Raw genomic sequence first — 113925 nt, 5'->3', positions numbered from 1 at the left:
GCGCGGCACTCGAGGCGGTCTCGGGGCGGAACGGCTGGGTCTCGACGGTGCTGACCGGGAACATCGCTGCGAACGCCCTGGTGAAGTTGTCGGCGTTCGGCCTCGACACGCTGCTCGACCTGCCGGCGGGTGCGTACGGCGCGGATGCGGAGGACCGCCCCGACCTTGTGGCCGTCGCCCGCCGGCGCGTCCACCGGACGCACGACCTGCCGGAGGACACTCCCCTGGTGCTGGTCGGCGACACCCCGCGGGACGTCGAGGCCGCCCTGACGACGGGTTCCGGGATCCTCGCGGTGGCAACCGGCGTCCACGGCCCCGAGGAGCTGCGGGCGGCCGGTGCACCTGTGGTTCTTCCCGACCTGGCGGCGACAGGCGAAGTCCTGCGCCTCCTGGGGACGTTCGCGGCGGGCTGAGAACGTCCCGGGACGTCCCGCAGCCGTCCCCGTACGCGGTGACGGCGTCCTCGCCCGCCCCGGCACCATCAGGGCTCGAACACGATGACCGGCCTGGCCGGCCCTCGCCCGCAGACGCTCGCGGGCGGGTGTCCGGGCAGCCGGCATCGCGGCGGGGAGCGGATGCGCTGCCGGATGGCTGCGTCCTCGGACGGCACCCCGCAGAACCGGTCCGGAGTACGCCGAACGGAGGGCCCATGACCGAGTCTGCCGCCGACCCTCGGCTCCCGGCGCCGCCGCCGGGCCACCGCTATCTCGACTTCCTGGGCGGGACGGCCCGGCTGGTCCGGGAGGACACCTGCCGGGGGTGCTTCATGAACACGGCCGAGCACACGCTTCCCGACATCCTCGCTCCCGTGTACGACGACGGCGTCGTCACGGTCCGGCAGGACGCGGAGTGGGCCGTCCCCGGGTTCCTGGTCGTCGGCGTCCGTCCGCACATCGGGGCGCTCGACGGGATGGAGCTGCCTCTGGTGGAGCGGGTCGGCCGGGTCCTGCACTTCGTCCGGTTCGCCATGCGGGTACGGCTGGGCCTCGACGCGGTGCAGATGTACCAGGAGGAGAAGCTCGAACGGCCGCACTTCCACGTGTGGATGCTGCCGCTGTGGCCCGAGGCCATGGCCGCCCACGGGATCAACCCCCGGATCTACGAGTCGAACATCGCCCGCTACCTGGCGCTGTTCACCTTTGAGGAGCACGAGGCCGCGATCCGGTGGTGCGCGGACGAGGTACGCAGCCACCTCGCCGGAGTCCCGGAGCTCGGATCCGGCACGCACCGCAGGTGACTCCGTCCGGGGCCGCCGCTGCCGACGGGCCCGTCCCGCTGCGGCTCCGCGCCCGGCACCCCGCGGACCGCCCGACGTCAGGCCACTGCACCGAGAGGAGCCTGCACCGATGCATATCGCCCATGTCGCCCCGCTGTGGGAGAGCGTCCCTCCCCGCGCCTACGGGGCCGTCGAGTCCCTGGTCGCCGAACTCGTCACCGCGCAGGTACGCGACGGGCACCAGGTGACCGTCTTCGCGTCCGACGACTCCAAGGTGGCCGGCACCCTGTACGGCGCGGGGACGGCGGCACTGCACGCCGACCCGCGGATCCGGGAGCCGGAGGTGCACCGGATGCTCCAGCTGCAGCAGGTGCGCGACCATGCCCGCGAGTTCGACGTCGTGCACTCGCACGTCCACTCCGACACGGGCTGCCTGGCCGTACCCGCACTGCGGGGACTGGCCGTGCCGGTGGTGCACACCGTGCACTGCTTCTTCAACGAGGACAACGCGCCTCTCTTCCGCCGCTTCGCCGACGAGCGGTACGTGGCAGTCAGCGACGACCAGCGCTCACGGCTGCCGGGGCTCAACTACCTGGCCACCGTGCACCACGGCATCGACGCGGCTGCGTTCCCCTACCGGGCCACGCCGGCCGGTCCGGACCGCTATCTGGCCTTCCTCGGCAGGATCCGTCCGGAGAAGGGCGTGCACGTGGCCATCGAGGCCGCACGTCTGGCAGGCCTGCCGCTGCGGATCGCCGGCCGGGTCAAGGCAGCCGACCGGCCCTACTTCGAGGAGCAGGTCCTGCCCCTGGTGGACGGCGACCGGGTCGCCTTCCTCGGCGAGCTCGACTTCCCCCGTAAGGCGGCCCTGATGGCCGGGGCCGTCGGGACCCTGACGGCCCCGCTCATCCCCGAGCCCTTCGGCCTGGTCGCGGTCGAGTCGATGGCCTGCGGTACACCGGTGGTCTCCCTGCGCAGCGGGGCGGCGGCCGAACTCGTCCGCGACGGCGTCACCGGCTTCCTCGCCGACGACGCACGGCAGATGGCCGCCGCCGTCCGCCTCCTGCCGGCCCTCGACCGCGCGGCCTGCCGACGGCACGTGGCCGACGGGTTCTCCGTCCGCCGAATGGCCGACGGTTACGAGGAGGCCTACCGGGCTGCCGTCCGCCCGTGATCCCGGCGGCACGGCACCGCCCGTCCCCTCTCCCTGCGAACACGATGAGGCGTCATGCGCAGTGTGATCCTCAGCGCGGGCAAGAGCTGCTTCACGGTCTGCCCGGGCTGCTACAACCATTTCGGACGTACCGTCGTCGACACCCCGCGGGTGCTCGGCTTCGCGGCCGGCCTGTGCGACCGGTTCGGCCTGGACAAGATCACGGTCGGCGGCGGCGACCCGCTCAGCCGGCCCGACATCATCCCGCTGCTCACCGGCCTGCACGGCCTGGGTCTGCGGATCCACCTGGACACGGTCGGCACCGCCTTCCTCGGCAGCGCTCGCATCCGCTTCATGGGCAGCGGGGTGGCCGAACGGGTGCCGCCCGGCGAGGTCGCGGCCGTCGCCGACCTGGTCGGCATCCCGCTCGACGGCAGCACCGACGCCGTCCAGCAGCGGTTCCGCAGGCACGTGACCGTCTCCTCCCAGCTGGCGGTGCTGTCGCTGCTGGACGGGGTGGGCGCCCGAGTGTGCGTCAACACGGTGGTGCACGCGGGCAACCTGGCCGACGTCGTCGGCATCGCCCGCCTGCTGGAAGGACATCCCTGCATCAAGGAGTGGCAGCTGTTCCAGTTCATGCCGATCGGGCCGCTCGGCCACCGCAACCGCGAGCGCTACCGCATCGGCGGGGACGACTTCCGCCGCGCCGCCGACCTCGCGCTCGCACGTGCCCCCGAGGAGGTCACGGTCACAGCGAAGAGCGCCGGCGGACGCAAGCATCGCTACCTGCTCATCGACTCGGCCGGGCTGGTGTGGGCGCCGGAGCAGTCCCGGACGCCCTCCTGGCAGAACGAGGACGCCAACGACCGGCGCGACGTCGTCGGCGTCCTCACCGACCCCGACATCCTCGACCGGGTGGCCCGGCTGGAGGACGTGGGGCAGCGGGTACCGGCATGACCCGCGCCGACCTGCTCGTCGTGGCGGCCCACCCCGACGACGAGACGCTGTACTGCGGCGGGCTGCTCCACCGGACCGCCCTGCGGGGCGGCACCACGGTCATCGTCACCCTGACCCGGGGCGGCTCGGGGCGGACACTGGGAATCTGCTCCCGGCAGGACCTGCCCGCGGTGCGCGAGCTGGAGCTGCGACGTGCGGCAGCAGTCCTGGGTGTGGACCGCGTCGAAGTCCACGACCTGCACGACGGCGGTCTGGCGGGGGCCGCGGCCGAAGGCACCGCCGCGGTGCTGGACGCACTGCGCCGCTGGAGGCCTCGCCGGGTGGCGGGCTTCCCGCCGAACGGGATGAACGGGCACCCGGACCACTGCGCCGCACACCGGATCACCAGTGCCGCACTGGCGGCGTACGGCTCCGGGGTGCAGGTCCTGTGGACGACCGGCACCGCCCCGTACCGGGAACCGTCCCGCCCCGGCTTCCTCGCGCCGGAGGAGGTCGAGGCGGCCCGGCTGCCGGCGACGTGGCAGTTGCGGCTCGGGGACAGCCTGGAGGCGAAGCTGCGCGCCATGGGTCAGTACGAGACCCAGGCGCGCAGCGTGGCGAAGATCCTGCGGCAGTACCCGCAGACGGTGTTCGGCGAGGCGTTCCACCGGGCGATCGGCTGACCGGGCCGCCGCGGTGCGGCGGCGGACCGGCCGGCCGGGGCGGTGGCTACACCGCGACGGTCAGCAGCTTCCGGACGTGCTCGACGGCCTCGGCCACCGGAACCTTCGAGGTCTCGCCGGTGGCGCGGACGGTGACCTCGACGACGCCCTCGGCCAGACCGCGGGCACCGACCGTCAGGCGGTAGGGGATGCCGACGAGCTCGACGTCGCGGAACTTCACGCCGGGCCGCTCGTCGCGGTCGTCGAGCACCACGTCCACGCGCTCGGCGCGCAGCCGCGCGTACAGGTCCTCGGCGGCCGCGGCCACCTGCTCGTCCTTGCCGCCGAGGACGACCACGGCCACCTCGAAGGGGGCGACGGCGGCCGGCCAGACGATGCCCTTGTCGTCGTGGTGGGTCTCCACGACGGCGGCCAGGGCCCGCTCCACACCGATGCCGTAGCTGCCCATGACCGGGACCACCCGCTCGCCGTCGGGCCCGAGCACGGACACGTCCAGGGTCTCGGTGTACTTGCGGCCGAGCTTGAAGATGTGGCCCACCTCGATCGTGACCAGCACCTCCAGCGGCGAGCCGCACTGCGGGCAGGGCTCGCCGGCCGTGACCTCGCGCAGGTCGGCCCACTGCCGGACGGCGACGTCCCGCTCCAGGGACACCCCGCGCAGGTGGACCCCGTCGGTGTTCGCACCGGTGGTCATGCCGGTACGGCCGCGCAGCGCCTCGTCCGCGAGGACGGGGAGGGCGGTGACGCCGACGGCGCCGAGGCTGCCCGGGGCGGCGCCGAGGGCGTCCCGGATCTCCTCGGGGGTGGCCGGGCGCACGGCGGTGGCGGCGAGGGCGTCGACCAGCTTCTGCTCGACGAGGGCGTGGTCGCCGCGCAGCAGGACGAGGGTGAGCCGGTCGTCGACCACGTACACCAGGGTCTTGACCTGCCGCTCGGCCGGGACCCCGTGGAGGCGCGCCAGCTCCTCGATGGTGCGCGCGTCGGGGGTGTCGAACGGCTCGGGGGCGTCCGGGCCGGGGCCGTCCGCGACCGCGGGCAGGGCGGAGGTCGCCTTCTCGGTGTTGGCGGCGTAGCCGCAGCCCGGGCAGTGGACCACGAGGTCCTCCCCCGCCGGCGAGGGGCACATGAACTCCACCGACGCGCTGCCGCCCATGGAGCCGCTGGAGGCCTGCACGGCGACGGCGGGCAGGCCGAGCCGGGCGAAGATCCGCTCGTAGGCCGCCTGGTGGAGGTCGAAGGAGCGGTCCAGGCCGGCCTGGTCGGCGTCGAAGCTGTAGGAGTCCTTCATGGTGAACTCGCGCACCCGCAGCAGGCCGCTCTTGGGTCGGGCCTCGTCGCGGAACTTGGTCTGGAACTGGTACCACATCTGCGGCAGGTCGCGGTAGGAGCGCAGCTCCTGCGACAGCACGGTGAAGATCTCCTCGTGCGTCATGCCGAGGGCCAGGTCGGCGCCCTTGCGGTCCTTGAGCCGGAACATCTCCTCGCCCATCACCTCCCAACGGCCGCTGCGCTGCCAGACCTCCGCCGGGTGCAGGGCGGGCAGGACGAACTCCTGGGCGCCGATCGCGGCCATCTCCTCCCGGACGATGTCCATGATCTTGGCGCGGACGCGCACCGCCAGCGGCAGCAGGGAGTAGTGGCCGGCCATCAGCTGGCGGACGAACCCTCCCCTGAGCAGCAGGCGGTGGCTGACCGCGTCCGCGTCGGCGGGGTCCTCCCGGAGGGTGGGCACGTACAGCTGGGACCAGCGCATGGACCGGCAACCGTCCTCTCGGTGAAGCTGCGGGGTGTCGTGGCGGGGCTCACGCCGGCATCACGACGGGAGTCGCATTCTAATGGCGCGGGACCGCCCGACTCGCCCCGTTTTCGGGCCGCTCACGGGGGACGCACGAACGCCTGAGAGCCCTCGCGGCGCGATGCCCGGGACACGAACGGAGACGCGGATGCCCACGGCTGCACAAGGGCCGGACGGCAGCGACCGCTCGGTGGAGGCCGTCCGCCGCTACTACGACACCTTCGCCGAACAGGAGGACGACCGGCTGGCCAAGGACGTCGCCGGACGGGTCTCGTTCGAGATCCACCGCCGCTTCCTCACGCCCTACGTACGGCCCGGCCTGCGGGTGCTCGAGATCGGCGCCGGACCCGGCCGCTTCACCGCGGTCCTGGCGGCCTCGGGCACCCGCGTGGTGGTGACCGACCTGTCCCCCGTCCAACTACGCCTGAACGAGGCCCGTGTGACCGCGGCCGGCGCAGAGCACGCCGTCGAGGCCCGGCACACCCTGGACGTCCGCGACACGGACCGCTTCCCCGACGCATCCTTCGACCTGGTGCTCGCCTACGGGGGCCCCCTCTCCTATGCCTTCGATCGGGAGGCCCGGGCGCTGGCCGGACTGCTGAGGATCACCAGGCCCGGCGGGGCCGTGGTCGCCTCCGTCATGTCCCTGTGGGGGAGCCTGCGGGCACGGCTTCCCGGCGCCGCGCAGTTGGCCGTCCGCCACGGCACCGGCGTCACCGACGCCGTGGTCGGGACCGGCGACCTGCGCCACGTGCCCGGCATGGTGCACGTCTGCCGGATGTTCACCTGGGAGCAGGTCACCGACCTCGTCGCCGGGTGCGGGGGCGAGCTGCTCGCCGGGTCGGCGAGCAACTGGGCCAGTCTCGAGGATCCCGCCGTCCTGGCCGGCCTCGAACGCTCACCCCGCCTGTGGGAGCGCTTCCTGGCCTATGAGACGGCCGCCTGCTCGGCACTGGGTGCCCGCGACGGCGGGACCCACATCCTCTTCGCCGCCCGTCCCGGGGCGCACTCCTGACGGTCCCCTTCACCTGGGAAACAAGGGCGGGCAGGGCCGCCCCGCCCGGTGGCGCATCTGTCGACGGGCGGCGCACCGGGAGGTGCGTGAGCGCATTCACTGCGGGGCGCGGAGGAGAGCCCGCTGCGGTGACGCGAACCTGCCGTCGGCAGCACACCCACACTGCCGACCGCTCCTGCGCCTGCGTGCGCAGGCAGCAGTCGACGGCGGCACCCGCCAAAGGTTCTTCTCCTCCAGGAATCAATTTAGTGCCCTATTGTTGTCATCATGACGCAAGAAGAGTGGGGTGTGCAGCTCACAGCGCTGATCGCGGAGCAGGTACGCCGACTGCGGCGCGAGCGCGGGATGAGCGCGCAGGACCTGTCGGACGCCTGTGCGGCTCTGGGGTTCGCGATCCCGCGGGCGGTGTTCTCGAACCTGGAGACCGGGCGGCGGGCGTCACTGGAGGTCGCTGAACTGCTGGTCGTCGCGAAAGCACTGGACGTACCTCCCCTGGCGCTGCTGTTCCCGCTGTCGGAGCACGCAACGGTGGAGGCCCTGCCAGGGCAGGTCCTGCCGACCTGGGACGCCCTCGCCTGGTTCACCGGCACCGAGCACCTGGACACCCCGGCGCCGGCCGGTTCGGCACGAGCCGTGCTGGACGCCTTCCGGGAGCACGCCGAGACCGTGCAGGTCGCCCTCGCCTCCCACCGGCTTGCCGGCGAACGCCGCCGCCGGGCCGCAGCCGCAGCCGACCCGCGGCGCGGCACGGCCCATACCGCCGCGGCCGAGCAATTCGCACAACTGGCCGCCGAAGACCTGCGTCAGCTGCACACCCTGCGCGAGGAGATGCAGGCGCAGGGCCTGCCGCTCCCCGCCCTGCCGCATCCTCTGGACTCCGCAGACCTGAGTCGCGGCACTGACAAGGGCTGACGGGCCGAGCAGCACCCCCGGCGGGCCGACAGGACCGCCCCGCACGAAAGGACACCCATGGCCGATATCGACGACGTCTGGTGGCGGGAGGTCACCGACCCCGCCACCGGCACCACCAAACGGGTCAAGGCGGTCCGCCACGGCCAGCCGAAACGCTGGAGGGCCCGCTGGCGCGACGGGACAGGCGCTCAGCGCCAGCGCAGTTTCGAGCGGAAAGCCGACGCCGAACACCACCTGCGACAGGTCCTGGCCGAGCTCACGACGGCCCCTCGCGCCGAGGTCGACCCGCGGGCCGGCGCGGTCTCCCTGCGGGAGTACGTCGAGGTGGACTGGCTGCCGTCACAGGTCCACCTGCGGCCGAACTCGGTCGCGATGTACCGCTCGCACCTGAGGAACCACATCCTCCCGGCGTTCGGCCGACGCGAGCTGGCCTCCCTGCGCCGCCCGGACATGAAGCGGTTCGTCGCGGCCACCTCGGGCCGGCTGGCCCCGGCCACCACCGTCACCGTCTTCGCCATCCTGCGCAGCGTGCTGCAGGGCGCGGTCGACGACGGCCTGCTGTCGGCCAACCCGTGCTCGCGGGTGGCGCTGCCCCGGGTGGAGCCACGGGTCCTCAGCCCCCTGCGCGCCGCGCAGGTCCTGGCGGTCGTGCGGGAGATGACCCCCTACTACCGGGTGGCGGTGTGGATAGGCGCCGGCTGCGGCCTGCGGCAGGGCGAGGTGCTCGGGCTGACGCTGCCGCGCATCGACCTCGAGCAGCGCCGGATCAAGGTCGAGGAGCAGTTGCAGCAGGGCGTGCTCGTGCCGCTGAAGACCCGGGCCTCACGCCGGACGGTGCCCCTGGACGACGTGGTGGTCCGCTCGATCCGCGAGCACCTGGACGAGCGCCCGCCCCGGGACCACCAGCTGCTGGTGACCAACCGCAGCCACCGGCCGGTGCGCCGCTCGAACTTCATCCGCAGCTGGCGCCTGGCCGTGCAGAAGGCCGGCCTGCCCGAGGGCACCCGCTTCCACGACCTGCGGCACTTCTACGCCTCGACGCTGATCGCCGCCGGGCTGCACCCCAAGACCATCCAGGCCCGCCTCGGGCACTCGACCATCACCGAGACGATGGACACGTACGGTCACCTCTTCCCCGACTCCGAGGAGCACGGCAGGGGCGCACTCGACAGTGCCCTCGGCGCCTGACCGAAGAACCCGTGTGGGCCACATGTGGGCCAAGACCCGCCACGCCTCCGTAGACCCGCAGGTCAGGAGCGTGGCGGCGGACGAGTCGGCCTGTACGCCGGGTTCTGTCTCCCGGGGGCCTTGCGGCGCCCGGGGAGGCGGCCATCCATCTAGGGCTGCCGTTGCCGGCAGCCTCGTGCGGTCTACCCGCGGACTCGGGCGGGCAGCCCTCGATCATCCGCGCAGGGCGCCCGAGGGCACCCCATCTTGACCTTGCTCCGGGTGGGGTTTACCGAGCCGTCCGGATCACTCCGGCCGCTGGTGGTCTCTTACACCACCGTTTCACCCTTACCGGGGGCCGAGGCCCCCGGCGGTCTGCTTTCTGTGGCACTGTCCCGCGGGTCACCCCGGGTGGGCGTTACCCACCACCCTGCCCTGTGGAGCCCGGACGTTCCTCGGCGGGTCCGTGGACCCGTCGCGACCGCCCGGCCGGCTCGTCCGCCGTACGGCCATGCTATCCGACCCGGAGGGGGGCGGCCCGCCCGGGCGGGACGGCCGCGCGGCGGCGGGAGGGGCGGCGCGCCGCCGGGCGGTGCGCCGCCCCCGCGGCTCACAACCCGCGGCTCACACCCCGTCGGGCAGGCCGCTGCTGTCGAAGGAGCCGCTGTCGGATCCGGGGTCCTCGCCGTCGGACATGAACGCGGCCATCCCGTCCAGGTCCTCCGCGGTGAGCGGGGTCGCGTGCGGCGGCGCCTGCACCGGGGGCGCGGTGCGGGAGAAGGTCAGGCGGAGGGGCAGGTGGTCGCTCCACGACGCCTTCGGCTCCAGCCGGGCGAGGTCCACGCTGACGGAGGCGAGCGCGCCGTCCCTGATGAGGAGGTCGGCGGAGACCGGGCGGTCGGGGATCCCCTCCGCGGCGTCGGCGGGCAGGCCGTCGCCCAGGCCGGGGAGTCCGGGGGTTCCGGGGATTCCGGGGATTCCGGGCAGCCCGGAGGAGCCCGGAGCACCGGGGACCAGCGGCCGCACGGCCTTCTGCAGGTCGCGCACCAGGGTGCGGGCCGGGGCCGAGACGACGACGCGGTCGGCGCCGCCCTCCGTGCCCTTGTCCTCGAAGGAGACGTCGTCGGCGAGGACCGCGCCGACGGCGTCCAGCAGCCTCCGCTGCGCGGCGGGGTCCGGAGAGGGGCCCGTGGAGGGGGCGCCGCCCGCCTGCCTGCGGGCCGCGTCGGTGCCCCGTCGCAGGAGCGCCGGGTCGAGGGAGATCCACTCCCCGTGCAGGGCCTTGCGGAACGTGCCGAGCTCCGGGGGGATGTCGGACTCCATGGCGTCCATGTCCCCCGGATCGGCGCCGACCAGGGCGGCGAAGGCGTCGAGGTCGACGCGCCCGTACATCCGGCCGTCGACCTGGCGGACCTCCACGAGCACCCCTCCGTCCCTGCGGCGCAGGGTGCAGGAGAGGTCCACCGAGCGGTCGCCGGACAGTCCGGCCGTGCCGGGCGCCACGACGCCGGACCTCAGCGCGGGGACGTCCTTGAGCGGGCGGTCGGCGGAGACCGAGAAGGCGAGGCGCAGATCGGCGAAGGACTCCGCGTCGCGCTGCCCCATGGAGTCCCCGGACAGCCCCGCGAAGGCGCGGAGCTGGGCGGGGGTGGCCTGCAGGGAGAGCTCGCCGGCGAGGGTGCGGCCGTCGGTCAGCCGCTCCGCGGCGGAGTGCACCTTCTCGGCGGCGGACAGCTGCCGGACGGTGCCGCAGCCGGCGGTACCGGCGGCGAGGAGCGCCGCGCACCCGGCAGCGGTGAGGGTCGTGCGGGCGGCCTTGCGTATGGCGGTGATGACGGTTCTTCCCTCTGTGGGCGCAGGGGCGGGCGGACCCCGGCGGCGGGCGTGACGGCGCAAGGAAACCACAGCGCCTGCACCGCGGCACCGGGATTTCCCACGGCCGTCAACGTAGCCGGGGGCTGTGACAGACGGACCGTTCCGGCAGGGGCGGGACTCCACGGCGAGGGGTCCGCGGCCGGGGGTCGCGATCGCGCTTCCAGCCGGGACCACTCGGGTGACGGTCCGTCAGGAGCGGCCGCGGAGGGCGGCGGTGATGCGGTCGAGGGCGGCGGCGTCGTCCGGGGGGAGCGCGAGCAGCGCCTCCGGGGGCTCGCCGAGGATGCGGTCGGCCTCGGCGGCGGCGGCGCGGCCGGCCTCCGTGACACTGACGATCTTGGCGCGGCGGTCCTCGGGGTGCGGGGTGCGCTCCACCAGGCCGCGGCGGGCGAGGTCGTCGACGACGACGGTGGTGTACGGGGCGTCGGTGGCCAGGTCGGCGGCGAGGGCGCGCAGGGTGGCGGGGGCGGCGGCGAGGCGGCGCAGGGCCTTGATGCGGACGAAGCTCATGCCGAGGGCGTCGACGACCTCGCGGCGGCGGTCGTTCTCCTCCAGGACGAGGGCGCGGAGGTTGTGCCAGGTGCGGGCGGCAAGGGCGCGGCGGGCGGCCGAGGGGGCCCCGGCCCCGGCCCCGGTGGGAGCGGACGCGGCGTCCCCGGACTCGGTGCCCCCGGCTCCGGTGCCCCCGGCTCCGGTGTCCGCAGCCTCGGTGTCCCCGGCCCCGGCGTCCGCGGCTCCGGCGGCCGCGGAGGGGCGGGCCCGCGGCGGGTCCGGGGCGGCGGGCGCGGAGGCGGGTTCGTCGGACGTGGTCACGTGCGGGCCGGCGCCTTCCGGTGGTCGGGGTCGAGGCGGGCCGCCACCTCCGCGGCGGTCCGTCCCGCCCAGCGGGTGGAGGTGATGATACCGAGCACGAGCACCGCGGCCCCGCAGCCTGCGGTGATCCACCAGCCGACGTGGCTGGCGGCCGGGAAGCCCTGCGCGAAGGGCCCGGAGACGGCGGAGACGGCGGCCGTGCCGATGACGGCGACGCCGAGCGACTGGCCGACCTGGCGGCTGGTGGAGGCGACGGCCGCGGCGACGCCCGCCCGCTCCCGGGGCATGCCGGAGACGGCGGCGTTGGTGATGGGCGCGTTGACCATGCCGAAGCCGAGGCCGAAGAGCGCGTAGGCGGTGAGGAGCAGCGCGGCGGAGGAGTCGGCGGTGAGCGTGGTGAGCAGCAGGGTGCTGGCGGTCATGGCGACGCCTGCCGTCAGGAGCGGCAGGCGCGGGCCGGAGCGGCCGACGATGCGGCCGGAGAGCGGGGCGCAGAGGAGGGTGAGGACGGCCATGGGCAGCGTCCACAGGCCGGCGCGGACGGGGTCGTACCCGCGGACCTCCTGCAGGTAGAGGGTGTTGAGGAAGAGGAAGCCGCCGAGGGCCGCGAAGGCGCAGACGGCGGTGGCGGTGGCGCCCGCGAAGGGGACGCTGCGGAAGAAGCGCAGGTCGACGAGGGGTTCGGCGCGGCGGCGCTCCCAGGACAGGAAGGCGGCGAGGGCGCCGGCGGCCGCGCAGGCGGGGGCGAGGACGGCGGGCGAGGTCCAGCCGCGGCCGGGGCCCTCGATGATCGTCCAGGTGAGGGAGCCGAGGAGGACGGCGACCAGCAGCTGGCCCACCGGGTCCGGGCGGCGGGGGTGCGGGGCGCGGGACTCGGGGACGTACGCGGCGGTGAGGGCGAGCGCGGCCAGGCCGACGGGGATGTTGACCCAGAAGATCGAGCGCCAGCCGGCGGACTCCACGAGCAGGCCGCCGGCGACCGGCCCGAGGGCCATGCTGACGCCGACCACCCCGCCCCAGACGCCGATGGCCTGGGCGCGTTCGCGGGGGTCGGTGAAGGTGTTGGTGATGATCGACATGGCGACCGGGTTGAGCATGGAGCCGCCGACGGCCTGGAGGGCGCGGAAGGCGATCAGCCAGCCGAGCCCGGGGGCGAGGCTGCACAGCAGCGAGCCGAGGACGAAGAGGGCCAGGCCGGTCTGGAAGGTGCGGCGGCGGCCGACGCGGTCGGCGGTGGAGCCGGAGAGCATCAGCAGCGCGGCGAGGACGAGGGTGTAGGCGTCGATGACCCACTGCAGGCCGGAGGAGGGGGCGTGCAGGTCGGTGCGGACGGACGGCAGCGCGATGTTCACGACCGTGACGTCGAGGCCGACGATGAAGAGGCTGAGGCAGCAGATCGCGAGGACGAGCACGCGGCGCCGGCGGGTGGGCACGGGGGCGGGTGCGGCCTCCGGCGCGGGGCCGGGGGCGGACGCGGCGCGAGGGGCGCTTCCCGGGGCTGCTGCGGCGCGGGGGTCGGGCACGGACACGGGCGGGCCACCTCGAAGGTTGGGTTCGTACAACCGTTGTGACCGTACAACTTCCCGTGGGCGGGCACCAGGGGCGGCGGCCGTGCCCTGCGGCCGTGCCCTGCGGTCGGGCGCCCCGGCCGGCGTCTCCGGCAGGAGGCTCCGGCAGGGGTGTCCGGCAGGGGTGTCCGGCAGGGGTGTCCGGCAGGCGCGTGCGGTCGGGCGCGTGCGGTCGGGGGTGTGCGGGCCGGGGACGCCGGGTCGGGGGCGTCCGGCGGGGTCTTCCGGACGGCGCGGTGCGCGACGTAGGTTGTCGGGATCTTGCACCGCCCGCACGGTCCGGCGCCCCCCGCACCGTCCCGCACCCCCGGAGCACGACGTGACAGACACCGCCTCCCGCCACGACGCCGTCATCGTCGGCGGCGGCCACAACGGCCTGGTCGCCGCCGCCTACCTGGCGCGGGCCGGCCGCCGGGTCCTGGTGCTGGAGAAGCTCGGGCAGGCGGGCGGCGCGGCCGTCTCCACCCGGGCGTTCGCCGGCGTCGACGCCCGGCTGTCGCGCTACTCGTACCTGGTGAGCCTGCTGCCCCGGAAGGTCGTCGCCGACCTCGGCCTGCGGGTGGAGCTGAGGCGGCGCCGCATCTCCTCGTACACCCCCGCCGTGCGCGGCGGCACGCCCACCGGCCTGCTGGTCGACGCGGCGGACGGCGCGCGCACCCGGGAGTCCTTCCGGGCGCTGACCGGCTCGGACCGGGAGTGGGAGGCGTGGCAGCGCTTCTACGGGACGACCGCCCGGGTCGCCGAGCGGGTCTTCCCCACCCTCACCGGCCCGCTGCCCTCCCGCGAGGAGCTGCGGCGGACGGTCGGTGACGGCGCGGCGTGGGAGGCGCTGTTCGAGCGGCCGCTCGGCGAGGCGGTGGAGGAGGCGTTCGCCGACGACCTGGTGCGCGGCGTGGTGCTGACCGACGCCCTGATCGGCACGTTCACCCACGCCCACGACCCCTCGCTGCTGCAGAACCGCTGCTTCCTCTACCACGTGATCGGCAACGGCACCGGCGACTGGGACGTGCCGGTCGGCGGCATGGGCGCCGTCACGGGTGCGCTGGAGGAGGCCGCGCGGGCGGCCGGCGCCGAGATCCGCACCGGCTGCGAGGTCACCGCGATCGGCGGCGGCGACGGCCGCGGGGACGCGGAGGTCTCCTACCGCGGCCCGGACGGCGAGGGGGTGGCCGCGGCCCGGCACGTGCTGGTGAACGCGGCGCCCGCCGTCCTGGACCGGCTGCTCGGCGAGGAGCCGTCCGGGCCCGCCCCCGAGGGCGCCCAGTTGAAGGTCAACATGGTGCTGCGGCGCCTCCCCCGTCTGCGCGACTCCTCCGTGGACCCGCGCGACGCCTTCGCCGGCACCTTCCACATCGCCGAGTCGTACGGGCAGCTGGAGGCCGCCTACCGCGAGGCGGCGGCGGGCCGGGTGCCGCAGGCGCCGCCGTCGGAGATCTACTGCCACTCGCTCTCCGACCCGTCCATCCTGGGCCCGGAGACGGCCGGGCAGGGCGCCCACACCCTCACCCTCTTCGGCCTCCACCTGCCCGCCCGGCTCTTCGGCGACCCGGGGGCGAAGCAGCAGGCCCTGGACGCGACCCTGGCGCAGCTGGACGCGGTCCTCGACGAGCCGCTCGCCGACTGCCTGGCGGTCGACGCCGACGGCCGTCCGTGCCTGGAGGCCAAGACGCCGCTCGACCTGGAGCGCGAGGTGGGGCTGCCCGGCGGCCACATCTTCCACCGCGACCTGGCCTTCCCGTACGCGGCCGACGGCGGCCGCGACGGCTCCCCGGCCGCCCGCTGGGGGGTGGCCACCACCCGCCGCAACGTGCTGCTCTGCGGCGCCGGGGCGGTGCGCGGCGGCGGCGTGAGCGGCATCCCCGGGCACAACGCGGCGATGGCCGTGCTGGAGGACGGACCGGCGGCGTAGGGCGCGGCCCGGCTCCCGGGCGGCACGGGGTGCGGCCGCCCGGGCCGGTGGGGGGCGGCGGGCGCGGGTCCGGGCAGAGCCGTCCGGGTGCGTAGGGTTGGGGGCGGGCGGCCCGCAGCGGGCCGCCCGTCCGTCCGGCCCGTGCCGTCCGTCCGGCCCGTGCCGTCCGCGCGGGCCGTGCCCGTCCGCACCACCGCCCCGCCCGCACCACCGAGGAGTCCCGCCGTGCTCGTCCTGCTGCCGCCGTCCGAGGGCAAGGCCGCGTCGGGGGAGGGCGCCCCGCTCGACCCGGCCGGGCTGTCGCTGCCCGCGCTGGCGCCCGCCCGCGCGCGGGTGCTCGACGCCCTGGTGGCGCTCTGCGCGGACGGCGGCGAGGACGCCGCGATGGAGGTCCTGGGCCTGGGCGGGACCCTGCGCGGGGAGGTGGCGCGCAACGCCGCCCTGCGGACCGCGCCCGCCCTGCCCGCCGGGGAGCTGTACACCGGCGTGCTGTACGACGCGCTGGACCTGGGCACGCTGGCCGGGCCGGCGCGGGCGGCGGCGGAGCGGTCGCTGCTGGTCTTCTCCGGCCTGTGGGGGGCGCTGCGGATCACCGACCGGGTGCCCCCGTACCGCTGCCCGATGGGCGTGAAGCTGCCGCCGCTGGGCGCGCTCGGCCCGTACTGGCGCCGCGAGGCGGCGCAGGCGCTGACGGAGGCCGCCGCGGACGCCGGCCCGGTGCTGGACCTGCGCTCGGCGGCGTACGCGGCCGCGTGGCGGCCCGCCGGCGAGGTGGCCGCCCGGACGGCGACCGTGCGGGTGCTGCACGAGCGCGAGGCCGACGGGGTGGTGAAGCGGTCGGTGGTGAGCCACTTCAACAAGGCGACCAAGGGCCGCCTGGTGCGCGACCTGCTCCAGGCGGGGGCCGAGCCGCGGGACACCGGCGGGCTGGTCACGGCGCTGCGCGACCTCAAGTACACCGTGGAGGAGCAGCCGGCCGCGGCCGGGCGGCCGCGGCAGCTGGACGTCGTCGTCCGCGAGCTCTGAGGACCGCCCGCGGGCCGTGCCCGCCCGCCCGGCCCCGCGCCCGCCCGTCGCGGGAGGGCGCGGGCCGGCGGCTCAGCACCGCAGGTGGCCGGTGTCGTTGAGCAGCCGCAGCGAGGCGTTGCCGTCGGCGTAGTACTGGACGGCGGAGAGCGACGCGGCGGAGAGCTCCATCCGGAACAGCGCCTCGGGCGGGGCGCCGAGGGCGAGCCGCACCAGGGTCTTGACCGGGGTCACGTGGGTGACCAGCAGCACGGTGCGGCCCGGGTGGCGGGCGAGGAGCTTGTCGCGGGAGAGGGCGACCCGGCGGGCGGTGGCGGCGAAGCTCTCGCCGCCGGGGGGCGCGGCCTTCGGGGAGGCCAGCCAGGCGTCGAGCTCGGCGGGGTACCGCTCCTGCACCTCGGCGAAGGTCAGGCCCTCCCAGGCGCCGAAGTCGGTCTCCCGCAGGCCCTCGTCGATGCGGACGTCGAGGCCGAGGCGGGCGGCGGCGGCCTCGGCGGTCTGCCGGGCGCGCTTGAGCGGCGAGGAGACGACGGCCTGCACGGTGCCGCGGGCGGCGAGCGCCTCGGCGGTCCGCTCGGCCTGCCACAGCCCCCGGTCGGAGAGCTCGGGGTCGCTGCCGCCGCTGCCGGAGAACCGCTTCTCCGGGGTGAGGTGGGTCTCGCCGTGGCGCAGCAGCACGAAGGTGGTGGCGGTCCCGACGTCGCCGGACCAGCCGGCGGGGCGGGCCGGGGCCTGCTCCTCCGCGGCGGGCTCCGCAGCGGGGGCGGCGGGGGCGGCGGTCCGGGCGGGCGCGAGGGGCCGGGGCTCCCACTGCCGCCCCGCCTTGCCCGCGTCCATCGCCTCGTTGGCGAGCCGGTCGGCGTCCTTGTTGCGCTCGCGCGGGATCCACGCGTACGCGACCCGCCCGGCCGGGAAGACGGAGCGGGCCTCGGCCGCGAGCGGCCGCATGTCCGGGTGCTTGATCTTCCAGCGGCCGGACATCTGCTCGACGACCAGCTTGGAGTCCATGCGCACGTCCACGCGGGCGTCAGGGTCGATGGCGTGCGCCGCCCGCAGGCCCGCGATCAGGCCCCGGTACTCGGCGACGTTGTTGGTGGCGCGGCCGATGTACTCGGCGGCCTCGGCCAGGAGGTGGCCGGTGTCGCCGTCGCGGACGACGGCGCCGTACCCGGCGGGCCCCGGGTTGCCCCGGGAGCCGCCGTCGGCCTCCACGACGAGCCTGCGGTCGGACACGGCGTCAGATCCCCGAGCCGGAGGTGCGGACGAGGATGCGGCCGCAGTTCTCGCAGCGCACCACGGCGTCGGCGGGCTCGGCCTTCACCGCGTTGAGGTCGGCGGTGGAGAACTCGACGTGGCAGCCCTCGCAGCGCCGCTGGTGCAGGCGGGCCGCGCCGACGCCGCCCTGCTGCTCGCGCAGGCGGGTGTAGAGCTTCATCAGGTCGGCGGGGATGACGGCGGCGACGGCCTCGCGGTCGCGGGCGACCTTCGCGGCGTCGGCGTCGATCTCGGCGAAGGCGGCGTCGCGGCGGGCGACGGCCTCCTCCAGCACGACGGTGGCGTGCTCCAGGCGCGCGGTCAGCTCGGTGACGCGGGTCTGGGCGGACTCCATCCGCTCCATGACGTCGAGGACGACGTCCTCCAGGTCGGACTGGCGCCGGGCGAGGGAGCCGATCTCGTGCTGGAGGTTCTCCAGGTCCTTGGGCGAGGTGACGGCGCCGGAGTCCAGCCGCTGCTGGTTGCGGGCGGCGCGGGCGCGGACCTGCTCCACGTCCTGCTCGGCCTTGGTCTGCTCGCGGGTGGTGTCGCCGAGCTGGGTCTCGGCGGCGACGACCAGGTCGCGCAGCGCGGTGTGGTCGGCGGTGGCCTTCTCGATCTCGGCGTGCTCGGGCAGGCTCCTGCGCCGGTGCGCCAGCTGGTCGAGGCGGGAGTCGAGGGCCTGCAGGTCCAGCAGGCGGATCTGGTCGGCGGGCGCGGCGTTCAGCGGAGGCTCCTGGGATGCGTGGGGGCGGACGGTCAGTCGGTGGGGTTCGGCATGGGCGCGTGGGCCGTCCACGGGTCGGTGACCAGGGTGGAGACCTTGATCTCCAGGGCCCAGGCGCGCCGCTCGGCCTCGGCGGCGAGGTCGCGCTCGGCCAGCCGCAGCCAGGGCCACTCGGTGGCCCAGTGCGCGGCGTCGACCAGGGCGACCGGCGCGGTCTCGGACGCCTCGGACGCCGGGTGGTGGCGCAGGTCGGCGGTGACGTAGGCGTCGGCGCCGGCGGCGCGCACCGCCTCGAAGAGGCTGTCGCCGGAACCGCCGCACACCGCGACGCGGGCGATCCGGCGGTCCGGGTCGCCGGCGATGCGGATCCCGGCGGCGGTGGCGGGCAGGGCCGCCGCCACGCGCACGGCGAAGGCGGAGAGCGGCTCGGGCTCGGGCAGCTCGCCGACGCGGCCGGTGCCGCGGCGGCCCGCCGGGTCGGTCGGGTCCGCCACCAGCGGGCCGGTGACGCGCAGCCCGACGGCCTCGGCGAGGGCGTCGGAGACGCCGGGGTCGGCGTGGTCGGCGTTGGTGTGGGCCACGTGCAGCGCCACGCCGTTGCGGATCAGGGTGTGCACGACGCGGCCCTTGGGGGTGGTCGCGGCGACGCTGCTCGTCCCCCGCAGGTAGAGGGGGTGGTGGGTGACCACCAGGCCGGCGCCCCAGGCCACGGCCTCGTCGACGACGGCCTGGACGGGGTCCACGGCCAGCAGGACGCGCGAGACCTCGGCGTGCGGATCGCCGCAGACCAGGCCCACCGCGTCCCACGGCTCCGCCCACTGCGGCGGGTAGAGCTCCTCGAGCACGCTGATGACGTCGGACAGTCTGGGCACGGGTCGAGACTACCGCGCACCGCGCCCGGCGCCCGCCCCCGCCGGTCGGCGGGGTGGGCCGCCGGGCGGCGGCCGGCCCGGCTGGTCACCGGTCGGCCGGGTGCGCCAGACTGCGCGCGTGACATCGACCGATCCGCTCCTCCAGCCGACGCTGCAGCGGCAGCCGCCCGGCACCGGCCGCCCGTGGCGGCTCTCCTCCCAGGGGTACGTGGCCTTCTTCGGCGGCACCCTGGCCGGCACCGCCGTCGCGGTGGCGAACGCCGTCCGGCTCGGCCTGCCGCGCGGCAGGGTGGCGGGCGTCGCGGCGGCCGGTGCGGCCGCCCTGGCGGCGACGGCCGCGCTGCTCGTGGCGGGGGGCTCCCGGATCGGCGCGACCGAGCTGCCGGTGCTGCGGGTGCTGGCGGTGGCGGCGTACCTGGTGCAGGCGCACCTGCAGCGCGAGCGGGACCGGGTCTTCGTCCTCCGGGGCGGGGAGCACGCGCCGCTGCTCCGGACCGGGCTCGCGGCGGTCCTCGTCCTCGGCGCCCTGGAGACCGCGGGCACGGCGGCCCTGGCCGGGGCGGTGTCCGGAGCGGTGGCGGGATGAGCGCCGGGGCCCTGGACCTGGCGGGGCACTGGCTGGAGCGCGGCCGGCCCGACCGGGCGCTGGACGAGCTGTCCCGGGTCACGGGCGAGGAGGCGGTCTCGGCGCGGGCGTTCCGGATCCGCGCCCTGGCCCACCACCTGGCGGACGAGGACGCGGCCGCCGTCGACATCGCCCGCAGCGGGCTGGCCTCCCACGGCCCGGACACCGGCCTGCTGGGCGTCCTCGCGCAGGCCCTCGCCGACCTCGGCCGCACCGCCGAGGCCGAGCGGGCCTGCCTGGAGGGCCTGGCGCTGGACCCGGAGGACGTCTGGCTGCTCTGCACCTATGCCCGCATGTGCGGCTTCGCCGGACAGCACGACAAGGCCCGGCTGCTCCTGGAGCGGGCCGCGGCCGCCGAGCCCGGCGCCCGGCCGGTCGCGCACACCCGGGCGGTGCTGGCGATCGCCCGCGGCGACCACGACGAGGCCCGGCGGATCGCCGCCGGGCTGCTGGCCGCCGACCCCGACGACGCGGGCGCCCACGCCCTGCGGGGCCTGGCGGCCTCGCACCGCGGCGACACCGGTGCCGCCTACGCGGGCTTCCGGGCCGCCGCCGCGAACAACCCGCAGAACCGGCACGCCGTGGCGGCGGCCCGCGAGCTGCGGGCGGCCGACCACTGGCTGCTGCGGCCGCTGCGGCCGTTCCGGCGCTTCAGCACCTTCCAGATCTGGATCACGGTGGTCGTGGTCCACGCCGCCCTGCGGCTCGTCGGCCTGGGGGCGGCGGCCACCCCGGCGGCCCTCGCCTGGCTGGCGTTCTGCGCGTACTCCTGGATAGCGCCCCCGGTGGTGCGGGGGCTGATGAAGAGAGGGGTCCTGTGAGCGAGGACCGGATCGAGTCGCTGCGGCGGGCCGTGGAGGCCGGCCCCGACGACGCCATGCTGCGGCTGATCCTCGCCGAGGCGCTGCTCGCGGACGGCCGCGGCGGGGAGTCGCTGGCCCACTTCGAGGTGCTGCTCCAGACGGGGGCGCTGCCCCCCGAGTCGCTGCTCCAGGTCGGCGCGGCCGCCCTGGAGGCCGACCGGCTGGACCTGGCGCGGGCCTGCCTGGAGGCGGCCCGCCAGGCCGGCGTCGTGGAGGGGGTGGCGGCGCTGCAGCGGCAGGTCGAGGACCGGGTGGCGGAGCGCAGCGGCGCCGACCGGCTGCGGGTGCGCGCCGACGGGGCGGACGGCGCCGCCGGCGGCCCGTACGACGACGCCGGGCCGGAGTCGACGACCTTCGCCGACGTCGGCGGCATGGCGGAGGTCAAGAAGCTCGTCCACCGCATGGTGGTGCTCCCCCGCTCCCGGCCGGAGCTGTTCGAGCGGTACGGCCGGCGGGCGGGCGGCGGCGTCCTGCTGTACGGGCCGCCCGGGTGCGGCAAGACGCTGCTGGCGCGGGCCACGGCGGGCGAGTGCGGACTGCCGTTCCTCAACGTCCGCATCGAGGACGTGATCGACCCCTACCAGGGCGTCTCGGAGCGCAACCTGCACCAGGCCTTCGAGACGGCCCGGGCCGTCGGCCCGTGCGTGCTCTTCCTGGACGAGCTGGACGGGCTGGCGTACGCGCGGCACAAGCACCGCGGGTCCGAGGCGCGGCGGCTGGTGGACGTGCTGCTCCAGGAGCTGGACGCGATCGGCTCCGACAACACCGGCCTGACCGTGATGGCCGCCACCAACGCCCCCTGGGACGTGGACGAGGCGATGCTGCGGCCGGGCCGCTTCGACCGGGTGGTCTTCGTGCCGCCGCCGGACGAGGCCGCCCGCGCGGACATCCTGCGGGTGCACGCGGCCGCGGTCCCGGGGCGGGACGGGGTGGACGCGGCGGCGGTCGCGGCCCGCACCGCGCTGTACTCCGGGGCCGACCTGCGGGCCGTGGTGGAGCACGCCGTGGACGAGCTGATCGAGGAGGCGCTGGCGACGGGCGGCGAGCCCCCGCTCGGCACGACGGGGCTGCTGGCGGCGGCGGGCCGGGTGCGGCCCTCGACGCTGGACTGGCTGCAGCGGGCGAAGGCGTACGTGGAGTTCGCCAACCAGGGCGAGCGGTACGAGGACGTGGCGGCGTACCTGCGGACGCGCGAGGTGCGGCGGAGGCTCGCCCGCGGGGAGTGACGCGGGCGGGCCCGCGGGGCCCGGACGGGGTGCGGACCGGAGGGCGGGCGGGGCGGCCGCCGTCCGGTCCTGCGGCACGCGCCTGCACGCGCGGGCGCGGGCCGGGCGGCCGTCGGACACGGGGCGGACCGGGCCGCGGCCGTGCGGCACGCGCGGGCGCGGGGCGCGGGGCGCGGGGCGCGTGACGATGGGGGCTGCGGACCGGCCGCGGGAGCGGAATACGCCGCGGACCACCCGTACGGGTGAAGGGCCGGTGATCGCGTTGAGGGCCGCCGGGAAGCGCCCGTACCTTCGGTGCTGCGACGGGGCGGGAATGGGCCGGATGGGTCAGGGGGACCGGAAGAACGTCCATTCCCGCCCCGGTTTCCGAAGCCGGCCGGCATGCGGTCGCCACGGGTCCGAGGCAGGGATGTGCAGGCATGGGGAAGGGCACACCGCGGCACGTGACCGGGGGCCGCAGGCCGGCGGAGGACGCACGGGCGGCCGCGGCCGCGCCCGGGGGTGCCGGTGGTGGATGGGGGTCCACCGCCGGCGCCCTCCGGAGCGCGGTCCGGCCGCCGACCCCCGGGCCGTGGCCGGCCGCGCCCGCCCGGCGCGCGCCGTGCCCGGGGGCACGGCGCCCCGCCGCCTCGTCGGAGCCGGCCGGGTACGCCCGGGACGGCGCCGGCCCTCCACCCTGCGGTGCACCGCACCGCGCTCCCTCCTCCCCCGCCGACGGACACGAGGGGCCCCTGCGCCCGACCGGCGCACGTGACCGGACACGGCCCGGCACGCGCCGCTGCGGACGCCCGCGGCCGGTCCGGCCGCGGACGGCGCCGCCGCCCGTCCGGAGGCCGCCCGGGCGCCCGACCGCCGCACCGGCCGCGGGCGCCGGGCCGGTCGGCCGCGCCCGGCCCTTCCGCGGCGCGCCTTCCTCCGGGCCGGAGGCCGCACGGACGGCCTCCGCATGACCCTCACCACGCGCACCGCCGCACCGGCCCTGCGCCGCGTCTCCTTCACCTTCGCCGCCGACGGCTCCCACGCGGCCTGCCTGGCCGCCGCCGACGGCGGCGGGTGGTACGCCGAGAGCTGGCGGCTGGACCGGCCCGGGGCCGCACCAGCGCCCGTGCCGCTGCCGCCCGCCGGACGCCGCTCGGAGAGCCTGCAGGCCCAGCTGGTGGCACTGGCCGACGGCCGGGTGCTGGTCTGCCGCCACGACGGGGAGCTGCACCGGTCGACGGTCCTCTCCCCCGGGGGCGAGCAGCCCGTCGGGACGCTGCGCGCCGCCGCCCTGCGGCTGCTGCCGGTGCCCGTGCCGCCCGGCGCCGGGCCCGGCGCCCCGGTCGCGGTGGCCCTGGCGGGCGACGCCCGGCACGTCACCACCGTCTGGCTGGTCACCGGGGACGGCTCGGCACCCCGCCGCGCCGCCGAGCTGGCGGGGCTCTTCGGCGGCGGGGTGTGGCTCGACCGGCAGGGCCGACTGCTGGCCCTGGACCGGGTCGCGGGCGGGACCGTGCGCAGCGTCGCGCTGGACCTCGCCGACGGCACCGTGTCGCCGCTGCTGGAGATCGCCGAGGGCAGCAGCGACCGCCTGGTCCTCTTCGACCCGGACACCCGGCTCGCCGTCGTGCGCAGCGACGCCCCGGGCACCGACCGCCTCGGCTGGGGCGTGCTCGGCACGGAGGAGCCGCTGCGCTTCCCCGAGTGCCTGCACGTGCCGGGCGCGCTGGTGCGGCCGGTGGCCGTGGAGGCCGCGGCCTCCCCCGGGCCGGCGGCGGAGCGGCGCGTCGCCGTGCAGCTCGACCGGGGCGCGGGCTCGGCACTGGCGCTGTGGCGGCCGTCCGGCGGGGGGCTGGAGCCGCTGCCCGCACCGGCGGGCCGGTTCGGGGCGGTGGCCCACTGGTCGCGGGCGGGGCTGCGCATCCCGTACTCGGCCCCGGACCACCCGGCGGCGCTGGCGACCCTCGACGTGGACGCGGCGCGGCGCCCGGCGGCCGCGCCCCTACCGCCCCGCGCACCGCAGGGCGCACCGCCGCCCGGCACCCCGGCCCCGGGCACGCCGTCCCCGGGCACGCCGTCCCCGGACATGCCGTCCCCGGACACGCCGCCCGGGCCGCCCGGCTGGCGCCTCGACGGCAGCGCCGGGCCCGGCGGCGGCCGCTGGCACCCCGCCGCCGCCGTGGAGCTGTGCGGGGCGGCCGGTCCGATGGAGGCCGTCGTCTACGGCGGGGCCGGCTGGTCCACCGCGCGCCACCTGGTCGTGGCGCTGCACGGCGGACCGGCCGACGCCTGGCGGCTGGAGTTCGACCCGACGCTGCAACGGCTGGCGGCCGAGGGGCTGGCCGTGGTCGCGCCCAACCAGCGGGGCAGCACCGGGTACGGGCCCGAGCACGCCCTGTGCCTGCACGGCGCCTGGGGCGGCCCGGACCTGGAGGACGTCCTGGCGCTGCTCGCGGACCTGGCGCCCCGCCGGGCGGCCCTCGGACTGGAGCCGCCCGCCCTGTTCGGGATCAGCTACGGCGCGTTCCTGGCCCTGCTGGCCGCCGCCCACGCCCCCGACGGCCACGTGTCGCGCTGCGCGGCCGTGGCGCCGTTCCTCTCCGGGGCGCGGCTGCTCGCCGAGGCGGCCGCCCCGGTGCGGGCGCTCACCGCCCGGCTCGGCGGCGGCGCGACGGTGGACGACGCACGCGGGCCCCGCGACGTCCTGGAGGTCTGCCACCGCATCACCGCGCCGCTGCTGGTGGTGCACGGCGACCGCGACGAGGTGGTGCCGGTGGCGCACTCCCGCGCGCTGCGGGAGCGGCTGCTGCGGGCGGGGCGCGCGGAGGGGGCCGACTTCCGGTGTGTGGAGTCGGCGGGGGCGGGGCACGAGCTCCTGGCGGAGGAGGGCGCGCCCGTCGTGCGGGAGCTGCTGGCGGGCTTCCTCCGCACGGGCCGCCCCTCCTGACCTGCGGGCGCGGCGGCCGGGAGCGCCGGGTGACGGCCGGTCGGACGACGGTCCGTCACCCGTCCCGTGGGCGTGCCCCCCGGGGTGCGCCGCAGCGGTCCGCCGACGGGGCGGGACCGAGCGTGCACCGGCCGTGACCGCCTGGGTAGGGTGATCCACCCGAGCGGCCGCCCCGGCGGCCCGGCCCCGGTCCGCGACCGGGTCCCGCGGTGCACCCGCACGGCGTGCACCGCCGTGCGGCACCGTCCAGTCCTGACCCCTCCCACGGAGAACGCATCTGATGTCCGAAGCCTTCACCGACACCACAGAGAAGCGCGCCGCCGAGGCGGTGGCTGCGGGCGCCGGGGCCGGCCGGCACCGCGGGCCCGTCGCGCGCAACGACGACGCCGTCCTGGAGCCGGAGGCCGGGCACGGCCGCCACCGCCGTGCGGGGAGCGCCCTGTCGGGGCCGCAGGCCCCGGGGTGGTCCTTCCCCGGGATGTCCGGCGGGATGTAGCCGACCGCTTCCGCACCGCGGGGCCCGGACCGGGGGCGGCGCCGACCGGTCCGGGCCCCGCCGCGCCGCCCCGCCGCCCCGCGGCGGGGCGGAGCGGCGGGGCGGGGCCAGCGGCCGGGACGGAGGCGGGACGATGCCCGGACGGGGGGCACCCGGGTGGTCCGCCGGAGGGGCCGGCCGGGGCCGCGGCCCGGGACACGCCCCCGGAACGGGCGAACCCCGGGGGCGGGCGACTCCCGGGGGCGGGCGACTCCCGGGGGCGGGCGACTCCCGGGGGCGGGCGACTCCCGGGGGCGGGCGAAATGGACGTCACCATCTCCATTTGTGAAGGAATTTGACGACATCCGCCCTGCTCCCTAGGATGCCGCCCGTTGCTCAGGGGGGAGCGGCGGACCCCTCCCCCCGGACGTCCAGGGAGGCGGACTTGCGCGGCAGCAGGCGCATGACGGGCACGGCGTTGTCGGCGGCCCTCCTCGTGCTGGCACCGGCCCCCGCCTCCCACGCCGCCGACGGCGGCGGAACCGGCGGCGGTGTGCTCGCCGACCACGACGGCAGGACGATCGACCTGGCGGACGGCTGGGACGGCGCGAGCGTCTGCAACGAGTTCCCGGACAGGTCGGTCGGCTGCTTCGACACGACGGCCGAGGCCGACGCGGCGGTGGCCGCCCACGACGCCGCACACCCGCAGCCCCGGACGCTCCGCTCCGGCGCCGGGCGGGCCGCCGCGGAGGCCGCCGGCGACGGCTACGGCGTCGGGCCCGTCACCACCGCCCCCGCCGACCCCGTCCCGCCCGGCTACGCCCGCTCCACGGAGTCCTGCCCGGCCTCCTACGTCTGCCTCTGGCAGGACGCCGGCTACCGGGGCAGGATGCTGCGCTGGTCCGCCCCGGGGACGAAGCGGCTGCAGGAGTGGGACTTCCGCGACAAGGCCAGCTCGGCCTGCGACCTCAAGGCGGTGGGACGCGGCGGGCTCTACGACTGGCGCCCGCTCATGCCGGATCCGGAACTGCTCCTGCCCGCCGACGCATGCGTGAAGGACTTCACGAAGGTCGGCTACCGGACCGGCGGCAGCTGGAACGACAGGGCGGACGCCCTCGTCGTCTGACGACCGCACCCGCCGCCCCGCCGCCCCGGCGGAGGCGGCCCGTCCCCCGGAAGGGGCCCCCTTGGAGCGACCGGAGCGACCCCTCGCCGCCGCGGCCCTGGCCGCAGCCGCCGTCCTCGGCGCCTCCTCCTGCTCGACGGAGACCGTGGCCGTGCCGAGCGAGGTGCACACCGTCAGCGCCTTCCCCTCGGGGGTGCCCACCGTCCCGGCGGAGGACAGGAGGGCCTTCCTGTCCCGCACCGACCGGGAGGGGACGGCGGAGCAGAGGGAGGCGGTCCGGCACGTGACGGCGCTGTCCGGGCAGTGGGACGGCAGCACCGGCAACGCCTACGTCTCCACGGACCTGGCTCCCGGGGAGAGCCGGGAGGCGGAGCGCATCGCCGGAGCGTTCGCCGCCTGGGCGCACACCGGCGGGCAGGTGGGACAGGTGAGCGTCTTCGACCGGAACGGCAGGATCCTCGGCGGCGTCGGGCGGTTCTGAGCCCCGCCCGGGGCGGCCCCGCCGGGCGGCGGCCCCGCACGGCCCGTCCGCGCCCCGGATCCGCACGCCGTTCCGCACCCCGTTCCGCACCACTGAGAGGAGATCCGGTGACCATCCCCTTCCGGCAGCGGTCCGGGGAGCCCGAGGAGCCGGTGCCCGGGGAGGCCGGCCGCCTCCTGCCGCGTCCGGCGGATCCGGACCCCCGCGCCGAGCGGCGCCACCGCCCCGGGGGAGACCCGGCCCGCGCGGCCCCGCCCTCCCCCGGCCGGTCCGGCCGGCGGCGGCGCCCGGCCCTGCTCGCGGCGGCGGCCGCGGCCGTCGCCGCCGGCGCCCTGGCGGTCACCGTCGGCGTCGGCGGCCTGCCGACGGGGACGGCCCCGGCGGGCTCTCCCGGAACCCGGGAGCGCGGGCACGCGCGGCACGCGGCCTCGCCGGGCGCGGTGCGGCTCCTGGAGCGCGCCGCCCTGGCCGCCGCGGAGGGGCCCGGCTCCCCGGTCCCCGGCGACCGGTACGGCTACGTCCGCGTCACCGGCTGGACGACGTCGCTGGACGGCGACACCGGGCGGACCGGGCGGGTGGCGGCGGACCGCGAGGAGTGGACGTCGGTCGACGGCAGCGGGCGCACCCTGCAGCGCGACGGCGGCGGCACGCGGTGGCTGGACGCCCCCGGCGACGGCACGCTGAGCAGTCCGACCTACCGGCTCCTGGAGCGGCTCCCCGCCGACCCCGGCGCCCTGCTGCGGAGGATCTACGCCGAGACCGTCCCCGGCCACGGCCCCGGCACCGGCTCCACCACCGGCCCGGACCAGGAGGCGTTCACCACCATCGGCGACCTGCTGCGCGGCACGGCGGTGCCGCCCGGGACCGGTGCCGCCCTGTACCGCGCCGCGGCCCGCATCCCCGGCGTGGCGGTCGTGCCCGACGCCGTGGACGCGGCCGGACGGCACGGCACGGCCGTCGTGCGCGACCACGGGGGCGAACGCACCGAGTGGATCTTCGACCGGGGCAGCCTGCGGCTCCTCGGGGAGCGCGAGGTCCTGCTCCGGGACGGCCCGTGGGGCAGCGCGGGCACCGCCGTGACCTCGACCGCCGTCCTCGGCCAGGGCATCGCCGACCGGCCGGGGGAGCTCCCCCGCCGGGACGGGTGAGCCGGCGCCGCGGACCGGCCGTCCCGCCCGGCGCCGCGGGGCCGGGCGGGACGGCTCAGCCGAAGGAGACCAGGGTGCGCAGGCCCTCGCCCGCGCGCATCAGGGCGAGCGCGTCGCCGACGTCCTCCAGCGCCACCCGGTGGGTGGCCATGCCCTCCAGGTCGATCCGCCCGGCGCGCCACAGGTCCAGCACGCGGTCGGCGGTGCGCCGCACGTCGCCGCCCCCGTACATCGAGGGCAGGATCCGCTTCTCGTCGAAGAAGAGCTCGCCGAGGGAGAACGACACCCGGTCGTCGCGGGCGCCCGCCCCGACGACCACCACGGCGCCGCCGCGGCGGGCCGCGTCGTAGGCGGCGCGGACGGTGGCGGAGCGGCCGACGGCCTCGAAGACGTAGTCGAAGCCGCCCTCGGTGAGCCGCCGCCCGGCGGCCCTGAGCTCCTCGGGGGCGACGGCGTCGGTGGCGCCGAAGGCCAGGGCGCGCTCCCGGCGGGAGGCGACCGGGTCGACGGCCACGATCCGGGCGGCGCCGCAGACGCGGGCGCCCTGCACGGCGGCGACGCCGACGCCGCCGCAGCCGATCACGGCCACGGAGGAGCCCGGGGCCACGGCGGCGGTGTTGACGGCGGCGCCCACCCCGGTGGTGACCCCGCAGCCGACCAGGGCCGCCACCTCGTAGGGCACGTCGGAGGGCACCTTGAGGGCGCTTCCGGCGGCGACCACGACCTCCTCGGCGAAGGCGCCGACGCTGTAGAAGCCGTACAGGCCGGTGCCGCCGGCGAAGCGGAAGCCGGGGGTGCGCAGCCGGGAGAGGCTCGCCGTGCACAGGTGGCCCTGGCCGCGGCGGCAGTGCGGGCAGGCGCCGCAGGGCGGCATCCAGCAGAGGACCACGCGGTCGCCCGGCTCCAGGCCGGTGACCCCGGGCCCGGCCTCGACCACGTCGCCGGCGCCCTCGTGGCCGGGGACGAACGGCGCGGGCTGCGGCAGGACGCCGCTCATCGCGGACAGGTCGGAGTGGCACAGGCCCGCGGCGCGCAGCCGGACGCGGACGGTGCCCGGTCCGAGCGGCACCGTCTCGACGTCGTCGCGGACCTCCAGGTGCTCCTGGCCGGTCTCGTGGAGGATCGCTGCGCGCACGGCACGGCTCCCGTCGGTTCGTCCCGCCGGTCCGGGGCCGGTCCGGTCCGGGGCGGTGCGGGGACTGCGGACCGGGGGCGGGCCCGGGGTGCACGGGCCGGGTGCGGCCCCGGGAGGGGGGGAGCCCCGGCGCGGCCGTCCGCACCTGCGGCCGCGCCGGGGCCGTCCGCTGCGGCCCTGGGCCGCCGTCCACGGGGCGGGCCGGAGGGTGCTCCGGCCGCGGGACCATGTATAACGCATGCGGCAGGCCTCCGGAACCCCCGGCGGGCGGTCCTCTACCCGCCGGTAACCACCGGTCGGCGCAGCCCGGGGCCGGTCCGGCGGCGGGCCCGCGCCGTCGAGTAGGGTCCACCGGACGCGCGGCGCGCACCGCCCGCGCCCACCACACGGCACGGACGGCGGACGGCACGGACGGCGCACCGCACGGACGGCACCGGCACCGGCACCGGCACCGGCACACGGCGGACCGGCCCGGCCGCGGAGGCGGCGGGGCCCGTCCGGGGAACAGGGAGCAGCACATGGCGCACGGCATCGGCGGGACCACCGGCACCGCGGCACGCCCGGGGCCGGAGGTCCTGGCGGCGTTCGAGGCGGCGACCGGATTCATGCCCGTGGACGAGGGCCTGGCCCTGTACGCGGCCGCCGCGGACGCCGCCGCGCGCACCGGGCTGCCGGTGCTGGAGATCGGCACCTACTGCGGCCGCTCGGCGATCCTGCTCGCCGCGGCCGCCCGCGCCGCCGGCACCGTGGCGCTGACGGTCGACCACCACCGGGGCTCGGAGGAGCAGCAGCCGGGCTGGGAGTACCACGACGCGACGCTGGTGGACCCGGAGGTCGGCCGGATGGACACCCTGCCGCGCTTCCGCCGGACCCTGCACGCCGCCGGGCTGGAGGACCACGTCGTGGCCCTGGTCGGGCGGTCGCCGCAGGTGGCGGCCGTGTGGGGGTCGCCGGTGGGGCTGGTGTTCATCGACGGCGGCCACACCGACGAGCACGCCACGGCGGACTACGAGGGCTGGGTGCCGCACCTGGCCGACGGCGGCCTGCTGGTGGTGCACGACGTCTTCCCCGACCCGGCCGACGGCGGGCAGGCGCCCTACCGGGTGTACCTGCGGGCGCTGGCCGAGGGGTTCGAGGAGGTCTCGGTGACCGGTTCGCTGCGGGTGCTGCGCCGCGCGGCGTGACCACCGGCCCGGCCGGGAGGGGCGTGCGCGCGGACCCCGGGTCCCGCGCCCGGTACGGTGGCCCCTGCGGCGGCACGGGCGTGCGGCCGGAGAGCTCCACGGGCCGCGGCGCGGCGGGCCCGCGGCGACCGTGCGGGGAGACGGGATGGCGAACGACGACGAGGGCGCACCGGCGGTCTGGGACCCGACGGCGCGCGACGGGGCCGGCGGCTGGGTGAGACGCGGCGACGGCAGCACCCAGCGGCTGCGGGGCACCGGTGCGCCCGGGTCCGGCCGGGGCGGCGCCCCCGCCGCCCCGGGCGGGGACGGGGGAGCGGCCGGCGGCGGGCCCGGGGGCGACGGTCCCGGGGGCGGCGGTCCCGGCGGGCCTCCTCCGGGCGGCCGCCCGTACCTGCCGACGTCGATGGACACCCCCGCGGCGGCCCCCGCGCCGCCGCCCCCGCCCTCCCCGCGCCAGGTCCCGCAGCCCGCGCAGCCCCAGGACCCGCAGGGCCGGGACCCGCAGGGCCCGGCCGGTCCGGGAGCGTCCGCCGGCTTCGGCCCTCCCCCGCCGGGCTACGGCGCCCCGCAGCCCTCCCCCGCGTACGGCCCCCCGCAGTCCTCCCCCGCGTACGGCCACCCCGGGCCGCAGCAGGGGTACGGCGCGCCCGGGCCGCAGCAGGGGTACGGCGCGCCCGGGCCGCAGCAGGGCCACGGCCACCCCCCGGCGCCCCCGGCGTACGGGTACCCCCAGCCGTACGGCGCGCCGCAGCAGCCCGGGCCGGTCCCCGGCATGCCCCCGGGCGCGCCGGAGGACGGCGGCGCGGGCCACGGCCGCCGGACCGCGCTGCTCGCGGCCGTCGTGGTGCTGGCCGCGGCGGCCCTGGGCGGGGGCCTGGTGTGGGCCCTGGGCGGCTCCGGCGGCTCCCGCGCGACCGCCTCCTCCTCCGTCCCGGCGTCCCCCGTCGGCAGCGGCACCCCGGCCCCGCCGCCGCCGGGCGGTCCGTCGCAGCCCTCCGCACCGGCGTCGGACGCGCCGTCCTCCTCCGCCGCCCCGGCGGACCCGGCCGCGGCGCGGGCCCAGGCGGCGGCCCTGGACCGGCTGCTGTCCCGCAACGCCGGGGCCCGCAGGCAGGTCGGCAACGCCGTCGCCACCGTGGAGAGCTGCGCCGACCCGGCGGCGATGCGGAGCGCCGCCGCCGTCTTCGACCAGGCGGCCGGCCAGCGCGAGCAGCTGCTCGCCGAGCTGGGCCGGCTGGACCTGGGCGCGCTGCAGGGCGGCCGGTCCGCCGCCGCGCTGCTGCGCTCGGCCTGGCAGCAGTCCGCCGACGCCGACCGGGCCTACCGCCGGTGGGCCGACCGGGTGATCGCGGACGGCTGCGCGGCGGGCGGCGCGCCCCGCACCGCGGACCGGCAGCAGGCCGACGCCTGGAGCGCCCGGGCGACCCGCAGCAAGCAGTCCTTCGTCCTCTCCTGGAACCCGATCGCCCACCGGTACGGCCTCGCGTCGCGGACCGGGGATGGGATCTGACCCGACCGTGCCCTTCCTGCGCCACTCCCCCCGCCCCGACGACGGTCCCGACGACGGGAACGCCTCCGCCGGCGTGCCCGCCCCCGGCGGCGGCCCGCACGACGACCACGACGACCACGACGGGCCCGACGACGGCCTGTTCGGAACCCCCTACGGCGACCGGACCCCGCGCCTGCGGCCCGCGGTGCGGCTGCTGGCCGCCGCCGGGACCGCCGGCGCCCTCGGCCTGGCCGGGTGGCTGGGCTGGCAGGCGGTGCCGGGCGGCGGGGGCCGGCCGGACGCCGCGGCGTCCGGCTCCCTCTCCGTGGACGCCTCCCCCGCCGGCCGGCCGCCCTCCGGCGGTCCGTCGCCCGGCGGGAGCGCGTCCCCCACCGGCCGGCCCCGCCCGTCCGCCTCCGGGCGCGCCGTCCCGCCCGCGGACGCCGGCCGGCCGCTCGCGGGCCGCACGGTGCTGCTGGACCCGGGCCACAACCCGCACAACGGCGCGCACACCGCGGAGATCGCCCGCAGCGTCGACATCGGCAACGGCCGCAAGGAGTGCGACACCACGGGCACGTCGACCGACGACGGCTACCCGGAGGCGTCCTTCACCCTGGACGTGGTGCGGCGGGCGAAGCGCCTCCTGGAGGCCGAGGGGGCGCGGGTGGTGCTCACCCAGGACGGCGACCGCGCCTGGGGCCCCTGCGTCGACGAGCGGGCGGCGGCGGGCAACCGCGCGCACGCGGACGCCGCGGTGTCGGTGCACGGGGACGGCGGACCGGCCCGGGGGCACGGCTTCCACGTGATCCTGCCCTCCCGGGTCGAGGAGGGGAGGGCCGACACCGCGCCGATCACCGGCCCGTCCCGCACGCTGGGGCTGCTGCTGCGGGACCGCTTCGCGGCGGCGACCGGCCAGGCGTACTCCACGTACCTGGGGCGCGACGGCCTCGACGTCCGCGGCGACCTCGGCGGGCTGAACCTCTCCCGGGTGCCGAAGGTGTTCATCGAGTGCGGCAACATGCGCAACGCGGGCGACGCCCGGCGCATGAAGGACCCTCAGTGGCGCGGACGTGCGGCGGAGGGCCTCGCCGACGCCCTCACCGCCTTCCTCACCGGCCCGGGTCGATAGGCTCCTGTCCCGTTCGAACGTCAACTCACGCCGAACACGGCGACACGACCGAGGGGAACCGTCCGTGAATCTGCGCTCTCTCAAACGGGGAGACGCCGCCGTCGCCGTCGGGGCACTGCTGCTGCTCGTCTCGTCCTTCCTCCCGCTGTACTCGGCGGCGAAGAAGAACTGCACGGGTGACACCTGCTCGTACAACACCTGGCACAGCGGCTTCCTCGTCACTCTCGGCTCGGTCGTGCTGGCGGGCCTGGCGGGGGCGGCGCTGGTGCTGCTCGCCCGCTCCCGGGGGGAGGCCGCGCAGGCGAAGCAGGTCGCCGGCCTGCGGCTCGGCCAGTGGGGCACCGCCCTCACCGTCTTCGCCGCCTGGAGCGCGGTGTGGACGCTGTTCGCCAACGGCTCCGGCTACTTCGCGGCGCTGCCGTCGTCGGACGGCGTGGACTTCGGCGACTCCGTGGACCACGCCTTCGGCACCTACCTGATGCTCCTGGCGGCGCTGGTCACCGCGGGTGCCGCGGTCGCGACGCCGCTGGTGCCGGCCCTCCAGGCGAGACTGCTCCCCGACGCCCGGCCCGCGCCCGCCCCGCAGCAGGGCGGCGCGTACCCGGGCGGCTACCCGGGCGGCCCGCAGCAGGGCTACCCGCAGCAGGGCGGCTACCCCGGCGGCCCCCAGCAGGGCGGCGCGTACCCGGGCGGCTACCCGGGCGGCCCGCAGCAGGGCGGTCCCGGCGGCTACCCCGGCGGCCCCCAGCAGGGCGGCCACCCCGGCCACCCGCAGCAGGGCGGCCACCCCGGCGGCCCCGGGCAGGACGGCGGCTACGGCTACCCGGCCGCCCAGCAGCCCGCGGGCGGACAGCCCTGGGGCGGCGCCGCGCAGCAGCCCGGTCCGGGCGGGCAGCAGCCGCAGGAGGGCTCCTTCGGCGGCCCGGCCGGCGCGCACGCCCCCGCACCCGCCCCGGCCCCCGCGCCGGACTTCGCGCCGTTCTGGTTCGCGGTGCCCGCGCCGCGCCCGCTGGCGCCGGAGGACGACCCGGCGGGCCCGCCGGTCGGCGAGCTGACCCCGGGCACCTGGTTCCTGGCCGTGGAGCAGCGCGGCCCGGCCCTGGTGGCCCAGCTGCAGGACGGCCGCCGCGGCCTGCTGACCGACACGTCGGGCATCGAGCGCGGCTGACGCGCCTCCGGTCCAGGACGCCCCGCCCGGAGCACTCCGGGCGGGGCGTTTGGCTCGTGCGGCACGGGCAAGACGCTGTCCATGAGCGGACTGTCACGTATCGTCAGGCTGCTGGCCAACATAGCCGCAGCCGTCCTGGTCGTCTGGATCCTCTTGTTCCTGTTCGACGCCAACCGCGCGAACACGGTCGTCCAGTGGTTCCACGACGCGGCCGACTGGCTGGCCACCTGGTCCCGGAACCTCTTCGCCATCGACAACGCCAAGCTGCGCACCACCGTCAACTACGGCATCGCGGCCGTGGTGTACGCGGCCGTCGGCGTGCTGCTGGCCCGCGTCGTGTCGCGCCGCGGCTGACCCGCGGCGCCCACGGCCCACGGCACGCCCGCGGGGGCGGGCCACCGAGGAACGGCGCACCCCGCGCCCGGCGCACCGCCGGCGCGGCAGCACCCACCGCCACGACGGCACCGCCGTCACGGCAGCACCACCGGCACCGACACCGGCGGCCGCGCCCTCAGGCGCGGCTGCCGTCGCGTGCGTCCCCGGCCTCGCAGCAGTCCGCCACCGCGAGCCCGGCCGGGAGCTGCTCGCCGCCGAAGACGGCGACGGTGGCGTGGTCGCCGCCGAGCGCCGCCACGGCCAGCAGCATCGAGCCGGCGGTCCAGGTGGTGCGCTCCTCCGGCCAGACCGCGTCGTCCTCGAAGACGTAGCCGGTCCAGTAGGAGCCGTCGTCGTGCCGCAGGTGGCGGATCCAGCGCAGGACGTCGACCGCCCGGTCGGACTCGCCGACCGCCCACAGGGCGAGGGCGAGCTCGGCGCTCTCGCCGCCGGTGACCCAGGGCCGGTCGGAGACGCAGCGCACGCCCAGGCCGGGGACGACGAACCGGTCCCAGCCCTCGGCGATGCGCCGCTGGGCCGCGGCGCCGCGCAGCGCGGTGCCGAGGACGGGGTAGTACCAGTCCATCGAGTAGCGGTCCTTGTCGAGGAACCGCTCGGGGTGGTGGGCGACCGCGTGGGCGAGGCGGCCGGCGGCGAGCTCCCAGTCGGGCTGGGGCTCCTCCAGGTGGTCGGCGAGGGCGAGGGCGCAGCGCAGGGCGTGCAGGATGCTGGAGGAGCCGGTGAGCAGGGCCTCGCCGGCGGCGGTGCCGTCCTCGTCCTGGCGCCAGGCGACCGCGCCGCCGGGCAGCTGGAGGCCGACGACGAAGTCGACGGCGCGGCGCACGGCGGGCCAGATCCGGTCGACGAAGGCGTCGTCGCCGGTGGCGAGGTAGTGGTGCCAGACGCCGACGGCGATGTAGGCGCAGAAGTTGGTCTCCCTGGCCCGGTTGTCGGGCACGCCGTCGGTGTAGGAGGCGTACCAGGAGCCGTCGGCGTTCTGGTTGGCGGCGAGCCAGCGGTAGGCGGCCTCGGCGGCGGCGTGCTCGCCGGCGGCGTCGAGGGCCATGGCGGCCTCGGTGTGGTCCCAGGGGTCGAGGTGCCCGCCGGTGAACCACGGTATGGCGCCGTCGGGCCGCTGGTCGGCGAGGATGGTGCGCACGGTGGCGGCGGCCTGGGCGGCGTCGAGGACGCCGGGCAGCACGAGCGCGTCGGGGACGGCCAGGTCCTCGGCGGCGGTCACGCGCCCTCCCCGCTCTCCTGCGCGCCGCTGCCGGCGGCAGCGGCGGCGGCGGCGGGCAGGTGGGGCTTGGTGGCGTAGGCGACGAAGCTCTTGCCGATCAGCGGGTCGAGCGCGGCCTCGGCGAGGCGGGTGGCCAGCGGGCGCTTGACGATGTCCCAGACCAGCAGCTTGTGGTACAGCTTCACCGGCAGCGCCCGGTCGTTGTCCACGCCGAAGGCGCACTTGAGCCACCAGTACGGGGAGTGCAGCCCGTGGGCGTGGTGGGTGCCGTAGGGCTCGAGGCCCGCCTCGCGCATCCGCTCCAGCAGCTCGTCGCCGCGGTAGATGCGGATGTGGCCGCCCTCGACCTCGTGGTAGGCGTCGGAGAGCGCCCAGCAGATCTTCTCGGGCAGCCAGCGGGGCACGGTCACCGCGATGAGGCCGCCGGGCTTCAGGACGCGGACCATCTCGGCGAGGACGCCCTTGTCGTCCGGGATGTGCTCCATCACCTCGGAGACGATGATCCGGTCGAAGGAGTCGTCCTCGAAGGGCAGCGCGAGGGCGTCGCCCTCCAGGGCGGTGGCGCGGGCGCCCGCGGGGGCCTCGCCGGCCTCGTCCATGGCCGCGAACCACCGGCGGACCTCGGCGATCTCCTCGGCGTTGCGGTCCAGCGCGACCACGTCGGCGCCGCGCCGGTAGCACTCGAAGGCGTGCCGGCCGCCGCCGCAGCCCAGGTCGAGCACCCGGTCGCCGGGGGCGAGCGGGAAGCGGGAGAAGTCGACGGTCAGCACTGCGTGGCTCCCATTCGTTGCGGCGCCGGCCGGCACGGTCCCGGTGGCGTGGTGGTGCGTCAGGAAGGGTACGGGGGTGCGGTCGTCAGACGTAACGCCAGCCGGGGCCGGTGCGCGCCCGCTGCCCGGCGCCGGTGGCGACGGCCTCGCGGTACCGGTCGGCGGTGAGGGCGGCGGCGCGCTCCCAGGTGAAGCGGGCCAGGACGCGCTCGCGGCCGGCCGCGCCGATGCGGGCGCGCAGCTCCGGGTCGTCGAGCATCCGGCCGAGGGCGGCGGCGAGGGCGCCGGCGTCGCCGGGCGGCACGGCCAGGCAGGTCTCCCCGTGGGGTCCGGCGACCTCGGGGATGGCGCCGCCGGTGGTGGCGACCAGGGGGGTGCCCGTGGCCATGGCCTCGGCGGCGGGCAGCGAGAAGCCCTCGTACAGGGAGGGGACGCAGGCGACCTCGGCGGAGCGGTAGAGGTCGACCAGCTCGGCGTCGGTGAGGCCGCTGCGGAAGGTGACGTGCCCCTCCAGGCCCAGGCGGCGGACGGCCTCGGCGACCGGCCCGTCGTCGCGGCTGCGGCCGACGACGACCAGGTGCGCCTCACGTTCGGTGCGGACCTTGCCGAGCGCCTCCACGAGGTGGACCAGGCCCTTGAGCGGCACGTCGGCGCTGGAGGTGGTGACGATCCGTCCGGGGACGACCGGCACGGAGGCGTCCGGCGCCCACAGGCGGGTGTCGGCGCCGATGGGGACGACGCCGATGCGGGCGCGGTCGACGCCCAGGTGCCCGGCGATCTCGTCGCGGGAGCTGCCGGAGACGGTGAGCACGTGGTCCAGGCGGCGGGCGACGCGCTTCTGCATGCGGGTGAAGGCGTACCAGCGGCGCACCGACAGGCGGCGCTTGAGGTCCGCGGCGGAGGCCAGCTCCAGCTCGCGGTCGACGGTGACCGGGTGGTGGATGGTGGTGACCAGGGGGAAGCCGTGCCGCTCCAGGCCGAGCAGGCCGTAGCCGAGGGTCTGGTTGTCGTGGACGACGTCGTACCGGCCGCGGCGGGCGGCGAGGAAGCGGCGGGCGCGCAGCGAGAAGGTGAGCGGCTCGGGGAAGCCGCCGGTCCACATGGTGGCGACCTCCAGCAGGTCCACGGCGTCGCGGTACTCGCCGGGCCGGGGCGTGCGGAAGGGGTCGGGCTGGCGGTACAGGTCGAGGCTGGGGATCTCGGTGAAGGAGACCGAGCCGGGGCCGTCGACCTCGTCGAGCACGGGGTAGGGCTGTCCGCCGAGGACCTCGACGCGGTGCCCGAGGCGGGCCAGCTCGCGGGAGAGGTGCCGGACGTAGACGCCCTGGCCGCCGCAGAACGGGTTCCCCTTGTAGGACAGCAGCGCGACGCGCAGCGGCTGCTCGGCCTCCCGGGCGGCCCCCTGGGTCTGAGCGGTCACCCTCGGCTCCTTCTTCCCGCACCGCCCCGGGCGCGGACGCCGCGGGTGGGGTAGAACAGGTTTCAGTATCGAACATCTGGGAGAACTCGAAGATACCGGCCCGCGGGCCTCCCGCCGGAGGCAGGGCTGGTGATTCGCGCCACGCCGGAGCCGACCACGGGGAGCACCCATGACGGCAGGTCCGACCCCGCACGCCGAACCGGCCGCGCACGCCGGACCGGCCGCCCGCACCGGGCCGGCCGGGCACGCCCGCCGGGCCGCGCCGGGCCGCGCCCGCACCGCGGGGGCGGGCGCCTCCCGTCCTGCCGGTGACGGGGGCGCACCGCTCACCGGGCGGCAGGAGGAGCGGCGGCGCCGCATCCTGGAGGCCGCGGCGGCGCTGGCCTGCCGGGGCGGCTTCGACGCGGTGCAGATGCGGGAGGTCGCGGAGGGCTCGGGCGTGGCCCTGGGGACGCTGTACCGCTACTTCCCCTCCAAGACGCACCTGCTGGTCGCCGTCATGGAGGACCGGCTGCAGCTCATGCGCGACCGGCTGCGCCGCCGCCCGCCCGCCGGGGACGACCCGGCGGCCCGGGTCGCCGACGTCCTGATGCGCGCCTTCCACCGGCTGCAGCGCGAGCCGCGGCTCGCCGAGGCGATGGTGCGGGCGCTGACCTCGGCCGACCGGTCGGCCGGCGCCGAGGCCGACCGGGTGGGCCGGCTCACCACCGCCGTCGTCGTGGACGCCATGGGGCTGGACCGGCCGCCCACCGCGGGGGAGCTCGCCGCCGTCCGGGTCGTCGGGCACACCTGGCAGTCGGCCCTGGTCTCGTGGCTCTCCGGCCGGTCCTCCATCGCCGAGGTCCGGGGCGACCTGGAGACCGCCGCCCGGCTGCTGACCCTGGGGTGAGCGCCCCTCCCGGGCGTCCGCGCCGGGCGCGGGCCCCGGCGGCACCGCGGGTTCCGGCCCCGCGCGCCCCGGCCCCGCGGGTCCCTGTCCCGCCCCCGGGGCGGTCCCGTGCGGGCGCCCGTTAGAGTGTCCGCGACACAACTCCATGCGCCTCCCGTCCGGGGGAAGCCGGTGCAAGTCCGGCACTGACCACGCAGCCGTGAGCCCGCCCCCCAGGCGGGCGAGTCGGAATGCCCGGCGGAGGCGAGCGGCTTCCCGGGCCCGCGGCAGCGGACGTCCGGCACCCGTCGAGGTCTACGGACGGCCGGCGCCCGCACGGTGGCGGCCACGACCGCTCACCGAAAGGCAACACCCGCTGATGCTCTCCGCCGCCGCCCGCGCCGGCGCCGCGCTCGCCTGCGCCGCGCTCCTCACCGGCACCGCCGCCGCACCGGCCCTCGCCGACGACTCCGCCTCCCCGGCCGCGTCCGCCGTCTCCCCCTCGCCGGTGGCGGTGCCCCCGGGCCTGTACGGCAAGGACGACCCGACCTACGACGGCGTCTGGCGGCAGTCCCTGGCGCTGCTCGCCCTGCACACCGCCCAGGTGCGGCCCGCCGACGCCGCCGTGCGGTGGCTCACCGGGCAGCAGTGCGGCGACGGCGGCTGGCCGTCCTTCCGCGCCGACACCGCCGACGCGTGCACCGCGGCCACCGAGGACAGCAACGCCACCGCGCTCGCCGTCCAGGCCCTGACCGCCCTCGGCGGCCACGACGCCGCGACCGCCAGGGGCGTCTCCTGGCTGCGCCGCCACCAGAACCCCGACGGCGGCTGGTCGTACAACCCCGGCGGCGCCAGCGACGGGAACTCCACCGGCCTCGCCGTCAACGCCCTCGTCGCCGCCAAGGCCGACCCGGCCCAGGTGCGCAAGCACGACCGCAGCGCCTACGACGGCCTGGCCTCCTTCCAGCTCGGCTGCGACGCCCCCGCGGCGAAGCGGGGCGCGTTCGCGTACCAGCCCGACAAGTCCGGCGCGCTGGAGCCCAACGACCTCGCCTCCGCCCAGGCCCTGCTCGCCGCGGCCGGCGGCGCCCTGCCCGTCGCGCCGGGCGCGCGCCGGGAGAAGCCGGCCGCCGCGCCGGACTGCGCCGCCGGGGCGAAGGGCGCCCTGCCCCGCGAGAGCTCCGCCGAGGCGGACGCGCACTTCCTCGTCGGGCGGCTGGCCGCGGGCAAGCAGCGGCTGATGCAGTCGCTGCCCGGCGCCGCCCCCGCGCCCGACTACAACGCCACCTCCTGGGCCGTGCTGGGCCTGGTCGCGGCCGGGCACCCGGACCAGGCGTCCGACGCCGCCGACTGGCTGGCGGGCAACGGCTACGCCTGGATGCAGGGCAAGCAGGGCGTCAACCCGGCGTCCGCCGCGACGCTGCTGCTGGTGGCGAAGGCGACCGGGCTGGACCCGTACAACTTCGGCGGCAGCAACGTCGTCCAGATGCTGGTGAACTCCGGCCCGGCCCCCGCCTCGCTCCCCTCCGCCGCCGCCTCGGCCGCCTCCGCCGCGCCCGACGGCACCAAGGCGCCCGGCTCCTCCGTGACCGGCGCGGACGAGGACGAGAACGGCGGCTTCTCCCCCGTGTGGCTGATCGGCATGGGCCTGGCCGCCGGCATCGGCGGCGGGGTGTTCCTCAGCCGCCGGGGGAAGCGGGGACCGGCGGCGGGCACGGCCCCGGCCGCCGCCCCCGCGGCCGCCGCCCCCGCCGACGACGCGCGGGACGGCGCGGCCGCCGGCGGCGGCGACGACCGATGACGAGGACCGGGACCGGGACCGGGACGGGGACCCGGGCGCGCGTCCGGCCGGGCGCCGCGGCGCGCCCGGCCGCCCGGGCGCTCGTGCTCGCGGCGGCCGCCGCGCTCCCGCTGCTGGCCGCCGCCCCGGCGCAGGCCACCGGGTACCGCTACTGGTCGTTCTGGGACGGCAGCAGCGGCTCCTGGACGTACCAGCAGCAGGGGCCGGCCACCTACCGGCCGCAGGACGGCGGCGTGGACGGCTGGCGGTTCGCGGTGAGCCCCGACGGCGGCAGCGGCGCCGCCCGGCCGCGCGCGGCCGCCGGCTTCGCGGCGGTCTGCGGCGGCACCGCGGCCCGCGCGGGCCGCAAGCGGGTCGCCGTGGTGCTCGACTTCGGCACCCCCGCCGACGCCCCGGCGGGCGAGCGGCCCCCGGTCCGGCGCACCGCCTGCGCGGTCGTCCCCGAGGACGCGAGCAGCGCCGAGGTGCTGGCCGCGACCGTGCCGCCGCTGCGCTACGACGGCAGCGCCATCCTGTGCGCCATCGCCGGGTACCCCCGGTCCGGCTGCGGCGAGGCCGTCGGCGCGGGCACCGCGGACGCGGCGGGGGCGCCCGCGAAGGGCGGCGGGAGCGGTGACGGCGGCGGTCCGTCCGTCGGGCTGGCCGCGGGCGGGGCGGTGGTCGCGGCGGTCGCGGCCGGCGCCGTCGTCCGGGCCCGCCGCCGGCGCACGCCGTGAACCCGCACCCCGTGGACCCGCAGTCCGTGGACCCGCAAGCAGCGGGCCCGCGCCCCGCGGCCCCGCCCGCCGGCCCGGCGGCCGCGGCGGTCCCCGCCGCACGCACGGCCGGCGGCGGGGAGCGGCGGCGGCCCGGCCGCGACCGTGCCGGCGGCCGCCGCACGGCCCGCCGTCCCGCCGCCGGGCCGCGGCAGCTGCACCCGGGCGCGTGGTGGCTGTGGGCGCTGGGCCTGGGCACCGCCGCCTCCCGCACGACGAACCCGCTGCTGCTGCTCCTCGCCGCGGCCGTCGCCGGGCACGTCGTCGCCGCCCGGCGCGGCGACGCCCCCTGGTCGCGGTCGTACGGGGCGTTCCTGCGGCTGGGCCTGGTGGTGCTCGGCATCCGGCTGGTCTTCGCCGTGCTGCTGGGCTCGCCGGTCCCGGGCACCCGCGTGCTGTTCACCCTCCCCGAGGTGCCGCTGCCCGACTGGGCCCAGGGGGTGCGGCTGGGCGGCCGGGTCACCGCGGAGGCCCTGGCCTTCGCCCTGGAGGACGGCCTGAAGCTGGCCGTGCTGCTGGGCTGCGTCGGCGCGGCGAACGCGCTCGCGAGCCCCGCCCGGCTGCTGCGCTCCCTGCCGGGCGCCCTGTACGAGGCGGGGGTGGCGGTGGTCGTCGCCATGACGTTCGCGCCGAACCTCGTCGCCGACGTGCGGCGGCTGCGGGCCGCCCGGCGGCTGCGGGGGCGTCCCGACCGGGGCGTGCGGGCGCTGCTGAGCGTGGGCCTGCCGGTCCTGGAGGGCGCCCTGGAGCGGTCGGTGGGCCTGGCCGCCGCCATGGACACCCGCGGCTTCGGCCGCACCGCCGACGTGCCGCCCGCCGTGCGCCGCACCACGGCGGCGCTCACCCTCACCGGTCTGACCGGGGTGTGCGTCGCGGTGTACGGGCTGCTGACCGACACCGGCACGGTGTGGGCGCTGCCGCTGCTGGCCGCCGGACTGGCCGCCGCCGCGGGCGGACTGGTGCTCGGCGGGCGGCGGGCGCTGCGCACCCGCCACCGGCCCGACCCGTGGGCGGCCCGGGAGTGGCTGACCGCCGGCTCGGGCGCGGCCGTCGCGGGGCTGACGGTGTGGCTGTCGACCCGCGACCCGGGCGCCTTCCACCCGCCGGCCGTCCCGCTCACCGCGCCCGCGCTGCCGCTGCTGCCGGCCGCCGCCGTGCTGCTGGGCCTGGTCCCGGCGGTCGCCGCGCCGGTCCCGCCGCGGACGGCGGGGCGGGGCCCGCGGGAGGCGGCCGGCGCGCGGGAGGGCGCGGGGGAGCCCACGGGCGCCGGGGCGCGCACCGCCACGGGGGGGCCGGGGCACCCGCGGGAGCGGCGGGCGCGGCAGGAACGGAAGGACGCAGAGGAACGGAAGGAGGCCGACCGGTGATCACCTTCGAGCAGGTCTCCGTGACCTACCCCGACGCCGACGCCCCCGCCCTGGCCGGGGTGGACCTGCACGTGCCCGAGGGCGAGCTGTGCCTGCTGGTCGGCCCGTCGGGGTCGGGCAAGTCCACGCTGCTGGGCGCCGTCTCCGGCCTGGTGCCGCACTTCACCGGCGGCGTGCTGCGCGGCCGCGTCACGGTGGCCGGGCGCGACACCCGCACCCACCGGCCGCGCGACCTCGCCGACGCGGTCGGCACCGTCGGCCAGGACCCGCTGGCCCACTTCGTCACCGACACCGTGGAGGACGAGCTCGCCTACGGCCTGGAGTCCCTGGGCACGCCGCCCGAGGTGATGCGCCGCCGCGTCGAGGAGACCCTCGACCTGATGGGCCTCGCCGAGCTGCGCGACCGGGCGCCCGCCTCCCTCTCCGGCGGCCAGCAGCAGCGGGTGGCGATCGGCTCCGTCCTCGCCGTCGGCCCCCGGCTGCTCGTCCTGGACGAGCCCACCTCCGCGCTCGACCCCGGTGCGGCGGAGGAGGTGCTGGCGGTGCTCCAGCGGCTCGTCCACGACCTGGGCACCACCGTGCTGCTGGCCGAGCACCGCCTGGAGCGGGTGGTGCAGTACGCCGACCGGGTGGTGCTGCTGCCCGGCCCCGGCCTGCCCCCGGTGAGCGGCGACCCGGCCGAGGTCATGGCGGCGTCCCCGGTCTTCCCGCCGGTCGTGGGCCTCGGCCGCGCCGCCGGCTGGTCGCCGCCGCCGCTCTCGGTCCGCGACGCCCGGCGCCGGGCCGCCCCGCTGCGGGCCCGCCTCGCCGCCGCCGCACCGGCCCCGCGCACCCCCGCCGGGCGGCCGCCCGGCGAGGCCGTCGCCGAGGTGCGCTCCCTCGCGGTGCGGCGCGGGGGCACGGCGGCGCTGCGCGGCGTCGACCTGGTCCTGCACCGGGGTTCGGTCACCGCCCTGATGGGGCGCAACGGCGCGGGCAAGTCGACCCTGCTGGGCAGCCTGGTGGGCCTGCACGCGCCCGCGTCCGGCTCGGTGCGGGTCGCCGGACTGGTCCCGCACCGCACCCGGCCGGGGCAGCTGGTCCGGCAGGTCGGGCTGGTCCCGCAGGACCCGCGCGACCTGCTGTACGGGGAGACGGTCGCCGCCGAGTGCGCCGCGGCCGACGCCGACGCGGGGGCGGAGCCCGGCACCTGCCGCGCCCTCGTGGAGCGGCTGCTGCCGGGTCTCGCGGACGGCAGCCACCCGCGCGACCTCTCCGAGGGCCAGCGGCTCTCGCTCGCGCTGGCGGTCGTCCTCACGGCCCGGCCCGCCCTGCTGCTGCTCGACGAGCCGACCCGGGGGCTGGACTACGCGGCCAAGGAGCGGCTGGTGGGGATCGTGCGCGGGCTCGCCGCCGAGGAGCCGCGGTGCGCCGTGCTGCTCGCCACCCACGACGTGGAGCTGGCCGCGGAGCTGGCCGACCGCACGGTCGTGCTGGCCGACGGGGAGGTGGTGGACGACGGGCCGACCGCCTCGGTGGTCACCGCCTCGCCCGCCTTCGCCCCGCAGGTGGCGAAGGTGCTCGCCCCCGAGCCCTGGCTGACGGTCAGTCAGGTAAGGGACGCGCTCACGCCGGTCGGCGCGGCGCCGGGGAGCCCCGCGTGACCCCCGCACCCGGGGCGGCGCCCCGGACCGCCGCGCCCCGGACCGCCGCGCCCGGCACCGGCGCCGGGCACCGCAGCGCCACCCGGCCCGTCCCCCTCGGCCGGCGGTCCGCCGCGGCCCTCGCGCTGACCTCCGCGGCGGGCGTCGCCGCCTTCGGCTGGCCGCTGCTCGCCTCCCCCGGAGCCGACCTCGTCGGCCACTCCGCCGACGCGCCCTGGCTCTTCGCCGCCCTGCTGCCGCTGCTGCTGGCGGTGGCCGTCGCCCAGGTCGCCGAGGGCCGGGCCGACGGCGGCCCCGGCCTGGACGCCAAGGCGGTCGCCCTGCTCGGCGTCCTCGCCGCCGCCGGCGCCGCCCTGCGCCCGCTGGGCGCGGGCACGGCCGGGATCGAGCCGATGTTCTTCCTCATGGTGCTGGCGGGCCGGGTGCTCGGGCCCGGGTTCGGCTTCGTGCTGGGCGCGCTGTCGATGTTCGCGTCCGGCCTGCTCACCGGGGGCGTGGGCCCCTGGCTGCCGTTCCAGATGCTGGCCATGGGGTGGGTGTGCACGGGCGCGGGGCTGCTCCCGGGCGCGGCCGGCCTGCGCGGGCGGCGCGAACGCGTCCTGCTCGCCGCGTACGGGGCCGTCTCCTCCGTCCTGTACGGCACCGTGATGAACCTCCAGGGCTGGCCCTACCTGGGCGGCATGAGCAGCTCCGTCTCCTTCGTCCCCGGCGACCCGCTCACCGCCAACCTGGCGCGCTTCACGGCGTACTGCCTCGCCACCTCCCTCGGCTGGGACCTGCCGCGCGCCGCCGTCACCGTCGTCCTCTGCCTCACCGTCGGCGGACCGGTGCTGCGGGCCCTGCGCCGCGCCTCGCGCCGCGCCGCCTTCGATGCGCCCGTCTCCTTCGAGGACGGCCCGGCCGGGCGGCCCACCGCCGGGGACGGCTCCGCCGAGGGCACCTCCGGACGCTGATCCGGACCGCCGCACGGCGCTGTGGCGGACGGCCCGGGACCCTTGGCGGCACGGGACGTGACGGCTCCTCCGGGACATCGGGCCGTACGGGTGTCGTGCCCGCGGATGGGGGCAGGCGACCCTTCGAGCCGGTCACGCACGGTCGTCACGGAGGCCGCCCGCCGGGGGCCCCGCCCACCCAGCAGGAGGCTTGTCATGAGCACTGGTGCGACCATCGCCCTGATCGTGGTCGCCGTGGTCGTCGTCGCGGCCCTCGCCGCCCTGACCTTGCGGCCCCGGATGCGCAGGCGCCGCCTGGAGCGGCGGTTCGGCCCCGAGTACCACCGGGCGGTCGCCGAGCACGGCACCCCCGAGAAGGCCCAGGAGGACCTGGAGGAACGCCTGCGCCTGCGCCGCGACCTCGACGTCCGTCCCCTGAGCGACGAGGCCCGCGAGCGCTACCGGACCGACTGGGCGGGGCTGCAGGAGGAGTTCGTCGACGCCCCCGGGCAGGCCCTGGTCGACGCCGACGAGCTGATCGGCCGCGTCATGCGCGACCGCGGCTACCCCGCCGACGAGCGCGACGAGGCCCTGGCTGCGCTCTCCGTCGACCACGCCCGCACGCTGCAGAGCTACCGCAGCGCGCACGCCGTCGCCCGGAAGGCCCAGGAGGGCAGCGCCACCACCGAGGAGATGCGCGAGGCCGTGGTCCGCGCCCGCGAGCTCTTCGCCGAGCTCGTCGAGGCCGGGTCCGGCACCCCCCGCCCCACCACCAGCCACTGACGACGAAGGAAGAGGACACCCCCATGGGCGAGCGCAGAAGCACCGAACGCGGCGAGGAACTGCTGCGGCGCGCACAGGGCCGGGACGACGAGGGCCAGCAGGCGGCCAGGACACCGGAGGAGCCGCCCAGCGGCCGGGCCGCGTCCGAGGACTCGGTGTACGGGTACCGGACCGCGGGCACCCCGGAGCGTCCGGCGACGGCGCCCGGCGAACCGCGCCGCGAGGAGGCCGCCGCCCGCGCGGCGCAGCAGGCCGCCGGTCCCGACCCGCGGACCGTCACGCCTCCGGGCACCCCGCCCGGTCCCGTCACCGGCTCGGTCACCGACCCCCACCACGACCCCGAGGCCGGGGCCGGGGCCGGCGGGACCGCCGCCCGGGACACCGCCGCTCGGGACACCACCGCACAGGGCGGTGCGCCGAGCACTGCCGGACGGGACTCCACGGGGGACCGCAGCGACATCGCGGACCGCGGCGGCCTGTCGAAGGACCGCACGGAGACGGACCGCACGGAGACCGACCGCACGGAGACGGACCGCACGGGCACCGGCGACCGGATCGGCACGGGCCACCGCGCGGACACGGCCGACGACCGGACCACCGGCACGGGGATCGGCGCCACCGGCAGCACGAGCACCGGCCGGACGGCGGACGACCGCACCGGTACCGACCGCACTGCCGCCGACCGCACCGGCACCGGCACCGGCACCGGCGGGACGGCGGCAGCCGCCGCCGGTGCCGCGGCTGCCACCGCCGCGTCCGGCCGGACCGACCGGCCGCGGCACGCCGCCGGCGGTACGGGCACCGCGGGCGCGGCCGCCGAGGAGGACCACCTCCTGCGCAGCGATGCGGCGGAGGACCTCCAGGCCCGCTGGCGGGAGATCATGGTCGGCTTCGTGGACGGCCCGAAGCACGCCGTCGAGGAGGCGGACCAGCTCCTGGACAAGGTCGCCGCGATGATCACCGAGGGCATCGAGGAGCGCCGCCGCACCCTGCGCGGCGGCTGGCAGGGCCAGGGCGAGGGCGAGACGGAGGAACTGCGCCTCGCGCTCCAGAAGTACCGCGGTCTGGTCACGCACCTGCTGCAGACCTGACGGCACCGCCGGACGGGCGCCGAGGGCCCCGGACCTCCTGCGGGAGGTCCGGGGCCCTCCGCCGTCCGGGCCGTCCGGGCTCTGCCGGGACGGGCGCCGGCAGCCTCGCGGCGGCCGGTCTCAGCCGAGCTTCGGCGACGCCTGCTGCACGACCTCGAACGACCACAGCGACGAGTCGGTGGCGGCCGGCCGGGCCTGCCCGCCGCCCTGCTCCTCACCGCCGCCCTGACCGCCGCCCCGGTGCGCGCTCTGCATCGGACCGGACATCCACGTCCGGAAGTCCTCCTCGCTGCGCCACCTGGTGTACACGAGGTACCGGTCCGTCCCGTCGACGGGCCGCAGCAGCTCGAACCACTCGAAGCCGTCGGACCCCTCCACGGCGCCGGCCCGCGCGGCGAACCGCTGCTCCAGCACCTCCCGCTGCTCCGGCGGGACCGTCAGCACGTTGATCTTCACGACGCTCATGCGTCCATCCTGCCGCACCGCTGCGGAGCCCTCGCGGCGGACGCGCCCCGGCGCACGGCGGCAGCCGGGCGGGCGGCCGCGGCCCGTGCGGCTTCCGGAGCGGCTCCGCCCTGCCTCCGCACCGGGTCTCCCTCCGCACCGGCTCCTCCGGGCCGGGGCGCGGAAGACAAGCGGCACGGCCCCCTCCGCGGTCCGGCGGCGGCACGGGCACCGGCCCCGGGCGGCGGCCGCCGCCCGGGGACCGCCGTCCGGGGACCGTGCACCGTCGGGCAGGTACAGGGGCGGGAGGCCGAGGGCGGCGGCGGTGCGGGCGGGGGCGTCGTGCCAGGGGCGGGGGGACAGGACGGGGACGCCCGCGGCGGCGGCCTCGGCGGCGAGCAGCCGCCCGTAGGCGAGGGAGGCGCGGGCGCGGTGGCGCTGCGGCCCGGCGTCCGGCTCGCGGGCGAGGTGGTTGGCGACGGGGCCGTCCTCGTCGTCCTCGTGGACGACGACGCCGCGGACCGGTCCGGCGGGCGACGCGAGGGACGGCAGCAGGTAGTCGCCCTCGACGACGACGGGCGTGCCGGTCGCCACGTGGTTGGCGGCCACGGCGGCGAGGGCCGGGGCGAGGGCGCGGGCGGTCCTGAGCTGCACCTCGGCGATGCGCCCGGGCGGCCCGCCGGCGTCATCGGGGCGGGTGCGCCCGTGGTGGAGGTCGGGCGGCTGCTCCGGGGTGGTCATCGCCAGCAGGGCCTCGACGAGGTCGTCGACCTCGGCCAGGGGCATGCCGTAGGCGGTCGCCGGCGCCCGGGCGATGCTCGTCTTGCCGATGCCCGAGCAGCCGCCGACCAGCAGCACCAGGGGGGCGGGGCCGGGCGGGGCCGGGTGCGGCGCGTCCACGGCGGGGAGGGTAGCGCCTCTCCCGGAGCCGGCGTCACGGACCCGGGGAGGGCCGGAAACGGACTGCGCCCGGCCGGCCCGCGCCCGTAGGGTGGCCGCCGGGCGATCAAGGAACCGGGAGCGGGCATGGACGCGGAGCGGCGGGACGTGGTGCGCAGCAGGGTGTTCGGCGAGGTCGCGGAGGTGTACGACGCCTACCGCCCCGGCTATCCGGACGCGCTGGTGGACGAGGTGCTCGCGTACGCGGCGCTCGGCGGCCGCCCGGCCGTGGAGGTCGGCGCGGGCACCGGCAAGGCCGCGGCGGCGTTCGCGGCGCGGGGCGTGCCGCTGGTGTGCGTGGAGCCCGACCCGCGGATGGCGGAGGTGCTGGCGCGCACCACCGCGCCGTACCCGCAGGTGCGGGTCGAGGTGGGCGCCTTCGAGGAGTGGGAGCCCGGCGGCCGCCGGTACGGGCTGCTGGCGGCGGCGGCGTGCTGGCACTGGCTGGACCGGGACCGGCGCTGGGACCTGGCGCACGCCGCGCTCGCGCCCGGCGGGGCGGTGGCGCTCTTCTGGAACGGCCGCGCCGTGCGCGACGAGGGGCTGCGGACGGCGCTCGCCGAGGTGGACGCCCGCCACGGGGTCGACCGCGTCCCGCACAGCGACCCGCTGTCCGCGTGGGAGGACGAACAGGCGGCCTGGGCCGAGGGGACCGGCTGGCCCGCGGAGGAGTGCCGGCGCGACGGGCGGTTCACCGGCCTGCGGTCGGTCCGCTTCCGCGAGGAGCACCGGTACGGGACGGAGCACTGGGTCGGGTACCTGTCCTCGATCTCCGCGTACCGCATGCTGCCCGAGGACCGGCGGGCGTCCGCCCTGGCCGGGATCGCCGGGGTGCTGGACGCCCACGGCGGCGGGATCGACGTCGTGGGCGTGTCCGACCTCTTCCTGGCCCGCGCCCGCTGAGCCGCCCGGCCTGCCGTCCCCCCGGAACTCCCGCCCCGCAGCCTCCCGTCCCCCGGCCTCCCGGGGCGTGCTCAGACCGCCGCGCCGCGGCGGGAGGGGGTGTGGACGGGCGGGCAGGGCAGGTCGTCGGCGTCGCCGCACAGGTCGGGGCTGAGGCGGGTGAGCAGGGCGGCGAGGTCGGCGTGGCGGGTCTCGTCCCAGTCGCCGAGCAGGGCGGCGAGCCGGGCGCGGCGGGCGGCGAGGAGGCGGTCGGCGACCTCCTCGCCCTGCGGGGTGAGGCGCATGTCGAGGGTGCCGTCCCGGGCGGCGAGGCCGCGCGCCTCGACCTCGACGGCGGCGTCCTCGACGGTGCGGCGGGGCACGACGCGGCGGTCGGCGACGTCGCCGGGGGCCACGCTGCCGTACCGGCGCATCATGAGGAGCAGCCAGGAGGAGGCCGGCCGGAGGTCCAGGCCGGCGTCGGCGGTGATGCGCCGGTACAGGTCGTGGCGGGCCTCGCGGGTGCCGAGGACCGTGAGGGCGCGGGCGGTCTCGTCGGCGGAGGAGCGTTCGACCGGGTTGGCTCCGATCGCCTCGCCGAGGTCGGGGGTGGTGACGGCGCGGCGCAGGGGCTGCTCCTGCAGGAGGCAGGCGAGGACGAACGCGACCAGGACGACCGGCACCGCGTAGAGGAAGACCCGGGTGATGGACTCGGCGTAGGCGTGGTGGACGGCGTCCTGCACGGCGGGCGGCAGGGCGGCGACGGTCCGCGGGTCGCGGGTGGCGGCGGAGGCGTCGGTGCCGGGCGGCAGCGGCACCCCGGCGAGGGCGTCGGCCAGGCGGGTCCGCAGGCCGGAGGAGAAGACGGCGCCGAAGGCGGCGACGCCGAAGGACGCGCCGATCGAGCGGAAGAAGGTGGCGCCGGCGGTGGCCGCGCCCAGGTCCTCGTAGCCGACGGAGTTCTGCGCCACCAGGACGAGGACCTGCATCACCATGCCGAGGCCGAGGCCCAGGACGAGGAAGGACAGGCTCGTCACCGCGGTGCCGCTGTCCTCGGTGAGGCGGGAGAGGAGCAGCAGGCCGACGGCGGTGACGGCGGTCCCCGCGACGGGGAACGCCTTGTAGCGGCCGGTGCGGCTGACGATCTGGCCGGAGGCCACGGAGGTGAGCAGCATGCCGAGGACCATGGGCAGCATGTGCAGGCCGGAGAGGGTCGGCGAGACCTGGTGGACGACCTGGAGGAAGGTCGGCAGGAAGGTCAGCGCGCCGAACATCGCGAAGCCGACGACGAAGGAGATGGCCGCGGCGAGGGTGAAGGTCCGGCTGCGGAAGAGGTGCGGGGGCAGGACGGGCTCGGCGGCGCGCCGCTCGACCCGGACGAGGAGCAGCGCGAGCGCGAGCCCGAGCGCGCCCAGGGCGGCGGTCTGCCAGGAGCCCCACGGCCAGGCGGTGCCGCCGAGGGAGGCCGCCAGCACGAGGCAGGAGGCGGCCCCGGCGATCAGGGCGGTCCCGGCGTAGTCGACGGTGTGCCGCCGGGTGGTGCCGGTGCGGGGCAGGACGGCGGCGATGACGGCGAGGGCGGCGACGCCGAGGGGCAGGTTGACGTAGAAGACCCAGCGCCAGCCGAGGGTGTCGACGAAGAGGCCGCCGAGGAGCGGGCCGAGGACGCTGGTGACGCCGAAGACGGCGCCGAACAGGCCCTGGTAGCGGCCGCGCTCCCGGGGCGGGACGAGGTCGCCGACGATCGCCTGGGTGAGGACGATGAGGCCGCCGCCGCCCAGGCCCTGGAGGGCGCGGAAGGCGATGAGGCCGCCCATGTCCTGGGCGAGTCCGCAGAGCGCCGAGCCCGCCAGGAACACCGCGATGGAGCCCTGGAAGAGGCGCTTGCGCCCGTACATGTCGCCGAGCTTGCCCCACAGGGGGGTCGCGGCGGTGGCGGCCAGCAGGTAGGCGGTGACCACCCAGGAGAGGTGGTCGAGGCCGCCGAGGTCCCCGGCGATGGTGGGCAGCGCGGTGGAGACGATGGTCTGGTCGAGGGCGGCGAGGAGCATGGCGAGGAGCAGCGCGCCGATGGACCACCACAGCCCGGGGGCGGGCGCGCCGGGGTGCGGTGCGTTCCGGGGGCCCGCGCCGGAGGGGTCTGCGCCGGGGGGGTCCGCGCCGGGGGGCGCGGCGGCCGGGGCGGGGGGTCGTGCGCCGGAGCGCTGCGCGGCGGTGCCGGCGCGGGCTCTCCTGCGGTCGGGCCGGGCTTCGTGGTCCGCCATGCCAGCTCCTCGGAACATCGGGTCCCGGTGCCGGGCCCGGAGCCGGGTCCGGGCGCCGCCCCCGCCCGTTCATTCTGTCAGTTGTGCCCCGTTTCGCCCTTTCGGGGGCAGCCGCCCGCGGGAGGGCGCGAAAGGCCCCGTACGGTCACCGAACAGGCGTGACCCGATTCAAAGCGGCACCGGAGGTCCAATCCGGGCACTCCGCCCCCGGCCCCCGGTCCACGCTGTGCGACCGGCCGGTGATCCTGCATAATCGGGCGCGACCGAGGCCTCGCGCGCCGACCCGTCCCCGTACGGCGCGCCCCGTCCGCCGCCGGTCCCCGCCCGCCGACCGGCTGCCGCCTGCGCGCTCTCCGACCGGCACCACCGCAGTTCGTCCCGAGGAGGACCGGCCGGATGTCAGGACAGCGCTGCCCCGCGTGCGGTGCCGAGCGCGGCACCGGTCCCTGCGCCTGTCCGCCGGTCGCGGGCGACGCGGTCGACACGGCGGTGCTGCCGCGGATCGAGGGTCCGCCGCTGGTGCGGCCGTACGTGCAGCAGCCGGGCGGTCCGGATGCGGGCCCCGTGCCGCCGCAGGGCGCGGTGCCGCCCCCCGGACCCTTCACGCCGGAACCGGCCGTGCAGGGCGCGCCGGGCGCGCCGGGCGCCGCGGTCGGTGCCCAGGACGCGGGACAGGCCGGCCCGGTGGCGGTGCACCCGGCCGGGGCCGACGGACCGGCCCCGGGCGACCTGGGGATGTTCCCGCTGGAGACCGCCGACGCCCCCGCCCACGTGCCCTACTCCCGTGCGGCCGGGCGGCAGGCCGCGGACCGGCGGCGGCGCCGGCGCGGAGCGGTGGCCGTGGGCGCGGTGGCGGTGGCGGCCGTCGCGGGCACCGTCGTGGCGCTCTCCGGGGGCGGCGACGGCGGCGGGGACCGGGTCGCGGCGCCCTCCCCGTCCGCGTCCGCCCTGGTCGGCAACCCGACGCCGCTCCCCGCCTCCCCCGCCCCGAGGCGCGGCCGCCCCTCGCCCAGGGCCCTCCCCGGCGGGGCATCGCAGACCGCAACGGCGTCGGCCTCGCCCGCGAAGGCCACCGCGAGCGCCTCCACCGCCCCGGCCGCCCCGGCCGTCTCCGTCACGGCACGGCCGGGAAGCCCCTCCGCCCCGGCACCGGGGCGGACGGCCGCCCAGAGTGCCGCCCCGTCCGGGCCGCCGGCGCCCAGCGCCTCCCCCACCGGGCCGCCCACCCTCTCGATGGGCGTGGAGGGGCCGGAGGTGGTCGACCTCCAGCAGCGGCTGGCCCGTGCGTCGACGTACCACGGGAAGCCGTCGGGCCGGTACGACGACAAGACCTTCCAGGCCGTCGCCCAGTTCCAGGTCTGGTACAGCGTGCAGGGCGACCCCCGGGGCGTGTACGGGCCCAACACGCGGCAGCGGCTGGAGGTCGCCTTCCCCTGAGCGGGCGCCGCCGGCCGCCGGCCCGCCCCCGCAGGGCGCCCGTACCGGCCCGCACGTACCGGTCCGCCCGCACCCGTCGCCGCACCGCTCCCGGCGGGCGGAGGACCCGCGGGCCTGGGGCCGGACCGGTGGCCGGGGGCCGGGCACGCGGGCCGGGGCCGGGCACGCGGGCCGGGCACGCGGGCCGGGGCCGGGCACGCGGGCCGGGCACGCGGGCCGGGGCCGGGCGCGGGAGCCGCGGGCGGGGCGCGGGAGCCGCGGGCGGGGCGCGCGGGCCGGGGGCTGCGGCACGCGGCATCCTGGACGCCGTGGCGATCGACGGCTTCGGCCCCCTGGAGTTCCAGCTCGTGCTGCTCCGCAGGATGGCGGACTTCCGGCCCGGCGAGGTCGAGGACGCGGTCCTGCGGCTCGGCTCCGACCGCACGGCGATGCGGGAGGCCAACCGGCGCTGGCAGGCCATGATCCGCTCCCGCGGCTTCCCGCGCGGCGACCGCCGCTACCGGGCGGTCCTCGGGCCGCCGGAGTCGGCGGGGCGGCGGCGGGTGGGCGACCTGGAGCTGCGGGTCCTGCGCTGGCCGGTGCCGCTCTGGCCGGAGCTGCGCTTCGAGGTGCTGCTGGCGCCGGGCGGCGCGGTGTTCAACGAGTGGCTGGTGCGGGCGCCCGGTACGGCCCCGCCCCCGCTGCGGACCCTGGAGGACCTGGCCCCCTGGTCCTGCACGGTCGGGGACGTGGCGGCGGCGTTCGCCCCGGCGCGGCCGATGGAGGGCACGGCGCCGGGACGGTGGCGGCTGGCGTTCACGGCGCCGGACGCGGACGGGACGGCCCGGGGGGCGGTCGCCGACTTCACCTGGGGCCTGCTGCAGGAGGTCCGGACGGACGGCGGCCCGGCCGCCCCGGGGACGGCCGGGCCCTGACCTCCCGGCCCTGACCTCCCGGCCCGGACCTCCCGGCCCGGACGGCCTGACCCCGGGGGTCGGACCCCGTGGGTCGCACCCCCGGGGGCCGGGGCCCGCCGGGACCGCACCGGTCCGGCGGGCCCGCGGCGGGGGCCGGTGCCGACGGGGTCAGCCCCGGATCGCGCCGACGATGCTGACGGCCGCCATGACCAGCATGACCACCGCCGCCACCCGGGTGATGACCCGCAGCGGCACGTGCTTCATGAGCTTCTGGCCGCCGACGATGGCGACGCCCGCCACCGCGCACAGCGCCAGCCAGGAGCCGAGGGCGACGGAGAGCGGGTCGGCGTAGCGGGCGGCGAGGTTGGCGGTGGTGATCTGCGTCAGGTCGCCGAACTCGGCGACCAGCACCAGCAGGAAGCCGGACCCGGCGACCTTCCAGAAGCCGGTCGACGACGGCTCCTTGGCGGCGTGGCCGTCCTCGCCCTCCTCCCGCTGGAGGAGCAGCATGGCGGCGCCGCCGAGGAAGAGCAGGCCGACCACGCCCTCGACCCAGCGGTGCGGCAGCAGCGCGAGGAGGCTGCCCGCGGCGACCGCGAGGGCGACGTGCACGGCGAAGGCGGCGGCGATGCCGGCGAAGACGTACGACGCCCGGTAGCGGGTGCCCAGGACCAGGCTGGCCAGGGCGGTCTTGTCCGGCAGTTCCGCCAGGAAGATGATGCCGAAGGTGATCGCGGCGACGGTGATGCTCATCGGGTGGGGGTCTTTCCTCGTCGGTTCGGGCTCCCGCACCGGAGGTCCCTCGGGGGTCGCTTCGGCACGGCAGCGCTGGGCGTACAGCACTGCGGCCGAAGGTCTCGCCGGCACCGCCGCCGCGGACCGCGCCGCGTTCGCAGGATGCCCCGGGCGCCGGGCCGCCGCGGCGGCCAGTGTGTCGACGGTCCGGTGGAGGGCTACTCCCCTTCGATCATCTCCCACCCTACCGGACCGGCGGAGCGTCCCCCGGCCCGCGGGACACCAGGCCCCTCCCCACCAGCTCCAGCACGACGACCACGGCGGCCGCCTCCACCGCGAGCAGCGCGACCAGGACGAGGAGCTGCACCGCGCCCGCGGCCACCGGGGAGGCCCCGCCGAGCAGCATGCCGACGAAGGCGCCCGGCAGGGTGACCAGGCCCACGGTGCGGGTCTGGTCGAGCGCGGGGACCAGGGAGGTGGCGGCGGCGGTGCGGCAGATCTCCAGCCGGGCGTCCCGGTCGGGGAGGCCCAGCGAGAGCGCGGCCTCCACCTCGCCGCGGCGCTGGGCCAGCTCGTCCAGCGCCCGGCGGCCGGAGAGCGAGGTGGCGGTGAGGGCGCCGCCGATGAGGATGCCGGCGACCGGGATGAGCGAGATGCCCCTCGCCGGGACCAGGCCGCCCCCGACGAGCAGCAGCAGGGCCGGGACGGTGCCCGCGGCGATCGGGGCCGCCGCCCACCACCAGTCGGGTCCGGCCGTCATCCGGCGGCCGGCGGTGCGCACCGCCACCGTGAACATCAGCAGGACGAAGAGCAGCGACAGCGGCAGGGAGCGGACGACCCACCCGATCACGGCGGCGACGGCGGCCAGCTGCACGGCCGCCCGCAGCCCGGCCCGCAGCACCGCCCGGCCGTGGCCGAGCCGCCCCCAGCCCGCGACCGCGACCCCGGCCGCCAGGAGCAGCGCCACCGCCGCGCCCAGGGCCGGGGTCACCGGCAGGAGCGAGGAGCCGCCCGCCGCCGCCCGTGCCCCGGCCCCCGGGCCCGTCGCCGCCACCACCGCCGCTGCCGCCGCTCCTGTCACGGTCCCATCATGGGTCCCGGGGCACGCCCGGCCGCGGTCCGGCCCTCACGCCCGGGTGCGTCCGGCCGTCCGGAGCCGGGGGACGGCACGGGCGGCGGCGGTGCCGAGCCCGGTCGGTCCCGCGAGGGCGGCGAAGGAGCCGTGCGGCGCGGCGCGGCCGGGCACGGCCGGGGCGGGCACCGCCGGGTGGCCGGGCGGGCCGGCGGGGGCGAGCGGGCCGGCGGGGGCGAGCGGGCCGGCGGGGGCGAGCGGGCCGGGGGCCCCGGCGGGCATGCCCGCGGCGCGGCGCACCTCGTCCTCGTCGTACCGGCGGCAGCCGCGGTGCCAGACGAGGATGCCCGCCATCCAGTGCTCCAGCTCCTCGGCGTAGCCGGTGAGGACGGCCCGGGCCCCGGCGTCGAGGCGGTGCTCCTCGGCCAGGGCGGGCAGCCCGGTGGAGACCACGTGCTCGAACTCCCGCATCCGGGAGGCCATCAGGTCGGCGACGACGTCCAGGGCCTCGGGCAGGCCGCAGGAGAAGAAGTCCTGGACGACGAGGACGGCGTTGTGGACCTCGCCCTCGAACTCGATCTCCTTGCGGTAGGAGTACAGGTCGTTGATGAGCGCGGCGTAGTCGGAGGCCGCGCGCTCCATCGCCTGCACGGCACGGGAGCGGTGGACCTCCTCCGGCAGCGACCTGCCGCGGGAGAGGCGGGACAGGCTCATGGTGAGGTCGGCGCCGAAGGTCATCCGGCGCATCTCGATGTAGTCGACGGGGTCGGGGACGCGGTGGTGGGCCTGGTTGGCGAGCTCCCAGAGCCAACTGCCGGTCATGTCCTCGACCGTGGTGCGGAAGCGGCGGCGGGCGTCCGGGTCCATCGGCCCGGCGGTGCGCCGCCACAGGTCCGCCAGCCCGGCCTCCAGCGGGGTGGCGGGGGGCGGCGCGGGCTCGCCGCCGACCGGCATGAAGGCGGCCAGGCGCTCGGTGCACGCCCTGGCGCCGGCCAGGTCCCCGGTGCGGCCGTAGACGGCCGGGTAGTAGTCGTCGCCGTAGGTGCCCCAGGTGAGCCAGCCCGTCGTCAGGTCGAGCTGCTCCGGGGAGGCGTCGGGGTGGATGCCCGCGGAGCAGAGGGCGAAGTCGGCCGCGCGCAGCCGCTCCTCGTCCCAGACGCCGGAGTGCGGCACGCCGGGGACGGCGGCGAGCATGCCGATGCCCCGGGCCCAGACCACGACGTTCTCGCGCGAGGCGTCCAGGTGCGGGCTGAGGGTGGTGGTGAACGGCATGTGGAGGTCGGGGACGCGGACCGGGCCGACGGGCCGGTGTGTCGGGCGGGCGTGGCGGGCGAGCCGTTTCGGGAGGGAGGCGGCGAGGGAGGCGGCGGCCCGGGCGGCGGAGGTGCCCAGGCCGGGCGGGCCGGAGGGGAGCGCGAGGCCGGACGGGCCGGACGGGAGGGCGGGGCCCGGCGGCGGTCCGGAGCCGTCCGCCGCGCCGTTCATGTAGCGGCTGGAGCGCAGGTGCCACTCGTGGCCGCCCGCCTGCCAGTCCTGGAGGCCCTTGGCGTAGGCGAGGACCGCCGCGCAGGACGCCGGGTCGAGCGCGTGCTCGGCGAAGAGCGGGCCGAGCTCGGTGAGGACGGTGTGCTCGAACTGCTGCAGCCGGGAGGTGACCAGGTCGTTGACGGCGTCGGCGGCCTCCTGGGTGGTGCAGCCGAGGAACCGCTCGAAGACCAGCACCCCGTTGGAGAGCTCGCCCTCCTCCTCGATCTCCCGCTGGTAGGAGAAGAGGTCGTTGCGGAGGTGGACGCCGTCGGAGAAGGCGTCCCGCAGCACCCGCAGCGGGCGGCTGCCGGCGACGGCGTCGGGCACCTCGGCGCCCACGGCGTACTCGACGAGCCCGGCGGACCAGGGCGCGCCGCCGACCTTGCGGCGCATCTCGACGTACTCCAGCGGGTTGGCGACGCGGCCGGCGTCGATGTTGGCCAGCTCCCAGAGCGACTCGTCCAGCAGGTGGCGGGTGGCCTCGGCGAAGCGGCGCCGCCACCCCCCGGTCATGGCGGGCACGGTGCGCGCCCACAGGTCGGCGAGGCCGCGCTCGACGGCGTTCTCCGGCACCGGGGGCTCCCCTCCGGGCTGCTCGGGCATGAAGGCGGGCAGCCGGTCGAGGTACGCGCGGGCGCCGTCGAGGTCGCGGGTGCGCTTGAAGCTCTCCAGGAAGTGGTCGTCGAAGAAGAAGACCCACACGTACCAGTCCGTCACCAGGTCCAGGGCGTCGGCGGGCGCGTCGGGGTGGGTGTACGCGCACAGCAGGGCGTAGTCGTGGGAGTCGAGGTCGTCCTCGTCCCACACCCCGGAGCCCTCGACCATGCCCATCGTGCGGGCCCACGCCTTGGAGTGGACGCGGGCGGTCCCCAGGTGGGGGTTCAACCGTGCGGGGTGGGGCTCGTAGAACTGCGGAAGCCTGAAGGGCTGCGACATCCGTGCCTCGACTCTCCCTCGGGTCGGTGGTCGTACGGGACGCTAGGCCCTCTCCGTCCGGAAAGCGGACGGAACGCCTCCCCCGCCACCGGAAAGGGTGGTCATCGGCCGCCGGAGGCATGGAACCCGGGGTCGCGGGGTGCGGGGCCGCGGGACCCGGGGTCCCGGCCCACGGGGCCGCGGACGGCCGCCCACGCGTCGGCGACCATGGCGTCCAGGCCGGAGCGGACCGGCCGCCAGCCCAGCACGCGGCGGATGCGGGCCGTGTCGGCGAGCAGCACGGGCGCCTCCCGGCGGGGCGGCAGCCGCCTCACCGGTACCGGCAGCCCGGTCACCCGCTCGACGGCGGCGACCACGTCCGCGACCGAGGCGGCGGTGGCGCCGACATTGCACACCTCGGCGCGGCCGGGGCGGCAGGCCGCGAGGGCCGCCGCGCAGGCCCGGGCCACGTCGGCGACGTGGACGAAGTCCCGGACGGCGGTGCCCTCCCCGGGCACCTCCAGGCGGTCGGCGCGGCCGGCGGCGACCGCCAGCGCGCGGGGGACGACCCGGCTGCCGTCGGCGTCGCCGCGCCCGGCGACGGCGCCCGAGACGTTGAACGTCCGCAGCACCACCGCGCCCGCGCGGCCGTCCGCGACGGCGTCGCGCACGGCCTGCTCGGCCTCGGCCTTGGAGGCGCCGTACGGGTTGTCGGGGCGCAGCGGGGCGTCCTCCGCCACCGGCTGCCGGTCGGGGGTGCCGTAGACGGCGGCGGTGGAGGCGAGGACCAGCCGCAGCGGGCCGTCGGAGGCGGCCAGCAGGGCCCGGGTGCCGCCGGCGTTGACGGCGCGGTAGTCGGCGGGCCGCTCGAAGGACTCGCGGACCCGGGTGAGGGCCGCGAGGTGGCAGACGGCGTCCACGCCGCGCAGCGCGCGGCGCAGGGCGTCCGCGTCCCGCACGTCGGCGTGGACGGTGCGGGCGGCGGGGAGCGGCGGCAGGGCGGTGCCGGGCGGACGTCCCGTCAGGGCGACGACCTCGTGCCCGTCCTCGGCGAGCCGGTGGACCACCGCCGAGCCGACGAATCCGTACGCCCCCGTGACCAGTACCGAACCGCCCACCGCAACCCCCCGGCCGCTCCGCTCCGACGGGGCCCATCATGCCGTTCGGGGCGGGGCCGCCGGGGCCGTCCGGACGGCCGGGTGGCGCGGGGGTGCGGGAGCGCGGGGGTGCGGGGGTGCGGGAGCGCGGGGGTGCGGGAGCGCGGGGGTGCGGGAGCGCGGGGGTGCGGGAGCGCGGGAGCGCGGGAGCGCGGGGGTGCGGGAGCGCGGGGGTGCGGGGGTGCGGGGGTGCGGGAGCGCGGGGGTGCGGGAGCGCGGGGGTGCGGGAGCGCGGGGGTGCGGGCCGCCCGTGGCGGCGCCGGCCGCCCCCGCCGCACCCGCCCGTCCGAGTGGGCGACGCACTCTGGACACCGAAGTGTCATGAACACATAATCCTTGCCCAGCCCCATCCGCTCCACCCGCCCGACCCGTGACGGACCACCGCACGGGTGCTGCCTTGCATGCCCGTCCGGGCCCGCAGCCAACCGAGGAGCACGATGCAGCCCACCACCCGGCTCACCGCCACCGCGCTATCCGCAGCGGTCACCGCCGCCGCCGTCACCGCCGCGCTGCTGCCCACGGCGGCCACCGCCGCCGCAGCCGGCCGGCCGCACCCCTCCCGGGCCTCCGCCGTGGCCGGGGCCGACGCCGCCGTCACCGCCCACGCCCGCGCCCTCGGCGTCACCGCGGCCCAGGGCCGGACCGTGCGGGACGTCGTCGTCGACGCGGACGGCGCCCAGCACGTGCGCTACGACCGCACCTACCGCGGCCTGCCGGTGCTCGGCGGCGACCTCGTGGTGCACCTGGCCCCCGGCGGGGCGTACGCGGGCGCCGACCGGGCCGCCCGCTCCGACCTGGCCGTCCCGACGACCACGCCGGCCGTGGCGCCCTCCCGCGCCGCCGACGGCGCGGTGGCCTCGCTGCGCGCCGCCGAGCGGGGCCGGGCCCTGCGGCAGGCCAAGGCGAAACCGGAACTGGTGGTGGACGCCCTGCACGGCGCGCCGCGCCTGGCCTGGCGGACGACCGCCGTGGGGCTGGACAGCCTGGGCAACCCCGCCGCCCGGGTGGTGCTCACCGACGCCCGCACCGGCGCCCGCATCGACGCCTGGGACGCCCTGGAGACCGCGGCGGGCGACGGCGCGTCCCTCTACAGCGGCACCGTGCCGCTGGAGACCACGCTCTCCGGCAGCAGCTACCAGCTGAAGGACGCCACCCGCGGCAACACCTACACCGGCGACGCGGCGGGCAGGACCGACAGCTGCTTCTTCGGCATCTGCTTCTCCCGGGCCCCCGCCACCGTCTTCACCGACGCCGACAACCACTGGGGCACCGGCACCACCGCCGACCGCGCCAGCGCCGCCGTCGACGCCCAGTACGGCACCGACGAGACCTGGGACTACTTCAAGAACGTCCACGGCCGCAGCGGCATCGCGGGCGACGGCAAGGGCTCCTACAACCGCGTCCACTACGGCAGCGCGTACAACAACGCGTTCTGGGACGACAGCTGCTTCTGCATGACCTACGGCGACGGCGACGGCACCACCTTCGGGCCGCTGGTCGCCCTCGACGTGGCCGGGCACGAGATGTCCCACGGCGTCACCTCGCGCACCGCCAAGCTCACCTACTCCGGCGAGTCGGGCGGCCTCAACGAGGCCACCTCCGACATCTTCGGCACGCTGGTGGAGTGGTACGCCGCCAACTCCTCCGACAGCGGCGACTACCTGATCGGCGAGCGGATCGTGAAGTCCGGCTTCGGCAAGGCCGCGCTGCGCTTCATGGACAAGCCGTCCAAGGACGGCAAGTCCGCCGACTGCTGGTCGTCGGGCGTGGGGAACCTCGACGTCCACTACTCCTCCGGCGTCGCCAACCACTTCGCCTACCTGCTGGCCGAGGGCAGCGGGGCGAAGACCGTCAACGGCGTCGCCTACGACAGCCCCACCTGCAACGGCTCCACCGTCACCGGCATCGGCCGCGACCGGCTGGGGAAGATCTGGTACCGGGCGCTGACGGTCCACATGACCTCGGGCACGAACTACGCGGGCGCCCGCACGGCGAGCCTCAGGGCCGCCACCGACCTCTACGGGGCGGGCAGCGCGGAGTACAACGCGGTCGCCGCGGCCTGGTCCGCGGTGGGCGTGAACTGAGCATTCGTCAGCAGCGATGCGGGCCCGGGGCGTTGCCCCGGGCTCGTCCTGTTCACGCCAAATCCACGATCGGGATTCCGTTTGTGTGGGTGTCGCAGGGGCGTTCGGGGTACCGTGCCGTCGGCAGCGGGGGCAGCGGCGCCTCCGGACGACCGGCGAGTGGAGTGGCGTCAGTGGACCGTCCGACCTGGGCACCGCAGGGGATCGACCTCACCAGGGCCAGCGCGGCCCGGATGTACGACTTCTTCCTCGGCGGGTCGCACAACTTCGAGGTCGACCGCGAGGCCGGGCGCCGGGCCCTGGAGATCCTGCCGGACCTGCCGAAGATCATGCAGGCCAACCGGGCCTTCATCCGCGACGCGGTGCGGCACGCGGCGGCGTCCGGCGTCACCCAGTTCCTCGACATCGGCTCCGGCATCCCGACCTTCGGCAACGTCCACGAGATCGCCCTGGAGGCCTCCGCGGACTCCCGGGTGGTCTACGTCGACCACGACCCGGTGGCCGTCGCCCACAGCCAGGCGCTGCTCGCCGACGTGCCGCAGGCCGACGTGGTCGAGGCGGACCTGCTGCGGCCCAAGGAGATCCTCTCCCGGGTCCAGGAGGGCGGCCTGCTCGACCTCGACCGGCCGGTGGCCCTCCTGCTGGTCGCCGTGCTGCACTTCGTGGAGGAGTCCGCGGACCCGTACGCGCTGGTGGCGGAGCTGCGCGACGCGCTGGCACCGGGCAGCGTCCTGGTGCTCTCCCACGCCAGCCAGGACACCCGGCCGGAGGAGTCGGCCCGCATCGAGGAGCTGTACGCGCGGGCCGGCACCCCGTTCGTGATGCGGACCCGGCCCCAGGTGGAGCGCTTCTTCGAGGGCTTCACACCGGACCCCGGCGTGATGCTGATCGCCGAGTGGGGCGACAACGCCCAGGCCGCCGGCGACGACCCGGGCCGCTTCAGCGGGTACGTGGGAGTGGGACGCAAGCCGTGAACGGTCCCACCCCGTCCGGGGACCCCGCCCTCGCGCGGGGCCCCCGCCCGGCGGCCGGCCGGGGCACGGCGGCCGCCCCGGTCCCGGCCGGCCCCGGCCGGGGCCACCCCGGACAGCACGCCCCCGGCCCGGCCGCGCCCGGCACCCCCCGCCCGCCGGACACCCCCGGCGTCCCCGGCCCCCTCGGCGCCCCCGACCCCCTCGGCGCCCTCGGACAGGAGGCCCGCGACGCCGTCGGCCGCTTCGCCGCCGTGTGGTGCCGCGCCCTCTACCCGGTGTCCACCACCTCGCTCAGCCGCGCCGAGCTCCAGGCCTACCTGGAGCCGCTGGCCGCGCGCCTGCACACCCTGCTCTCCGCCCGCCCGTTCCACCCCTGGCCGGCCCGCGAGGTCGGGGCCGCCCTGGTCCGCGCCCACTGCACGGACCCGCAGGCGCTCGCGCAGAGCCTCGACGTCATCGAGTCCTACCTGCTGCTGTACTGCCCGACCGGCCTCGGCGGCGAGCCCGGCACCGCCCGCAGCCGCCTCACCCGCCTCCAGCACCACCTCGCGGCCGGCTACGCCCGCGAGCTGCGGGAGCGGGCGCTGGGCGAGCAGGAGGCCATCTCCCGGGCCGCGCTCACCGCGCAGGTCCGCGCCGAGCAGGCGCTGCGCGCCAGCGAGGCGCGCTTCCAGGCCCTCTTCCGCGACTCGGCCATCGGCATCGGCATCGCCGACCTCCAGGGCCGCATCACCGACGTCAACGGCGCCCTCGCCCGCATGCTGGCAGCCAGCCCCGAGGACCTCACCCAGCTCAACGTCAACGACTTCGTCCACCCCGACGACACCGACGGCGTGTGGGAGCTGTACCGGGACTCGGTGCGCGGCGACCGCGACCACTTCCGCGCCGAGAAGCCCTACTTCCGGCAGGACGGCTCCGTCGTCTGGACCGACCTCACCGTCTCCCTCATCCGCGACGACCGGGGCCTGCCGCAGTACCAGGTGGCGATGATGGAGGACATCACCGAGCGCCGCATGCTGCACGACCGGCTCCACCACCAGGCCACCCACGACCCGCTCACGGGACTGCCCAACCGGACGCTCTTCCTGGAGCGGCTGAACACCGCCCTGGCGCCCGGCTCCCCCGTCCGCAGCGTGGGCGTCTGCTACCTGGACCTCGACGGCTTCAAGGCCGTCAACGACAGCCTGGGCCACCGCGCGGGCGACCAGCTCCTCACCGCCGTCGCCGAGCGGTTCCGCCGCTGCGTGGACGACCCGGGCCGGACCGTCGCCCGCATGGGCGGCGACGAGTTCACCGTCCTCGTCCCCGACCCGGACGGCGAGGAGGAGATGGTGGCCCTGGCGCGGCGGCTCACCGGCTGCCTCGCCGACCCCGTCGACGTCGCGGGCCGCCCCCTCTCCCCCACCGTGGGCGCGGGCGTCATCGTCTGCGCGGCCGGCGCGCTGGAGCCCGCCGAGGTGGTGCAGGCCGCCGACATCGCGCTGCTGCGGGCCAAGGCGGAGGGCGCCGGCCGCTGGGCCCTGTACGACGCCGACAGCCACGCCCGGGAGATCGCCCGCTCCACCCTCTGCACCCACCTGCCGCTGGCCCTGGAGCGCGGCGAGTTCTTCCTGGAGTACCAGCCGCTGGTCTCGCTGGCCGACGGGGCCGTGGTGGGCGCCGAGGCCCTGGTGCGGTGGCGGCACCCGCAGCACGGCCCCCTCGGCCCCGACAGCTTCGTGCCGCTGGCCGAGCAGACCGGGCTGATCGTGCCGCTGGGCCGCTGGGTGCTGGAGACTGCCTGCCGGCAGGCCCGTGCCTGGCAGCGGGCGCTGCCCGGCACGCCGCTGCGCATCAACGTCAACCTGGCGCCGCAGCAGGCGCGTTCGCCCGAGCTGGTGCACGACGTGCTGCGGATCCTCAAGGAGGCCGGGCTGGAGCCGGAGGCGCTCTGCCTGGAGGTCACCGAGAACGCGCTGATCGGCGCCGACGACCAGGCCCTGCACGCCCTGCGCCGCCTCACCGACCACGGCGTCGCCGTCGCCCTGGACGACTTCGGCACCGGCTACTCCAACTTCTCCCACCTGCGGCGGCTGCCGGTCCACGGCCTCAAGATCGACCGGTCGCTCGTCGGCGACCTCGCCGGTCCCGGGGTGCCCGACCCGACGGCCGAGAAGATCCTCACCGCCCTGGTCTCCCTGGCCCGGGCGCTGGGCCTCACCGTGACGGCGGAGGGCGTCGAGACGGCGGAGCAGGCGGACCGGCTGCGCAGCCTGGGCTGCGACACCGCCCAGGGCTGGCTCTACGGCCGTCCGGGGTCCGCCGAGGCGTTCCCCGAGAGGGCCGCCGGGCTCGTCGCGGCGCGGGCGGCCCTCACCGCGACGGGCCCGGCGGCGCCGACGGCGGTCGGCCCGCCGCCGTGACCCCGCCCCCCGGGGCGGGGGGCCGCGTCCGCCGCGGCCCGGGGCGGCACGGGCCCGCGGCCGGGGGCGCAGGCCCGGAGGGCAGCGGACGGCGGGCAGGGTACGGCGGGCAGGGTACGGCGGTCCGGGGGCGGCGGAACCAGGTCGCCCGGAACCTGGCCCCGGCGATCAGCGCGCTCCTACGATGGGGCCCGACAACGGTCCGTCAGGAACAGGATGGTCAGCATGCCCGAGATGGCGTCAGAGGTGGACCAGACCCGCCCGAGCATCGCCCGGGTCTACGACTACCTCCTCGGCGGCAAGGACAACTACGCCGCCGACCGGGCCGTCGGGGACCACTTCAAGGTCAACCTGCCCGGTTCGGTGGCGATCGCGCACACCAACCGCGCGGCGCTCACCCGGGCGGTCCGCGACATCGCCGCACACACCGGCATACGCCAGTTCCTCGACATGGGCAGCGGGCTGCCCACCGCCGACAACGTGCACCAGGTCGCGCAGCGGCACGCCCCCGGCTCGCGCGTGGTGTACGTGGACATCGACCCCATCGTGCTGGCCCACGGCCGGGCGCTGCTGGAGGAGAACGAGCTCACCCGCGTCATCCAGGCCGACGTGCGCGACCCGGAGGCCATCCGCCACCACCCGGACACCACGGCCCTCATCGACTTCGACCAGCCGGTGGCCGTGATCCTCTCCGCGATCCTGCACCACGTGAACGACGACGAGGACCCGGGCGCCATCGTCCGCTACTGGCGCGACCAGGTGCCGTCCGGCAGCCACGTCTTCATCTCGCACTTCCGCTCCGGCGCCAACGCGGAGACCGCCGAGGCCGAGGCGAAGCTGCAGGAGACCTTCGGCCGGGGCCGCTGGCGCACCGACGACGAGCTGCGCGCCCTCTTCGACGGCCTGGAGCTGCTGGAGCCGGGCGTCGTCACCTGCGCGTCCTGGCGGCCGGACCCGGAGGACGGCATGTCCCGCATCGGCGAGGAGCAGCGCGAGCCCGGCGTCTGGGAGCAGCTGATCGCGGCGGGCCTGGGCCGCAAGCCGTGACGCCGCGGGGCCGTGGCCCGGTGGCCGGGTGACGCCGTGACGTCGTGACGCCGTGGCGTCGTGACGCCGTGACGCCGTGACGCCGTGACGCCGTGACGCCGTGGCACGGCGCCGCACGGGGCGGGGACGGCGGAGGGGCGGCCCGGTGACCGGGCCGCCCCTCCGTGGTTCCGTGCTGCGGCGCCTCCGCGCCTCCGTCAGACGGCCGCGCCGCGGCGGCGCAGGCGGCGGTTGAGCACCCAGCCGCCCGCGACGGCCGCCGCGGCGGCACCGCCGAGCGCGGCGGGCAGCGCCGCCGAGGAGCCGGCGGGGGTGGCGGCGGCGACCGTGCCGGCGTCCTTCAGGCCGACCCGGGCGGGCCGCACGGGGTGCGCGGGGATCGGGCCGGCGGACTTCACGGACCCGTCGGCGTTCAGCAGGACCTGCTGCCGGTTCGGGTGGCGGAAGTCGAAGGCGTGGGTGAGCTTCCCGGCCCGGCGGTCGAAGGAGGAGTCGCCGATGCGGCCGGTGCCCCAGTTGTCCTCGATGAAGGCCGTGATCGAGGCCTGCTCGGTCGGGGTGTGGTCGACGTGGTTGACCTTGGAGTACGGGGAGATCACCAGCAGCGGCTGGCGGGCGCCGGGGCCGCAGCGGTCCTGGTAGCCGCCCTTGGCCGCGGGGCCGGCCTGGCAGGCCGGGGAGTCGGTGGGCAGCCCGTTGGAGCCCTTGGTGGCGTCGGTGGAGCCGTTGCGCACCGGGGCGTAGGCGTGGTCGTACCAGCCGTCGGAGTCGTCGTAGGCGACGACGACGGCGGTGTCCTTCCACTCCGGCGACTGCTGGATGCGGTTGATCTCGGAGACGAGGAAGTGCTGCTCGTCGAGCGGGTCGGAGTAGGCGGCGTGGCCGTCCTGGTACTCCGGGGCCTTGAGGAAGGAGACGGCGGGCAGGTTGCCGTCGGCCAGGGCCGCGTCGAAGTCGCTCATGTCGTACTGGTGGTTGGCGCGCCCGGCGTGGCCGATCTCGGCGACGGAGGCCGGCGGCAGGTGGTGCGGGTTGGCCGTCGACCTGTAGTACTGGAACGGCGCGTGGTGGGGGCTGTAGTCGACGGAGGCGTTGCCCGCGACGTTGGCGTGGGTGGTGCCGCCGCACTTGGCGTAGTGGCCGGCCTGCCCGTCCCAGGGGGTGCTGGGGCGGAAGCCGCCCTGGAACCAGCCCCAGCTGACGCCCTTGGCGTTGAGCAGGTCGCCGATGTTGCGGCCCTTCATCGCCGCCAGCTTGTAGCTGCTCGTGTGGTCCTTGTCGGAGCAGTCGTCGTAGGCGGGGTCCGGGTCGTTGATCACGGTGCCCACGCCGTGCGCGTCGGGGGAGGCCACGGTGTACGGGTCCGGGGTGGAGGTCTGCGCCGGATTCTCGGTGCCGGTGGCGGGGTCGACCGAGACGACGCCGTGGGTCTGGCCGGCGACCAGGTTGAGCGCGCCCGGGGTGGAGGGGCCGTAGGTGGAGCCGAAGGCCCGGTCGCTCAGGGTGTAGTGCTGGGCGTAGTTCCACAGCGCGGTGACGGTGTTGCCGTCGTAGTAGTCCATTACCAGGCCGGGCTCGCCGTAGAGGGTGCCGGAGCACTTGCCGGAGTCGGTGTACTGGACGAACTTGTCCGCCTTGCCGCCGTCGTAGGCGAGCTGCTCGGCGCCGTAGTTGTGGTTCTGGTCGCAGGTGACCGCCTGGGCGGGGCCGAGCCGCTTGGGGGCGTACTGGTTGGGGTTGTCCTTCAGCAGGCCGGCGGCGCTCAGGGTGTCGATCGAGCGGGGGGTGCCGGGCGCGGCGTGGAAGGGCGTGCCGTCGGTGTTCACCGCCACCGGGTAGGTCCCGAAGTAGTGGTCGAAGGACACGTTCTCGCCGTAGATCACCACCAGGTGCTTGATCGGCGTGGCGGTCCGGGCCGGGCCGCCGCCGTGCGCGGGCGCGGCGGAGGCGGGCGCGGCCGCGGCGAGGGCGGTGAGGGCCGCGGCCGCGGCGAGGGCGCCGGCGCGGCGGGCGGACCGGCGGACCGGCGGGCTGGTGAGTCTCCTGCTGGGCATGTCTGGCCTTCCGGGCTGAGCGGGACGACGGGGTTGATCCTGACGCGGCCCGGCGAGCGGCACGCGGGCTGCGGGCGGCGGTCGGATGAACTGATGGTCAGGAGATCCCCGGGTTTCTTTGCCCGGGCATTGCCTTCCCGTTCCGCGGCGGCCCATGACGGCCGCCGGCCCCCGGCGGGCCGGCGTCCGGCGGCGGCGCCGCGGTCACGGCAGCAGCCCGCGGCCCAGCCGGTCCGCGCCGTCGCGCACGCCCGGCAGGACGAAGAAGTAGCCGCCGCCGTAGGGGGTCACGTAGTCGGTCAGCGGCTCCCCCGCCAGCCGCCGCTGCACCGCCGCGAACTGCCGGTCGAGGTCCTGCTGGAAGCAGCAGAAGACCAGGCCGGTGTCGAGGTCGCCGTCCGCCTGCAGGCCCCGGTCGTAGCTGTAGCCGCGCCGCAGCATCCGGGTGGGCGCGGCGGCGGGGGTCCGGGGGTTCGCCAGGCGGATGTGGGCGTCGAGCGGGATGACGTCGCCCTTGGGGTCCTGCGCGTACCGCGGCGCGTCGTGCTCGGCGGAGCCGTCCAGCGGGGCGCCGGTGTCCCGGGCCCGGCCGATGATCCGCTCCTGCTCGCCCTGCGTCACCCGGTCCCAGAACTCCACGTGCATCCGGATCAGCCGCACCACCTGGTAGCTGCCGCCCACCGCCCAGTCCGGCTCACCGGTGCCGGGCCCCACCCAGACCAGGCGGTCCATCGCGGCGGCGTCCGCGGTGTCGGGGTTGGCGGTGCCGTCCTTGAAGCCGAAGAGGTTGCGGGGGGCTCCCTCCGGCCGCGGCGGGGGGACGAAGCCGTCGACCCGCCACCGCGCCTGCATCAGGCCCCGGGTGCTGCGGGCCACGTCCCGCAGGGCGTGCAGCACGGTGTCGGGGCTGTCCGCGCAGAGCTGCAGCAGCAGGTCGCCGTGGCACCACGCCTCGTCGGGCGCGTCGTCGGGGAAGACGTCCATGGGCCGCAGGCGGCGGGGCCGGCGGTCCGCGAGGCCGTACCGGCCGTCGAAGAGCGAGGCGCCGACGGCGACCGTGCCGGTGAGCCGGTCGGCGGGCGGCACGGGCCCGAGGACACCCGCGTCGGCGGGCGGGGCGCCGACGCCCGCGGGCTCCGGCGCTCCCCCGGCGGTCAGCAGGCGCAGCCGGTCGGTGAGGGTCCGCAGCAGTCCGGCCAGCTCGCCGCGGTCGCGGGCGGTGACGTCGAAGGCGGCGAAGACGCCGTGGCGCTGCGGCGGGGTGAGGACGCCCGCCTGGTGGCGGCCGTGGAACGGCACCGCGGGCGCCGGCCCGGTGCCGGCGGGGGACGACGCCCGGGCCGTCTCCGCCGCGCCCACCGCCGCCGCACCGGCGGCCGCACCGGCCGTCCCCGCCGCCAGCGCGCCGCGCAGGAACGACCTGCGGCCCACTCCCTGCCGCCGGTTCACGAGGTCCTCCTCGGGTCGCACACCGCCGCCACCGCGGCCAGCCGCTCCGCCAGGGCGCCGAAGTCGGCCTCCAGGCGCTCCCGCCGCACCGCCGGCAGGGCGCCCGGGAGCGGGCGGGGGCCGCCGGGCCGGACCGGGCGGACGGCGTCCAGGTCGCGCCGGGTCCGGTCGAGCCACCGCTCGGTGCCGGGCAGGCCGGGGTCGCGGCGGACCAGCAGCGGGCGCAGCAGGCCGAGCACCTCGGCGGTGCCGTCGAGCCGGGCGCGGGCGGTGTCGAGGACGGAGCCGCTGCCGTGGTCGGTCCGGCCGGACAGGTCCAGGCGGAGGGTGTCCTCGGTGATCTCGTGGGCCCGGACGCCCAGGTCGGCGGGGTCCATGCGGGTGTCCGCCCAGTGGCGGCGCAGCGCCGCCACGTCGTCGGCGAGCCGCCGCACGGGCCCGCGCAGGGCGGCGGCGGACTCCCCGTGCCACAGGCCGTGCTCGATGCGGTGGAAGCCGGTGAAGGCGGGGTCGCGGACGCCGAGCGGGCGTCCCTCGGCGAGGCCGTCGACGGCCTCGCCGAGGGCGCCGAAGGCCCCGTAGGCGGCGCCGAGGCGGGCGTAGGCGAGGTGCGCGTCCAGCCAGGCGCTCCGGGCGGCGGCGGTGTCGCCGCGGTCGACGGCGGCGCGCAGGGCCGCCACCTTCCCGGTGAGGCGGTCCAGTCCGGCGGCGACCCTCGCCTGGTAGGCGATCGCGGGCGGGATCAGGTCGTGGACGGTGACGGGGAGGACGGCGGGGCCGCCCGTGCGGGGCCCGGCGGCCACGCGGACGGTGGGGCCGGTCACCGCGTCCGCGTCGTCGGGCAGGCAGCGGAAGGCGTAGCTGCCGCGGCCGAGGACCGCCTGCAGGGGGCGCGTGACACCGGGCGCGAGACCCTCGATCTCGCCGAGCAGGGCGCCGGTGGCGGCGTCGGTGAGGTACACCTCGGTCGCGTCGGAGGAGGTGTTGCGCACGTCGAAGACCTGGCGGCCGGGGTGCGGGCGGTCCCAGCCGCGGCCGCAGGAGCCCGGGGACGCCTCGACCGCGGTGCGGGGCAGGCCGTCGGGGGGTGCGGGCGGGCCGGCCGGTGCGCCGGCCGGCAGCAGCACCGCGGCGGCCGCGGCGGCCGCCGCCGCGGCGAGGGCCGCCGGCCGGGCGGGGCGGCGGAGTGGGGGGCGCATGGAAGCCGATGCTAGGCGCGCGGCGGGGTCCCGCGCGGCCCGCGACGGGCGGGGCGGCCGGAGTTCGCCGGAAGTTCCCCCGCACGCCGCCCGCGGGGCACCCGGTGCGGCCGGGGGACCGGGCCGACACGCCGGGCGCAGCGGGCGGACCGGATGCGGAGCGCGCCCATCCGCGGACGCTTCGGCTCCGAACCAGTGGTGGGGCGGGCGGGGCGCGGGGGCGCCCCGCCCGCCCGCGCGCGGGACCGCCGGGCCGGCCCCCCGCACGCACCCTGCCGCCCCTTGCCGCCCCTGCGACCAGGAACGGCGGCGCCCCGCGGCCCCGCGGACCGTCGAGCTCCTGCCCGACCTCTCCCTGCCCGGGGTGCGCCGGGACGGCGAGCGGGGCTCCGCACTCCCCCGCCGCTACACCGCCGCCCGGGGCCGGCGCGGACCGGGCGGCGGGGGCTGCCGGGTGCCCGGCCGCAGCGGGACGGCGAGGGCGGCGCCGACGGCGAAGCCGATGACGTGGGCGGCGTACGCGACGGTGCCGGCCTCGGTGAGGCCGTACCCCGCCGAGTAGAACGCCTGGAGGACGAACCACAGGCCGAGCACCACCCACGCGGGCAGCCGCAGCGGGATGAAGAACAGGAACGGCACCAGGCTCCACACCCGCACCCGCGGGTACAGCACCAGGTAGGCGCCGAGGACGCCGGCGACGGCGCCGGACGCCCCGATCAGCGGCGTCCCGGACCGGGGGTCGAGCAGCGCGAAGCCGTACCCGGCGACGTACCCGCAGAGCAGGTAGAAGAGCAGGTAGCGGACCCTGCCGAGGCGGTCCTCGATGTTGTTCCCGAAGATCCACAGGAAGAGCATGTTGCCCAGCAGGTGCACCCAGCTGCCGTGCACGAACATGGCGGTGAGCACCGACAGCACCGGCGACTTGCCGTAGTCCGGCGGGGCGAGGAGGCAGCCGGGCCCCTGCGGGCCCACCCCCGTGCCGCCGGTGGGCACCAGCTCGGGCGTCCGGCCCAGGACCAGCTCGCGCGGGACGGCGCCCCAGTGCTCGATGAAGGCCTGGAGGCGGCACAGGTCGGCGAGGGCCGTGCCGCCTCCCGGGGAGGAGACCACCCCCGGCGTCAGCAGGAAGACCGCGAGGTTGGCGGCGATCAGGGCGTAGGTGACCCACGGGGTGCGGCGCACCGGGTTGAGGTCGTGCACGGGGATGACCACAGAGGGCTCTCTGCCCGCGCGCGCCGCGGGCCAACCGGCGGCCGACCGGCGGAGGCCGGCGGCAGGCAGGCGGAGGCCGGCGGCAGGCAGGCGGCCGGACCCCCGGGAGGGCGAGGCCGGGGGGCGCCCGGCGCGCGCGCCGCGGACGGAGCTGTGAGGATCGGACGGGGCACGCACACGGGGGCACGCACGAGGAAGGCGGCGTCGGATGGCGGAGCAGGCGTGGCGGTCCATGCCGGGCACACCGTGCTGGGTGAGCCTGATGGCGCGCAGCCTGGACGCGGCCCAGGAGTTCTACGGGTCGCTGCTGGGGTGGGAGTTCCGGGCGGCGCCCTCGGCGCGGCTGGGCCCGTACCTGGAGGCGGTGGTCGGCCACATGCCGGTGGCGGGCATCGGCGCGATGGCGCAGGACCTGGGCTTCCCCGTGTCGTGGACGGTCTTCTTCGAGGCGGAGGACGCCGACGCCCGCGCCCAGGCGGTGCGCGAGTCGGGCGGCACGGTCGCGGTGGGCCCGCTGGGCTTCCAGGACGGCCGGGCGGCACTGGCGGCCGACCCGGCGGGCGCGGTCTTCGGGATCTGGCAGGGCGACAAGACGCCCGGCTGGCGGATGCGGCGCTCGCGCGGGGTGCCCGCCTGGATCGAGCTGCAGACCCGGGACGCCTTCGCGGCGGCGGTCTTCTACGGGGAGGTCTTCGGCTGGGGGTCGGACCCGGAGGGGCGCAGCGACGTGGCGTGGGAGCACGACCGCGTGGTGCTGCGGGTCGACGGGCACCCGGTGGCGGGGCTGTGCGGGGGTGCCGTGGAGGCGGCGCCGGACCCGCGGGTGCGCCCGCGCTGGGACGTCTTCTTCGCGGTGCCGGACGTGGACGCGGCGGCCCGCGCGGCGGCGGCCCTGGGGGGCGAGGTCGCCGGGCCGCCGACGGACACCCCGTACGGGCGGGTGGCGGCGCTGCGGGACCGCGAGGGCGGCCTGTTCCGGGTGGCCGACCTGCGGGCGCCGAACGGCCGGGAGGGGACGGCCTGCCTGCCCGTGGCCTGAGCGGGCGGGGACGCGGGACGCGGGCGGGCGGAGGCGGGCCGGGAAGGGGACGTATCCGGAATACCGGACGGCGGCGCGGGGTTGGCGGGTACGGCGACGGCCGGAACGGCGGTCGCGACCACGACCAGGCTCCAGGAGCGCGCACATGGCGACTTCCACGATCGATGTGACCAAGGACGACTTCGTCCGCACCGTCGAGGGCGACGGCATCCGGCTGGTGGACTTCTGGGCCTCCTGGTGCGGCCCCTGCAAGGCGTTCGCCCCCGTCTACGAGCGGGTGGCCGCGGCCAACCCCGACGTCGTCTTCGCGAAGGTCGACACGGAGCAGGAGCCGGAGCTGTCCGCCGCGCTGGAGATCACCTCCATCCCGACACTGATGGTGTTCCGGGACGGGTTCCTCGTCTTCTCCCAGCCGGGCGCCCTGCCGCAGGCCGCGCTGGAGGACCTGCTGGCGCAGGTGCGCGCCCTGGACATGGACGAGGTCCGGAGCCGGGCGGCCAAGGCGCAGAACTGACCGGACGGGCGGGCCGCCCGGTCACCCGGGCGGCCCAGCCCCGCGGAATCCCCCGTTCCCCGCGGGGACCGCAGGTCCGCGCGCCCGCACCCCGGTCCGGACGTCCGTGCGGTCCTCGAACGCGCCTCGCACGGATTGCGGCGCGGCCCCGGCCGGACAGCATGGGTCGTGAGGGCGGCAGGGGCGCGGGGCCGGACGGGCGGACCCCGGGCGGACGCCGCCGCGGCCGCAGCCATCCGGGAGGACGACCGTGGGATTCGTGGGACTGCTGACACGCGACATAGCACTCGACCTCGGTACCGCATCCACCCGGATCTACAACGCGCACGGCGGCATCGCCGTCGACGTGCCCACGGCGGTCGCCGTGAACACCACCACCGGCCGCATCCTCGCCATCGGCGCCGAGGCGGGCCGCATGCACGGCCGCACGCCCGCGCACGTGAAGGTCGTCCGCCCCCTGCGGGCCGGCAACATCGACGACTTCGAGGTCGCCGAGCGGATGCTGCGCCACCTGCTGATGCTCGCCGGGCGCGGCCGCGGCCCGGCCCGCACCCAGGCGGTGGTCTGCGCCCCGTCGGACACCACCGGCGTGGGCCGCCGGGCCGTCCTCGACGCCTGCCGGGTGGCGGGCGTGAGCCGCGTGCGGCTCATCCCCAAGCCGGTCGCCGCGGCACTGGGCGCGGGGCTGCCGGTGCAGGAGGCCACCGGCACGCTCGTCGTCGACGTGGGCGCCGGGACGACCGAGATCGCCGTGCTCTGCCTGGGGGGCGTGGTCGCCGCCCGGTCCGTTCCGGTCTCCGGCGACGTCCTGGACGAGGCGATCCGGACCCGGCTGCGCAAGCGCCTCCAGGTGGACGTCGGCCGGCACACGGCGGAGCGGCTGAAGACCGGCCTGGCCGCCGCCGACGCGGCGGGCCGGACCCTGACGGTACGGGGCCGGGACACGTCGACCGGCATGCCGGTCACCCTGGCGGTGGAGGCGGACGAGGTCCGTGCGGCCCTGCGCGACCCGCTGGAGCGGATCGCGGCGGAGGTCGTCGCGGTCCTCGACCGCTGCCCGCCGGAGCTGTCGCGCGACCTCCTGGGCCGGGGGGTCACCCTCACGGGCGAGGGCGCCCGCCTGGACGGCCTGGAGGAGCTCCTGCGGCGGGCCACCGGGACGCCGGTGCACATCGCCTCCGAGCCGGGGACGGCGGCCGTGCGCGGCGCGGGCCGCTGCGCCGAGGACCCCTCCCTGGCGAACCTCCTGGAGGCGGTCTCCCACTGACGTCCGCACGGCGCGGCGGCCCGCGGTCCTGCGGGGTCCGAGCGGGCCGGACCTGCGCAGGACCGGTTCCGGGAGGCCTGGTCCGGGAGGCCGCGGCGATGCCGGATCCGCCCGGTCGGGGACGGGTCGGACCGGCTGCGGCGGGTTTGCCCCGGCCCTCCCGGGAAACCCGGCGCAGTAGGGGGGCGTCGAAGCGCGGGGACTGCGAAGGAGGCCGACCATGGCCCGAACCCAGGTGTACGAACCGGCAACCGAGCAGCGGGGGCACGTCCGCGGGGCCGACCGCGCCTCGGTGGGAGAACTCGTCGGCGAGCTCGGCCGGGACATGTCGCTGCTGGTGCGCCAGGAGATGGCACTGGCCCGGATGGAGCTGAAGCAGGAGGCCGCCAAGGCCGGCAAGGGCGCGGGCATGCTCGGGGGCGCCGGGTACGCCGGCCACATGCTGGTCCTGTTCGGCAGCCTCGCCGGGGTCTTCGGCCTGGCCCACGTCATGGACATCGCCTGGGCGGCCCTGGTGGTGACGGGTGTGTGGGCGCTGGTCGCGGGAGTGCTGTTCCTGACCGGGCGGCGGAAGCTGCACGCGGTGCACCCCAAGCCCCAGCACACCATGGAGACGCTGAAGGAGGACGCGCAGTGGGCTCGACACCCGAGGAGCTGAGGCACGAGATCGAGGACACCCGCCGCCATCTCACAGAAACGGTGGACCGGATCGCCGACAAGGTGACGCCGGGCCGGGTGGCGCACCGCCGCACCGAGGACGCCAGGCGCAGGCTGGGCGACGCCCGCGCCTCCGTCGCCGGCACGGCGCAGAGCACGGCGCAGCGTGTGCGGAGCGCGGTGCACCTGCCGCACCGCGGCACGGTGGACGGACACGGCAACGGCAACGGCAACGGGTCCGCGGCGGCCGTCCCCCCGGCCGGGGCGGTCCCGGCCGCCGGCGCGGAGCCGGCGGCGGCCATGGGGCCGATGGCCGGGGCGGTCCCGGTGACCGGCGCGGGCACGGCGGCCGACGCCGGCCCCGGGGCGGTTCCGGTGGCCGGCGCACCGGCCGTGGGCGGCGTGCCCGCCCCGGGCGAGGCCGCGGGCGCGCACCCCGCCACCGGGGCGGAGGGCGTGGCCGGACGCCTGCGGAGGCAGGCACCGCTGACGGCCGGGGTGCTGGCGGCCTGCGCGGGCGTGGCGACCGCGGTCGTCGTCGTGCGGAAGGGGACGCGCCGCGGCGCGGCCTCCTGGCCGAGCAAGGCGCCGCGGACCACCGCGCGGGCCCGCCGGGGCACCGCCGGGGCGCTCGCCGCCTGGCCGGGCCGGACGCGGCGCAGGGTCTCCTGGACCCGCAGGGGCGCCGCCGCCGGGGCGCTCGCCTCGTGGATGAGCCGGCCCCGCCGCGCGGCCGCCTGGACGCGGAAGGGCACCGCCGCCGGCAGGACCGCGGCCTCGTGGACGGGCGGGGGCGCCCGCCGCACCGCGGCCTGGTCCCGCAGGGGCGCCGCGGCCGGGGCCGTCACCTCCTGGGCGAGCCGGCCCCGCCGCGCGGCAGCCTGGACCCGCAGGGGCGCCGCCGCCGGAAGGACCGCCGCCGCCTGGGCCGACCGGGTCGGCCGGACCCGGTGAGGGAGCCGCCGGGCCCCTGAGGAGGGCGCAGAGGACGCGGACCGCCGCGCGGACCGCCCGGAGCACCGGGCCGGGGCCGCGCGGCGGTGCGCGTCACGGCCGGGACGGGCCGGGACAGGTCCGGACGGACCGGGCCGGGCCGGGGGACGCGACCGCAGGGCGCCGCGGGACACCCGGTCCCCAGCACCGGGCCCGGGAGCGCCGGACGCAGGAACGCCGACCCCGGGGGTACCGCGACGCAGGGGCACCGGATGCAGGAGCAGGCACAGGGGCGCGGCAAGCGGTGTGCGCCCGGGCGGCGGCCGCCGTCGAGCGTCGCGCACGAACGACCGCTCCCCACCGCGGCGGACCGGGGTCCGGACGGGTTCGGACGCGGAGGCTACCGCCGGGTAGCGCGATGGCCTACCGTCGAGAGGCGCCGCCGCCCCGGCGCCCCCGCGGCAGCCGCAGGAAGGCCCCCCACCCGCGCCGGCGGCTGCCCTCGCAGACGAGGAGTGTGGCCGCGATGCACTGCTTCGCCGACGACGACTGGGACGACATCAGGGACGACCTGCCGCAGGAGGTCGTGCCGCTGCTCCGCGCCGGACTGCCGCACCTGACGGACCTGACGGTGAGGGAGATCCTGAGGTGCGTACCGGAGTTCCGCCGGCCGGCGCCGGCCGGCGGTCCGGACGCCGCCGGCGGCTGCACCGTCCGGCTCGGCGTGGAACGCGCCCTGGCGGGGTTCGCGGACCGGGCCGCCGCCGTCCGCGGCGCCCCGGACCCGGACACGGCCGAGCTGTTCCGGTCGCTGGGCCGCGCCGAGGCCCGCGAGGGCCGCGGCCCGGACGCCCTGCGGGCCGCGTACCGGACCGGCGCCCGCGCCGTCTGGCGGTGGCTGGTGGAGTCGGGCTCCCGCGCCGGCGTGCCGCCGGAGCGGATGTACCGGGTCGCCGAGGCCGTCTTCGCGTACGCGGAGGAGCTCACCGGCCACAGTGCCGAGGGGTACGGCGAGGTCCGCACCGCCCTGGCCGGGGAGGTGCAGCGCAACCGGCGGCGGCTGCTGGAACTGCTGACCGGGACGCCCGTGCCGGGACGCGAGGCCGTCGCCGCCCTGGCCCGCGCCGCACGCTGGCCGCTGCCGGAGACCGTGCGGGCCGTCGCGCTGCGGCCGTCCGGGCGGGCCGGGGAGCCGGGCCCCCTCCCGCCGGACCCCCTCCTGCCGGCCGCCGGGGTCGACGCCCTCGCGGACACCGAGGGGCCCGAGCCGTACCTGCTCCTCGCGGACCTCGGTCCGCGCACCCGCCCGGTGCTGGACCGGGCCCTGGGCGGCCGGCCGGCCGCGGTGGGGCCGCCGGTGCGGCTGGCGGACGCGGGCGTCTCGCTGCGGTGGGCGCGCCGCCTGCTGGCCCTGGGCGCCCGGGGCCTGGGCGAGGGACCGGTGCTGCACTGCGCCGACCACCTGCCGGCCCTGGTGCTGCTGGGCGACGAGACCCTGGTCCGGATCATGGCCGGGCGCCGCCTGGCGCCGCTGCAGAAGCTGACGGTCCGCCAGCGGGAACGGCTGGCGGAGACCCTGCTGGCCTGGCTCGACTGCGGCGGCAGCGCGCCCGGGGTGGCCCGGCTGCTGGGGGTCCACCCGCAGACCGTGCGCTACCGGCTGCGGCAGATCGAGGAGCTGTTCGGGGAGGGGCTGCACGACCCGGACGTCCGCTTCGAGCTGGAACTGGCCCTGCGGGCGCGCCGCCTGCTGTCCGGCCTGGCCCCGTCCACCGTCCCGGGGGCCGGTACCGGGACCGGGACCGGGGCGGGGGGCCCCGGGGACGCGGGCACGCCCGGCGGACTGCCGACGCTCCGGCGGTCCGTCGCGGCGCGGGTGGCCGGACCGGCCGGGGTCTCCTCGCGGGCGGCGGCCCGGCCCGCCCGCTGACCGGCCGGGCCGCGGTGCCCGGGCCCCGCGGCCCGGGCACCGCCCCGCCCGGGCACCGCCCCGCCCGGTCACCCCACCGCCGCGGCGTCGGACCGCGGCCCGGCCGTGCCCCCGGAGGTCCCGGGGAGCAGGGGCGGACGGGTGTCAGGAGGCGGTGCAGGCCGGTGTTCCGAGGTTCCGGTCGGAGCCGTCGAGGGTCATGCCCCACGAGGTCGAGGCGGCCGGGGCGAGGGAGCCGTTGTAGGAGACGTTGCGCGCCGTCGTGGGCGGCGCCGAGGCGTCCACGGCCGCGTTCCAGATGCCGCTGATGCGCACTCCCGGGGGCAGGCCCAGGCCGACGGCCCAGCCGGTGGTGGTGCGGGATCCGGTGTTCGCGACCGTCACGTCCACCTGGTAGCCGCCGGTCCAGGAGTTGGTGACCCGCCAGGTCGCACTGCACGCCGCACCGCCGGACGTGGGGGTGGCGGTGGGGGTCGGCGTCGCGGTCGGGGTGGGCGTGGGGGTGGGGGTCGGGGTGGGCGTGGGTGTGGAGCCGTCCTGGCCGGTGGTGTAGTCGGCGGGCGTGTAGTCCTGGGAGCAGCCGCCCGAGCAGGCCGCCGGGAGGGAGAAGTCGTAGGTGCGGCCGCCGAAGAGGTAGCGGTCGGAGGCGTCGCGCACCCGGACCGTGAACCGCGTCCCCCCGGCGGTGGTCGGGGCGAGGATGTAGGACTGGCCCATGTCGCTGTTCATCCGCGCGTCGTGCCAGGCGCCGTCGGCGAGGTACTGCACGCCGTGGATGCCGTCGGGCAGGTGGGAGAAGGCGACGGCCGGCCAGTACGGCTGCGCCCCCTGCATCCAGCCGATCCGGATGTCGCCGGTGTAGCCGGGGGCGGGCACGAAGCTCCAGGAGATGTGCCGGTTGTTCCAGTGGTCCGGGTACATGCCGGTCACCGGGCTGCCGTTCTTCGCGAAGCGGGCGAGCGAGCCGGTGGCGAGGTCGAGGTGGGCCGGGTCGTCGCGGCACCAGGCGTTGGGGTCGGCGCAGCTGTCCGCGACGAGCATGGTGAGGGTCGCGCCGTTGTAGGCGTCGGCCGTCCATGCGCCGTTCCGGCAGAACGGCTGCCGGGGTGCGCCGTCGTTGGTGCCCGTGCAGTAGTCGCCGATGGTCACCTTCACCCAGCGGCCGCAGTTGAGGCCGTTGTCCCAGACGCCCTTCTTCGCGTCCATCGAGGACGGCACGGGCCGCGGGTAGGAGTCGGAGTGGTCGCCGGGGGTGTCGAAGACGTTGAGGGCGACGAAGTCCTGCGAGTCCAGCCGGGACTGCGGCAGGCCGCAGCCCCCGTAGGGGGAGCCCAGGCCGTCGAAGTGGGTGGCGTTGCCGGTCACCTCCGCGCCGGGCGGCGGCACGGTGGCGGCGGGCGCCGACGGGACGGCCGCCGTCGACAGCAGGAGCGCGGCGAGGAGGCCGGCGGCCGCGGCTCCGGCGCGGCCGGACAGGGCGCGCGGGGACGGGGCCCGGGGGGACGGGGGGCGCGCGGGCAGGCCGCGGGGGTGGAGGAAGCGCAGCATGGGGGGTTTCTCCCGGGTGGGGGGCCGGGCGCGGCGCGCCTCGGGGCGCCGGAGCCCTGACAACGATGTCATCCTGCGGCGCCGCACGGAGGCGGGACAGGACGGCGGGGGATCTCGCACGGCCGCCGTACCGGCACGGCGGCGGGGCCGCCCACCCGGCGGGACGTCCGCGCCGGGCACCGGGCCGGGGGGCGGCCCTGGGGCCGCTCGACAGTCGCGCGGCCCCGGCTGCTGCGATGGAAGCACCCGTGAGCGTGAACGGTCAAGGCTTCGGACGGCGGCGGCCCGGGAGCGCGGCCGCGGCACCCGGCCCGCCGCGGGCGGGGGGCACGGCCGGGCACGGACGCGGGCACGGCCGGCCGAGGCGGGCGCGGCCGGGCGGACACCGGGGCCGGCCGTGCCGTAGGGCGCCGCCGGCGGCGCCCTACGGCACGGCCGCGAGGGCGTAGTCGGGCAGGTCGATGTCCCTGGCCTTGGCGAACTGCGCGGCGAGCAGGTTCCGCAGCGGCCGGCGGTTCATCGCGCGCATCGAGGCGTTCCGCAGCCGGATGGCCAGGGCGCCGGAGGGGGCGTACCCGGAGGCGCCCCCGGGCGGCAGCTGCTGCGCCTGGGCGACGTAGGGGCGCATGAGGCGGTCGTAGGCCGCGAAGGCGGCACGGTGGTCGCCCCCGGCGGCGGCGAGCTCGCCGGCCAGGACGTAGGCGCCGACCAGGGCGAGGCTGGTCCCCAGGCCCGTGAGCGGCGTCGGGCAGTACCCGGCGTCGCCGAGCAGCACGGTCCGCCCGCGCGACCAGCGGTCGAGGTGCACCTGGCCCACGGAGTCGAAGGAGAAGTCGGGCGCCTCGCGCATGGCCCGCAGGAGGCGCGGGACCTCCCACCCGGCACCGGCGAAGCGCCGGGCCAGCAGGTCCCGCTGGGCCGCGGTGTCGCGGCGGTCGAGGGCGAGCGGCGCCGACCGGAAGCTGAGCCCCGCCTTGGTCTCGCCGGGCAGGCGGCCGGGGCGGGCCGAGGCCACGAGCCCGCCGGGCGCGTTGTGCATGAGGAACCAGCCGTCGAGGCCCATGTCCTCGGCGACGGTGAACCAGGCGGTGTACAGGCCCAGGGGCCGGACGCACTCCTCCTCCGGACCGAAGGCCAGGGCGCGCACCGCGGAGTGCAGCCCGTCCGCGCCCACGACGAGCCCGAAGCGGCGCGGACCGGCCTTCTCGAAGACGGCGGTGACGCCGTCGGCGTCCTCGGTGAGCCCGGTCACGGTGTCGTCGAAGAGGTACCGGGTGCCCGGCAGGGCGGCCTCGTGGAGCAGGTTCGCGAGGTCGTCGCGGAGGATCTCGACCTCGGAGACGATGCCCTCACCGTCGAAGGCGTCCACCGGCATCCGGGCGGCGACGCGGCCGCGGACGTCGACCATCGCGATGCCGCGCTGGTCGACGGAGAGGGCCTTCGCCCGGTCCAGCAGGCCCATCCGCTCGACCACGGTGCGGCCGGCGCCGCGCAGGTCGACGGTCTGGCCGCCCGGCCGGGGGCCGGGGGCGCGCTCGACGACGGTGGGCGTGAAGCCGGCCCGGCAGAGCCAGTGGGCCAGGGCGTTCCCGGCGATGCCGCCGCCGGAGATGAGGATGTCCGTGTTCTCCATGACGCGGAATGTACAGCGTACACTCCACTGCATCAAGCCCCGAAAAGCCGTGAAGGAAAGGGCACTTCGTCCTCAGCGCACTAGTGCACTGGGGCGCGGAGGCCCTGGTGCGGGCCCCGGCGCGGGGCGTCGCGGCAGCGTGACGGCTAGGGTGGTGCGGCCCGGAGTGCACTAGTGCGGAGGGGATGCCCGTGGACGGGACGGAGGCGCCGCGCTCCGGCCGGATCGCCGCGGAGCTGCGGCGGCGGATCGCGGCGGGCGAGCTGGCCCCCGGGGACCGGGTGCCCTCGACCCGGGAGATCACCCGCGAGTGGGGCGTGGCGATGGCCACCGCCACCAGGGCGCTCACCGAACTGCGCCGCGAGGGCCTGGTCCGGGCGGTCCCGGGCGTCGGCACCGTCGTCGCCGACGTCGACGCGGGCGCCGACGCGGGCGCGGGCGCGGGCCGGCCGGTCCGGGACGCCCGACAGGCCGGACCGCGCCCCGCCCCCGCGGCACGCGCCCGCCGCAGGAGCGCCACCGACGGGGCGCTCACGCCCGGACGGGTCGTCACCACCGCCGTCGCGGTCGCCGACGCGGAGGGGCTGGCCGCGGTCTCGATGCGCCGGGTCGCCGCCGAGCTGGGCGTCTCCACCATGGCGCTCTACCGGCACGTGGCCGACAAGGACGACCTGCTCCTGCAGATGATGGACGCGGCCTTCTCCGAGCAGCCGCTCCCCGCCGACCCGCCGGAGGGCTGGCGGGAGCGGCTCACGGTCGCCGCCCGGCTGCTGTGGGGCATGTTCCGCCGCCACCCGTGGCTCGCCCCGGCCCTGTCCCTGACCCGGCCCCAGCCGGTACCCGGTGCGCTGCCCTTCACCGAGTGGGCCCTGGCGGCCCTGGAGGGCCGCGGCCTCGACCTCCCCACGGTCATGACCGCCCACCTCACGCTGGTCAACTACGTGCGCGGCACCGCGGTCAACGTCGAGGCGGAGACGGAGGCGGAGGCGCTCAGCGGCCTGGACGTCGAGGAGTGGCTGGAGACCCAGGGGCCGGCGCTCGGGGCGCTCCTGGCCACCGGCCGCTTCCCCGCCCTCGGACGGCTCACCGCGGCCGGGTACGAGCTCGACCTGGACGTCCTCTTCGAGTTCGGCCTGCAGCGCCTCCTCGACGGCATCGCCGTGCTCCTCGGCGAGACGCCCTGACCCGGCGCCCGCGGAACCGGCGGCGCGCGCCCCGGGCCGCCCGCCGCCCGGTCACCGCCCGCCGAGCAGGCTCCGGACCGCCAGGCGCGAGACGTTCGCCAGGCCCCGCACCAGCACGGGGGTGAGCAGGACCAGGGCCACGCCGAGCAGGCAGGTCCCGGTGATCTGGGCGGACGAGGCGAGGACGTACTCGTGGTGCCTGCCGTTCCGGGTGTACTCGAAGAGGCGGTAGCCCGGCCAGGGCGTCCAGCGGGCGAGGGCCCAGTGGTAGGCGGGGTAGAGCGCGAGCACCCAGCCGGTGACCAGGAACGTCAGCGAGACGGTGGAGGCGAGGATCGCCCAGGGGAGCATCACCACCTGGTACAGCACCGCCCTCCAGCCCGCGGCGTCGGCCAGCCGGGCGGTGACGAGGCCCCAGAACCCGGGGCGTCGCGGCCGGACGGGCGGCGGGGCGGCGGCGTCGAGCCCGAGCATGCTCCGGGCCCGCGCGCGCTCCAGTGCGCCGAGGCCCCGCGCGCCCGCCGTCAGCGCGGCCAGCACCGGCAGCCCGACCACGGTGACGATCAGGGACGCGCCGGCGGAGAGGAGCGTGACGGCGAAGCAGAAGCCCGCGACGGCGACGGGCAGCGACGACAGGGCGTGGCCGATCTCGCGGTAGGCGGCACCCGACACCGGCGCCAGCCAGAAGGGCGGCCGCCGGGCGGCGCCGGACGCGGTCCGCCCGTGGACGCCGCGGCCGGCGCGGTGGCCGTACTCGCCGGACAGCGGGGTGCTGGTGCTCATCTCGGTCCTCGTTCCTCCGGGGTTCCGGCTCCCTCGCGGCCGGCTCCCCCACGATGTCCCGCCGGACCCCTCCCCCGGAATCCGGCGGGCCGCCCGGTGCGGGGTGGGGCTGCCCCCACCCCGGCGTCCCCGCGGGCACCGCACCCGGGCGGATCCGCGCGGGCCGGGCCGGACCGGCACGCGGGGAGGCCCGGGCCGGACCCGCGGACGCGGACGGAATCCGGGCCTCGGCCGCGCGGGATCCGCACTCTGCACTAAAGTGCATCCGGGCGCGGAGAATCAGGCAGGACGCCATCCGTTTCCACCGCTTTTCCCACCGGATACATGATCCGCACCCCGCCTCCCGCATGTTCGCTTTTGCGGCGGAACACCCCGCGCGAAATCGGGGCGGGACGACACCGCTCTGTCGTGTGACGTGCATCACCATTGACGCGTGGGACCCCCTGGGATTCACTCGTCGCGGCGAGGGGAAGCGAAGTACCGGAAGAATCGGAAAACAATTCCCGCAAGGCTCGCCGAGCATTTCCGTCATCCGCGACGACCGCAGGAGGAAATTCATGAAGCTCGTCGGTTCCCTCAAGAAGAAGCTCTCGGGCGAGAAGAGCCTGAAGGCGTACGCCTGGTACATCTGGTACTAGAAGGCGGGCGGTTCGCCGGAAGCGCGGGGTCGTCGAATCCCCTGCGGGAAAGGCGGCCGCGGCCTCCCGGCATTCCGCTCTCCGGCGCGTCCGGCGGGGCCCCCGAAGGCCCGCCGGGCGCGCCGCCCGCTCCTGGAGATCCCATGCACGCTTCCGTCACAGCCCCGGGGCGCCGCGCGACGGCCTTCGCCCCGCGGATCGACGCGCTCCTCCGCGACCACCTCGGCGAGGATGTCTTCCGACTGGATCCCGGAACCGTGGGAGTCGCCTCTCCGACGCTGATCGACGAGATCCTCGCGGCCCGTCCCGCCAACGACTTCGAACGTCCCACGTTCAAACCGCTCCAGGGCAGGGCCATTCCCAGGACCGAGGCGTCCGCGGTCATGCGCGCGGTCGGCCAGGACGTCCGCGCCGCCCTGCAGACCCCGGTGGACCTCTCGGCCGACCTGTCGGGCGAGTGGCCGCACGTCGCGCACAACCATCTCCGGGACCTGGTCTTCGGGTCCGACCCGTACCGGCTGAAGGTCCTGGTGGACCGCAGGCTGGAGTGGACGCCCAAACTGACCTGGGCCGTCATCGCCGGTGGCGCGGCCCTGCCCCGGCACCGCGGCACCGGACGCCCGGCATCCCGCCTCGCCGCCGCCACCGCGGCCCCGGCGTACGGGGAACGCCGCCACGCCATGGGCATGTACCGGCGGGCGGCGGCTCCGGTCTGCTTCACCGTCTCCGCCCTCGTCGCGAACGCGCTGTGGCTCGGCGCCCCCTTCGCCGACGACGTGCCCAACCGGCACATCATCCACGAGTCGCTCCGGCTGCTCCCGGTCTCCTGGAACCTGCTCCGGGTGGCCTCCCCCGAGTTCCACGCCCTGGACGGGCGGATCGGCGCCGGGGACGACGTGCTGATGCTGCCGCTGCTGAGCCACCGTGACCCCGCCGTCTGGGACGCCCCGCTGGAGTTCCGCCCCGAGCGGTGGAACCACCTCGACCCCGACGACACCCCGGGCTACCTGCCCTTCGGCCACGCCAACGAGCGCTGCTGGGGCCGCCACATGGTCATGCCGCTCGCCGAGCGCCTCCTCGACACCGCCCGGCACAACGGACTCGCCCCGGACCCGCGGCAGACCACAGCCCGCGTGCCCCTCGCCGGCCTGATGAGCGTCGTCGGGGTCCGGATGGTGCCGCGCTCCTGAGGCGGCCGGGCCGCCGGCCGCCGCAGCCCAGCCGCAGTCCCGCCGCAGTCCTTCCGGGGACCGCCCGTGCCGGCCCCGCCCGCCGCGGGGCTCTGGCCGCGCTTAAGGGGCGGATGGTGGGCTGCCCCGGACGGACAGGTACGACGGGCCGGACGGGCACGACGGGAAGGGGCGGTGGAGGGTCGATGGCGGACTCGGCTGGAGTCGTCGGCGAACTGCTGGTGACAGCGGCGGACACGGTGGCGGACGGTGTGGTGCGGCTGACCCTGGCCGACGCGGACGGCGGAGCGCTCGCGCCGTGGACGCCGGGCGCGCACGTGGACCTGCACCTGGGCAACGGACTGGTGCGCCCGTACTCGCTGTGCGGCGACCCGGCGGACCCCTACCGCTACCAGGTGGCGGTCCTCCGGGAGCCGGCGGGCCGGGGCGGGTCCGCCCACGTGCACGACGAGCTGGCGGTCCCCGGGGCGCGGGTGGGGGTGGGCCTGCCGCGCAACCGCTTCCCCTTCGTGGCGGCGGAGCGGTGCCTCTTCCTGGCCGGCGGGATCGGCATCACGCCGCTGCTGCCGATGGTCGCGGCCGCCGAGGCCGCCGGGGTGGACTGGCGGCTCGTCTACGCCGGGCGCTCCCTGGCCGCCATGGCGTTCCGGGAGGAGCTGGCGTCCCGGTTCCCCGGGGAGCGGGTGGTCGTGGCGCCGAAGCGGGAGGCCGGCCGTCCCGATCTGGACGCGGTGCTGGCCGAGGCGGAGTCCTGCGGGCGGACGGTGTACTGCTGCGGGCCCGAGCGGATGGTGGACGCGGTCGCCGCACGCTGTGCCGGCTGGCCCGAGGGGCGGCTCCGGACCGAGCGCTTCCGGGCCGAGGTGTCGGCGGAGGGGGCCGGGTTCGACGTGGAGCTGGCCCGCAGCGGGCTCAGCGCGAAGGTGCCGGACGGCCTCAGCATCCTCGACGCGCTGGAGGACGCCGGCTTCGCGGAGGCGTCCTTCTCCTGCCGGGAGGGCACCTGCGGCAGCTGCGAGACACGGGTGCTCGCCGGGGAGCCGGACCACCGGGACGCGGTCCTGTCGGACGCGGAGCGGGAGACCGCGGAAACGATGATGATCTGCGTCTCGCGCTCGCGGACGCCGCACCTGGTGCTGGACCTCTGACCCGGTGGCCCCGGCCCCCGGCCCCCACCGGGCGCGGGCCGGGGCCTCCGGCTGCCCCCCCCGGCCCCTCCAGTCCCCCGTTCCGCCACCCCGCCGTTCCGCCACCCCGCCGGAGGGGAACCGCACAGGAGGGGCGGACCCGGCGGACGGGGGCGGGCCGGGCCGCCGGGCGGCGGCCGGGCGGCGGCCGGCCTCCCGTCAGGGCTCGGCGAGGAGGGAGTCGACCGCGGTGCGGCCCACCGCGTCCGCGAAGAAGGTGCCCGGGCTCCCCGGGAGCCGGTCCACCTGGAGCAGGCCCAGCAGGACGGACCAGAGGACGAGCGGACGCGGCCCCGGCAGCAGCGCCAGCAGCCCCGGGGTCGGCGGCTCCGCGGCGAGCAGCGCGAAACCGTGGGGCTGGGTTTCCGCCCAGTCCCGGACGGCGTGCGCCAGCCCCTGCCAGCGCAGGGCGGCGGTGCTGTCCGTGCCGCACGGCCCGACGGCGGCGAGGAGTGACGAGCGGGCGTCGTCGAGCAAGGCCTGGAGCAGGTGCCGCCGGCTCGGGTAGTAGCGGTACACGGCCGAGGAGACCACGCCCAGCTCCCGCGCCACGGCCCGCAGCGACAGGGCCTCCGGGCCGTGCGCGGCCAGCTGGCGCCAGGCCTCCTCCCGTATGGCGCGCGCCGCCTCCGCACGCGCCTGCTCCCGCACCCGGCGCAGGGGCGGTGTCGGGCCCCCACCGGGACGGGCCGCACCGGACGTGCGGCCGCCTGCGGCGAAGCCGCCCCCGGCTCCGCCGGGGCAGCCCGCCCCGTCACTGCGCCCGGCGTCCTCCACGCAGGCCGCACCGGCGGCACCCGCGCCCGCCGGGCCGCCCTCCCGGCCGCGCGGCTGCCGTCCGTCCGCGTGCGCGGGGGCCGGTCCCGCCGTCACGCCGCACCCGCCGCAGGGACGAGCCAGACGCCCGGGCGGGCCTCCAGGGCGGGCGGGGTGCGGCCGCGGGAGGGGGTGTACCAGTCCATCAGGTGCTCCAGCAGGCGGTCGGCGTTGCGCTGGCCGAGGCGGACCCACCGGTTGTCCCCCAGCCGCTCGGCGGCCCCGATGAACTCCTGGAAGGTGCGCAGCGCCTCCTCCGGCCTCCCGGCCAGGACCTCCGCCAGGGCCAGGCCCCGGCGGGCGTCCGCCTCCGCACGCGCGTCGCGGGCCCGGGCGGCGCGGTCCAGAGCCGCTCCGTAGCTGGTGGCGGCACGTTCCGCATCACCCTCGCTCAAGGCCGCGTCCCCCGCTCCGACGAGGCAGCGGAGCACTCCTGACGGGTCGCCGTCCTGCTCGAAGAGGGCGCGGGCCTCGGCGAAGTGGCCGTGGGCCGCCGCCGTGCGCATCCGCTGCCAGGCGAGTTCGCCGCGGGAGGCCAGCAGCCGGGCGCGGGCCGCCCCGCTGCGGTCGCGCTCGGCGGCGTCGAGGCCGAGGGCGAGCACCTCGTGCCACCCCTGCCAGCGGCCCGCCGCCTCCAGGTAGGGGGTGACGGCGTCGGCGAGCTGCCAGGCCAGGGTCCAGTCCTCGCCCCGGTGGGCCTGCTGGACGCCGTGCAGCAGCGCGTCGGCCTCCTCCTGGAACCAGCGGGCGGGCGTCGGGCCGATGATCCGCGCGGCGTCGAGGGCGGGGACCCCCGTGTCGGGCGGGGGCGGCCAGGGGGAGGCCCGGCCGGGCTGCAGCCGGTCACCGGCCCGGCGGGCGAGCAGCAGCAGGGCGCCGCCGAGGCGGCGGGCGGCGGCCAGCCGCTGCTCCTGCGGCTCCTCCGCGAGAAGGCGCTCCCGCGCCAGGGCGCGCAGCAGCCGGTGGTAGCGGTAGCGGTGGCCGGTCTCGTGGGTGGCGACCTCCAGCATCCTCGCCTCGGTGAGGAGTTCGAGGGAACGCTCGGCGCGGTCGGGGGTGGTGTGCAGCAGGACGGCCGCGGTCCAGGCGGAGAAGCCGGAGTCGGGGGTGAGCGAGAGCAGCCGGAAGGCGCGCCGTTCGGCGGAGGCCAGCTCCCGGTAGCCGACGTCGAGGACGGTGCGGACGTCGAGGCCGCCGGCGCTCAGCAGGTCGAGCGGGGTGGCCGCGCCGGCGAGGCGGCGGGCGAGGTCGGCGGCCGTCCAGTGGGGGCGGGCGGCGAGGGTGGCTCCGGCCACGCGCAGGGCGAGCGGCAGGCGTCCGGACAGGCGGACGATCTCGCGTGCCGCCTCGGGGTCGGCGGCCGCCGCGGTGCCGCCCTCGGCGAGGAGGAGCCGCAGCGACTCGGCCACGGTGAGCACGTCGAGCACGAGGTGGCGGGCTCCGTCCAGGCCGACGAGGGTGCGGCGGCTGGTGAGCAGCAGCAGGCCGCCGGCGAGGGCCTCGGCGATGGGGCGCACCTGCTGCTCGGCGGAGACGTCGTCGAGCAGCAGGAGCATGCGCCTGCCGCGCAGCCGGGCCGCCAGCTCCCTCTCCGGCGAGGACGTCCGGGGGCTCTCGTGGCCCAGGCTGCGGAGCACGGCGGCGACGGCGGCGCCGGTGTCGAGGGGTTCGCCGTCGGGACCGCGCAGCGGGACGAGGAGCTGGCCGTCGGGCAGGTGCTCGGCCCAGCGGCGGGCGAGGTCGAGGGCGAAGGCGGTCTTGCCGACACCGGCCCGGCCGGAGACGGCGAGCATGTGGGCGGGGGCGTTGTCGGCGTCCCCCTGGAGCATGCGCAGGGCCGCGGCCGTGGACCGGTCGCGGCCGAGAAGTTCGGCGGCGCCGGGCGGCAGCCACAGCTGCGGGGCGGCGGCCCTGCCCCCCGGGGCGGGCCGCCAGTCGAGGGCGGGGTCGGAGCGGAGGATGCGCTCGTGGAGGCGGGAGAGGCCGGGGCCGGGTTCGACGCCGAGCTCGTCGACGAGGGCGCCGCGGAGCCGGCGGTAGGCGGCGAGGGCGTCTGACTGCCGCTCGGAGCGGTAGAGGGCGACCATCAGGTGGGCGTGGAGCGACTCGCGGTAGGGGTGCTCCGCGGCCAGCGCGACGAGTTCGGGCGTGAGTCGGACGTGCCGGCCGCAGCGCAGGTCGGCGGCGATCCGCAGGTCGAGTGCGGCGAGCCGGGCCTCGTCCAGGTGCACGGCGGCGGCGGAGAGCACGGGGCCGTGCGGGACGCCGGACAGGGCGGCGCCGCGCCACTGGGCCAGGCCCTCCTGGAGCCGCTCGGCGGCCTCCTGGTGGGAGCCGTCGTCGTGGGCCCGGCGGCCGTCGCGCACGCGCTCCTCGAAGACCGTCAGGTCGAGCTCGCCGGGGGCGACCTGCAGCCGGTAGCCCGGCGGGCAGGTCTGCAGCAGGTCGCCCCGGGCGCCCGGGACGGCGCGGCCCTCGGCGAGCAGGGTGCGCAGCTGGGAGACGTAGACCTGGAGGGTCGTGGTCACGGTGCGCGGGGGACGGTCGCCCCAGAGCTCGTCGACCAGGGTCTCGCTGGGCACCACCTGGCCGGCGCGGACCAGCAGGGTGGCGAGCAGCACGCGGAGCTTGGCTGCGGTGGGGGTGCGCGGCAGCATCGCCACAGGTCCCAGTACCCGGTATCGCATCGTGCCCTTCTCATCGGTCGGGTCTCGTCGGTCGGGTCTCGTCGGTCGGATCTCATCGGTCGGGGCGGCCGGCTCCCGGAGTGTCAGCAGGCCTGCAGGACCAGCGTCTCGACCTCGGCGATGCGGCGGCCGCCCTGGGTGAAGCGCAGCTCGACGCGGAGCTGCGGGCGTCCGTCGCGGTCGCGTTCGGCGGGACCGGAACCCGCGGTGCAGTAGAGCGGGAGGTCGGGTTCGGCGAAGCCGTGGAAGTCGGCGGACCAGCGCACCAGGACGCAGTCGGCCGGCACGAAGCCGCGGGTGCGCGCGGCGTGCAGCAGCGCGGTCTGGCGTCCGGCCTCCAGCAGCACCACCGAGGGGACGTGGTCGGGGGCGCCCTCGGTGTAGACCGGGTGGGCGGGGGGGACGCCGATCCGGGCGTGCAGGGTGCCGTCGTCGTCCTGTTCGCAGGGGCCGATGAGGACGTTGGCGGCGTCGGCGCGGCCGACCTCGGCGGGGCGGACGCGCCCGCCGGGCGCCGGGTCGCGGTCGTCGGGGGCGGCTCCGGCCCTGCTGAGGCTGCGGCCGCGGGCGCGGTGGTTCTCGTAGACGCGGGGCATCAGGAAGACCATGCGGGCGGTCGCGGTGCCGGCGGCCTCGCCGTCGATCTGGAGGGCGGCACGGCACTCCAGGCCGTGGGGGACGCCGCCGACGACGTCGACGGGCTTCAGGTCGAGGTCCAGGTCGAGGTGGGCGGGGCGCAGGGGGCGGGGCCGGACCCAGGCGTCGGCGGGGGCGGCCTCGATCCCGGTGGTGGAGAAGACCGCGGGGCGTCCGGCCGGCACGCGGAAGTACCGGTGGGCGACGAAGAGCGCGGCGCGGCGCAGCGCCTCCGTCGGGGCGTGCAGGTCGTGGTGCCGCCCGGCTCCGTCGGTCCAGAGCGGATGGACCTCGGGCAGTTCCAGGGAGAGGCCGAACTGCTGGGGGACGGCGGGGGTGCTGCCGTTCATCAGGCCCTCGAGCGTGTCGGGCCGGTGGACCAGGTGGTATCCGAACCCGGAAGCCGGGGCGGGACGGGTCTGCATCTAGGGGGTCCCTTCTCGGTCGGCGTCCTCGAGGGGGCCGGACGCGGCGCGGTGGTAGGCGGCGAGGACCAGTTGCCAGACGGTCTGCAGCTGCTCGTCGTCGAGCGGCCCGTAGACCAGGACGGAGCCGTCGGGCTCCGCGTGGACGCCCCAGCCGGTGGCGACGACCTCGTCGGCCAGGGCGGGCGGCAGCACCAGGTGCTGGCTGCCGTCGTAGAAGGGGTGGGCGTGCCCGAACTCGGTCCCGTCGAGGAAGACCTCGGCCGGCCCGCGGGCGAGGGCCGGGGAGAGCAGGTAGGCGCAGGTCCCCGGCACGCACAGGGCCGAGGGGCCGAGGAGCACGCCGGGGAGCCGGGCGGCGAGCGTGAGCAGGCTGCGCTGGAGGCCCACGGGGGCAGTCTGGGTGACCTGTTCGACGCGGCCGCGGGTGGAGACCAGCGGAGGCCGTCCGTGACGCGGGGGGAGCCGGATCGCTGATTCCATGCCTGGAGTCTGCGGGGGGCCGTTACCGCTGCGGTCCCGATCCGTTCCCGCTCCTGCGGACGGGCACGGGCGCACGACGGGAACAGGCGATCGAAGGATGGAGCTCGTCCGGAACCACCCCGTGAACACGCTCCCCAGAAGGATGATCCGACATGATCCGTAAGGCAGCCGCGGCCCTGGGCACCATCCTCCTCGGACTGGCCGTCTGGGGTTCGCTCCCCGGCGCCGGAACCGCCCTCGCCGACGACCACATGTCCCCCGAGGTGGTCACCGTCGGCCGATGACGGACCGTCAGCGCATGCGGACGTGCCCCACGGGGACACCCATGGAGCTGAACAGCTCCCGGGCCCGGCGGCCCATCTGCTCGGCCAGCTCCCGGCCCCCGCTGCGCTCCGCCGACTCGGCGATCCCCTGCATGGCCTCCGCGAGGCCGATCCGGTAGCCGATGCGCTGCGCCTTGTTGTAGGCCGTCCGGCTGTTGTGCAGCGCCTCCGCGTACTCCCCGCGGCTGTGGTGCGCGGCGCCCAGGACGTTGTGCAGCCGGACCGCCATGGACGGGCCCGTCTCCGCCCACAGGGAGTCGCGGACCACGGCCTCCCAGCGCTTCGCCTCCCCGCGGCTGCCGCGCAGCAGCTGCAACTGGGTGAACCGGGACGCCACCAGCGCCGTGTAGGTGCGGGTGCGCCGGCTCTGCGCCAGGTTCCAGGCCGCTTCCAGGTGCTCGACCGCTCCGTCCGGGTCGCCGCATCCCACGCGGGAGTTGGCCAGGTTCACCAGCGCCAGCGTCTCGCCCTGCAGCTCGCCCAGCTCCCGGTAGAGCTCGATCGCCTGCCGGGCGCTGTCCGCCGAATCCTGGTACCGGCCCAGGTAGCCGGCGGCGGAGCTGATGCTCACCAGGGTGGCGGCCTGCTCGCGCACCGCGCCGCTGCGCCGGGTGAGCTCGAGGGCCTCGTCCAGCTGGGCGAGGCCCTCGGCGTAGTCGCCGAGGTAGTTGTGGAAGGTGCCGATCCGGCGCAGGCAGGCCGCCTGCATCGCCGGGTCGCCCAGCTCCCGGGCCAGTTCCAGGGCCCGGTCCGCATGGCGCAGCCCCTCCTGGAACCGGCCCAGGTTCCACAGCGCCACCGACAGGTTGGAGGTGACCAGCCGCAGCACCACCGGGTCGCCCAGGTCCTCGGCGGCCTGCGCGGCGATCTCGGCCACCTCCAGGCTCTCCTCCAGGTAGCCGTACAGCTGGAGGAACTCGCTGAGGTAGCGCGGCATCACGGCCGCGTGCCAGTGCAGTCCCGACTTCCGCGCCTGGCGGAGGCCGGCGATCACGTTGCCGAACTCGCGGGCCAGCCAGCCGCGGGCGGCCTCCGCGTCGGGCAGGTCGGGCCCCGGCGCGTGCTGCGGGTCCGGCCCGTCCGCGCGGACCATCGCGGCCTTGCCGGGGTAGAGGCGCTCGGAGGCGCGGCTGAGGGTGTGGTGGTAGTGGTCGAGCAGCCGCTCCACCGCCCGGGACGCGGCGCCGGGGCCCCCTTCCGCAGCGCCGGCCGTGGCGCCGTCCGCCCCCGCCTCGACGGAGCGGGCGTAGGCGCGGACCAGGTCGTGGAAGCTGTAGCGGCCCTCGGTGGGCTGGCGCAGCAGGTTGACGTCGACGAGCTGCTCCAGCTGGTCGGCCGCCTCGTCCGGGCTGACGCCGACGAGCGCGGCGGCCGCGTGCACGTCGAAGTCGTAACCGGGGAAGCAGCCCAGCATCCGGAAGGTGAAGCGCAGTTCGGGGCCCATGGCCAGGTAGGAGAGGCTGGTGCCGGCCTCGACGCTCCGGCTGCCGCCGCGCAGTTCGCGCAGCCGCCGGGTCTCGGTGCCGAGGCGGTCCACCATGTGCTGGAGCGACCAGCCAGGCCGGTCCACCAGCCGGCCGGCGCAGATGCGCAGGGCCAGCGGCAGGCGTCCGCAGAGGTCGATCAGCTCGTCCACGGCCCGCGGCTCGGCGGCCACCCGCTCCTCGCCGAGGGCCCGGACGAGCAGCTGTCTGCTGTCGTCCGGGGACATCACGTCCACCGGGACGACCTGGGCGCCGTCGAGCTCGCTGAGCCGGACGCGGCTGGTGATCAGCACCAGCGAGCCGGGAGCGGCGGGGAGCAGCGGCTGCACCTGCTCGGCGCTGCAGGCGTTGTCCAGGAGGACCAGAAGCCTGCGGTTGGCGGTGGTGACCCGCCACAGCGAGATCCGCGCCAGCAGGCCGTCCGGGATCCGCTCGCCGGGGACGCCCACGGTCCGCAGCAGCACGTCCAGCGCGACGGAGGGGTCGAGCGGGAGCTGCCCCGGGGTGAACCCGCCGAGGTCGATCCAGAGCTGGCCGTCCGGGTAGTGGGCGGACACGGCGTGGGCGGTGCGCACGGCCAGGGTGGTCTTGCCGCAGCCGCCCATCCCCTCCAGGGAGATGATCTTCACCCGGGCGCCGGGCGCGGCCATGTCGATCAGCCGCTCCCGCTCGTCCCCGCGGCCGGTGAAGTCGGGCAGGTCGTACGGGAGCGAGCACGGCGCCTCGGAGCTGTGCACGGCCGGGCGGGCCGCCGGGACGAGGGGGGCCGCCGGCGCGGGAGGGACCGGGGACGGGGAGGCGAACAGGTCCGGACTGGCCCGGAGGATGTCGCCGTGCAGGCGCTCGAGCTCGGGACCCGGGTCGATGCCCAGCTCCTCCCCCAGCAGGTCGCGGATCCGGCGGTACTCCTCCAGCGCCTCGGCCTGCCGGGCGGCCCGGTAGAGGGCGCGCATCAGCAGACCGCGCAGCCGCTCGCGCAGCGGGTGCTCGGCGACCAGCCGCCGCAGCTCGCCGATCAGGTCCGCACCGGCACCCAGCTCGAGCCGCAGGACCGCCAGCTCCTCGCAGGCCGCGAGCCGCAGCTCCTCCAGCTCGGCGACGGCCGCGGCCAGCACGGGCCCGCCGGCGCCGCCGAGCACGGGCCCGCGCCACAGGTCCAGGCCGGCCCGCAGCTGCTCGGCGGCGTTCTCCCGGAGTCCGGCCGCTGCGGCCTCGCGGGCCCGGCGCAGGCGGACGTGGAACAGGCTGAGGTCCAACTGCTCCTCGCCCAGGGCGAGCCGGTAGCCCGCCCCCTCGGTGAGCAGCACCTCCGGGCCGTCCGGGATGCGCCGGCGCAGGTCGCCCGCCATCTTCCGGATCTGGTGCGCGGCGGTGGCGGGGGGCTCGCCGTCCCAGACGGCGTCCACCAGGCGCGGAACGGGGACGACCCGGTTGACCGCGAGCGCCAGGGTCACGAGCAGGCGTTCCTGCTGCGGGCCGCCGAGAGGAAGCCTGCCGCCCGCGGACCGGCACTCCAGTGGGCCGAGTACGCAGAGCGAGATTCCGGACTCCGCGCATTCCCCATCGATGCCTGCCATGAGCGGCGCCTCCCGAATCCCCCGTGTGCCGCGGCCAGCCGGGGTGAAGGCTACAGCCCGCACACGACCGGCTTCAATCGTGTGACCGACATGTGACCGTGAACGGGCGAGGGTTCGATTGCGGTTCTGTCCGGGCCCGCATTCACGGGTCCTGCCGCGATGGGCACGGGGTGGCCGCAACGGCCGCTGAGCTGCGCGATCGGGGCGGCGGGGCGGCGGGGCGGGGCGCCTCCCGGTCTTCGCACCGGACGGACCGTTTTCCGGGGCGGCGGCCCGGGGTCCGGTTCCGGCCGGGGTGATGTCCGGTGTGCCTATCGGAAGAAGGGACCGGACGGAGAACGTCCCGGCCCTCTCCATTCGGCACGGATGTCCGCGCCGCATCAATCGCCCTGCACTCCCCAAACGTGCAATTCCGGGTCAGAATCGCTGCGAGGCCCAGAAAGGGAGGTCCACCTCCCGGAGGCGGACGCGCGGGGCGCGCTCCCCGGGACCGGGGAGGTGGAGGGCCACGGCGCCGCCGTGGGTGGCCGCGGTCGGGATCTCGGCGAAGGACCAGTCCTCCGGCGTGTCGTCGGCCGCCCGGCCGGCCGGCGTCCCGTAGGCGGGGCCGGGGCCCACGCAGAAGCTGTCCAGTTCCGCCCAGAGGCCGTCCCCGGTGCCCTTGAGGTAGGCCTCCTTGCGCACGAAGCAGTGCAGGAACGCCCGCGCCCGGTGCTGCTCCGGCAGGGCGAGGATGGCCTCCTGCTCGACGGGGTGCAGCAGCGGCACCAGGTCCGTGCCCGGCACCGAGGCCAGCGTCTCGACGTCCGCGCCGACGGGCGTGGACGCGAAGGCGCAGACGGCCAGGCCGGCCGTGTGCGAGAGCGAGAAGTGCAGCGGCGGCCGCGCGGTCACCACGGGCCGGCCGTGCCGCCGGCCGCAGCCGCGGCAGTTGGCGTGCTCGACGGGCACGCGCTCGGGTGCGCAGCCCAGGTACGCGCCGAGGAGCAGCCGGAGGGCGACGTGGGAGGCCAGGAGCGAGGCACGGCCCTCCTCGTCCCCGCAGCGGGAGACCCGCTCCCGCTCGCCCGGGTCCAGCACGTGGGCCAGTTCCGCGGCCGCGCGCACCTGCTCCGGGGCGGCGTGCAGCACCCACACCTCGACGCTGCCCCGGCGCGGACGGTGGCCGGGTGACGGCAGATCGGTACCGGCGGACGGTGCTCCTCGGCGTCGGGCGCTGGTGTGCACGGTCACCTCCTGGGTCGGCGGATGCGGGCCAGCGTGGACGCGGGCGCTAAAGCCCCGTTTGGGGCGCCGCGCTCCCGGGGGTGCCGGGTTTAGGCGAACACAAAGGTGGGGCCGCATGCTCGCGGGGACGACGCGCCAGCGAACCGGGGGGCCGGGCCCCCCGGGAAGGGAGGGTTCTGTGACAGCACGTCGAACGGGCGCCGACCGGCCGGAGGTGCGCCTGCGCACCCGCGTGGTGCACGGGCACCGGCGGGCGTTCCGGATGGCCGGGCGCGGCTCCGCGGTGCTCCTGATCCACGGCATCGGGGACTCCTCGTCCACCTGGGCGCCGGTCATCCCGGGCCTGGCCCGGCACCACCGGGTCATCGCCCCCGACCTGCTCGGGCACGGGGCCTCCGACCGCCCCCGGGCGGACTACTCCGTCGGCGCGTACGCCAACGGCATGCGCGACCTGCTCTCCGTCCTCGGCATCGAACGCGCCACCCTGGTCGGGCACTCCCTCGGCGGCGCCGTGGCCATGCAGTTCGCCTACCAGTTCCCGGAGCGCTGCGAGCGCCTGGTCCTGGTCGGCACCGGCGGGGTGGGCCGGGAGGTGACCCCGCTGCTGCGGGCCGCGTCGCTGCCCGGCGCCGAGCTGGTGCTCGCCGCGCTCCGGCTGCCCACGGCCAGGCTCCAGATGCGGTTGCTGACCAAGGCGCTGCAGCTCCTCGACACCGGCCTCGGCGTGGACGCCGCGGACCTGCTGCGGGTCGTCGACGCCCTGCCGGACGCCGCCGCCCGCAGCGCCTTCATCCGCACCCTGCGCACGGTGGTCGACTACCGGGGCCAGGTCGGCACGCTGCTCGACCGGTGCTACCTGACGCAGGGCATGCCCACCATGCTCGTCTGGGGGGAGCGGGACCAGGTGATCCCCTCGGTCCACGCCGGCATCGCGCACGTCTCCATGCCCGGCAGCCGGCTCGAGCTCTTCGAGGACGCCGGGCACTTCCCCTTCCACACCGATCCCCAGCGGTTCATCCGCACCGTCCGCGACTTCATCGACACCACGGAGCCCGCCGGCTACGCCCCTGAGGAGTGGCGCAGCATGCTGCGCGGGCGCCGACCCGATCCGCGGGCCCTCAAGCTCGCCGGAACCCTCGCGAGGTCCGCATGACCAGATACCTCCAGGCCGCAGCCGTGCGCGACGCACGGCTGCGGCTGTTCTGCTTCCCCTACGCCGGCGGCGGCGCCTCCACCTACGCGGGCTGGCAGCGCCGCCTGGGCGACAGGGTGCAGGTGCTGCCCGTCCAGCTGCCCGGACGTGAGGGCCGCTCCGGGGAGCCTCGCTTCACCGACCTGGACGCGCTGGTGCGCGACCTGGACCGGGCCCTGGCGGACGAGCTCGACGTCCCGCACATCCTGCTGGGCCACAGCATGGGTGCGCTCATCGCCTACGCCCTGGCCCGGCACCGGGCCCGGCTGGGCGAGCGGCTCCCCGAGGCGCTGGTGCTCAGCGCCTACCGCGCCCCGCACCTGCCCGCCCCCGAGCTGGCCCCGCCGGACGCCGACGACGACGCGCTGGTGCACTCCCTGGTCGGCCTGGGCGGCATCCCGAAGATCCTGCTGGACCACCCGGAGTGGCTCTCCGCCCTGCTCCCGGTGGCCCGCGACGACCTCCTGATGTGCTCGGGCCCGGGGCCCTCCGGCAAGGAGCCGCTGCCGGTCCCGATCCAGGCCTACGCCGGCTCCGGCGACCAGCTGGTCTCCCCCGCCCAGGTCGCCGAGTGGGTGGACTACTCGCAGTGCGGCTTCTCCATGCGCACGCTCCCCGGCGGGCACTTCTTCCTGCGTGAGCAGGAGGACGTCTTCCTGTCCGACCTGGCCCACTCGCTGGACACGGTGGTCGGCCTCTACCACTGATCCTCCCCGGGCGCACGAAGGGGGGCGGTGGCCGCAACGGCCACCGCCCCCCTTCGTGCGCCGGGCCCGCGTCAGCCGAGCATGTCGGCGGACTGCGGGCGCTTCAGGCCCCGGAAGCCCACCAGGCCGTTGACGATGCTGAGGGCCAGCATCACGACCAGGCCGAGGAAGGCGGCCCGCAGGCCGTGGACGAGGGCCGTCTGCGCCGACGCGCCGTGCGCCAGCTCGTGGGTCATCCTGCTGTTGAGCAGGGTCACCGAGACCGCGATGCCGAAGGCCGCGCCGATCTGGGTGGAGGCGTTGAGCAGCGCCGAGGTGGTGCCGGCGTCCTCCTCGGTGGCGTCCGCCGTACCGACCACCGGGGTGGCGATCAGGCAGAACACCAGGCCGGCGCCGAAGAGCGCGGACAGCGGCAGCATGAAGGAGACGTAGGAGGCGTGCATCGGGATGCCGACGGCCACCCCGATCACCCCGGCCAGGAAGGCCGTGCCGAGCAGGTACATCGCCCGCGGGCCGATCCTGCCGACGAGCTGGGAGGCGACCGGGGCCAGCAGCATCAGGCCGATGCTGGTGGGCAGCCAGGCCAGGCCGGTCCGCAGCGGGCTGTAGCCGCTGACGTCCTGCAGGTAGAGCGGGATCAGGAAGAACAGCGGCATCATGAAGGCCGCGGTGAGGAACTCGCCCAGGGAGCCGGCCACCACCGTGCGGGAGCGGAACAGGCGCAGCGGCAGCAGCGGGGCCGCCGAACGGCTCTCCACCACCAGGAACGCCGAGAGCAGCACGACCGCGCCGGCGAACGAGCCGAGGGTCTGCCCGGCGGTCCAGCCGTGCGTGCTGGAGGTGACGATGCCGTAGACGAGCAGCACCAGGCCGCCGGTCGCGGTGAGCGCACCCAGGGTGTCGGTGGCCTCGCGCACGGCGCTGCGGACGGAGCGGCCCACCAGGGCGATCGCGCCGGCGGCCACGACCACGCCGACCGGGACGTTGATCCAGAACGCCCAGCGCCAGTCGGAGTTGCCGATGGCGCCGCCGATGATGGTGCCGACGCTCGCGCCGACGCCGATCACCGAGCCCCACACGCCGAAGGCCTTGGCCCGCTCGGCCGGGTCGGTGAACGTGGTCACCAGGATGGACAGGGAGGCCGGCGAGAGTGCCGCGGCCGCGATGCCCTGGACCGCGCGGGCGGTCAGCAGCTGCCCCTCGGTGTGGGCGAGGCCCGCCGCCAGCGAGGCGAGGGTGAACAGCACCAGGCCGCCCAGGAAGACCTGCTTGCGGCCGACCACGTCGGCCAGCCGGCCGCCGAGCAGCAGCAGGCCGCCGAAGAGCAGCACGTAGATGTTCATCACCCACTGCAGCCCGGGTGTGGTCAGGTGGATGGCGTGCTGGAGCTGCGGACCCATCACGTTCACCACCGAGGCGTCGATGGCGATGATGAACTGCGCGAACGAGATGACGACCAGCACCCACCAGCGGCGCGGGTCGGCGGCGGCCACCGGTGCGGGGTCCAGCACCGGGAGCTCGGCGGGCGCGAGCCGCGCCTCGGTCGAATCGGTGGTCATTCCTTCTCCTTGGTCGTCCTGTTGGCCTGCCGGACTGTCGGCGGGGAACCGGCTACCGGAACGGTAGGGACCGGCTCCTAAGCGGCACTAAAACGGCGGATCCCGACCGCGGACGGGGGACACCGCGGTCGGGACCGGTCTGGGGGGGGTGGCGCGTCGTGCGGACCTCGGGACGTCCGGTCAGGCGGCCAGCAGCTGGTAGATGCCGCGCAGGTTGCGCTCCGCCAGCAGTCTGCCCAGGGGGGCGCGCCTGCCGGTGTGCTTCTCCACGGCGGCCACCAGTCTGAGCAGGTGGATGGAGTCCCAGGCCACGACCCGGTCGAAGTCGTCCGTCAGGTCGGACTCGACCAGGGGCAGGGCCAGTTCGTCCTTGACGAGCTGCAGGAAGGCGGTCTCGGTGAGCATCCGGGCCTCTCAGAAGTCGGTGTGGAGCTGAAGGTGGGCGGGGGCGTCGACGGGCCGGTCCAGCGGGTGGCGGAAGGCCAGCCCGGACTCGTCGCCGCCGGCCGGCTCGAAGCCGACGGAGGGCCAGAAGTCGCGGACCCGGTGGTTCTTCCTGGTGGGCCGGTAGGCGGCGGTGACACCGGCCAGCCCCTGGGCGCGGGCGTGTGCGAGCACCGCGGCGACCGTGGCCTGCTCGATGCCGCGGGCGAAGACCCGGCAGCTCAGCAGCAGGTTGTCGATGTGCAGCAGGTCGCCCTCGCGGTGGGCGAAGAGGACCCCGACGACGCCGTTGTCGCCGAACCGGTCGCCGGAGCGGACGGAGAGCGCCAGGCGGTCCGGGTCCTCGGCCCAGGCGCGCACCTCGTCCGGCTGCAGCCGCTCCGTCGTGAGGTTGAACTGGTTGGTGCGCAGCGTGAGCTGGGCGACCCGGGCGAGGTCGACCTCTCCGACGGCGGCGACCCGGACGCGGACCTGGAGGTGCTCCAGGTAGTCCTCGTACGACCCGCTGCTGTCCAGCAGGTCCTGGCGCTCGGACTCCACCCGGTACAGTGCGGCGCGGTCGCGGTCCTCCGCGGTCAGCTCCCGGACGTCGAACCAGCCGTCCGCCAGCAGCTTCTCGACGTGCAGGGCCGGCTCCTCGTCGAGCCGGACCACGGCCACCTCCGGCAGGCCGGACGCCACCAGGCCGGTCTCGAAGGGGGAGTCGTCGGCGAAGACGAAGCTGTCCACGCCCAGGTTGAGCTTGGCCGCGATGTCCCGCAGGTTGGCGTCCTTGGGCTCCCAGTTGGCGTTGACCCGGACGAAGTCGGTGTCGCGCAGCACCATGTCGGGGTGGGTGCGCAGCACCTCCAGCACCGGCTCCTGGTCGTTCTTGGAGGAGACGGCCAGCAGCACGCCCTGGGAGCCGATCTGGCGTGCCAGCCGCTGGAAGGCGCCGAAGGCCTCGCCGCGGAAGGTGGTCGCGGCGGCGATGCCCTCCGGGCCGTCGTCGCCGAGGACGCCGTCCCACAGGGTGTTGTCCAGGTCGAGGACCAGGACCTTCTTGGCCCTGCCGCGCAGGGAGCGGCCGAGGTGGCCGACCTCGCGGGCGAGGCGGGAGAGCAGCTCCTCGCCGAGGTGCGCCTTGGCGTAGGCCGACATGCGGGGGTCGGCGAGCGGGCCGCCCTGGGCCACCAGCGGCTCGGTGTCGACCACCACGACCCGGTCGTGGGCCTGCGCCAGCCTGAGCAGGCCGATGTTGAACTCCCGCCAGGCGACCGAGACCTCGGTGCGCGAGCGCAGGTCGACCAGCTGCTGGAGCAGCGTGCGCGGCAGCGGCAGGGTGTTCAGCACCACGGTGGCCGAGGAGGTGCGCTGCAGGTAGCCCTCCAGCAGCGTGGTGAGCTGGGCCAGCTTGGCCCGGGCGGTGGCGGCCAGGTCCTCCGACCGCCAGACGCCCGGGAGCTCGTCGGTGACGGTCTGCGGGTCGAGCAGCACCACGGCGAGGTCCAGTCCCTCCTCGTGGAGCGGACTGCCGGGGTCCTGCAGCTCGCGCACCCAGCCGTCGAAGTCGCCCAGCACGAGGCGGGTCAGGAATCCGTGGCGGGCGAGTTCGGCGTGCAGGGCGGGGGCGATGCCGCCGACGGTGCCGTGCCCGGCCACCGCCACCCGCAGCACCGGGGTGTCCGGGCGTGCGGCGAGGACGGCGGCCGGGTCGAGGCGGGCGAGCAGCTGGCCCGCCCGGGACAGGTCGGCGGCGGACTGCTCGCCCCGGGCCAGCTCCGCGAGCAGCGGGGCGACGCCCGGGTACTCCTCGGCCAGCCGGCCCTCGCTCTGCCAAGCGCGCAGTCGGTCCAGCGGACTCTGGATGACGGTGGACATGCCGTGCTCTCCTTTCCTGGCAGAAGAATCGACGGGGGTCAGGCCTGCGGGGCCCAGGAGGGGACCTCGAGCATCTCCATGACGAAGGCGGTCCAGATGAACCCGGTGCCGACGCCGATGGTGAGCACCTTGTCGCCGGGCCTGAGCGGGGCCGTCTCCACCAGGTGGTTGAGGTTGACGATGTGGTCGGCCGCGCCCATGTGGCCGAAGTCGCGGCCCCACGCGTAGACGGTGCGGGAGGGGTCGACGCCCAGCGGGTGGTAGAAGCCCCAGTCCACGATGGTCTGGCCGGTGTTGGCGTGGATGAGGTAGGCCATGTCGTCGATCCCGGCGCCGATCTCGTCGAAGAGCTGGCCGGTGACCGCGTGGAGGCTCTTGGTCATCCTCTCGATGGTCTGCTCGTACAGGTTCTCGCCGGTGGCGAGGAAGTCGCGCTTGCGGGAGCGCAGCGAGACCGTGCGGGACTCGGCGAAGGGCCCGGTGGTCCAGTCGCCGCCGCGGTAGATCGGCTCCAGGGTGGAGTCGGCGTAGGTGGTGCTGGCGAGCACGCGGGCGAAGCCGGTGCGGGTGGAGAGGACGAGCGCGCCCGCACCGTCGCCGAAGACCTGCTGGTCGTCGCTGTTCCAGCGGTCGAAGTAGGGCAGGTGGAAGGAGTCGCCGGCGGTGACCAGCGCGGCGGTGTCGGGCCGTGCGGCCACCCAGGAGGCGGCCAGCTCGAAGCCGACCAGGCCGCCGTTGGAGCCCTGGCGCACCTCGGCGGTGGCCGCGTGGCCGCCGATCGAGTTGTCCTGCACGTAGGAGGCCGGGGTCCAGAACTCCTGCCCCTGGTGGCTGTTGTTGCCGTGGACCACCAGGCCGAACTCCTCCGGCAGGTGGCCGGAGCGCTCGACGGCCTGGCGGGCCGCCGCCGCGGCCATCTGGGCCGGCCCCTCGTCCTCGAGTCTGGCGACCCGGACCTGGCGTATGCCGTTGGCCAGGTGCTCCTCACGGGTGTAGCGGCCGGCGGCGATCGCCTCCTCGGCGGTCTCGACCGCCTCGGGCAGGTAGGCTCCCAGTCCGGCCACGTAGAGACTGTCCCAGCGCATTTCCCACTCCTCCGATTCACGGACCCTTTCCGGACATCCGGAGCATGGCACCGGGAACTAAAGTTCGACTTCAGTGCCGGGCGAGCTGCGCCCAGAGAAGTCCGACGGACCAGGAGCCGAACAGCAGGAATCCCACCAGTCCGCTCCCGAAGTGCCCGTGGCGGACCATCATGACGAGGTACCAGGCGCAGAGCGCGGTGATCAGCACCGCTCCGGCGATGCTCACCTTCGGCGCGAACAGGCCCACCGCCACGAGCAGCGCGCCCAGCGCGTCGACCGCCGCGACCACCAGCATGGCGTTCCGGCTGGAGATCCCGGTGAACTGGGTGAACAGCGGGGCGTTCCGCCCGGTGACCAGGTTCACCGGAGCGAAGGAGAACTCCAGGATCAGCAGGATGGAGAGAATGACGACGACTGCGGTCATGGTTTTCTTTCCGTTCTTCTCGGCGCCGATCGCCTCTGCCGCGGTCAGCACCGGCGGCCGTCCTCGAGCCGGAACCCGTAGCCGAGGGCGCGGTCGATACCGATGTGCGCCCCCCAGGCGAGCCCGGCGACGATCAGCGGCTGGCCGAAGGTGGCGGCGCCGACGGCGATCATGGTGACCGGCAGCATCGGGTGGTGCAGCAGGTTGTAGAGGCGGGCGGCCCTGGGGCTCAGCTGCCCGCGTTCCGGGCCGGCGTGGTCCATGTCGTAGAGGAGCGCGGTGTCGGGGGCGATCAGCGCGGCCCAGAAGGTCCAGGTGGCCGCGCCGCCGAGGGCGGCGCCCAGCGCGAGCGAGCCCAGCCCGACCGCGCCGCTGACCACCCGGCCGACGGGGTGCCGCCAGGTCCAGGCACCCCAGGGCAGCCGGTCCCCGGTGAACGACACCGGCTTGACGAAGTCCTGCATGGTCGTGCGTCTCCCTACGTGGACGGTGTTGCGGCCACCGCAGGGGCGGGGGCCGGGGCGGGCAGGTCCAGGCCGGGGACGCCGTCGCCGCCCTGGAGTTGGAAGTAGGCGCCCGCGAGGATGCGCTGCTTGAGCTGCGGGCTGCGGTCCACCAGCCGGTAGAGCAGCTGCCGGCCGCGCACCTGCCAGGGGCGGTGCAGGGCGAACATCCGCTCCTGGCGCAGCTGCAGGCCGCGGGAGCGGGCCACGGAGGGCTCGCGCACGGCCTGGAACCCGGCCAGGACGGAGTCGAGCACCGGGAGCGGGGGCGTGCGGCCGTCCGCGAAGTGCGGTGCCAGCATGGGCGCGAGGGTCACCGCGTCGATGACGGCGTGGTTGACGCCCTGGCCCAGGATCGGCGAGAGCGTGTGCGCGGCGTCACCGGTCAGCACCAGCCCGGGGCGGTGCCAGCGGGGCACCAGGGCGGTGAAGATGTCCAGCACGGAGGTGTCGGTCCAGCCCGTGACATGGGTGCGCACGGCGTCGGACAGCTCGGGGGCGAGGGCGTCGATGCGGCGGTGCAGGCCCGCGATCCCCTCCGCGCGGAGCTGCTTGAGGCCGCCCTTGGGGATGTTCAGGCCGACCCGGACGTCGTCGGGGTGGGTCGGGATGAACAGGCCGTGCTGGCCGTCGCGGATCCGCACCCGGTAGGTCGCCCCGTCCCACACGTCGGGGAAGGGGAGCTTGAGCCAGACCACGTCGCGGTCCAGCGGCACCTTGGTGGCGGCCAGTCCGGAGAGCTCGCGCACCTTGCTGAACCGGCCGTCCGCGGCCACGGTGAGCGCGGCCCGGACGGCGACCTCGCCCTCCGGGGTGCGGCAGCGGACTCCGGTCACGGCGCCGTCGGCGTCCTCCAGCAGCCCGGTCGCGGTGGCCCGGCGGAGGAGGCCGAAGCCCTCGAACCGGCCGGCCTCCTCCGCGAGCACGGAGAGCAGGGCCGGCTGCGGGAGCTCCACCGGGTAGGGGTGCGGGTAGGGGAAGTCGGAGAACTCGGCGCGCAGGACGGTGCGCCCGCCGTCGGTGATCTCCATGCGGCGCATCTCCAGGAAGGAGCCCCGCAGTCTGTCGAGCAGGCCGAGCCGGTCGAGCAGCCAGACCGAGTCCGGGGAGATGGACTCCCCGCGGAAGGAGCGGGCGAAGCTGCCGCTCTGCTCGACGACGGTGACACGGACCCCGCGTCTCGCGAGCTCCAGGCCCAGCGCGAGGCCGGCGGGGCCGCCCCCGACGACGCACACCTGTGTGGTCACATCCTCAGCCATCGTCTCCCTGCCTCCCGTACTTCTTCCCCGGTCGCCCGCCACGCTCCCCGACGGCCCTTAAGCCCCGCTTGCGCATCCGCGGGGCGGCCGTGCGGACCGGGGCGCCGGACGGAGTCGTCGGACGGGGGCGCCGGGCGGGGCCGCCCGCCCAAACGGGGCTTTAGCGCCGTGCCGCAGGCTCCGCGGAAGCCACCGGGAGGGAACGTACGCATGTCCGAGGTGCCGGAGTACCCGTTCGAACGGGAGGGCGTGCTGACGCCCTGCCCCCACTACGCGCGACTCCGGGCGGAGAGCCCGGTCGCCCTGGTGCGGATGCCCAGCGGGGACACGGCGCGCCTCGTCACGAGCCACGAGGGGGTCCGGGCCGTGCTCGGCGACCCCCGGTTCAGCCGGGAGGCGACCCTCGCGGAGGGGGCCCCGCGCCTCGCCGCCGCGCCGCAGCGGTTCCCGAGCCTGCCGAACCTGGACGGCGCCCCGCACGCACGCGTCCGCGCCCTGGTGTCCAGGGAGTTCACCGCCCGCCGGGTGGCCGCGCTCCGCCCGCGGATCCAGGAGCTCACCGACGGTCTGCTCGACCGCCTGGCCGACGGCGGCCCCGGCCAGGACCTCGTCGGCGCCTTCGCCTTCCCGCTCCCGGTCCGGGTGATCTGCGAGCTGCTGGGCGTGCCCCTCGCCGACCAGGAAATGTTCTCCCGCTGGTCCGCCGCCTTCGTCGCGACCACCGGCAGCAGTGCCGCCGAGATGCTCGCCGCCCAGGCCGGGCTCCGCGGCTACCTGGTCCGGCTCCTGGACGCCAAGCGCGCGTCGCCCGGCGACGACCTGCTCTCCGCCCTGGTCTCGGTGCACGAGCAGGACCAGGAGCAGCTCAGCCAGGAGGAACTGGTCTACCTCGGCGTCAGCCTGCTCGTGGCGGGGCACGAGACGACCGTCAACCAGATCGCCAACGGCACCCTGGCCCTGCTCCTCGAACCCCGGCCGAGCAGTGCCGTCGAGGCGCTGGCCGAGGGATCCGAGGACGAGGCGGCCGCCGTCGTCGAGGAGCTGCTGCGGCTGCACCTGCCCGGGGACGAGACGCTGCTGCGGATCGCCGTCGAGGACGTGGCCGTCGAGGGGACCGTGGTCCGGGCCGGCGAGGCGGTCCTGCCCTCCCTCGGCTCGGCCAACCGCGACGCGGCCCGCTTCGCCGAGCCGGACGCCCTGCGCTGGGACCGGCCCGAGCGCGGCCACCTCAGCTTCGGGCACGGCCCCCACTACTGCCTCGGCTCCGGCCTCGCCCGCGCCGAGCTGCAGATCGCGCTGCGCAGCCTGTTCCGCCGCTTCCCCACGCTGCGGCTCGACGTCCCGCCCGCACAGGTGCCGCGCAGCTCCGGACGGCTGATCCACGGGGTCAGCAGGCTCCAGGTGGCCTGGTGAGGCTCGGGGGCCCGGGGCGCAGGACCGGGCTCGCGTTCCGGGTGCGCTGGTGGCTGCGGCTGCTGCGCCGGGAGCTGTGGCGGAGCCTGGTGGCCGCGGGGATCTGGTACGGCACGGTCGGCCCGGAGATCCTCCCGGCGGTCGCCCCGGGCGGCCCGGGCGGCCCGGGCGGCCCGGGCGGCCCGGGCGGCCCGGGCGGCCCGCCGCCGGGGCACCCGGAGCGTCTGGTGCCCGAACGGCCCCCCAGCCGGCGGGAGTCGGTGCTCTGGGTGCAGCTCATCCCGTGAGCGGCGCGGGCGCGGACAGCCCAAGAGAGCCTTAAGCGCCCCAGGCGAACATCGGTTCGCCCGGGGCTCGCCGCCCACCGATCCGTCGACTGCGAAGAGACGAGGGACCCACCTTGAACAGCACGCGGACCTTCACGGAGCTGGTGCTGCAGCGCAGCGCCGATCTGGGAGAGAAGGACGCCTTCATCTTCCTGCACGACAGCGCCGCCGCCAGCGAGGCCGAGCGGCTCACCTACGAGGCCCTGGACACCGAGGCCAAGCGGATCGCCTCCTGGCTCCAGCAGCGCGGCGCCTCCGGCGGCCAGGTGCTCCTGCTCTACCCCTCCGGACTCGACTTCATCAAGGCCTTCACGGCCAGCCTCTACGCGGGCTCGGTCGCGGTGCCCGCCCCCCTGCCCGGCGACCAGGGGAGCCACTTCGCGCGGGTGACCGCGATCCTCAAGGACGCCGAGGTCCGCGCGGTCCTCACGGACAGCGCCAACGAGCCGGGCATCAGCGGCTGGCTCAAGGAGGCGGGTCTGGACAGCATCCCGGTGCTGGCGACGGACACCGCCGGCTGGGGCGACGCGGCCGACTGGCGCGAGCCCGGGCTGACCCCGGAGTCGCTGGCCTTCCTGCAGTACACCTCGGGGTCCACCAGCACCCCCAAGGGCGTGATGGTCTCCCACCGCAACCTGCTGGCCAACGAGCTGGCGATCCAGCACGCGCTCAGCAGCCACCAGGACACCCGGCTCGGCGGCTGGCTGCCCTTCTACCACGACATGGGCCTGATCGGGCACATCCTGCAGCCGCTGTACCTGGGCGGTTCCGCCGCGCTCATGTCGCCGATCTCCTTCCTCAAGCGCCCCGTGCGCTGGCTGCAGATGATCAGCGAGCACCGGGTGACCGTCGGCGGCGGACCCAACTTCGCCTTCGACCTGTGCCTGCGCCGGGTCACCGACGAGCAGCTGGCCCGGCTCGACCTCAGCAGCTGGGAGCAGGCCTGCAACGGCGCCGAGCCGATCCGCGCCGAGACGGTCCGCGCCTTCACCGAGCGCTTCGCCCCGGCCGGGTTCCGCGCCGAGTCCTTCTTCCCCTGCTACGGCATGGCCGAGACCACGCTGCTGGTCTCCGGCACTCCGCTCGGCAAGGCCCCGGTCTTCCGCCGCGCCGACGCCGAGGCCCTGGAGCAGGGCGAGCTGCGGGAGGCCGCCGAGGACGCCGACACGGGTGTGCGCACCCTCGTCAGCAGCGGCGTGATCACCGACTTCGACGTCCGCATCGTCGACCCCGAGACCTTCCGCGAGCAGCCCGAGGCCCACGTGGGCGAGATCTGGGTCAAGGGCGACAGCGTCGCCTCCGGCTACTGGAAGCGCCCCGAGGTCAACGAGGAGATCTTCAACGCGGTGCTGGCGGACGGCGCGGGCGGGGACGCGGGCTGGCTGCGCACCGGCGACCTGGGCCTGCTCGACGACGGCCAGCTCTACGTCACCGGCCGGCTCAAGGAGATGATCCTGATCAACGGCCGCAACATCTACCCGCACGACGTCGAGCGCGCGGTGCAGGCGCTGGACCCGGCCTTCGGCGTGGGCGGAGGAGCGGCCTTCTCGGTGGACCGGGACGGCGCCGAGCACCTGGTGCTGGTGCAGGAGGTCCGCCCGAACGCCCCCTCCGCCGGGGACCTGCAGCAGCTCGCCTCCGCCGCGAGGTCCCTGGTGAGCCGTGAGTTCACGGTCGCGCTCAGCGTGCTCCTGGTCCGTCCCGGCACCGTCCGGAAGACCACCAGCGGCAAGGTCCAGCGCACCCTGATGCGCAAGCTGGTCCTGGAGAACCGCCTGGAGCCGGCGTTCCAGCAGCTGGAGGGGCCGGTCGCCGCCGCTGCCGCCGCCCTGGAACCGGTGGGCTGAGCCGTGGCCGACGAGGAGACCGCCGCCCCCGCCTCCTACCGGCAGGCCGAGTGGCTGGAGCAGGAGCTGGGCCCCGCCGAGGACCCGGAGAACCGTTTCAGCCACCGCGCCTGCATGGAGCTCGACGAGCGGGAGGAGTTCCCCGCGGCGCCGTGCGCCCGGCTGGAGGAGCTGGGCGTGCACGCGTACTACGTCCCCGCCGAGCACGGCGGGCGGCTGGAGGACTACGGGCAGCTGCTCCAGGTGATGCGCACGGTGGCCCGCCGCGACCTGACCGTGGCCATCGGCCACGGCAAGACGTACCTGGGCGGCGTCTGCGTCTGGGTGGCGGGCGACCGGGAGCAGGCCGGCCGCCTCGCCGGGGCGGTCCTCTCCGGGCTGCCGGTCTCCCTCGGGCTGACCGAGCGTGCCCACGGCAGCGACCTGCTGGCCGGTGAGGTGCGGGGCGACCCGGACGGCGACGGCGGCTGGCTGGTCAGCGGCGAGAAGTGGCTGATCAACAACGCCACCCGGGGCAGCCTCGTCTCGCTGCTCACCCGCACCGACCCGGCCGGCGGCCCGCGCGGCTTCAGCATCCTGCTGGTGGACAAGCGCGAGCTCCCGGACGGCAGCTTCCGCCACCTCGACAAGGTGCACACCCACGGCATCCGCGGCGCCGACATCTCCGGCATCGCCTTCGACCGGGCCCCGGTCCCCGCCTCGGCGGTGGTCGGCAGCGTCGGCGGCGGACTGGAGACGGTGCTCAAGGCGCTGCAGCTGACCCGCACCATGTGCGCGGCGCTGTCCCTGGGGGCGGCCGACCACGCGCTGATGCTGGGCCTGGAGTACGCCGGGCAGCGCCGCCTGTACGGGCGCACCCTCGTGGAGCTCCCCAAGGCACGGTACGAGCTGGCGGAGAGCACGGTGGACGTGCTCACCCACGAGGCGCTGGCGCTGGTCGCCTCCCGGGCGGTGCACACCGCGCCGCAGGAGCTGTCGCTGAGCGCCGCCGTCACCAAGTACCTGGTGCCCACCGGCACCGAGGCGGTGATCGGCCAGCTGACCCGGCTGCTCGGGGCGCGGGCCTTCCTCAAGGGCGTCCACGCGGACGGCCGCTTCCAGAAGGTCGACCGGGACCACCGCATCGTCGGGCTCTTCGACGGCAACACCCTGGTCAACCTCAGCTCGCTGGTGGGCCAGTTCCGTTCGCTGGCCCGGGCCCACCGGCGCGGCGGCGGGCAGCCGGCCGGGGCGGTGGCCGCGTTCCGGCTCCACGAGCCGCTGCCGCCGCTGGCACCGGAGCGGATGTCGCTGGTCGCCCGGCACGGCAGCGGCGTCCTGGCCTCGCTGCCGGACTCGGTGGCGGTGCTGCGCGCGGCCGCCGGGGACGACCCGGCCCACAAGCCCGCCCTGGCCGCCGCCGAGGCGCTGCTCGCCGTCGTCGCCGAGGTGCACGAGGAGATGGAACGGCACCAGGACGCGGTGGCCGAGGTGTCCCCGGCCGCCTTCGAGACGGCCCGCCGCTGGAGCCTGTGCTTCGCGGCGGCGAGCTGCCTGGGCGTCTGGGCGCACAACCGGGAGGCCGCGGAGCGGGACGGCACCGGCGAGCTGTGGCAGGGCGCCCTGTGGCTGCGCGCCTCGCTGGCGCGGCTGCTGGTCCGGCTCGGCCACCCGGGGGCCGCGGACCCGGAGGCCTACGAGGGTGTGCTGACGGCGGCCCTGAACCTGCACGGCGGCGGACGGCTGGTCTCCCTGCTGCCCTTCCGCCGGGCGGCGACTTCGATCCGGAACCACACTGAGGAGGCGTCATGACCACCGACGCCGTCGCGCTCAACGCCGGCGGTCGGAGCGACCAGGAGGACCGCGCAGCGGCCCGGGTGGCCGAGATCGAGGCCGCGCTGGGAGATCCGTGGGACCCGGCCAACCCGGTCGGCTTCAGCAGGCTGCTGGAGGCCGACGAGGCCGGGGAGCTGTCCGACGCGGGCGAGAAGGCGCTGGACACCCTCGGCCTGAACGCCGAGTTCGTACCGGTCGCGTACGGCGGCCGGCTGGAGCGTGTCGACACGCTCGTGCGGGTGCTGCGGCAGGTGTTCCGCCGGGACGTGGCCCTGGGCCTCGGCTACGGCGTCACCTCCTTCATGGCCTCCGTCAACGTGTGGACGCAGGGCAGCGAGGAGCAGCGCCGGCGGCTCGCCCGGATCCTGCTGGACGGCGGCCGGGCCTCGGTGGCCTACCACGAACTCGCCCACGGCAACGACTTCGTGCGCAACGAGTTCGAGGCCGGACCCCTGGCCGGAGGCGGCTTCCGGCTGCACGGCAGCAAGCAGGTCATCAACAACGCCGCCCGGGCCGACGCGTGGCTGCTGTTCAGCCGCACCGACGCGGCCCCCGGTTCACGCAGCCACTCGGTGCTGATGGTCGAGCGGGCCCAGGTGGACCCGGAACGGCTCCGGATCCTGCCCCGCTACGAGTCGGTGGGCGTGCGCGGCTGCCAGCTGTCCGGCCTGGACTTCGACCACGCCGAACTGCCGGAGGACACCCTGGTCGGTGAGCTGGGCCAGGGCGTGGAGCTGGCGCTCCGCTCCTTCCAGGTCACCCGCAGCGCCGTGCCCGGCATGGCCCTGGGGGCGACCGACACCGCGCTGCGCACGGTGGTCTCCTTCGCCCGCGGCCGCACCCTGTACCGCAAGCCGGTGGCGGACATCCCGCACGCGCGGGCGACCCTGCGCAACGCCTTCCTGGACCTGCTGACCAGCGACAGCCTGTCGCTGGTGGGCACCCGCGCGGTGCACCTGCTGCCGGAGGAGACCAGCGTCTACGCCTCCGCGGTCAAGTACCTGGTGCCGAAGCTGCTCACGGAGGCGATGAACGACCTGTCCATCGTGCTCGGTGCGCGCTTCTACGTCCGCGAGGGCGAGTTCGGCATCTTCCAGAAGCACCTGCGGGACCTGCCGGTGCTGAGCCTGGGCCACGCCGGCTCCGCCGCCTGCCAGGCGACGATCATCCCTCAGCTGCCCCGGCTGGCGCGCCGCGCCTGGTTCCAGGGCGAGCCCGCCCCGGCCGGGCTCTTCCAGGTGCGCGGCCGGCTGCCGGAGATCCCGTTCTCCCGGCTCACCCTGGCCAGCGGCCGGGACAGCCTCAGCGCCTCCCTGGTGGCGGCGGTGCACGAGCTGCCCGACCGCACCCCGGAGGAGACCGCCATCCAGCGCCTGGCCCTGCTGCTCATGGACGAGCTGCGCCAGCTGCAGGAGCAGAGCCTGGAGCTGAGCCTGGAGGACCGGACGGCGCTGGCCTCCCCGGCCAGCTTCGCCCTGGCCGACCGGTACACCGTGGTCCTGGCGGGCGCGGCCGTGCTCGGCGTCTGGCGGCAGGCCGCAGCCGAGGGCGCGGACCCGTTCCTGGCCGACCCCGCCTGGGCCGCGGCCGCACTGGACCGGCTGCTGCGGCGGCTGGGCCACCGGCTGCCCGACCCCCCCGCCTCCTGCGAGGAGCGGGTCCAGCAGGAGCTGATGCGCCGCTTCGACGAGCGCCGCAGCTTCGACCTCTACGACACCCCGCTCGCGGGCTGACCACACCAACCCGGCACCCCATCCCAGGAGGACCGACCCCATGACCGTCTCCACCCACACCGCCGAGTCGCTGACCGTCTGGCTGGTCGACCGGATCGCGGTCTACCTGCGGCGCAGCCCCGGCGAGATCGACCCGACGGTGCCGCTGGCCGAGTACGGGCTGGACTCCGTCGCCGCGCTGAGCCTGTGCGGCGACATCGAGGAGGACTTCGACCTGGTCCTGGAGCCCACCGTGGCCTGGGACTACCCGACCGTCGACGCCCTCTCCGGACACCTGCTGGAGGAGTTCCGGATCCAGGAGGGCGCGTCCCGATGACCGACGTCGCCATCGTCGGCCTCGACTGCCGCTTCCCCGGCGCGCCCGACGCACGCGCCTACTGGGAGCTGCTGATGCGCTCGGGCGACGGAGTCGGCGCGGTCCCCGCCAACCGCTGGGACCGCGCCGAGTTCCACTCCCCCGAGGGCGGCGACGGCCGCGCCAACACCGACCAGGGCGGCTTCGTCGCCGACCCGGACGCCTTCGACAACGAGTTCTTCACCATCTCGCCGCGCGAGGCGCAGGCGATGGACCCGCAGCAGCGGCTGCTGCTCCAGTGCGCCTGGCGCTCCCTGGAGGACGCCGGCGTCGCCCCCGGCACCCTGGCCGGGAGCGACACGGGCGTCTTCGTCGGGATCATGGGCAACGAGTGGGCCCACCAGCACCTGACCGACTTCGACCGGATCACCGCACAGGTGGGCTCCGGCAACGGCTACTGCATGACCGCCAACCGGATCTCCTACCACCTCGACCTCAAGGGACCGAGCCTGGCCGTGGACACGGCCTGCTCCTCCTCCCTGGTCGCGGTGCACCTGGCGGTCAACTCGCTGCTGTCCGGCGAGTGCTCGACCGCGCTGGCGGGCGGCGTCAACATCACCGTCTCCCCCGCGCTCGGCATCTTCTACACCCGCGCCGGGCTCTCCGCACCGGACGGCCGGTGCAAGCCGTTCAGCGCGGACGCCGACGGGATCGGCCGCGGCGAGGGCGTCGGCATGGTCGTGCTGCGCCGCCTGGAGGACGCGCTGGCCGACGGCCAGCAGGTGTACGCGGTGATCCGCGGCACCGCCGTCAACCAGGACGGCCGCAGCAACGGCCTGACCGCGCCCAACCGCTGGGCGCAGCAGGCGGTCGTGGAGGCCGCCTGCCGGCGGGCCCGCGTCGAGCCCGCCGAGGTGACCTTCATCGAGGGCCACGGCACCGGGACCGAGCTCGGCGACATGATCGAGACCAAGGCGCTGGGCGCCCTGCACGCCTCGCGGACCGGGAGGCCCTTGGCGCTCGGCTCGGTCAAGGGCAACCTCGGCCACACCGAGGGCGCGGCCGGGGTCGCCGGCCTCATCAAGGTGGCGCTGGCGCTGCACCACCGCGTCGTGCCGGCCAGCCGTTTCGCCCGCAGGGAGAACCCGAAGCTGGGGCTGGCGGCCAAGGGCATCCGGCTGCTCAAGGCCCCGCTGCGGCTCCCCACCGGGACCGCCGTGGCCGGGCTGAGCAGCTTCGGCATGGGCGGCACCAACGCCCACGCGGTGCTGGCCTCCGCGCCCCCGCAGGCGGTGCGTCCCGCGGGCGGCGGACTGCCCGAGGGCGGCGTCTTCACCCTGAGCGCCCCCAGTCCCGAGGCCCTGCGCCGCAACCTGCTGGTCCAGGCCGAGGAGCTGACCCGGAGCCGGGCCAGGCTGCCCCAGCTCTGCTGGAGCAGCAACCAGGTGAAGACCGGCCACCGGTTCCGCTTCGCGTTCGCAGCCGCCGACACGGCCGGGCTGGCGCACGCGCTGCGGGCGGCCGCCGAGGACGACGAGCAGCTCACCCGGCACACCTCCCGGCCCGCCGGCAGGCCTCGCACGGCCTTCCTCTTCACCGGCCAGGGCGCCCAGTCCCCCGGCATGACCATGCGCCTGTACCGGGAGTCGCCCCGCTACGCCCACCACCTGGA

At 77.0% G+C, this 113925-nt stretch carries 94 protein-coding genes, 1 other RNA gene, 1 pseudogene and 1 riboswitch (2 of these 97 running past the window's edge); of the genes and pseudogenes, 58 read left to right on the top strand and 38 right to left on the bottom strand.

Annotated elements, in window-relative coordinates:
- From ACFY07_RS11325 to ACFY07_RS11305, 5 genes and pseudogenes are all read left to right on the top strand, one after another.
- Positions 1-413, top strand: a pseudogene (locus ACFY07_RS11325) (HAD family hydrolase); it begins 278 nt to the left of the window's first position.
- 236 nt (positions 414-649) lie between these two features.
- Positions 650-1237: a hypothetical protein gene (locus ACFY07_RS11320; RefSeq protein ID WP_390868435.1), complete on the top strand. Its 588-nt coding sequence runs from the start codon at positions 650-652 to the stop codon at positions 1235-1237.
- A gap of 109 nt (positions 1238-1346) precedes the next feature.
- Positions 1347-2390: a glycosyltransferase family 4 protein gene (locus ACFY07_RS11315; protein ID WP_390868434.1), complete on the top strand. Its 1044-nt coding sequence runs from the start codon at positions 1347-1349 to the stop codon at positions 2388-2390.
- Between the two features lie 54 nt (positions 2391-2444).
- Entirely contained in the window at positions 2445-3326 is an 882-nt protein-coding gene (locus ACFY07_RS11310) for a radical SAM protein (RefSeq protein WP_390868433.1), read from the top strand.
- Positions 3323-3988, top strand: coding sequence for a PIG-L deacetylase family protein (locus ACFY07_RS11305; RefSeq protein ID WP_390868432.1), 666 nt, complete (start codon positions 3323-3325; stop codon positions 3986-3988). The genes ACFY07_RS11310 and ACFY07_RS11305 overlap by 4 nt, the downstream gene beginning before the upstream one ends.
- A 46-nt stretch (positions 3989-4034) precedes the next feature.
- Here the strand turns inward: ACFY07_RS11305 and ACFY07_RS11300 are convergent, their stop codons facing one another.
- Positions 4035-5741 carry a proline--tRNA ligase gene (locus ACFY07_RS11300; RefSeq protein WP_390868431.1) on the bottom strand — a complete coding sequence of 569 codons (1707 nt, stop codon included), beginning with the start codon at positions 5739-5741 and terminating at the stop codon, positions 4035-4037.
- A gap of 190 nt (positions 5742-5931) precedes the next feature.
- Between ACFY07_RS11300 and ACFY07_RS11295 the strand changes: the two genes are divergently transcribed.
- From ACFY07_RS11295 to ACFY07_RS11285, 3 genes are all read left to right on the top strand, one after another.
- Positions 5932-6798 carry a class I SAM-dependent methyltransferase gene (locus ACFY07_RS11295; protein WP_390868430.1) on the top strand — a complete coding sequence of 289 codons (867 nt, stop codon included), beginning with the start codon at positions 5932-5934 and terminating at the stop codon, positions 6796-6798.
- Between the two features lie 267 nt (positions 6799-7065).
- The gene (locus tag ACFY07_RS11290) at positions 7066-7710 is read left to right on the top strand and encodes a helix-turn-helix domain-containing protein (RefSeq protein ID WP_390868429.1); all 645 of its coding nucleotides are present in this window, start codon (positions 7066-7068) and stop codon (positions 7708-7710) included.
- 57 nt (positions 7711-7767) lie between these two features.
- The gene (locus ACFY07_RS11285; protein ID WP_390868428.1) at positions 7768-8898 is read left to right on the top strand and encodes a tyrosine-type recombinase/integrase; all 1131 of its coding nucleotides are present in this window, start codon (positions 7768-7770) and stop codon (positions 8896-8898) included.
- Positions 8899-8975: 77 nt separating this feature from the next.
- Here the strand turns inward: ACFY07_RS11285 and rnpB are convergent.
- The 4 genes from rnpB to ACFY07_RS11265 form a co-directional block, all read right to left on the bottom strand.
- An RNA gene (gene rnpB / locus ACFY07_RS11280) (RNase P RNA component class A) lies at positions 8976-9374 on the bottom strand.
- A 127-nt stretch (positions 9375-9501) separates the two neighbouring features.
- Positions 9502-10773 (bottom strand): hypothetical protein, encoded by a 1272-nt coding sequence (locus tag ACFY07_RS11275; protein WP_390868427.1) that lies wholly within the window; start codon positions 10771-10773, stop codon positions 9502-9504.
- Positions 10774-10941: 168 nt separating this feature from the next.
- Positions 10942-11565 carry a MarR family transcriptional regulator gene (locus ACFY07_RS11270; protein ID WP_390868426.1) on the bottom strand — a complete coding sequence of 208 codons (624 nt, stop codon included), beginning with the start codon at positions 11563-11565 and terminating at the stop codon, positions 10942-10944.
- A complete protein-coding gene (locus ACFY07_RS11265; RefSeq protein WP_390868511.1) occupies positions 11562-12998 on the bottom strand; it encodes an MFS transporter in 1437 nt (478 codons plus the stop codon). The genes ACFY07_RS11270 and ACFY07_RS11265 overlap by 4 nt, the downstream gene beginning before the upstream one ends.
- 454 nt (positions 12999-13452) lie before the next feature.
- Between ACFY07_RS11265 and ACFY07_RS11260 the strand changes: the two genes are divergently transcribed.
- Together ACFY07_RS11260 and yaaA are read left to right on the top strand one after the other, a co-directional pair.
- Complete coding sequence (locus ACFY07_RS11260) at positions 13453-15042, top strand: phytoene desaturase family protein (protein WP_390868425.1); 1590 nt, start codon at positions 13453-13455, stop codon at positions 15040-15042.
- 225 nt (positions 15043-15267) lie between these two features.
- On the top strand, positions 15268-16068 hold the full coding sequence (yaaA, locus tag ACFY07_RS11255) for a peroxide stress protein YaaA (protein ID WP_390868424.1): 801 nt from the start codon (positions 15268-15270) through the stop codon (positions 16066-16068).
- Between the two features lie 72 nt (positions 16069-16140).
- Here yaaA and ACFY07_RS11250 read toward each other — a convergent pair whose 3' ends face one another.
- Genes ACFY07_RS11250 through ACFY07_RS11240 form a run of 3 tightly spaced genes read right to left on the bottom strand, consistent with a single transcriptional unit; the run spans position 16141 to position 18921 of the window.
- Positions 16141-17301, bottom strand: coding sequence for a bifunctional RNase H/acid phosphatase (locus tag ACFY07_RS11250; RefSeq protein WP_390868423.1), 1161 nt, complete (start codon positions 17299-17301; stop codon positions 16141-16143).
- A gap of 4 nt (positions 17302-17305) precedes the next feature.
- Entirely contained in the window at positions 17306-18049 is a 744-nt protein-coding gene (locus tag ACFY07_RS11245; RefSeq protein WP_390868510.1) for a zinc ribbon domain-containing protein, read from the bottom strand.
- Positions 18050-18081: 32 nt separating this feature from the next.
- The gene (locus ACFY07_RS11240) at positions 18082-18921 is read right to left on the bottom strand and encodes a Nif3-like dinuclear metal center hexameric protein (protein ID WP_390868422.1); all 840 of its coding nucleotides are present in this window, start codon (positions 18919-18921) and stop codon (positions 18082-18084) included.
- Positions 18922-19039: 118 nt separating this feature from the next.
- Between ACFY07_RS11240 and ACFY07_RS11235 the strand changes: the two genes are divergently transcribed.
- From ACFY07_RS11235 to ACFY07_RS11200, 8 genes are all read left to right on the top strand, one after another.
- Positions 19040-19507, top strand: a complete 468-nt coding sequence (locus ACFY07_RS11235) for a hypothetical protein (RefSeq protein WP_230649582.1) — start codon at positions 19040-19042, stop codon at positions 19505-19507.
- Positions 19504-20367: a tetratricopeptide repeat protein gene (locus ACFY07_RS11230; protein ID WP_390868421.1), complete on the top strand. Its 864-nt coding sequence runs from the start codon at positions 19504-19506 to the stop codon at positions 20365-20367. The genes ACFY07_RS11235 and ACFY07_RS11230 overlap by 4 nt, the downstream gene beginning before the upstream one ends.
- The gene (locus ACFY07_RS11225) at positions 20364-21635 is read left to right on the top strand and encodes an AAA family ATPase (RefSeq protein ID WP_390868420.1); all 1272 of its coding nucleotides are present in this window, start codon (positions 20364-20366) and stop codon (positions 21633-21635) included. Before ACFY07_RS11230 ends, ACFY07_RS11225 begins: the two co-directional genes overlap by 4 nt.
- A gap of 946 nt (positions 21636-22581) precedes the next feature.
- Entirely contained in the window at positions 22582-24561 is a 1980-nt protein-coding gene (locus ACFY07_RS11220; RefSeq protein WP_390868419.1) for an alpha/beta hydrolase family protein, read from the top strand.
- A gap of 280 nt (positions 24562-24841) precedes the next feature.
- Positions 24842-25057, top strand: coding sequence for a hypothetical protein (locus tag ACFY07_RS11215; RefSeq protein ID WP_390868418.1), 216 nt, complete (start codon positions 24842-24844; stop codon positions 25055-25057).
- Between the two features lie 424 nt (positions 25058-25481).
- Positions 25482-26162, top strand: a complete 681-nt coding sequence (locus ACFY07_RS11210; protein WP_390868417.1) for a peptidase inhibitor family I36 protein — start codon at positions 25482-25484, stop codon at positions 26160-26162.
- A gap of 61 nt (positions 26163-26223) precedes the next feature.
- A complete protein-coding gene (locus ACFY07_RS11205; protein ID WP_390868416.1) occupies positions 26224-26643 on the top strand; it encodes a hypothetical protein in 420 nt (139 codons plus the stop codon).
- A 107-nt stretch (positions 26644-26750) separates the two neighbouring features.
- Positions 26751-27791, top strand: a complete 1041-nt coding sequence (locus ACFY07_RS11200) for a CU044_5270 family protein (RefSeq protein WP_390868415.1) — start codon at positions 26751-26753, stop codon at positions 27789-27791.
- Between the two features lie 55 nt (positions 27792-27846).
- On the opposite strand, the gene ACFY07_RS11195 is transcribed toward ACFY07_RS11200, so the two are convergent.
- Positions 27847-28926 carry an alcohol dehydrogenase catalytic domain-containing protein gene (locus ACFY07_RS11195; protein ID WP_390868414.1) on the bottom strand — a complete coding sequence of 360 codons (1080 nt, stop codon included), beginning with the start codon at positions 28924-28926 and terminating at the stop codon, positions 27847-27849.
- A 518-nt stretch (positions 28927-29444) separates the two neighbouring features.
- Between ACFY07_RS11195 and ACFY07_RS11190 the strand changes: the two genes are divergently transcribed.
- The 5 genes from ACFY07_RS11190 (at position 29445) to ACFY07_RS11170 (ending at position 34250) form a co-directional block, all read left to right on the top strand.
- Entirely contained in the window at positions 29445-30110 is a 666-nt protein-coding gene (locus ACFY07_RS11190; RefSeq protein ID WP_230649600.1) for a class I SAM-dependent methyltransferase, read from the top strand.
- A 145-nt stretch (positions 30111-30255) separates the two neighbouring features.
- Positions 30256-31620 carry a hypothetical protein gene (locus tag ACFY07_RS11185; protein ID WP_390868413.1) on the top strand — a complete coding sequence of 455 codons (1365 nt, stop codon included), beginning with the start codon at positions 30256-30258 and terminating at the stop codon, positions 31618-31620.
- Between the two features lie 193 nt (positions 31621-31813).
- Positions 31814-32728, top strand: a complete 915-nt coding sequence (locus tag ACFY07_RS11180; RefSeq protein ID WP_390868509.1) for an N-acetylmuramoyl-L-alanine amidase — start codon at positions 31814-31816, stop codon at positions 32726-32728.
- A gap of 64 nt (positions 32729-32792) precedes the next feature.
- Positions 32793-33896: a hypothetical protein gene (locus tag ACFY07_RS11175; RefSeq protein WP_390868412.1), complete on the top strand. Its 1104-nt coding sequence runs from the start codon at positions 32793-32795 to the stop codon at positions 33894-33896.
- Between the two features lie 81 nt (positions 33897-33977).
- On the top strand, positions 33978-34250 hold the full coding sequence (locus tag ACFY07_RS11170) for a hypothetical protein (RefSeq protein WP_230649606.1): 273 nt from the start codon (positions 33978-33980) through the stop codon (positions 34248-34250).
- Between the two features lie 157 nt (positions 34251-34407).
- Here ACFY07_RS11170 and ACFY07_RS11165 read toward each other — a convergent pair whose 3' ends face one another.
- From ACFY07_RS11165 to ACFY07_RS11155, 3 genes are all read right to left on the bottom strand, one after another.
- On the bottom strand, positions 34408-35511 hold the full coding sequence (locus ACFY07_RS11165) for a prenyltransferase (protein ID WP_390868411.1): 1104 nt from the start codon (positions 35509-35511) through the stop codon (positions 34408-34410).
- Positions 35508-36281 carry a class I SAM-dependent methyltransferase gene (locus ACFY07_RS11160; protein ID WP_390868410.1) on the bottom strand — a complete coding sequence of 258 codons (774 nt, stop codon included), beginning with the start codon at positions 36279-36281 and terminating at the stop codon, positions 35508-35510. The genes ACFY07_RS11165 and ACFY07_RS11160 overlap by 4 nt, the downstream gene beginning before the upstream one ends.
- 85 nt (positions 36282-36366) lie before the next feature.
- Positions 36367-37872 (bottom strand): glycosyltransferase family 4 protein, encoded by a 1506-nt coding sequence (locus ACFY07_RS11155; RefSeq protein ID WP_390868409.1) that lies wholly within the window; start codon positions 37870-37872, stop codon positions 36367-36369.
- Here ACFY07_RS11155 and ACFY07_RS11150 point away from each other — a divergent pair.
- From ACFY07_RS11150 to ACFY07_RS11115, 8 genes are all read left to right on the top strand, one after another.
- On the top strand, positions 37871-38590 hold the full coding sequence (locus ACFY07_RS11150; RefSeq protein WP_390868408.1) for a TetR family transcriptional regulator: 720 nt from the start codon (positions 37871-37873) through the stop codon (positions 38588-38590). The genes ACFY07_RS11155 and ACFY07_RS11150 overlap by 2 nt on opposite strands.
- Positions 38591-38751: 161 nt before the next feature.
- A riboswitch (cobalamin riboswitch) is annotated at positions 38752-38826 on the top strand.
- 122 nt (positions 38827-38948) lie between these two features.
- Positions 38949-40370, top strand: coding sequence for a prenyltransferase/squalene oxidase repeat-containing protein (locus ACFY07_RS11145; protein ID WP_390868407.1), 1422 nt, complete (start codon positions 38949-38951; stop codon positions 40368-40370).
- Positions 40367-41086: an SCO2322 family protein gene (locus ACFY07_RS11140; protein ID WP_390868406.1), complete on the top strand. Its 720-nt coding sequence runs from the start codon at positions 40367-40369 to the stop codon at positions 41084-41086. The genes ACFY07_RS11145 and ACFY07_RS11140 overlap by 4 nt, the downstream gene beginning before the upstream one ends.
- Positions 41087-41097: 11 nt before the next feature.
- On the top strand, positions 41098-42492 hold the full coding sequence (locus ACFY07_RS11135; protein WP_390868405.1) for an energy-coupling factor transporter transmembrane protein EcfT: 1395 nt from the start codon (positions 41098-41100) through the stop codon (positions 42490-42492).
- Complete coding sequence (locus tag ACFY07_RS11130) at positions 42489-44135, top strand: ABC transporter ATP-binding protein (protein ID WP_390868404.1); 1647 nt, start codon at positions 42489-42491, stop codon at positions 44133-44135. Before ACFY07_RS11135 ends, ACFY07_RS11130 begins: the two co-directional genes overlap by 4 nt.
- A complete protein-coding gene (locus tag ACFY07_RS11125; RefSeq protein WP_390868403.1) occupies positions 44132-45088 on the top strand; it encodes an ECF transporter S component in 957 nt (318 codons plus the stop codon). The genes ACFY07_RS11130 and ACFY07_RS11125 overlap by 4 nt, the downstream gene beginning before the upstream one ends.
- A gap of 195 nt (positions 45089-45283) precedes the next feature.
- Positions 45284-45850: a hypothetical protein gene (locus ACFY07_RS11120; protein ID WP_390868402.1), complete on the top strand. Its 567-nt coding sequence runs from the start codon at positions 45284-45286 to the stop codon at positions 45848-45850.
- Between the two features lie 23 nt (positions 45851-45873).
- Entirely contained in the window at positions 45874-46941 is a 1068-nt protein-coding gene (locus tag ACFY07_RS11115; RefSeq protein ID WP_390868401.1) for a hypothetical protein, read from the top strand.
- 120 nt (positions 46942-47061) lie between these two features.
- Here the strand turns inward: ACFY07_RS11115 and ACFY07_RS11110 are convergent, their stop codons facing one another.
- Entirely contained in the window at positions 47062-47406 is a 345-nt protein-coding gene (locus tag ACFY07_RS11110; protein ID WP_390868508.1) for an antibiotic biosynthesis monooxygenase family protein, read from the bottom strand.
- A 1005-nt stretch (positions 47407-48411) separates the two neighbouring features.
- On the opposite strand from ACFY07_RS11110, the gene ACFY07_RS11105 reads away from it, so the two are divergent.
- Positions 48412-49227 (top strand): class I SAM-dependent methyltransferase, encoded by an 816-nt coding sequence (locus ACFY07_RS11105; RefSeq protein WP_390868400.1) that lies wholly within the window; start codon positions 48412-48414, stop codon positions 49225-49227.
- A 71-nt stretch (positions 49228-49298) separates the two neighbouring features.
- Here ACFY07_RS11105 and ACFY07_RS11100 read toward each other — a convergent pair whose 3' ends face one another.
- The gene (locus tag ACFY07_RS11100) at positions 49299-51470 is read right to left on the bottom strand and encodes a DHA2 family efflux MFS transporter permease subunit (RefSeq protein WP_390868399.1); all 2172 of its coding nucleotides are present in this window, start codon (positions 51468-51470) and stop codon (positions 49299-49301) included.
- A gap of 396 nt (positions 51471-51866) precedes the next feature.
- On the opposite strand from ACFY07_RS11100, the gene ACFY07_RS11095 reads away from it, so the two are divergent.
- Both ACFY07_RS11095 and ACFY07_RS11090 read left to right on the top strand, forming a co-directional pair.
- The gene (locus ACFY07_RS11095; RefSeq protein ID WP_390868398.1) at positions 51867-52907 is read left to right on the top strand and encodes a peptidoglycan-binding protein; all 1041 of its coding nucleotides are present in this window, start codon (positions 51867-51869) and stop codon (positions 52905-52907) included.
- A 308-nt stretch (positions 52908-53215) separates the two neighbouring features.
- A complete protein-coding gene (locus ACFY07_RS11090) occupies positions 53216-53821 on the top strand; it encodes a hypothetical protein (protein ID WP_390868397.1) in 606 nt (201 codons plus the stop codon).
- A gap of 150 nt (positions 53822-53971) precedes the next feature.
- Here the strand turns inward: ACFY07_RS11090 and ACFY07_RS11085 are convergent, their stop codons facing one another.
- From ACFY07_RS11085 to ACFY07_RS11070, 4 genes are all read right to left on the bottom strand, one after another.
- The gene (locus tag ACFY07_RS11085; protein WP_230649626.1) at positions 53972-54556 is read right to left on the bottom strand and encodes a TMEM165/GDT1 family protein; all 585 of its coding nucleotides are present in this window, start codon (positions 54554-54556) and stop codon (positions 53972-53974) included.
- A gap of 226 nt (positions 54557-54782) precedes the next feature.
- Positions 54783-55592, bottom strand: a complete 810-nt coding sequence (locus tag ACFY07_RS11080) for an ABC transporter permease (protein ID WP_390868507.1) — start codon at positions 55590-55592, stop codon at positions 54783-54785.
- 72 nt (positions 55593-55664) lie between these two features.
- Positions 55665-58073, bottom strand: a complete 2409-nt coding sequence (locus ACFY07_RS11075) for a germacradienol/geosmin synthase (RefSeq protein ID WP_390868396.1) — start codon at positions 58071-58073, stop codon at positions 55665-55667.
- Between the two features lie 101 nt (positions 58074-58174).
- Positions 58175-59170: an NAD-dependent epimerase/dehydratase family protein gene (locus ACFY07_RS11070; RefSeq protein WP_390868394.1), complete on the bottom strand. Its 996-nt coding sequence runs from the start codon at positions 59168-59170 to the stop codon at positions 58175-58177.
- 476 nt (positions 59171-59646) lie between these two features.
- Here ACFY07_RS11070 and ACFY07_RS11065 point away from each other — a divergent pair, with 476 nt between their 5' ends.
- From ACFY07_RS11065 to ACFY07_RS11050, 4 genes are all read left to right on the top strand, one after another.
- Positions 59647-61293: a M4 family metallopeptidase gene (locus ACFY07_RS11065; RefSeq protein WP_390868393.1), complete on the top strand. Its 1647-nt coding sequence runs from the start codon at positions 59647-59649 to the stop codon at positions 61291-61293.
- Positions 61294-61466: 173 nt separating this feature from the next.
- Positions 61467-62267 carry an SAM-dependent methyltransferase gene (locus tag ACFY07_RS11060; RefSeq protein ID WP_390868392.1) on the top strand — a complete coding sequence of 267 codons (801 nt, stop codon included), beginning with the start codon at positions 61467-61469 and terminating at the stop codon, positions 62265-62267.
- Complete coding sequence (locus tag ACFY07_RS11055) at positions 62264-64669, top strand: EAL domain-containing protein (protein WP_390868391.1); 2406 nt, start codon at positions 62264-62266, stop codon at positions 64667-64669. Before ACFY07_RS11060 ends, ACFY07_RS11055 begins: the two co-directional genes overlap by 4 nt.
- A 216-nt stretch (positions 64670-64885) precedes the next feature.
- A complete protein-coding gene (locus tag ACFY07_RS11050) occupies positions 64886-65716 on the top strand; it encodes an SAM-dependent methyltransferase (RefSeq protein WP_390868390.1) in 831 nt (276 codons plus the stop codon).
- A 197-nt stretch (positions 65717-65913) separates the two neighbouring features.
- Here ACFY07_RS11050 and ACFY07_RS11045 read toward each other — a convergent pair whose 3' ends face one another.
- From ACFY07_RS11045 to ACFY07_RS11030, 4 genes are all read right to left on the bottom strand, one after another.
- Positions 65914-67770: a phospholipase C gene (locus ACFY07_RS11045; protein ID WP_390868389.1), complete on the bottom strand. Its 1857-nt coding sequence runs from the start codon at positions 67768-67770 to the stop codon at positions 65914-65916.
- A 204-nt stretch (positions 67771-67974) separates the two neighbouring features.
- Positions 67975-69219: an iron uptake transporter deferrochelatase/peroxidase subunit gene (efeB, locus tag ACFY07_RS11040; RefSeq protein ID WP_390868388.1), complete on the bottom strand. Its 1245-nt coding sequence runs from the start codon at positions 69217-69219 to the stop codon at positions 67975-67977.
- The gene (locus tag ACFY07_RS11035; RefSeq protein ID WP_390868387.1) at positions 69216-70418 is read right to left on the bottom strand and encodes an imelysin family protein; all 1203 of its coding nucleotides are present in this window, start codon (positions 70416-70418) and stop codon (positions 69216-69218) included. Before ACFY07_RS11035 ends, efeB begins: the two co-directional genes overlap by 4 nt.
- Before the next feature lie 405 nt (positions 70419-70823).
- Positions 70824-71630 (bottom strand): rhomboid family intramembrane serine protease, encoded by an 807-nt coding sequence (locus ACFY07_RS11030; protein WP_390868386.1) that lies wholly within the window; start codon positions 71628-71630, stop codon positions 70824-70826.
- Positions 71631-71838: 208 nt separating this feature from the next.
- Between ACFY07_RS11030 and ACFY07_RS11025 the strand changes: the two genes are divergently transcribed.
- The 6 genes from ACFY07_RS11025 to ACFY07_RS11000 all read left to right on the top strand — a co-directional run bounded on the left by ACFY07_RS11025 (position 71839) and on the right by ACFY07_RS11000 (position 77970).
- A complete protein-coding gene (locus ACFY07_RS11025; protein ID WP_390868385.1) occupies positions 71839-72669 on the top strand; it encodes a VOC family protein in 831 nt (276 codons plus the stop codon).
- 145 nt (positions 72670-72814) lie between these two features.
- Complete coding sequence (locus ACFY07_RS11020) at positions 72815-73183, top strand: co-chaperone YbbN (protein ID WP_230649645.1); 369 nt, start codon at positions 72815-72817, stop codon at positions 73181-73183.
- 259 nt (positions 73184-73442) lie between these two features.
- A complete protein-coding gene (locus ACFY07_RS11015; RefSeq protein WP_390868384.1) occupies positions 73443-74450 on the top strand; it encodes a rod shape-determining protein in 1008 nt (335 codons plus the stop codon).
- Between the two features lie 220 nt (positions 74451-74670).
- On the top strand, positions 74671-75108 hold the full coding sequence (locus ACFY07_RS11010; protein WP_230649649.1) for a phage holin family protein: 438 nt from the start codon (positions 74671-74673) through the stop codon (positions 75106-75108).
- The gene (locus ACFY07_RS11005; RefSeq protein WP_390868383.1) at positions 75084-76061 is read left to right on the top strand and encodes a DUF3618 domain-containing protein; all 978 of its coding nucleotides are present in this window, start codon (positions 75084-75086) and stop codon (positions 76059-76061) included. Before ACFY07_RS11010 ends, ACFY07_RS11005 begins: the two co-directional genes overlap by 25 nt.
- A gap of 505 nt (positions 76062-76566) precedes the next feature.
- The gene (locus ACFY07_RS11000; protein WP_390868382.1) at positions 76567-77970 is read left to right on the top strand and encodes a PucR family transcriptional regulator; all 1404 of its coding nucleotides are present in this window, start codon (positions 76567-76569) and stop codon (positions 77968-77970) included.
- A 144-nt stretch (positions 77971-78114) separates the two neighbouring features.
- Here the strand turns inward: ACFY07_RS11000 and ACFY07_RS10995 are convergent, their stop codons facing one another.
- Together ACFY07_RS10995 and ACFY07_RS10990 are read right to left on the bottom strand one after the other, a co-directional pair.
- Positions 78115-79518, bottom strand: a complete 1404-nt coding sequence (locus tag ACFY07_RS10995; protein ID WP_390868381.1) for a cellulose binding domain-containing protein — start codon at positions 79516-79518, stop codon at positions 78115-78117.
- A 424-nt stretch (positions 79519-79942) separates the two neighbouring features.
- Entirely contained in the window at positions 79943-81151 is a 1209-nt protein-coding gene (locus tag ACFY07_RS10990; protein WP_390868380.1) for an FAD-dependent monooxygenase, read from the bottom strand.
- A 185-nt stretch (positions 81152-81336) separates the two neighbouring features.
- On the opposite strand from ACFY07_RS10990, the gene ACFY07_RS10985 reads away from it, so the two are divergent.
- The gene (locus tag ACFY07_RS10985; protein WP_390868379.1) at positions 81337-82335 is read left to right on the top strand and encodes a TetR/AcrR family transcriptional regulator C-terminal domain-containing protein; all 999 of its coding nucleotides are present in this window, start codon (positions 81337-81339) and stop codon (positions 82333-82335) included.
- A 51-nt stretch (positions 82336-82386) separates the two neighbouring features.
- On the opposite strand, the gene ACFY07_RS10980 is transcribed toward ACFY07_RS10985, so the two are convergent.
- The gene (locus tag ACFY07_RS10980) at positions 82387-83118 is read right to left on the bottom strand and encodes a sensor domain-containing protein (RefSeq protein WP_390868378.1); all 732 of its coding nucleotides are present in this window, start codon (positions 83116-83118) and stop codon (positions 82387-82389) included.
- Between the two features lie 53 nt (positions 83119-83171).
- Here ACFY07_RS10980 and ACFY07_RS10975 point away from each other — a divergent pair, with 53 nt between their 5' ends.
- The 3 genes from ACFY07_RS10975 (at position 83172) to ACFY07_RS10965 (ending at position 86094) form a co-directional block, all read left to right on the top strand.
- Entirely contained in the window at positions 83172-83756 is a 585-nt protein-coding gene (locus ACFY07_RS10975; RefSeq protein ID WP_390868377.1) for a tryptorubin family RiPP precursor, read from the top strand.
- 143 nt (positions 83757-83899) lie between these two features.
- On the top strand, positions 83900-84946 hold the full coding sequence (locus ACFY07_RS10970; protein ID WP_390868376.1) for a cytochrome P450: 1047 nt from the start codon (positions 83900-83902) through the stop codon (positions 84944-84946).
- 185 nt (positions 84947-85131) lie between these two features.
- Positions 85132-86094, top strand: a complete 963-nt coding sequence (locus tag ACFY07_RS10965) for a PDR/VanB family oxidoreductase (protein ID WP_390868375.1) — start codon at positions 85132-85134, stop codon at positions 86092-86094.
- A 198-nt stretch (positions 86095-86292) separates the two neighbouring features.
- On the opposite strand, the gene ACFY07_RS10960 is transcribed toward ACFY07_RS10965, so the two are convergent.
- The 4 genes from ACFY07_RS10960 to ACFY07_RS10945 form a co-directional block, all read right to left on the bottom strand.
- The gene (locus ACFY07_RS10960; protein ID WP_390868374.1) at positions 86293-86784 is read right to left on the bottom strand and encodes a TetR/AcrR family transcriptional regulator; all 492 of its coding nucleotides are present in this window, start codon (positions 86782-86784) and stop codon (positions 86293-86295) included.
- A 218-nt stretch (positions 86785-87002) separates the two neighbouring features.
- Positions 87003-89636, bottom strand: coding sequence for a BTAD domain-containing putative transcriptional regulator (locus ACFY07_RS10955; protein WP_390868373.1), 2634 nt, complete (start codon positions 89634-89636; stop codon positions 87003-87005).
- An 83-nt stretch (positions 89637-89719) separates the two neighbouring features.
- Complete coding sequence (locus ACFY07_RS10950; RefSeq protein WP_390868372.1) at positions 89720-90697, bottom strand: AfsA-related hotdog domain-containing protein; 978 nt, start codon at positions 90695-90697, stop codon at positions 89720-89722.
- Entirely contained in the window at positions 90698-91180 is a 483-nt protein-coding gene (locus ACFY07_RS10945) for a hypothetical protein (protein ID WP_390868371.1), read from the bottom strand. It abuts the gene before it with no gap.
- A gap of 152 nt (positions 91181-91332) precedes the next feature.
- Here ACFY07_RS10945 and ACFY07_RS10940 point away from each other — a divergent pair, with 152 nt between their 5' ends.
- Positions 91333-91464, top strand: coding sequence for a hypothetical protein (locus ACFY07_RS10940; protein WP_390868370.1), 132 nt, complete (start codon positions 91333-91335; stop codon positions 91462-91464).
- Between the two features lie 7 nt (positions 91465-91471).
- Here ACFY07_RS10940 and ACFY07_RS10935 read toward each other — a convergent pair whose 3' ends face one another.
- Positions 91472-94564: a BTAD domain-containing putative transcriptional regulator gene (locus ACFY07_RS10935; protein ID WP_390868369.1), complete on the bottom strand. Its 3093-nt coding sequence runs from the start codon at positions 94562-94564 to the stop codon at positions 91472-91474.
- 417 nt (positions 94565-94981) lie between these two features.
- Complete coding sequence (locus tag ACFY07_RS10930) at positions 94982-95791, bottom strand: 4'-phosphopantetheinyl transferase family protein (protein ID WP_390868368.1); 810 nt, start codon at positions 95789-95791, stop codon at positions 94982-94984.
- Positions 95792-95906: 115 nt separating this feature from the next.
- Here ACFY07_RS10930 and ACFY07_RS10925 point away from each other — a divergent pair, with 115 nt between their 5' ends.
- Entirely contained in the window at positions 95907-96944 is a 1038-nt protein-coding gene (locus ACFY07_RS10925) for an alpha/beta fold hydrolase (RefSeq protein WP_390868367.1), read from the top strand.
- On the top strand, positions 96941-97690 hold the full coding sequence (locus tag ACFY07_RS10920; RefSeq protein ID WP_390868366.1) for a thioesterase II family protein: 750 nt from the start codon (positions 96941-96943) through the stop codon (positions 97688-97690). Before ACFY07_RS10925 ends, ACFY07_RS10920 begins: the two co-directional genes overlap by 4 nt.
- A gap of 71 nt (positions 97691-97761) precedes the next feature.
- Here the strand turns inward: ACFY07_RS10920 and ACFY07_RS10915 are convergent, their stop codons facing one another.
- The 7 genes from ACFY07_RS10915 to ACFY07_RS10885 form a co-directional block, all read right to left on the bottom strand.
- Positions 97762-99249: an MFS transporter gene (locus ACFY07_RS10915; RefSeq protein WP_390868365.1), complete on the bottom strand. Its 1488-nt coding sequence runs from the start codon at positions 99247-99249 to the stop codon at positions 97762-97764.
- A gap of 180 nt (positions 99250-99429) precedes the next feature.
- Positions 99430-99654 (bottom strand): phosphopantetheine-binding protein, encoded by a 225-nt coding sequence (locus ACFY07_RS10910; protein ID WP_390868364.1) that lies wholly within the window; start codon positions 99652-99654, stop codon positions 99430-99432.
- Positions 99655-99663: 9 nt separating this feature from the next.
- Complete coding sequence (locus ACFY07_RS10905; RefSeq protein WP_390868363.1) at positions 99664-101553, bottom strand: HAD-IIIC family phosphatase; 1890 nt, start codon at positions 101551-101553, stop codon at positions 99664-99666.
- 38 nt (positions 101554-101591) lie between these two features.
- Positions 101592-102638, bottom strand: a complete 1047-nt coding sequence (locus ACFY07_RS10900) for a ketoacyl-ACP synthase III family protein (protein WP_390868362.1) — start codon at positions 102636-102638, stop codon at positions 101592-101594.
- A 70-nt stretch (positions 102639-102708) separates the two neighbouring features.
- Positions 102709-103062, bottom strand: a complete 354-nt coding sequence (locus tag ACFY07_RS10895; RefSeq protein WP_390868361.1) for a hypothetical protein — start codon at positions 103060-103062, stop codon at positions 102709-102711.
- Positions 103063-103106: 44 nt separating this feature from the next.
- Positions 103107-103526: a DUF4260 family protein gene (locus tag ACFY07_RS10890; RefSeq protein WP_390868360.1), complete on the bottom strand. Its 420-nt coding sequence runs from the start codon at positions 103524-103526 to the stop codon at positions 103107-103109.
- A gap of 14 nt (positions 103527-103540) precedes the next feature.
- Positions 103541-104824 carry an FAD-dependent oxidoreductase gene (locus ACFY07_RS10885; RefSeq protein ID WP_390868359.1) on the bottom strand — a complete coding sequence of 428 codons (1284 nt, stop codon included), beginning with the start codon at positions 104822-104824 and terminating at the stop codon, positions 103541-103543.
- A 210-nt stretch (positions 104825-105034) separates the two neighbouring features.
- Between ACFY07_RS10885 and ACFY07_RS10880 the strand changes: the two genes are divergently transcribed.
- The 7 genes from ACFY07_RS10880 to ACFY07_RS10850 all read left to right on the top strand — a co-directional run.
- Positions 105035-106237, top strand: a complete 1203-nt coding sequence (locus tag ACFY07_RS10880) for a cytochrome P450 (RefSeq protein WP_390868358.1) — start codon at positions 105035-105037, stop codon at positions 106235-106237.
- The gene (locus ACFY07_RS10875) at positions 106234-106524 is read left to right on the top strand and encodes a DUF6059 family protein (RefSeq protein ID WP_390868357.1); all 291 of its coding nucleotides are present in this window, start codon (positions 106234-106236) and stop codon (positions 106522-106524) included. The genes ACFY07_RS10880 and ACFY07_RS10875 overlap by 4 nt, the downstream gene beginning before the upstream one ends.
- 113 nt (positions 106525-106637) lie before the next feature.
- Positions 106638-108410 (top strand): fatty acyl-AMP ligase, encoded by a 1773-nt coding sequence (locus tag ACFY07_RS10870; protein ID WP_390868356.1) that lies wholly within the window; start codon positions 106638-106640, stop codon positions 108408-108410.
- Between the two features lie 3 nt (positions 108411-108413).
- Complete coding sequence (locus ACFY07_RS10865) at positions 108414-110201, top strand: acyl-CoA dehydrogenase family protein (RefSeq protein ID WP_390868355.1); 1788 nt, start codon at positions 108414-108416, stop codon at positions 110199-110201.
- Positions 110198-111958, top strand: coding sequence for an acyl-CoA dehydrogenase family protein (locus ACFY07_RS10860; RefSeq protein WP_390868354.1), 1761 nt, complete (start codon positions 110198-110200; stop codon positions 111956-111958). The genes ACFY07_RS10865 and ACFY07_RS10860 overlap by 4 nt, the downstream gene beginning before the upstream one ends.
- A 40-nt stretch (positions 111959-111998) precedes the next feature.
- Complete coding sequence (locus ACFY07_RS10855) at positions 111999-112274, top strand: acyl carrier protein (RefSeq protein WP_390868353.1); 276 nt, start codon at positions 111999-112001, stop codon at positions 112272-112274.
- Positions 112271-113925 carry the 5' portion of a type I polyketide synthase gene (locus ACFY07_RS10850; protein WP_390868352.1) on the top strand. The gene runs 1339 nt beyond the window's last position, so 1655 of the gene's 2994 nt are visible here — the first part of the coding sequence; the start codon lies at positions 112271-112273; its stop codon lies beyond the right edge, outside the window. The genes ACFY07_RS10855 and ACFY07_RS10850 overlap by 4 nt, the downstream gene beginning before the upstream one ends.

The organism is Streptomyces sp. NPDC001380, from assembly GCF_042895785.1.
In the GTDB taxonomy this organism is placed as follows: Bacteria; Actinomycetota; Actinomycetes; order Streptomycetales; family Streptomycetaceae; genus Peterkaempfera.
This window is presented reverse-complemented; position numbering and strand designations above follow the sequence as displayed.

Coding starts and splice junctions, on each gene's coding strand:
- ACFY07_RS10945 (WP_390868371.1), bottom strand. CDS start 91,180: ATGGAATCAGCGATCCGGCTCCCCCCGCGTCACGGACGGCCTCCGCTG.
- ACFY07_RS10970 (WP_390868376.1), top strand. CDS start 83,900: ATGCACGCTTCCGTCACAGCCCCGGGGCGCCGCGCGACGGCCTTCGCC.
- ACFY07_RS10965 (WP_390868375.1), top strand. CDS start 85,132: ATGGCGGACTCGGCTGGAGTCGTCGGCGAACTGCTGGTGACAGCGGCG.
- ACFY07_RS10985 (WP_390868379.1), top strand. CDS start 81,337: ATGCCCGTGGACGGGACGGAGGCGCCGCGCTCCGGCCGGATCGCCGCG.
- ACFY07_RS11050 (WP_390868390.1), top strand. CDS start 64,886: ATGGTCAGCATGCCCGAGATGGCGTCAGAGGTGGACCAGACCCGCCCG.
- ACFY07_RS11155 (WP_390868409.1), bottom strand. CDS start 37,872: ATGGGTGCTCCCCGTGGTCGGCTCCGGCGTGGCGCGAATCACCAGCCC.
- ACFY07_RS10905 (WP_390868363.1), bottom strand. CDS start 101,553: ATGTCCACCGTCATCCAGAGTCCGCTGGACCGACTGCGCGCTTGGCAG.
- ACFY07_RS11105 (WP_390868400.1), top strand. CDS start 48,412: ATGGACGCGGAGCGGCGGGACGTGGTGCGCAGCAGGGTGTTCGGCGAG.
- ACFY07_RS11140 (WP_390868406.1), top strand. CDS start 40,367: ATGACGAGGACCGGGACCGGGACCGGGACGGGGACCCGGGCGCGCGTC.
- ACFY07_RS11085 (WP_230649626.1), bottom strand. CDS start 54,556: ATGAGCATCACCGTCGCCGCGATCACCTTCGGCATCATCTTCCTGGCG.
- ACFY07_RS10880 (WP_390868358.1), top strand. CDS start 105,035: ATGTCCGAGGTGCCGGAGTACCCGTTCGAACGGGAGGGCGTGCTGACG.
- ACFY07_RS11100 (WP_390868399.1), bottom strand. CDS start 51,470: ATGGCGGACCACGAAGCCCGGCCCGACCGCAGGAGAGCCCGCGCCGGC.
- ACFY07_RS11300 (WP_390868431.1), bottom strand. CDS start 5,741: ATGCGCTGGTCCCAGCTGTACGTGCCCACCCTCCGGGAGGACCCCGCC.
- ACFY07_RS10915 (WP_390868365.1), bottom strand. CDS start 99,249: ATGACCACCGATTCGACCGAGGCGCGGCTCGCGCCCGCCGAGCTCCCG.
- ACFY07_RS11020 (WP_230649645.1), top strand. CDS start 72,815: ATGGCGACTTCCACGATCGATGTGACCAAGGACGACTTCGTCCGCACC.
- ACFY07_RS10950 (WP_390868372.1), bottom strand. CDS start 90,697: ATGCAGACCCGTCCCGCCCCGGCTTCCGGGTTCGGATACCACCTGGTC.
- ACFY07_RS10860 (WP_390868354.1), top strand. CDS start 110,198: ATGACCACCGACGCCGTCGCGCTCAACGCCGGCGGTCGGAGCGACCAG.
- ACFY07_RS11295 (WP_390868430.1), top strand. CDS start 5,932: ATGCCCACGGCTGCACAAGGGCCGGACGGCAGCGACCGCTCGGTGGAG.
- ACFY07_RS11095 (WP_390868398.1), top strand. CDS start 51,867: ATGTCAGGACAGCGCTGCCCCGCGTGCGGTGCCGAGCGCGGCACCGGT.
- ACFY07_RS10920 (WP_390868366.1), top strand. CDS start 96,941: ATGACCAGATACCTCCAGGCCGCAGCCGTGCGCGACGCACGGCTGCGG.
- ACFY07_RS10980 (WP_390868378.1), bottom strand. CDS start 83,118: ATGAGCACCAGCACCCCGCTGTCCGGCGAGTACGGCCACCGCGCCGGC.
- ACFY07_RS11290 (WP_390868429.1), top strand. CDS start 7,066: ATGACGCAAGAAGAGTGGGGTGTGCAGCTCACAGCGCTGATCGCGGAG.
- ACFY07_RS10955 (WP_390868373.1), bottom strand. CDS start 89,636: ATGCGATACCGGGTACTGGGACCTGTGGCGATGCTGCCGCGCACCCCC.
- ACFY07_RS11310 (WP_390868433.1), top strand. CDS start 2,445: ATGCGCAGTGTGATCCTCAGCGCGGGCAAGAGCTGCTTCACGGTCTGC.
- ACFY07_RS10895 (WP_390868361.1), bottom strand. CDS start 103,062: ATGACCGCAGTCGTCGTCATTCTCTCCATCCTGCTGATCCTGGAGTTC.
- ACFY07_RS11220 (WP_390868419.1), top strand. CDS start 22,582: ATGACCCTCACCACGCGCACCGCCGCACCGGCCCTGCGCCGCGTCTCC.
- ACFY07_RS11285 (WP_390868428.1), top strand. CDS start 7,768: ATGGCCGATATCGACGACGTCTGGTGGCGGGAGGTCACCGACCCCGCC.
- ACFY07_RS11065 (WP_390868393.1), top strand. CDS start 59,647: ATGCAGCCCACCACCCGGCTCACCGCCACCGCGCTATCCGCAGCGGTC.
- ACFY07_RS11010 (WP_230649649.1), top strand. CDS start 74,671: ATGGCCCGAACCCAGGTGTACGAACCGGCAACCGAGCAGCGGGGGCAC.
- ACFY07_RS10855 (WP_390868353.1), top strand. CDS start 111,999: ATGACCGTCTCCACCCACACCGCCGAGTCGCTGACCGTCTGGCTGGTC.
- ACFY07_RS10975 (WP_390868377.1), top strand. CDS start 83,172: ATGTCCCGCCGGACCCCTCCCCCGGAATCCGGCGGGCCGCCCGGTGCG.
- ACFY07_RS11120 (WP_390868402.1), top strand. CDS start 45,284: ATGAGCACTGGTGCGACCATCGCCCTGATCGTGGTCGCCGTGGTCGTC.
- ACFY07_RS10900 (WP_390868362.1), bottom strand. CDS start 102,638: ATGCGCTGGGACAGTCTCTACGTGGCCGGACTGGGAGCCTACCTGCCC.
- ACFY07_RS10890 (WP_390868360.1), bottom strand. CDS start 103,526: ATGCAGGACTTCGTCAAGCCGGTGTCGTTCACCGGGGACCGGCTGCCC.
- ACFY07_RS11075 (WP_390868396.1), bottom strand. CDS start 58,073: ATGTCGCAGCCCTTCAGGCTTCCGCAGTTCTACGAGCCCCACCCCGCA.
- ACFY07_RS11145 (WP_390868407.1), top strand. CDS start 38,949: ATGCTCTCCGCCGCCGCCCGCGCCGGCGCCGCGCTCGCCTGCGCCGCG.
- ACFY07_RS11150 (WP_390868408.1), top strand. CDS start 37,871: ATGACGGCAGGTCCGACCCCGCACGCCGAACCGGCCGCGCACGCCGGA.
- ACFY07_RS11215 (WP_390868418.1), top strand. CDS start 24,842: ATGTCCGAAGCCTTCACCGACACCACAGAGAAGCGCGCCGCCGAGGCG.
- ACFY07_RS10935 (WP_390868369.1), bottom strand. CDS start 94,564: ATGGCAGGCATCGATGGGGAATGCGCGGAGTCCGGAATCTCGCTCTGC.
- ACFY07_RS11305 (WP_390868432.1), top strand. CDS start 3,323: ATGACCCGCGCCGACCTGCTCGTCGTGGCGGCCCACCCCGACGACGAG.
- ACFY07_RS11230 (WP_390868421.1), top strand. CDS start 19,504: ATGAGCGCCGGGGCCCTGGACCTGGCGGGGCACTGGCTGGAGCGCGGC.
- ACFY07_RS11025 (WP_390868385.1), top strand. CDS start 71,839: ATGGCGGAGCAGGCGTGGCGGTCCATGCCGGGCACACCGTGCTGGGTG.
- ACFY07_RS11170 (WP_230649606.1), top strand. CDS start 33,978: ATGAGCGGACTGTCACGTATCGTCAGGCTGCTGGCCAACATAGCCGCA.
- ACFY07_RS10940 (WP_390868370.1), top strand. CDS start 91,333: ATGATCCGTAAGGCAGCCGCGGCCCTGGGCACCATCCTCCTCGGACTG.
- ACFY07_RS11315 (WP_390868434.1), top strand. CDS start 1,347: ATGCATATCGCCCATGTCGCCCCGCTGTGGGAGAGCGTCCCTCCCCGC.
- ACFY07_RS10925 (WP_390868367.1), top strand. CDS start 95,907: ATGCTCGCGGGGACGACGCGCCAGCGAACCGGGGGGCCGGGCCCCCCG.
- ACFY07_RS10885 (WP_390868359.1), bottom strand. CDS start 104,824: ATGGCTGAGGATGTGACCACACAGGTGTGCGTCGTCGGGGGCGGCCCC.
- ACFY07_RS11320 (WP_390868435.1), top strand. CDS start 650: ATGACCGAGTCTGCCGCCGACCCTCGGCTCCCGGCGCCGCCGCCGGGC.
- ACFY07_RS11185 (WP_390868413.1), top strand. CDS start 30,256: ATGGCGAACGACGACGAGGGCGCACCGGCGGTCTGGGACCCGACGGCG.
- ACFY07_RS11115 (WP_390868401.1), top strand. CDS start 45,874: ATGGGCGAGCGCAGAAGCACCGAACGCGGCGAGGAACTGCTGCGGCGC.
- ACFY07_RS10995 (WP_390868381.1), bottom strand. CDS start 79,518: ATGCTGCGCTTCCTCCACCCCCGCGGCCTGCCCGCGCGCCCCCCGTCC.
- ACFY07_RS11110 (WP_390868508.1), bottom strand. CDS start 47,406: ATGAGCGTCGTGAAGATCAACGTGCTGACGGTCCCGCCGGAGCAGCGG.
- ACFY07_RS11190 (WP_230649600.1), top strand. CDS start 29,445: ATGGCGCACGGCATCGGCGGGACCACCGGCACCGCGGCACGCCCGGGG.
- ACFY07_RS11035 (WP_390868387.1), bottom strand. CDS start 70,418: ATGCGCCCCCCACTCCGCCGCCCCGCCCGGCCGGCGGCCCTCGCCGCG.
- ACFY07_RS10910 (WP_390868364.1), bottom strand. CDS start 99,654: ATGCTCACCGAGACCGCCTTCCTGCAGCTCGTCAAGGACGAACTGGCC.
- ACFY07_RS11045 (WP_390868389.1), bottom strand. CDS start 67,770: ATGCCCAGCAGGAGACTCACCAGCCCGCCGGTCCGCCGGTCCGCCCGC.
- ACFY07_RS10990 (WP_390868380.1), bottom strand. CDS start 81,151: ATGGAGAACACGGACATCCTCATCTCCGGCGGCGGCATCGCCGGGAAC.
- ACFY07_RS11000 (WP_390868382.1), top strand. CDS start 76,567: ATGCACTGCTTCGCCGACGACGACTGGGACGACATCAGGGACGACCTG.